This is a genomic window from Bacillus sp. CHD6a, assembly GCF_001293645.1.
Taxonomy (GTDB): Bacteria; Bacillota; Bacilli; order Bacillales; family Bacillaceae_I; genus Sutcliffiella_A.
The window spans coordinates 1-115,343 of sequence record NZ_LBMD01000007.1; the positions used below are offsets into that span (position 1 = coordinate 1).

116 protein-coding genes, 3 pseudogenes and 2 riboswitches (1 of these 121 running past the window's edge) are annotated in these 115,343 nt (G+C 39.2%); of the genes and pseudogenes, 14 read left to right on the forward strand and 105 right to left on the reverse strand.

Translation table 11 applies throughout. The features are described 5' to 3' along the window. Positions 1–271: 271 nt before the first annotated feature. The 4 genes from efp to AAV98_RS07395 all read right to left on the reverse strand — a co-directional run bounded on the left by efp (position 272) and on the right by AAV98_RS07395 (position 3,183). A complete protein-coding gene (gene efp / locus AAV98_RS07380; protein ID WP_060664926.1) occupies positions 272–829 on the reverse strand; it encodes an elongation factor P in 558 nt (185 codons plus the stop codon). Positions 830–923: 94 nt separating this feature from the next. Beyond that, positions 924–1,985: a M24 family metallopeptidase gene (locus tag AAV98_RS07385; RefSeq protein WP_060664927.1), complete on the reverse strand. Its 1,062-nt coding sequence runs from the start codon at positions 1,983–1,985 to the stop codon at positions 924–926. 4 nt (positions 1,986–1,989) lie between these two features. Continuing rightward, positions 1,990–2,427, reverse strand: coding sequence for a type II 3-dehydroquinate dehydratase (aroQ, locus tag AAV98_RS07390; RefSeq protein ID WP_060664928.1), 438 nt, complete (start codon positions 2,425–2,427; stop codon positions 1,990–1,992). A gap of 225 nt (positions 2,428–2,652) precedes the next feature. Then, positions 2,653–3,183: a YqhR family membrane protein gene (locus AAV98_RS07395; RefSeq protein ID WP_060664929.1), complete on the reverse strand. Its 531-nt coding sequence runs from the start codon at positions 3,181–3,183 to the stop codon at positions 2,653–2,655. 182 nt (positions 3,184–3,365) lie between these two features. On the opposite strand from AAV98_RS07395, the gene AAV98_RS07400 reads away from it, so the two are divergent. Both AAV98_RS07400 and AAV98_RS07405 read left to right on the forward strand, forming a co-directional pair. Beyond that, positions 3,366–4,313 (forward strand): DUF1385 domain-containing protein, encoded by a 948-nt coding sequence (locus tag AAV98_RS07400; RefSeq protein ID WP_060664930.1) that lies wholly within the window; start codon positions 3,366–3,368, stop codon positions 4,311–4,313. A gap of 100 nt (positions 4,314–4,413) precedes the next feature. Further along, positions 4,414–4,809 (forward strand): SA1362 family protein, encoded by a 396-nt coding sequence (locus AAV98_RS07405; protein ID WP_060664931.1) that lies wholly within the window; start codon positions 4,414–4,416, stop codon positions 4,807–4,809. A gap of 25 nt (positions 4,810–4,834) precedes the next feature. Here AAV98_RS07405 and AAV98_RS07410 read toward each other — a convergent pair whose 3' ends face one another. The 15 genes and pseudogenes from AAV98_RS07410 to AAV98_RS07480 all read right to left on the reverse strand — a co-directional run bounded on the left by AAV98_RS07410 (position 4,835) and on the right by AAV98_RS07480 (position 23,293). Then, the gene (locus tag AAV98_RS07410) at positions 4,835–5,719 is read right to left on the reverse strand and encodes a patatin-like phospholipase family protein (RefSeq protein WP_060664932.1); all 885 of its coding nucleotides are present in this window, start codon (positions 5,717–5,719) and stop codon (positions 4,835–4,837) included. Between the two features lie 136 nt (positions 5,720–5,855). Further along, entirely contained in the window at positions 5,856–6,281 is a 426-nt protein-coding gene (gene mntR, locus AAV98_RS07415; protein ID WP_060664933.1) for a transcriptional regulator MntR, read from the reverse strand. A gap of 1,180 nt (positions 6,282–7,461) precedes the next feature. Continuing rightward, positions 7,462–8,337 carry a hypothetical protein gene (locus AAV98_RS07420; RefSeq protein ID WP_060664934.1) on the reverse strand — a complete coding sequence of 292 codons (876 nt, stop codon included), beginning with the start codon at positions 8,335–8,337 and terminating at the stop codon, positions 7,462–7,464. Continuing rightward, positions 8,334–8,843: an RNA polymerase sigma factor gene (locus tag AAV98_RS07425; RefSeq protein WP_060664935.1), complete on the reverse strand. Its 510-nt coding sequence runs from the start codon at positions 8,841–8,843 to the stop codon at positions 8,334–8,336. The genes AAV98_RS07420 and AAV98_RS07425 overlap by 4 nt, the downstream gene beginning before the upstream one ends. Positions 8,844–9,143: 300 nt before the next feature. Beyond that, positions 9,144–9,548: a hypothetical protein gene (locus AAV98_RS07430; RefSeq protein WP_060664936.1), complete on the reverse strand. Its 405-nt coding sequence runs from the start codon at positions 9,546–9,548 to the stop codon at positions 9,144–9,146. Positions 9,549–9,735: 187 nt separating this feature from the next. Beyond that, complete coding sequence (locus AAV98_RS07435) at positions 9,736–10,347, reverse strand: ATP-binding cassette domain-containing protein (RefSeq protein WP_082380811.1); 612 nt, start codon at positions 10,345–10,347, stop codon at positions 9,736–9,738. Between the two features lie 18 nt (positions 10,348–10,365). After that, positions 10,366–10,719 carry a hypothetical protein gene (locus AAV98_RS20215; RefSeq protein WP_156317687.1) on the reverse strand — a complete coding sequence of 118 codons (354 nt, stop codon included), beginning with the start codon at positions 10,717–10,719 and terminating at the stop codon, positions 10,366–10,368. A gap of 278 nt (positions 10,720–10,997) precedes the next feature. Next, complete coding sequence (locus AAV98_RS07445) at positions 10,998–11,867, reverse strand: hypothetical protein (protein WP_060664938.1); 870 nt, start codon at positions 11,865–11,867, stop codon at positions 10,998–11,000. Positions 11,868–12,240: 373 nt separating this feature from the next. Next, positions 12,241–14,289, reverse strand: a complete 2,049-nt coding sequence (locus AAV98_RS07450) for a TnsD family Tn7-like transposition protein (protein ID WP_082380812.1) — start codon at positions 14,287–14,289, stop codon at positions 12,241–12,243. Between the two features lie 36 nt (positions 14,290–14,325). Next, positions 14,326–16,005, reverse strand: coding sequence for an ATP-binding protein (locus tag AAV98_RS07455; RefSeq protein WP_231687716.1), 1,680 nt, complete (start codon positions 16,003–16,005; stop codon positions 14,326–14,328). After that, positions 15,989–18,145 carry a Mu transposase C-terminal domain-containing protein gene (locus tag AAV98_RS07460; protein ID WP_060664940.1) on the reverse strand — a complete coding sequence of 719 codons (2,157 nt, stop codon included), beginning with the start codon at positions 18,143–18,145 and terminating at the stop codon, positions 15,989–15,991. Before AAV98_RS07460 ends, AAV98_RS07455 begins: the two co-directional genes overlap by 17 nt. Next, positions 18,142–18,981, reverse strand: coding sequence for a heteromeric transposase endonuclease subunit TnsA (locus AAV98_RS07465; RefSeq protein WP_060664941.1), 840 nt, complete (start codon positions 18,979–18,981; stop codon positions 18,142–18,144). Before AAV98_RS07465 ends, AAV98_RS07460 begins: the two co-directional genes overlap by 4 nt. Positions 18,982–19,129: 148 nt before the next feature. Beyond that, positions 19,130–20,899: pseudogene (locus AAV98_RS07470) on the reverse strand (vitamin B12-dependent ribonucleotide reductase); the annotation flags it as partial. A 324-nt stretch (positions 20,900–21,223) separates the two neighbouring features. Further along, positions 21,224–22,021 (reverse strand): annotated as a pseudogene (locus tag AAV98_RS07475) (ribonucleotide reductase N-terminal alpha domain-containing protein); the annotation flags it as partial. A 435-nt stretch (positions 22,022–22,456) separates the two neighbouring features. After that, positions 22,457–23,293, reverse strand: coding sequence for a lipoate--protein ligase family protein (locus AAV98_RS07480; protein WP_060664942.1), 837 nt, complete (start codon positions 23,291–23,293; stop codon positions 22,457–22,459). A gap of 173 nt (positions 23,294–23,466) precedes the next feature. Between AAV98_RS07480 and AAV98_RS07485 the strand changes: the two genes are divergently transcribed. Continuing rightward, entirely contained in the window at positions 23,467–23,847 is a 381-nt protein-coding gene (locus tag AAV98_RS07485) for a rhodanese-like domain-containing protein (protein ID WP_060664943.1), read from the forward strand. A gap of 50 nt (positions 23,848–23,897) precedes the next feature. Here the strand turns inward: AAV98_RS07485 and AAV98_RS07490 are convergent, their stop codons facing one another. The 4 genes from AAV98_RS07490 to gcvT all read right to left on the reverse strand — a co-directional run bounded on the left by AAV98_RS07490 (position 23,898) and on the right by gcvT (position 28,674). Next, positions 23,898–24,392, reverse strand: coding sequence for a DinB family protein (locus AAV98_RS07490; RefSeq protein ID WP_060664944.1), 495 nt, complete (start codon positions 24,390–24,392; stop codon positions 23,898–23,900). 350 nt (positions 24,393–24,742) lie between these two features. Next, a complete protein-coding gene (gcvPB, locus tag AAV98_RS07495) occupies positions 24,743–26,209 on the reverse strand; it encodes an aminomethyl-transferring glycine dehydrogenase subunit GcvPB (RefSeq protein ID WP_060664945.1) in 1,467 nt (488 codons plus the stop codon). Then, positions 26,206–27,552 carry an aminomethyl-transferring glycine dehydrogenase subunit GcvPA gene (gene gcvPA, locus AAV98_RS07500; protein ID WP_060664946.1) on the reverse strand — a complete coding sequence of 449 codons (1,347 nt, stop codon included), beginning with the start codon at positions 27,550–27,552 and terminating at the stop codon, positions 26,206–26,208. Before gcvPA ends, gcvPB begins: the two co-directional genes overlap by 4 nt. A gap of 18 nt (positions 27,553–27,570) precedes the next feature. Beyond that, on the reverse strand, positions 27,571–28,674 hold the full coding sequence (gcvT, locus tag AAV98_RS07505) for a glycine cleavage system aminomethyltransferase GcvT (RefSeq protein WP_060664947.1): 1,104 nt from the start codon (positions 28,672–28,674) through the stop codon (positions 27,571–27,573). A 105-nt stretch (positions 28,675–28,779) separates the two neighbouring features. Then, a riboswitch (glycine riboswitch) is annotated at positions 28,780–28,872 on the reverse strand. A 3-nt stretch (positions 28,873–28,875) separates the two neighbouring features. Beyond that, a riboswitch (glycine riboswitch) is annotated at positions 28,876–28,975 on the reverse strand. A gap of 268 nt (positions 28,976–29,243) precedes the next feature. Here gcvT and AAV98_RS07510 point away from each other — a divergent pair. Both AAV98_RS07510 and AAV98_RS07515 read left to right on the forward strand, forming a co-directional pair. Beyond that, positions 29,244–30,941: a DEAD/DEAH box helicase gene (locus AAV98_RS07510; protein ID WP_060664948.1), complete on the forward strand. Its 1,698-nt coding sequence runs from the start codon at positions 29,244–29,246 to the stop codon at positions 30,939–30,941. Continuing rightward, entirely contained in the window at positions 30,919–31,737 is an 819-nt protein-coding gene (locus AAV98_RS07515) for a YqhG family protein (RefSeq protein ID WP_060664949.1), read from the forward strand. The genes AAV98_RS07510 and AAV98_RS07515 overlap by 23 nt, the downstream gene beginning before the upstream one ends. A 20-nt stretch (positions 31,738–31,757) precedes the next feature. Here AAV98_RS07515 and AAV98_RS20920 read toward each other — a convergent pair whose 3' ends face one another. The 6 genes and pseudogenes from AAV98_RS20920 to AAV98_RS20730 form a co-directional block, all read right to left on the reverse strand. Continuing rightward, on the reverse strand, positions 31,758–32,060 hold the full coding sequence (locus tag AAV98_RS20920) for a DUF5658 family protein (RefSeq protein WP_442853677.1): 303 nt from the start codon (positions 32,058–32,060) through the stop codon (positions 31,758–31,760). A 150-nt stretch (positions 32,061–32,210) separates the two neighbouring features. Continuing rightward, positions 32,211–33,077, reverse strand: a complete 867-nt coding sequence (locus tag AAV98_RS07525) for an AraC family transcriptional regulator (protein ID WP_060664951.1) — start codon at positions 33,075–33,077, stop codon at positions 32,211–32,213. Between the two features lie 27 nt (positions 33,078–33,104). Continuing rightward, entirely contained in the window at positions 33,105–33,572 is a 468-nt protein-coding gene (locus AAV98_RS07530; RefSeq protein WP_060664952.1) for an NUDIX hydrolase, read from the reverse strand. A gap of 12 nt (positions 33,573–33,584) precedes the next feature. Then, positions 33,585–34,337 (reverse strand): class I SAM-dependent methyltransferase, encoded by a 753-nt coding sequence (locus AAV98_RS07535; RefSeq protein WP_082380814.1) that lies wholly within the window; start codon positions 34,335–34,337, stop codon positions 33,585–33,587. A 2-nt stretch (positions 34,338–34,339) separates the two neighbouring features. Continuing rightward, entirely contained in the window at positions 34,340–34,768 is a 429-nt protein-coding gene (gene aac(6') / locus AAV98_RS20725; protein ID WP_331456867.1) for an aminoglycoside 6'-N-acetyltransferase, read from the reverse strand. A gap of 42 nt (positions 34,769–34,810) precedes the next feature. After that, a pseudogene (locus AAV98_RS20730) lies at positions 34,811–35,254 on the reverse strand (GNAT family N-acetyltransferase); the annotation flags it as partial. 86 nt (positions 35,255–35,340) lie between these two features. Between AAV98_RS20730 and AAV98_RS07545 the strand changes: the two are divergent. Together AAV98_RS07545 and AAV98_RS07550 are read left to right on the forward strand one after the other, a co-directional pair. After that, a complete protein-coding gene (locus AAV98_RS07545) occupies positions 35,341–36,510 on the forward strand; it encodes an oxalate decarboxylase family bicupin (protein ID WP_060664954.1) in 1,170 nt (389 codons plus the stop codon). A gap of 20 nt (positions 36,511–36,530) precedes the next feature. Then, positions 36,531–36,755 (forward strand): hypothetical protein, encoded by a 225-nt coding sequence (locus tag AAV98_RS07550; protein WP_060664955.1) that lies wholly within the window; start codon positions 36,531–36,533, stop codon positions 36,753–36,755. A gap of 124 nt (positions 36,756–36,879) precedes the next feature. Here AAV98_RS07550 and AAV98_RS07555 read toward each other — a convergent pair whose 3' ends face one another. From AAV98_RS07555 to AAV98_RS07695, 29 genes are all read right to left on the reverse strand, one after another. Next, positions 36,880–37,323 carry a hypothetical protein gene (locus tag AAV98_RS07555; protein ID WP_060664956.1) on the reverse strand — a complete coding sequence of 148 codons (444 nt, stop codon included), beginning with the start codon at positions 37,321–37,323 and terminating at the stop codon, positions 36,880–36,882. 37 nt (positions 37,324–37,360) lie between these two features. Next, positions 37,361–38,119 carry a signal peptidase I gene (gene lepB, locus AAV98_RS07560; protein WP_060664957.1) on the reverse strand — a complete coding sequence of 253 codons (759 nt, stop codon included), beginning with the start codon at positions 38,117–38,119 and terminating at the stop codon, positions 37,361–37,363. Next, complete coding sequence (locus tag AAV98_RS07565) at positions 38,112–38,654, reverse strand: sigma-70 family RNA polymerase sigma factor (protein ID WP_060664958.1); 543 nt, start codon at positions 38,652–38,654, stop codon at positions 38,112–38,114. The genes lepB and AAV98_RS07565 overlap by 8 nt, the downstream gene beginning before the upstream one ends. A gap of 142 nt (positions 38,655–38,796) precedes the next feature. Next, on the reverse strand, positions 38,797–40,023 hold the full coding sequence (locus AAV98_RS07570) for an aminopeptidase (RefSeq protein WP_231687717.1): 1,227 nt from the start codon (positions 40,021–40,023) through the stop codon (positions 38,797–38,799). Between the two features lie 313 nt (positions 40,024–40,336). Next, the gene (gene ptsP, locus AAV98_RS07575) at positions 40,337–42,055 is read right to left on the reverse strand and encodes a phosphoenolpyruvate--protein phosphotransferase (protein WP_060664960.1); all 1,719 of its coding nucleotides are present in this window, start codon (positions 42,053–42,055) and stop codon (positions 40,337–40,339) included. Then, the gene (locus AAV98_RS07580) at positions 42,055–42,321 is read right to left on the reverse strand and encodes a phosphocarrier protein HPr (protein ID WP_010194663.1); all 267 of its coding nucleotides are present in this window, start codon (positions 42,319–42,321) and stop codon (positions 42,055–42,057) included. The genes ptsP and AAV98_RS07580 overlap by 1 nt, the downstream gene beginning before the upstream one ends. 347 nt (positions 42,322–42,668) lie before the next feature. Further along, entirely contained in the window at positions 42,669–42,848 is a 180-nt protein-coding gene (locus tag AAV98_RS07585) for a YqzE family protein (protein WP_082380817.1), read from the reverse strand. A 33-nt stretch (positions 42,849–42,881) separates the two neighbouring features. Further along, a complete protein-coding gene (locus AAV98_RS07590) occupies positions 42,882–43,397 on the reverse strand; it encodes a shikimate kinase (RefSeq protein ID WP_060664961.1) in 516 nt (171 codons plus the stop codon). Positions 43,398–43,492: 95 nt separating this feature from the next. Next, positions 43,493–43,720: a YuzF family protein gene (locus tag AAV98_RS07595; protein ID WP_231687718.1), complete on the reverse strand. Its 228-nt coding sequence runs from the start codon at positions 43,718–43,720 to the stop codon at positions 43,493–43,495. A gap of 76 nt (positions 43,721–43,796) precedes the next feature. Continuing rightward, a complete protein-coding gene (comGG, locus tag AAV98_RS07600) occupies positions 43,797–44,213 on the reverse strand; it encodes a competence type IV pilus minor pilin ComGG (RefSeq protein WP_197284250.1) in 417 nt (138 codons plus the stop codon). After that, complete coding sequence (comGF, locus tag AAV98_RS07605; protein WP_060664963.1) at positions 44,167–44,613, reverse strand: competence type IV pilus minor pilin ComGF; 447 nt, start codon at positions 44,611–44,613, stop codon at positions 44,167–44,169. The genes comGG and comGF overlap by 47 nt, the downstream gene beginning before the upstream one ends. After that, complete coding sequence (locus tag AAV98_RS07610; RefSeq protein ID WP_060664964.1) at positions 44,597–44,932, reverse strand: type II secretion system protein; 336 nt, start codon at positions 44,930–44,932, stop codon at positions 44,597–44,599. Before AAV98_RS07610 ends, comGF begins: the two co-directional genes overlap by 17 nt. Then, positions 44,922–45,374 carry a competence type IV pilus minor pilin ComGD gene (gene comGD, locus AAV98_RS07615; protein ID WP_060664965.1) on the reverse strand — a complete coding sequence of 151 codons (453 nt, stop codon included), beginning with the start codon at positions 45,372–45,374 and terminating at the stop codon, positions 44,922–44,924. The genes AAV98_RS07610 and comGD overlap by 11 nt, the downstream gene beginning before the upstream one ends. Continuing rightward, positions 45,361–45,687, reverse strand: a complete 327-nt coding sequence (gene comGC, locus AAV98_RS07620) for a competence type IV pilus major pilin ComGC (protein WP_082380830.1) — start codon at positions 45,685–45,687, stop codon at positions 45,361–45,363. The genes comGD and comGC overlap by 14 nt, the downstream gene beginning before the upstream one ends. A gap of 15 nt (positions 45,688–45,702) precedes the next feature. After that, positions 45,703–46,740: a competence type IV pilus assembly protein ComGB gene (comGB, locus tag AAV98_RS07625; RefSeq protein WP_060664967.1), complete on the reverse strand. Its 1,038-nt coding sequence runs from the start codon at positions 46,738–46,740 to the stop codon at positions 45,703–45,705. Then, positions 46,724–47,794: a competence type IV pilus ATPase ComGA gene (gene comGA, locus AAV98_RS07630; RefSeq protein WP_060664968.1), complete on the reverse strand. Its 1,071-nt coding sequence runs from the start codon at positions 47,792–47,794 to the stop codon at positions 46,724–46,726. The genes comGB and comGA overlap by 17 nt, the downstream gene beginning before the upstream one ends. A 147-nt stretch (positions 47,795–47,941) precedes the next feature. Further along, on the reverse strand, positions 47,942–48,193 hold the full coding sequence (locus AAV98_RS07635) for a hypothetical protein (RefSeq protein ID WP_060664969.1): 252 nt from the start codon (positions 48,191–48,193) through the stop codon (positions 47,942–47,944). 7 nt (positions 48,194–48,200) lie between these two features. Beyond that, positions 48,201–49,220 carry an ABC transporter ATP-binding protein gene (locus AAV98_RS07640; protein ID WP_060664970.1) on the reverse strand — a complete coding sequence of 340 codons (1,020 nt, stop codon included), beginning with the start codon at positions 49,218–49,220 and terminating at the stop codon, positions 48,201–48,203. 2 nt (positions 49,221–49,222) lie between these two features. Then, the gene (locus AAV98_RS07645) at positions 49,223–50,146 is read right to left on the reverse strand and encodes a C40 family peptidase (RefSeq protein WP_060664971.1); all 924 of its coding nucleotides are present in this window, start codon (positions 50,144–50,146) and stop codon (positions 49,223–49,225) included. Beyond that, positions 50,139–51,239: a mandelate racemase/muconate lactonizing enzyme family protein gene (locus AAV98_RS07650; protein WP_060665071.1), complete on the reverse strand. Its 1,101-nt coding sequence runs from the start codon at positions 51,237–51,239 to the stop codon at positions 50,139–50,141. The genes AAV98_RS07645 and AAV98_RS07650 overlap by 8 nt, the downstream gene beginning before the upstream one ends. 14 nt (positions 51,240–51,253) lie before the next feature. After that, positions 51,254–52,174, reverse strand: a complete 921-nt coding sequence (locus tag AAV98_RS07655; RefSeq protein WP_060664972.1) for a S66 peptidase family protein — start codon at positions 52,172–52,174, stop codon at positions 51,254–51,256. Between the two features lie 329 nt (positions 52,175–52,503). Next, the gene (locus AAV98_RS07660; RefSeq protein WP_060664973.1) at positions 52,504–54,135 is read right to left on the reverse strand and encodes a peptide ABC transporter substrate-binding protein; all 1,632 of its coding nucleotides are present in this window, start codon (positions 54,133–54,135) and stop codon (positions 52,504–52,506) included. Between the two features lie 303 nt (positions 54,136–54,438). Next, positions 54,439–55,449, reverse strand: a complete 1,011-nt coding sequence (locus tag AAV98_RS07665; protein ID WP_060664974.1) for an ABC transporter ATP-binding protein — start codon at positions 55,447–55,449, stop codon at positions 54,439–54,441. An 8-nt stretch (positions 55,450–55,457) separates the two neighbouring features. Then, positions 55,458–56,408 carry an ABC transporter permease gene (locus AAV98_RS07670; RefSeq protein ID WP_060664975.1) on the reverse strand — a complete coding sequence of 317 codons (951 nt, stop codon included), beginning with the start codon at positions 56,406–56,408 and terminating at the stop codon, positions 55,458–55,460. 1 nt (position 56,409) lies between these two features. Next, a complete protein-coding gene (locus AAV98_RS07675; protein WP_060664976.1) occupies positions 56,410–57,342 on the reverse strand; it encodes an ABC transporter permease in 933 nt (310 codons plus the stop codon). A 58-nt stretch (positions 57,343–57,400) separates the two neighbouring features. Beyond that, the gene (locus AAV98_RS07680) at positions 57,401–58,225 is read right to left on the reverse strand and encodes a M55 family metallopeptidase (protein WP_060664977.1); all 825 of its coding nucleotides are present in this window, start codon (positions 58,223–58,225) and stop codon (positions 57,401–57,403) included. A gap of 306 nt (positions 58,226–58,531) precedes the next feature. Beyond that, positions 58,532–59,047, reverse strand: coding sequence for a type 1 glutamine amidotransferase domain-containing protein (locus AAV98_RS07685; RefSeq protein ID WP_060664978.1), 516 nt, complete (start codon positions 59,045–59,047; stop codon positions 58,532–58,534). A gap of 110 nt (positions 59,048–59,157) precedes the next feature. Next, positions 59,158–60,456 carry a lysine N(6)-hydroxylase/L-ornithine N(5)-oxygenase family protein gene (locus tag AAV98_RS07690; RefSeq protein WP_060664979.1) on the reverse strand — a complete coding sequence of 433 codons (1,299 nt, stop codon included), beginning with the start codon at positions 60,454–60,456 and terminating at the stop codon, positions 59,158–59,160. 215 nt (positions 60,457–60,671) lie between these two features. Continuing rightward, the gene (locus AAV98_RS07695; RefSeq protein WP_060664980.1) at positions 60,672–61,943 is read right to left on the reverse strand and encodes an ATP-binding protein; all 1,272 of its coding nucleotides are present in this window, start codon (positions 61,941–61,943) and stop codon (positions 60,672–60,674) included. 291 nt (positions 61,944–62,234) lie between these two features. Here AAV98_RS07695 and AAV98_RS20560 point away from each other — a divergent pair, with 291 nt between their 5' ends. Next, entirely contained in the window at positions 62,235–62,387 is a 153-nt protein-coding gene (locus AAV98_RS20560) for a hypothetical protein (protein ID WP_197284262.1), read from the forward strand. 51 nt (positions 62,388–62,438) lie between these two features. Here AAV98_RS20560 and AAV98_RS07700 read toward each other — a convergent pair whose 3' ends face one another. From AAV98_RS07700 to AAV98_RS07720, 6 genes are all read right to left on the reverse strand, one after another. After that, the gene (locus tag AAV98_RS07700; protein ID WP_060664981.1) at positions 62,439–63,494 is read right to left on the reverse strand and encodes a hypothetical protein; all 1,056 of its coding nucleotides are present in this window, start codon (positions 63,492–63,494) and stop codon (positions 62,439–62,441) included. A 151-nt stretch (positions 63,495–63,645) separates the two neighbouring features. Further along, on the reverse strand, positions 63,646–64,716 hold the full coding sequence (locus AAV98_RS07705; protein WP_060665072.1) for an undecaprenyldiphospho-muramoylpentapeptide beta-N-acetylglucosaminyltransferase: 1,071 nt from the start codon (positions 64,714–64,716) through the stop codon (positions 63,646–63,648). 156 nt (positions 64,717–64,872) lie between these two features. Further along, positions 64,873–65,037: a YvrJ family protein gene (locus AAV98_RS19900; RefSeq protein ID WP_082380821.1), complete on the reverse strand. Its 165-nt coding sequence runs from the start codon at positions 65,035–65,037 to the stop codon at positions 64,873–64,875. A gap of 66 nt (positions 65,038–65,103) precedes the next feature. Beyond that, entirely contained in the window at positions 65,104–65,319 is a 216-nt protein-coding gene (locus AAV98_RS07710) for a DUF2922 domain-containing protein (RefSeq protein ID WP_060664982.1), read from the reverse strand. A gap of 42 nt (positions 65,320–65,361) precedes the next feature. Continuing rightward, positions 65,362–65,577 carry a DUF1659 domain-containing protein gene (locus AAV98_RS07715; RefSeq protein WP_060664983.1) on the reverse strand — a complete coding sequence of 72 codons (216 nt, stop codon included), beginning with the start codon at positions 65,575–65,577 and terminating at the stop codon, positions 65,362–65,364. A 301-nt stretch (positions 65,578–65,878) separates the two neighbouring features. Beyond that, entirely contained in the window at positions 65,879–66,268 is a 390-nt protein-coding gene (locus AAV98_RS07720; protein ID WP_082380822.1) for a Spx/MgsR family RNA polymerase-binding regulatory protein, read from the reverse strand. Between the two features lie 336 nt (positions 66,269–66,604). Between AAV98_RS07720 and AAV98_RS07725 the strand changes: the two genes are divergently transcribed. Further along, positions 66,605–66,850, forward strand: coding sequence for a DUF2626 domain-containing protein (locus AAV98_RS07725; RefSeq protein ID WP_010194612.1), 246 nt, complete (start codon positions 66,605–66,607; stop codon positions 66,848–66,850). Positions 66,851–66,897: 47 nt separating this feature from the next. Here AAV98_RS07725 and AAV98_RS07730 read toward each other — a convergent pair whose 3' ends face one another. Together AAV98_RS07730 and AAV98_RS07735 are read right to left on the reverse strand one after the other, a co-directional pair. Beyond that, on the reverse strand, positions 66,898–68,016 hold the full coding sequence (locus AAV98_RS07730) for a class I SAM-dependent methyltransferase (RefSeq protein ID WP_060664985.1): 1,119 nt from the start codon (positions 68,014–68,016) through the stop codon (positions 66,898–66,900). Between the two features lie 3 nt (positions 68,017–68,019). After that, positions 68,020–68,652, reverse strand: coding sequence for an MBL fold metallo-hydrolase (locus AAV98_RS07735; protein WP_060664986.1), 633 nt, complete (start codon positions 68,650–68,652; stop codon positions 68,020–68,022). An 83-nt stretch (positions 68,653–68,735) separates the two neighbouring features. Between AAV98_RS07735 and AAV98_RS07740 the strand changes: the two genes are divergently transcribed. Further along, positions 68,736–69,221, forward strand: a complete 486-nt coding sequence (locus tag AAV98_RS07740; RefSeq protein ID WP_060664987.1) for a hypothetical protein — start codon at positions 68,736–68,738, stop codon at positions 69,219–69,221. Between the two features lie 113 nt (positions 69,222–69,334). Beyond that, a complete protein-coding gene (locus tag AAV98_RS19905; RefSeq protein ID WP_082380823.1) occupies positions 69,335–69,508 on the forward strand; it encodes a DUF2759 domain-containing protein in 174 nt (57 codons plus the stop codon). A 342-nt stretch (positions 69,509–69,850) separates the two neighbouring features. Here AAV98_RS19905 and AAV98_RS07745 read toward each other — a convergent pair whose 3' ends face one another. The 13 genes from AAV98_RS07745 to AAV98_RS07805 form a co-directional block, all read right to left on the reverse strand. Further along, complete coding sequence (locus AAV98_RS07745; RefSeq protein WP_060664988.1) at positions 69,851–70,165, reverse strand: MTH1187 family thiamine-binding protein; 315 nt, start codon at positions 70,163–70,165, stop codon at positions 69,851–69,853. Between the two features lie 18 nt (positions 70,166–70,183). Further along, positions 70,184–71,314 carry a hypothetical protein gene (locus tag AAV98_RS07750; RefSeq protein ID WP_060664989.1) on the reverse strand — a complete coding sequence of 377 codons (1,131 nt, stop codon included), beginning with the start codon at positions 71,312–71,314 and terminating at the stop codon, positions 70,184–70,186. Positions 71,315–71,446: 132 nt separating this feature from the next. Beyond that, positions 71,447–72,646: a M14 family metallopeptidase gene (locus AAV98_RS07755; RefSeq protein WP_060664990.1), complete on the reverse strand. Its 1,200-nt coding sequence runs from the start codon at positions 72,644–72,646 to the stop codon at positions 71,447–71,449. A 127-nt stretch (positions 72,647–72,773) separates the two neighbouring features. Further along, entirely contained in the window at positions 72,774–74,669 is a 1,896-nt protein-coding gene (locus AAV98_RS07760; RefSeq protein ID WP_060664991.1) for an LTA synthase family protein, read from the reverse strand. A gap of 396 nt (positions 74,670–75,065) precedes the next feature. After that, positions 75,066–76,025, reverse strand: a complete 960-nt coding sequence (locus AAV98_RS07765) for an ROK family glucokinase (RefSeq protein ID WP_060664992.1) — start codon at positions 76,023–76,025, stop codon at positions 75,066–75,068. Positions 76,026–76,042: 17 nt separating this feature from the next. Next, positions 76,043–76,234, reverse strand: coding sequence for a YqgQ family protein (locus AAV98_RS07770; RefSeq protein ID WP_060664993.1), 192 nt, complete (start codon positions 76,232–76,234; stop codon positions 76,043–76,045). A gap of 861 nt (positions 76,235–77,095) precedes the next feature. After that, positions 77,096–78,532, reverse strand: a complete 1,437-nt coding sequence (locus AAV98_RS07775) for a spore germination protein (RefSeq protein WP_060665073.1) — start codon at positions 78,530–78,532, stop codon at positions 77,096–77,098. Positions 78,533–78,713: 181 nt separating this feature from the next. Beyond that, positions 78,714–80,231: a rhomboid family protein gene (locus AAV98_RS07780; RefSeq protein ID WP_060664994.1), complete on the reverse strand. Its 1,518-nt coding sequence runs from the start codon at positions 80,229–80,231 to the stop codon at positions 78,714–78,716. A 98-nt stretch (positions 80,232–80,329) separates the two neighbouring features. Further along, the gene (locus AAV98_RS07785; protein ID WP_082380824.1) at positions 80,330–82,048 is read right to left on the reverse strand and encodes a methyl-accepting chemotaxis protein; all 1,719 of its coding nucleotides are present in this window, start codon (positions 82,046–82,048) and stop codon (positions 80,330–80,332) included. Between the two features lie 123 nt (positions 82,049–82,171). Then, positions 82,172–82,351, reverse strand: a complete 180-nt coding sequence (locus tag AAV98_RS07790; RefSeq protein ID WP_060664995.1) for a hypothetical protein — start codon at positions 82,349–82,351, stop codon at positions 82,172–82,174. 64 nt (positions 82,352–82,415) lie between these two features. Further along, positions 82,416–83,360: an L-lactate dehydrogenase gene (locus AAV98_RS07795; RefSeq protein WP_060664996.1), complete on the reverse strand. Its 945-nt coding sequence runs from the start codon at positions 83,358–83,360 to the stop codon at positions 82,416–82,418. Between the two features lie 87 nt (positions 83,361–83,447). Then, positions 83,448–84,242, reverse strand: a complete 795-nt coding sequence (locus AAV98_RS07800) for a DUF92 domain-containing protein (RefSeq protein WP_060664997.1) — start codon at positions 84,240–84,242, stop codon at positions 83,448–83,450. Continuing rightward, entirely contained in the window at positions 84,220–84,795 is a 576-nt protein-coding gene (locus AAV98_RS07805; protein ID WP_060664998.1) for a 5-formyltetrahydrofolate cyclo-ligase, read from the reverse strand. The genes AAV98_RS07800 and AAV98_RS07805 overlap by 23 nt, the downstream gene beginning before the upstream one ends. Positions 84,796–85,780: 985 nt before the next feature. Here AAV98_RS07805 and rpmG point away from each other — a divergent pair. Continuing rightward, positions 85,781–85,930 (forward strand): 50S ribosomal protein L33, encoded by a 150-nt coding sequence (rpmG, locus tag AAV98_RS07815; RefSeq protein ID WP_010194590.1) that lies wholly within the window; start codon positions 85,781–85,783, stop codon positions 85,928–85,930. Positions 85,931–85,968: 38 nt separating this feature from the next. On the opposite strand, the gene AAV98_RS07820 is transcribed toward rpmG, so the two are convergent. Together AAV98_RS07820 and AAV98_RS07825 are read right to left on the reverse strand one after the other, a co-directional pair. After that, positions 85,969–87,030: a sugar phosphate nucleotidyltransferase gene (locus AAV98_RS07820; protein WP_060665000.1), complete on the reverse strand. Its 1,062-nt coding sequence runs from the start codon at positions 87,028–87,030 to the stop codon at positions 85,969–85,971. 14 nt (positions 87,031–87,044) lie between these two features. Next, positions 87,045–88,784 (reverse strand): glycosyltransferase family 4 protein, encoded by a 1,740-nt coding sequence (locus AAV98_RS07825; protein WP_060665001.1) that lies wholly within the window; start codon positions 88,782–88,784, stop codon positions 87,045–87,047. A 237-nt stretch (positions 88,785–89,021) separates the two neighbouring features. On the opposite strand from AAV98_RS07825, the gene AAV98_RS20225 reads away from it, so the two are divergent. Together AAV98_RS20225 and AAV98_RS07835 are read left to right on the forward strand one after the other, a co-directional pair. Beyond that, entirely contained in the window at positions 89,022–89,402 is a 381-nt protein-coding gene (locus tag AAV98_RS20225) for a hypothetical protein (protein WP_060665002.1), read from the forward strand. Then, on the forward strand, positions 89,392–89,892 hold the full coding sequence (locus AAV98_RS07835) for an endolytic transglycosylase MltG (protein WP_060665003.1): 501 nt from the start codon (positions 89,392–89,394) through the stop codon (positions 89,890–89,892). Before AAV98_RS20225 ends, AAV98_RS07835 begins: the two co-directional genes overlap by 11 nt. A 170-nt stretch (positions 89,893–90,062) precedes the next feature. Here the strand turns inward: AAV98_RS07835 and AAV98_RS07840 are convergent, their stop codons facing one another. The 24 genes from AAV98_RS07840 to AAV98_RS07965 form a co-directional block, all read right to left on the reverse strand. After that, complete coding sequence (locus tag AAV98_RS07840; RefSeq protein WP_060665004.1) at positions 90,063–92,183, reverse strand: heavy metal translocating P-type ATPase; 2,121 nt, start codon at positions 92,181–92,183, stop codon at positions 90,063–90,065. Then, positions 92,173–92,568, reverse strand: a complete 396-nt coding sequence (locus AAV98_RS07845; RefSeq protein ID WP_060665005.1) for an ArsR/SmtB family transcription factor — start codon at positions 92,566–92,568, stop codon at positions 92,173–92,175. The genes AAV98_RS07840 and AAV98_RS07845 overlap by 11 nt, the downstream gene beginning before the upstream one ends. Before the next feature lie 83 nt (positions 92,569–92,651). Beyond that, a complete protein-coding gene (locus AAV98_RS07850; RefSeq protein ID WP_060665006.1) occupies positions 92,652–93,518 on the reverse strand; it encodes a permease in 867 nt (288 codons plus the stop codon). Positions 93,519–93,590: 72 nt separating this feature from the next. Continuing rightward, positions 93,591–94,037, reverse strand: coding sequence for a MarR family winged helix-turn-helix transcriptional regulator (locus tag AAV98_RS07855; protein ID WP_060665007.1), 447 nt, complete (start codon positions 94,035–94,037; stop codon positions 93,591–93,593). Positions 94,038–94,163: 126 nt separating this feature from the next. Beyond that, positions 94,164–95,198, reverse strand: coding sequence for a zinc-binding dehydrogenase (locus AAV98_RS07860; RefSeq protein ID WP_060665008.1), 1,035 nt, complete (start codon positions 95,196–95,198; stop codon positions 94,164–94,166). Positions 95,199–95,296: 98 nt separating this feature from the next. Beyond that, positions 95,297–95,470: a hypothetical protein gene (locus AAV98_RS20230; RefSeq protein WP_060665009.1), complete on the reverse strand. Its 174-nt coding sequence runs from the start codon at positions 95,468–95,470 to the stop codon at positions 95,297–95,299. Positions 95,471–95,623: 153 nt separating this feature from the next. Then, positions 95,624–96,064 carry a protein-tyrosine phosphatase family protein gene (locus tag AAV98_RS07870; protein WP_060665010.1) on the reverse strand — a complete coding sequence of 147 codons (441 nt, stop codon included), beginning with the start codon at positions 96,062–96,064 and terminating at the stop codon, positions 95,624–95,626. 13 nt (positions 96,065–96,077) lie between these two features. Beyond that, on the reverse strand, positions 96,078–97,820 hold the full coding sequence (arsA, locus tag AAV98_RS07875) for an arsenical pump-driving ATPase (RefSeq protein ID WP_060665011.1): 1,743 nt from the start codon (positions 97,818–97,820) through the stop codon (positions 96,078–96,080). Between the two features lie 12 nt (positions 97,821–97,832). Further along, positions 97,833–98,201 carry an arsenite efflux transporter metallochaperone ArsD gene (gene arsD / locus AAV98_RS07880; RefSeq protein ID WP_060665012.1) on the reverse strand — a complete coding sequence of 123 codons (369 nt, stop codon included), beginning with the start codon at positions 98,199–98,201 and terminating at the stop codon, positions 97,833–97,835. Between the two features lie 63 nt (positions 98,202–98,264). Next, a complete protein-coding gene (arsC, locus tag AAV98_RS07885; protein WP_060665013.1) occupies positions 98,265–98,684 on the reverse strand; it encodes an arsenate reductase (thioredoxin) in 420 nt (139 codons plus the stop codon). Positions 98,685–98,855: 171 nt separating this feature from the next. Then, positions 98,856–100,154, reverse strand: coding sequence for an arsenic transporter (locus AAV98_RS07890; RefSeq protein ID WP_060665014.1), 1,299 nt, complete (start codon positions 100,152–100,154; stop codon positions 98,856–98,858). A gap of 12 nt (positions 100,155–100,166) precedes the next feature. After that, positions 100,167–100,508: an ArsR/SmtB family transcription factor gene (locus tag AAV98_RS07895; protein WP_060665015.1), complete on the reverse strand. Its 342-nt coding sequence runs from the start codon at positions 100,506–100,508 to the stop codon at positions 100,167–100,169. 1,547 nt (positions 100,509–102,055) lie between these two features. Beyond that, complete coding sequence (locus AAV98_RS07905) at positions 102,056–103,519, reverse strand: SulP family inorganic anion transporter (protein ID WP_060665017.1); 1,464 nt, start codon at positions 103,517–103,519, stop codon at positions 102,056–102,058. 251 nt (positions 103,520–103,770) lie between these two features. Next, positions 103,771–104,430, reverse strand: a complete 660-nt coding sequence (gene phoU, locus AAV98_RS07910; RefSeq protein WP_060665018.1) for a phosphate signaling complex protein PhoU — start codon at positions 104,428–104,430, stop codon at positions 103,771–103,773. A gap of 25 nt (positions 104,431–104,455) precedes the next feature. Continuing rightward, positions 104,456–105,277 carry a phosphate ABC transporter ATP-binding protein PstB gene (pstB, locus tag AAV98_RS07915; RefSeq protein ID WP_060665019.1) on the reverse strand — a complete coding sequence of 274 codons (822 nt, stop codon included), beginning with the start codon at positions 105,275–105,277 and terminating at the stop codon, positions 104,456–104,458. A gap of 18 nt (positions 105,278–105,295) precedes the next feature. Then, entirely contained in the window at positions 105,296–106,180 is an 885-nt protein-coding gene (pstA, locus tag AAV98_RS07920) for a phosphate ABC transporter permease PstA (RefSeq protein WP_060665020.1), read from the reverse strand. 1 nt (position 106,181) lies between these two features. Beyond that, complete coding sequence (gene pstC, locus AAV98_RS07925) at positions 106,182–107,141, reverse strand: phosphate ABC transporter permease subunit PstC (RefSeq protein WP_060665021.1); 960 nt, start codon at positions 107,139–107,141, stop codon at positions 106,182–106,184. A 96-nt stretch (positions 107,142–107,237) separates the two neighbouring features. Next, complete coding sequence (locus AAV98_RS07930) at positions 107,238–108,209, reverse strand: PstS family phosphate ABC transporter substrate-binding protein (protein ID WP_060665022.1); 972 nt, start codon at positions 108,207–108,209, stop codon at positions 107,238–107,240. Between the two features lie 255 nt (positions 108,210–108,464). Next, the gene (locus tag AAV98_RS07935; protein WP_060665023.1) at positions 108,465–110,627 is read right to left on the reverse strand and encodes a peptidoglycan D,D-transpeptidase FtsI family protein; all 2,163 of its coding nucleotides are present in this window, start codon (positions 110,625–110,627) and stop codon (positions 108,465–108,467) included. Positions 110,628–110,777: 150 nt separating this feature from the next. Further along, positions 110,778–112,064 (reverse strand): MFS transporter, encoded by a 1,287-nt coding sequence (locus tag AAV98_RS07940; protein WP_082380826.1) that lies wholly within the window; start codon positions 112,062–112,064, stop codon positions 110,778–110,780. Between the two features lie 288 nt (positions 112,065–112,352). Then, the gene (locus AAV98_RS07950) at positions 112,353–112,961 is read right to left on the reverse strand and encodes a superoxide dismutase (RefSeq protein WP_060665025.1); all 609 of its coding nucleotides are present in this window, start codon (positions 112,959–112,961) and stop codon (positions 112,353–112,355) included. Positions 112,962–113,097: 136 nt separating this feature from the next. After that, on the reverse strand, positions 113,098–114,057 hold the full coding sequence (pfkA, locus tag AAV98_RS07955) for a 6-phosphofructokinase (RefSeq protein ID WP_060665026.1): 960 nt from the start codon (positions 114,055–114,057) through the stop codon (positions 113,098–113,100). 78 nt (positions 114,058–114,135) lie between these two features. Beyond that, positions 114,136–114,615: a DUF456 domain-containing protein gene (locus AAV98_RS07960; RefSeq protein WP_060665027.1), complete on the reverse strand. Its 480-nt coding sequence runs from the start codon at positions 114,613–114,615 to the stop codon at positions 114,136–114,138. A 73-nt stretch (positions 114,616–114,688) separates the two neighbouring features. Beyond that, positions 114,689–115,343 carry the 3' portion of a Na/Pi cotransporter family protein gene (locus AAV98_RS07965; RefSeq protein ID WP_060665028.1) on the reverse strand. It continues 986 nt past the right edge of the window, so 655 of the gene's 1,641 nt are visible here — the last part of the coding sequence; its start codon lies beyond the right edge, outside the window; the stop codon is at positions 114,689–114,691.

The following is a 115,343-nucleotide window of genomic DNA, read 5'->3' on the forward strand; positions in this document are numbered from 1 at the left end:
GACCGTTTTCATAATTTTGTTCGTTTTTGGGGCGTAGATAATGCTTTTTTTTCCTTCTATAGGATAGTTCATTAAAATTTCGTCTCCGTTAAGGCGTATAGAACGCTTCTATATAACATTCACCACAATTTCCCTAGCGTTCGGTCATTAATAATCCTTATATTGGAAAAAAACCCCTAAAATAAAATAAACTAATAAACCCAAACCACCAACAAAAAAAGAAGATCCCCCTTACCCACAAGGGATCTTCTCCTTCTTTTTAAAAAACAAATTAAGCTCTTGAAACGTAAGAAGAATCAGTCGTATTGATAATCAATACGTCTCCTTCGTTTACGAAGAACGGTACGTTAACTGTTACACCAGTTTCCATAACTGCTGGCTTAGATCCGCCGGAAGCTGTGTCGCCCTTGATGCCTGGCTCTGTTTCCGCTACTTTAAGTTCTACTGTATTTGGAAGCTCGACTCCAAGCGTCTCGCTTTGGTACATCATGATGGCAACTTCCATGTTTTCTTTTAAGAATTTCAGTTCGTATTCGATTTGAGCAGATGGAAGCTCCAACTGGTCATAGGACTCGTTGTCCATGAATACGTGCATGTCGCCGTTTGCATAAAGGTACTGCATTTTGCGGTTGTCGATCTGTGCTTTTGCTACTTTTTCACCAGCACGGAATGTTTTTTCTTGGATAGCACCATTACGTAGGTTACGTAATTTAGAGCGTACGAATGCTGCTCCTTTTCCTGGCTTAACGTGTTGGAAATCCATTACACGCCAAATGCCATTGTCCACTTCAATTGTTAAACCTGTACGAAAATCGTTTACTGAAATCATTTATTAGTTCCTCCTAAAGCTATGTAAAATAATGCCCTACCCGTATTGTATCCTTGAGTACCGTACTCTAGTCTACACGACGTTAGATACATTTTTACAAAATAATAAGTTCTTTTGTAGAGAAGGAAAGTGTTTCGTTACCTGTTTCTGTAACGATTGTATCGTCTTCGATACGCACTCCGCCTAATCCAGCGACATAAATACCAGGCTCTACTGTTACAATCATTCCCGGTTCTAGAACTGTGTCTGATTTCACAGATAGAGAAGGACCTTCATGCACTTCCATTCCAAGTCCATGACCAGTAGAATGTCCAAAGTACTCTCCATATCCTTTTTCCGTAATATAATCACGTGTCAATGCATCCGCTTCACGGCCGGTGATACCTGCCTTAATGCCTCTCATGCCTCGTAACTGTGCTTCTAATACAGTATCATAAATCGTTCTCAGCTCATCGCTTGGCTCACCCACAGCAAGTGTTCTTGTAATATCAGAGTTGTAGCCTTTGTAGTAAGCTCCAAAATCAAGTGTTACAAACTCACCTTTTTCAATCACTTTATCTGAAGCGACGCCATGAGGTAGGGCAGAGCGGTAACCAGAAGCTACGATAATATCAAAGGATGATGAAACAGCGCCTTGTTTTCTCATGAAGAATTCTAACTCGTTGGAAACATCCAATTCTGTTAGCCCTGGCTTGATGTATGTAAGAATATGTTCAAAAGCTGCGTCAGCAATCTGTGTAGCTTCCTTTAATATCTTAATCTCTTGTGCACTCTTAATCAAGCGTAACTTTTCAATAACGCCAGAAACAGGGACAAGATCTGCTTTAATCGTTGTTTTGTAGTTTAAAAAGGTAGAAAAAGTAACATGATCTTGTTCGAAGCCAAGTTTGGCAACTCCAAGGTCTTTGACCACATTTGCAATTTCGTCTACCAGTCCGCCTTTATGCTGGACGATGTCAAAGCCTTCACACTGTTTGGCAGCTTGTTCCGTGTAACGGAAGTCCGTAATGAATACCGCTTTGTCTTCTGTTACGACTGCCACACCTGCCGAGCCGGTAAAACCAGTGATATATTGGCGGTTCTTTCCGCTTGTAATTAGTAATGCATCAATTCCTGAAGCTTGAAAGCTCTCTCTAAGTTTTGTTAATTTTGTCATCTTGCTATTCCCCCTTGTTATGATTTAATAAAGCTAATAGTGCCAGTTCGTATCCATAAAAGCCAAGGCCTACAATCTGGCCTGTTGTTACAGGTGCGGTAACGGATGTGTGTCTGAATTCTTCCCGCTTATGTATGTTGGAAATGTGCACTTCCATTACCGGTACAGTTATGCTTGCAATGGCATCGCGAATTGCATAGCTGTAGTGGGTGAAGGCACCAGGGTTTATGACGATCCCGTCGAAATGGCCTTCCGCATCGTGAAGCTTATCAATGAGCTCTCCTTCGTGATTGCTTTGGAAACAAGTTAGTTCACACGAGTTTTTTCCTGCAAATGCCTGAAGTTGAGCTTCGAGATCCTGCAATGTTTGACTGCCATATACTGCGGGTTCCCTTAAACCCAATCTGTTTAGGTTAGGCCCGTTGAGAACAAGTAAGCGCATTCCTAAATCTCCTCTTTTTTTACTCTTATCCATTTCCGTTTCAGGTGTTCGCTTTCCGCGGGCGGATTGGAGGCCTCCTCGGCTAACGCCTGTTGGGTCTTCCCAGTCCCTTCCTTCCGGAGGAGTCTCACACCTTCCACTACAATCGACAAGGAAAACACTCTAAATTAATAAGAAAAAGAATGTCCAATTACTGAACATTCTATCACATTCCGTTATCCCCTACTACTCATTCGATGAGGATTGTGTTTGTTGGTTGGAGTTCTGTTTGTCCTGATTCTGCATTTCATTATACTCAAATGAGATGGAATACCCTACAAAAACCCCGAACAATATGTACAAGCATACATTTGTCACGTTCGTATCCAGTGTCAGTTCTTTCACTGTCTTAATGGAAGGAAACATTGGGTTTAATAAGAAGAAAACAAGTCCCCATAATGCAATGCCGTATACTATCCCAATCCAGAATTGCTGAAACTTTTTTAGGATTGCGGCATAAATGAGCGCAGCGCCGATGCCAAACAACCCAAGCATGATGAAACTAATAACATGCCCCAGCCATCCCTTTTTCCAATCCCCAAGTGCCCAGGGTTGAAGCACCACATTCGGACTAATTTCGGTAAAACTAAATATGTAGGCAATATATCCAATAATACTCCAAAGCACGCCACCGACAAAGCCGGTAATGATTACTTTTGTCATAAACCCCATCGGTTCTTCTTTTTGGTTTTGCTCTAATTTCTTATTATCACTCATTATTTTGCTCCCTTTCTTCTGCATCATTACACATATCTTTCCATAAGAACGACGGAACCATACAGTACAAGGGAACTTTTTCAGACAAAGAATCTCAGAGAGTAGAGGTTTTTTCAAGATTCGGGTAGAATATTAAGTAATAGAAATTTTTTCTTCTTAGAAAAGTTAGGTTGGTGCTATTTATGTCAAATGATTCAAAACCTGTTTATGGAGGACAGGCTGTGGTTGAGGGTGTGATGTTTGGCGGAAAACGCCATTATGTTACTGCCATTCGCAGAAAAGATGACTCCATTGAGTATCTTCAAGTGCCAAGAAAAACAAATCCGACATTACAGTCGCTTAAGAAAATTCCTTTTATCCGAGGAATCGTTGCCATTGTGGAAGCAGCAGGGAATGGATCCAAGCATTTGAATTTCTCCACGGAACGGTATGATGTGGATCCGAGCCAAGATGAGGAAGAGATTTATAATAAGAAAGAGCCTTCCAAACTGGAAATGATTCTTAGCGTTGCAGCTGTCGGGGTATTATCCTTTATCTTTGGGAAGTTCATTTTCACGCTTGTGCCTGTTTTTTTGGCAGAGCTAACAAAGCCAATTTTCCCGGGAGATTTTGCACAGGTATTGATTGAAACGGTTTTTAAATTGATGCTTCTATTAGCATACATATACTTCATTTCCTTCACCCCTATTATTAAAAGGGTATTTCAGTATCATGGAGCAGAGCATAAAGTGATTAACGCTTATGAAAACGGGAAAGAATTAACTGTAAGCAATATACAAGCACAATCAAGATTACATTATAGATGTGGCAGCAGCTTTATTCTATTTACAGTCGTTGTAGGCTTCTTTATATACCTTCTTGTCCCGACAGATCCTTTGTGGTTACGTGTTTTAAATCGTTTAGCACTCATCCCCGTCGTTTTAGGTATCTCTTTTGAAGTATTGCAGCTTACAAACAAAGTCCGCGAAATTCCTGTTTTAAAAGTTTTAGGGTATCCTGGCCTTTGGTTGCAACTGCTAACAACAAAGGAGCCAACGGACGACCAAGTAGAGGTTGCCATCCTTTCCTTTAAGAGATTATTGGAATTAGAACAAGATTCAGAGAAAAAGATTACCGAAGAAATAGTATAAAAATCCGCAACAAGCCTTATCCTAGAAAATATACTATTAAAACAATCAGTGGTGGTAACCATCGAAAACAAGCATACTGGTTACCTGGGAGGTGGCGAAAATGAAAAGAAGCTATCGGAAGCCAATTTTTTATACTCTAGTTTCTTTAGCAGCTTTTTATTTGATTATTCAATTATTTAGCAATCCAGGAGGATTATTTACGAGTCTCCTTTTAATTGTAGGGGGTGCAACCGTATTTTATTTGATTTTCCGCTATTTTATCCAAGGGAAAATGGGAGTAAAAACGGATGCCCGGTATAGTAAGGCTGTGAAGCAATCTAAAAAGAAATACGCAGCAACCGGAAACGCAAAACCATCTATCAGCCCGATTACATCTAGCAGAGATCGTGCAATCTCGAAACCTGCAAAACCGTCCGTACCAAAACGAAAATCCCCATCCCATCTGACCGTCATTGAAGGGAAAAAGGGCAAAAAGAAAAACCGCGCTTTCTTTTAAAGAAGGAAGCACGGTTTTTTCTGTATCAGTAACACCACTTCATCAAAAATGCCTCCGCTCTTTTTCTCCCTATCTCCACCAGTCCTCTTTTCCTTTCCTCAGTTAACGCAAATTCCGTGAGGGCAATATGGTCCATCGGGATAAAGATGATATCCTTCTCATGGCGACTTGAGATATGCTTGGCATCATGAGCATCTTTCATCGTCTCAAACAACGCACCAAACATGGTTATGGCATTATTTATTTTGTTGACTGGCCGATCCTCTTGTTTTGCACTTAATTGAATTCCAAGTACAGGACGAACTTTTGGGATGCGATCATTATCGAATAGCCATATTGGAAAATTACTCAATACTCCGCCGTCCACAAATAGATAGGTAACGCCCTTGCCCTTCAATTTTACAGGTTCAAAAAAATACGGAATACTGCAGCTCATCCTAACTGCTTTTGCTACAGAAAACTTCTTCGGATCCATATTATATTTTGGAAGATCATCTGGAAGGATAGCAATGGTACCACTTGTCAGATCAGAAGCAATAATTCTTAAATGGTCCTTAGGCAGATCACCAAAAGTTCTTATTCCCTTTGCAGCAAGCTTTTTCTCCATCCACCTCTCTAAAACATCCCCCTTATACAAACCAAGTCTCCAATACAAAAGCAGCCACTTCGTAATGGGGGAAGGCAATAATGTCCTTCTCTGATCCAAAAAATTCATAATATCTGTTTCATCTAGCATGTTACGGATTTCGTTTGAGGTATACCCTGCTGCTGTAAACGCGGCGACAATAGAACCCGCACTTGTCCCTGCTAACCGCTGAAACTTTAATCCCCTTCCCTCCACTGCCTGAAGCGCTCCGATAAGCGCAAATCCTTTGATTCCGCCACCTGAAAACACACCATCTATCTTCAATGGAATCCCTCCATCACATTGAAACGGATAACTTCCTTTTACATCTTTAATAAGGAAACGGCCAAAATATACCCTTTTCCTTGTCGAGAGCAAAAAAAGAGACAGACCTCACTGCCAAATGGCAAGGTCTATCTCCTTACTGGTTCTCTTCATTTTGTTTTTGTATGGTTTGCAAAGCTTCCACACGTTCTTTTTCCTCTTCAAAGTATTGAACAAGATCACCAATACGATCAATGGCATTCCAGCTTAAATGATGCTCAATGCCTTCTACATCTTCATAAATATTTTCCTCATTTACACCTATCACTCTTAAGAACTGCTCGAGTAATTCATGACGATATACTAATCGCTTACCGATTTTCTTTCCTTTAGAGGTAAGAACCAGTCCGCGATATTTTTCATAAATTAAGTACTGGTCTTTATCAAGTTTTTGAACCATTTTTGTTACAGAAGAGGGATGTACCGCCAATGCTTCGGCAATGTCTGAAACCCGTGCATATCCTTTATCTTCAATCAACATGTATATCTGCTCTATGTAATCTTCCATACTTGGGGTAGGCATAATATCCCTCCGTTTCCAATCCACGTTCTAAGCCGTCATATAAAATGATACCCTAACTCACGGGGGATGACAAGTTAGGGCTTTGTATAATTCTTTCCGTATTGCTAACTGTTGAAATGGAAGATTGGTATGTCGACTTTCACCTCTTTCAAGGAGTCTTGTTTTCTCTTGTAGCTTTGGGGTGTTTTCAGATTTAGAGTGGCTTTCTCTGTTACCGTTTGGATATTATGTGGATGGTTTTTGGGGGAGGGTGCGCTTCTCTACTACTGTTTTTACTTCTTATCGGTGGGTTCGGGCGCAGAGAGTGCTTCTCTACTACCGTTTTTACTTCTTATCGGCGGGTTCGGGCGCAGAGAGTGCTTCTCTACTACCGTTTTTACTTCTTATCAGTGGATTCGGGCGCAGAGAGTGCTTCTCTACTACCGTTTTTACTTCTTATCGGTGGGTTCGGGCGCAGAGAACGCTTCTCTACTACCGTTTTTACTTCTTAGCAAGTGGATTCGGGCGGAGAGTGTGCTTCTCTACTACCTTTTTTACTTCTTATCGGTGGGTTCGGGCGGAGAGTGTGCTTCTCTACTACCTTTTTTACTTCTTATCAGTGACTTTGGGCGCAGAGAACGCTTCTCTACTTCCGTTTTTACTTCTTAGCAAGTGGGTTCGGGCGCAGAGAACGCTTCTCTACTACCGTTTTTTTCTTCTTAGCAAGTGGGTTCGGGCGGTGAGAGTGCTTCTCAACTACCGTTTTTCTTCTTAGCAAGTGGGTTCGGGTGGTGAGAACGCTTCTCTACTACCGTTTTTGATTTTCATCAGGGATATTGGGTGTTTTAAGTGGAGACACCCCCGCTCTATCCCCATAACAAAAACGAGTATGGAATACACTAGTAATCCATATGTAGCTTTAAAATAAAGTTTGATCAAAAATATCTCACAAACCCACATCTTTCGTTAACTTAAAAGAACCCGTTTTGAAAAAAAGATTGATTAAAACAGGTTCTTTATTTGTGAAATATTACACATTTTTTGTAAAAAAGTTTGATCGTTTTCTGTGATTCGATCTTCAACAAAAGCGCCCTTTTATGGAATATGCCTTTTCTTAAACTATATTATTAATATTTGATATCCCTCTGAAGGGATATTCATAAATTTCTTTAATTATTTCCCGATACCAAATTATTTAGATTTAGAAATCTAAATCGGAAGTTTCTCCGGTTATAACATTTTTATAAAGCTTTGCTCCATCTTCCGTCTTTACTATTTCAAAGATTCCGTATCCCTGAGCCATAACAATAAAAATTTCATCATCTGTTTGCTCCCTCGTTAAGATTACCGCATATTCTTTTCCTGGCTCCATATTATAATCGTGCTCAGATGTGTAAGAGATAAATTTGGTTTCTTGTTCTTCTCTGGAGAGTTTGGTTAATCCCATTTTTTCTAAACCACTGTATTCATTCCCAACCCAAGAATCCAATAGGTTGGAGATTCTAATGTCTCCCCCTCCGATATATATCGTTTTTTTGCCGGATAAGGCTTTACCATAGATAGTTTCCTCAATCTCCACTTCTAACGGAGTGAAGGGCCTATAGGTATAGAAATTTTCATATTTGGGGAGTATTTCAGCCTCCCTACTAGTGTTAATAACTTGTAGGTGTACAATAGATGTCCCTTCTAGAATTAGGTTCCTTGGTTCTCTGGGATCCAACGCCCAAATGTTCTGGCCTTGAGAGACGGAATAAACATTCTCGGGGCTAATTTCTTCTTGGTTACTAACATTCTCTTTGTTCTCTATAGTTAGTACCTTCTCACTATGGGTTCCAGCGAGCTTTTGAAAGTCCTTATATTGACCACCATTACTCCAATTTAGGATTGCTGCCATAGTCAAAGTTAGCAATGTGGTGGCAATTATCTTTCTATTGAAAGGTATACCTCTTTTGAATTTAGCCTGACTCATTTCCAATTCCTTATTAATACGTATAGAGATATTGCTGCGTTTTTTTTCATTTATCTTATGATTTTTAGGAAACGATTGAAGCTCATTGTGGAGTCTGGAATCTTTCATATTTCTCTCCCTCCCATCTTTTTTTCCAGCGCCTTTAAAGCCCTATGGTAGCTGAGATTCACTTTACTCTCACTCCAATTCAGAGCTTGCGCAGTTTCTAGAACAGACAGCTCGTTAATTCCCCTTAACAAAAGTACGTCATAATAGCTTTGCTTAAGCATTCTTATTGCCATATAGAGCTCCAGCTTCCTTTCACTTAAACCCACAATTTCCTCTGGGGATTCCGAACCCTTTGCTGTCAAACTGAATTGTAAATATCGATTTCTTTTTAGCTCTTCTTTCCTTCTCTTTCTACTTTCATCAATCGCCACATTTCTGGCAATACTTATCAGCCAAGTTCTAGGGTTTGATTTACCCTTAAATTTATGTATGTTTTTTACTGCCTTAACAAAAGTCTCTTGTACAAAATCCTCCACATCCATACAGCCCGTGTAATAGATTAGGAAATTGTAAATGTCATTATGATATTCTTTGAACCAATCAGTTATCTCGTTTTCTTCTCTCATTCTTTCTCCCCCATGAACCCATATACTCATTAGACGATAGTTTTCATTAATTCTTTCACTTGAATATAAATTTTTTCATGTGTAATTAGTTATTTTTAATCCTTTTAAGATTTTAACAGAAAAAAGACACGTTGATTTACAACGCGTCCAAAGGAGTAGAGTTTAAATGGTGGCTGCACTTTTACTCCTCAAATGCGCCAGATTGCCGAAGACTCGATTTTCGAGATAACTTTTATATGTTCTTCGGAAGCTCCTAGTTTGTTGAGGTACAATTTCAAGCAGTTGATAATAAAATTTATTTTAATTTTTATCAATCAATCCGTCACCTCGCAATTGCCCCCCATGCGGTAACGATATCCAATCTAAACTGTAAATGTTATTCTTTGACTCATCTTGATATTTTGCTGAAAAAGAAATAACATACTCTTGATTTTCTTCTATAAGATTATATACATTAGCATCCTTAATTAATACCTTAAATGTTTCTCTATTTTCACTTTCTTCATAAGCATTATAGCCTATAATCCACATTTGAAGATATTTTCCTGGTTCAACATGATAACCTTTTTCCTCTATATACATTCCGCCAAAACTTTGACTGGAATACACATTCTCACTTCTAGCTCCAATAAAATAATAAAGAGCAATTAAAACCATTGGAATTAGGACAACTATCAGGATTAATATAATTTTCCTATCTCTCATAGTACACCCTCCTTTCTAAACACCTTATTCAAGAAACCTACCCTATTACTTAATACCAATTATTTCATAATCTAAAAATTCCTACAATATGATATTTTCTTTGGCCACGCCAAAAATGGCGCTGATCCTTGTTCCTGGATTGCGCCCTTTAATTGAATATGGTCCGGAATTACATCTCTTTATAAAATCAACTTTTCCAAAGAGAAACTTTACCATTATTAAAATGCAATATTTCATCAAAGATATGGAGTTTATCCTGGTCCAATCCATGAGCAGCAATTACAATTATCTTTCCTTCCATTTTTAATTTCTTTAGTGTATCAATGGTTTGATTCAAATTTTCTTCATCCAGTGCATTGAAAGGCTCATCCAGTAATATCAACTCTTGATCTTCCATTATCGCTTGACATAAACCTAACCTTTGCTTCATCCCTAATGAATATTCTTTCACTATTATATTACGATCCTGAAATAAATTTACTTGCTTAAGGGATGCCTTTATTTGCTCTTGTGATGTTTTATTCTTGATGGAAGCAAGGTAATTCAGATTATATAATCCGCTTTGATTTTCCAGGAATTCTGGATTTTCAATCATTACTCCAATGTCTAAGGGTTTGCTGTACTTTATAGTTCCAGAACTTGGTTTAATTAACCCACCTATTAAACGAAGAAACATTGTTTTTCCGCTTCCGTTATGCCCTTTTAATAAATAGATATTTCCACTTTCGAATTTCATTGTAATATCTTGTAAAATCACTTTCTTTTTTATTCGTTTTGAAACATTCATTAAATGAATCAAAAATACCACACTCCTTATTTATAAACACTCTTTGTATCTCCCTGCAAAAATAACTGAAATAACCAATAGAGGTGTAGCAACCATTAGATAAAGCATCAAAAGATAATCCAACAAAGATTCAGACATTCCAAAATGCCAAACGATATTAATAATGGTTGCAATTGATAGAAAGTTCATTCCTATATTAAGAAGAATCGCTAATGTATGATTGGAGAAAAGTAAATAAAGCAATGCATAGAAAAAATAGACATATAAGCCAAATAAATAAAGGTATAAAAAGTGAACAATTGAATTAAAAGATAAATCAATTTTAATGTTAAATATAAACGCAAACATGGTTATTAATACTATGGTTGTTAGGACGTAACTCAAACTAATAACCATACCTCTTCTAATTATTTCAAGAGTTAATTTTCGTTGGTATCGAACAAAAATCATTGGTTCCAAAAATTCTCTTCTTGTACAAAAAATAAGTAACGCTATAAAAATGGCATTGTTAAAGAGTAGTTTTTGAGATTTCGTTAGAGTCAAATAGAGCATAGTATCATTTATTGCATAGGGATGACTTGAAATGTTTCTGTACTCTAAAAGAACATAACTAAATACACAAATGTAACAGACCATCCATATTAACAAGCTTTTTGAGACTTTCATACGATATATTCCTTTGAATGCACTTTAATATTTAATAGATATAAAATTGTACATAATGCTATCAGGAAAATAGGTAAGGATAATGCGAAAGACAGAAAATACTTGATGGTACCTTCTTGAATAGGCATATATAAAATCAACAAATAAAAATCACTCCGTAATACCGCACCAACAATTCCTAACCCACTCATTATGTTATTCAAATTCATTTCAATAAAAGCATCAATGAACATCGTAAGTGTATAAACAATAATAGGAAATGCCTGAATAAAATATTTATTCTTTAAGAGGAAGGAAAGTAATGTTGTTATTCCTACAAGTAGATAGATAAATGTAATCAATAATAAAATGTGTCCTATCATTTGCCATGGATTCATGTTAATCCATAAGGTTGCTCTCTGCGTTGAGTAAACAGCCCCTGTAATATAAGTGAAAAATGCTAGTACACTAAAATAACAGACGATAAAGGAGAATATATAAAGAAATTGAGCCTTTAAGACTGTTTGAAGATATTTTTTATACACCACTCTGGCCATAATTAAATTTCCGTATCCTGATAGTAAAACCGAATGGGTTTGAAAACCGAGATGGATTCCAAAACCAATTAGAAGTAATATAACGAAGATAATATAATAGTCTGTTGACGACAAGAACTTATCAAAAAACGCCATAGATGTATAACTATTATATATTTCAATCGTAGTCGCTAAATTCATGTCTTCTTGTGGAGATTGGATTTGTTCCGCCCATTGTTTTTTTTCTACAAAAGTCATGTAATAACTAAGAACAACTGGAATTGTAATGACAACTGCAATAAATATATTAAATTTTGACTTAAAATATCTCACTAATTCTTTTTGTAACAAATCGCTACTCCTCCTAAAAATGTATTGTATTATACTAGAGATTAGATGGCCTAAAATCTCCTTTTAAACCATTTATTGGATAAGATCCGATTAGAAATGTATTTTCAGACATAGCGTTTTACTTTTCAGGTTTTCTCTTGATTCCAAAGATTAATTCCTTTATCTTTATTTTGAATATTTCTACTTCCCCTAAATATCTCTATTAACCAATATTCGGCTACCACCCTTAAAATCCCTTTAAACAATCCTACCATTCGAATCCATCCCTGTTTAAATTGAAAAAGCTTGTTCAACAATCTGGCCCGATTGCTGAACAAAGATTAATCTGGATACTTCCAATTAGGACCAGCACAATAACATTTTTTTCTTTATTTTATATATTCTTCTGCCTCTTACTTATATACTCTTCTAAATCAGGTTTTATTTTTTTAAAATTCTTGGCTTCTATTGCACAAGATTCCCTCAATTTCTCCCATCTCACGTAATTATGTTCTTCTAACATTTGATCTATCACGATGCAACAACGTCTAATCCGAAACTCTCGAACTGTTTCTGTAATTTCATTAAGCAACTTGTTAGTCTTTGGTAATTTTTCCACATAACTTTTGATTGAGAGGTTGAATATATTTAATCGTTTGCTAAATAGTTTACCTGTAATTCTAGTTGGCTTTTCTAATGCTATTAATTCTGGATAAACTTCCTTTATCTCTTGGTAATATTCTTGATCGCGTAAATTCCAGTCAGTTGCATTTGTTACCGTTGTTGCCTGACGTGTCTGAGGTAAATTAGCATCAAACCATTCTTTATCATTTTCAGATAGATACTTACATGCTCTTTGGAATTTTCGCCATAGCTGTGTTCTCGTAACATCAGGGCATTCCTTTATTGCTTCTGATAACAAGGAACGATAATATTCAATACGGTTTTCAGTATTATTTTTTAAAGTAACATTCGGATTATTCGGAGTATGCAGGGTATCACGTTTTGAAGGGAATTTGGCATCAAGCCATTCTCTATCATGATTATATAAATATGTAAAAGTTTTCTTTAAATCCGTTTGAAATTGCTTTCGGTTAGCATCCGGGTATTTCTCTCTCCACTCTAATAATTCTGCACGATATTTTTCAGTGAGTTCTGGGGATGTTATTTGAAGATCAATTAGTTTATAAATTGTCCTTTCACTTACATCTAACTCTGACGCAATTTCTTTACGACTTATTTTCATATTTACTAACTCTTCAAATTTTTCTTCCCATACATTGCCATAAGCTGTTATACGACTTTTACGCCACTTATCTTCCTCATTCTTATCTGGCCCTATTCTTGTATATTCAAAACCACATGAACATGAAAATTTACCAACAGGAACGTCCTTCTTATTATTTCTTATCAATTTCACCTCTGATATTACCAAATCTTTATAATGCTTCGCTGCTTTATTCAAACAAGGCCAAGGTCCACTCCCGAATGGACCATTATCTTCTTTTATTTCTAAAAACGAGTCAATATCTTGAACAAAGAAATATAGTAAAAGCAAATGACGAAATGGATGTACACTATTCCTCGAATAATTAGTAAGCATTATTTGCAACCATTGATTTTGTCCTTCAACTTTTACTGGTGACTCATACTTTTCCAAAAAACCCGGTGGAAACTTTGATAAAAAGGCTTTAAAAAGTTCTTCTCTTTTCAATCTAGTATTTGACAATATCCAATTATTTTCTCTCAAGAGCGTCCTATACTTTTGAAAGACTTTTTCGACGCTAAATTGGTTGATTGGTATTTGCAGTAATCGATAAGCCATTTTAGCTAACTTAACTTGTACCTCTTTGAATTCACAGGAATCACTTTCCTGTAAATCAGATAAATCCATTTTTCTTGTATCAAATCTTATGTACCCATGCCTGCTAAATACTCTATAATCAACCGGATACATCTTCAGTTTCATTTCATGGTGTGGACAATAATCAATACCTTGAAGCTGATGCTCACGGTGAACATATGGTTCACTGTATATATTAATATCGTTGTTGGCGCACTTTGAACAATAATATAACCCTTGTTTCCTACTAATTTTACTACCTGAAATTCCCAATCTCCCATGTATACCTTGTCCATTTGTACGGACATCTTCTAATACTTTCTTTTGACGCTCAATCGTAATAAATGGAGCGAAATATGGATATATTGTATTTTGGGCTAATAAGCTCTCTACTGAATAATTACTCCCCAAATTTTGCACCAATGTAGAGAAATGACTCCCAAACTCTATACTTGGTACAACGGTTCGACTTTTGAATAATTCCTCTAATGTATCTACAAAGTTGATATTACCATTATAAAAATGATAACGGCTGATAGCGGAATAAATCAATTCATTCGGGTAAGGATCAGTAAAAAACGGGAGCAAATAAATCACCACACTTTTATATTTCCAGTAAAATTAGCAATTTTAAGTTCAGAATAGTTCACTAATTGGATCTTTAATAAAGTTATTTTGTTTTAGATAATCATACGGATGTTTTTTCTTTGCCAAGGCTTTTTCTCTTAATTCTAATAAAGGCAAATTGATCACTTTACTTTCTTTTAAAACAACATTCTGGAGCTGTTTTTGATTCATTTCCATAGCCTGTTGAATAACTTGCAGTTTTAATTGATTATATTCGATATCCATGGGATTTTTCTCGACAGTCTTTGCAACTAATTTTCGTATATCATTTGCATCCAAAGCAGTAAAAATCCCTAAAGCAGCTATTTCCACACTTAAATTTTCAATCGTATCTCGACGTTTATAATCTATTGTGTTTAAACGCTCTTTCATCGCGTCTTTAACTTTACCTTCGTATTCAGTGCCTTTCTTATGAATAATCATAAGATCGTCAAGATTTATCATAATATCCTCATATTTGTACATCGCTTTTATATTATTTTTCCTAATTGCATTAAGCATTGGCTGGATAATTTTCATATCGACCTTTGCTGTTTGTCTCAGCACCTGTGGAGTTATTTTTTCATATATATTCTTTTCATCAAATAACACTCGTTCTTGTGCAAGAATAAATAAATTCACAGCCACTGCAGTAATGCCCTGACACTCATCATAAAAAGCCTTCTTAAGCTCGTCAGACAGCTCTGTTTGTTCTTTTAAGCACTGTATATTCCAAAGTGTTTCTAAAAAGAATTCCCATTCCTCACTGTCTTCAGCCATTCGATCCCAGAAAATCGACCCATCACTTGCTGCTCTACGTGCTTGGCGAAAGTTTCCTTTAAATAGTAATTGTGCCTTCGGAGTTCCAATTAATACCATTGGTATTCCTACAGTATTAGACAATGTAACAAAGAAATTCAACATTTCTTCCTGTTCCTCTTCGGAATTTAAGAGATGCTGGAGTTCATCAATGACCAACACACCAATACCATATAAACTCGCGAGTGAAGTCATATACAATAGCATTGTTGATGTCACTCGTTGGAAAGACCCAAACTTCTCCAAATAGTGAGTACCTAGCAAATCATCAATTGCTTTAAAAAAACTTTTGCATAATGTTGACAAGTTTCCATCATAGGGACAATCTATTTTTAACCAAACAATTTGAGTACGATTAAAAAATTGATCTTTATATAATTGATGCTTAATAACTTGAGGATACATTAGCAACAAACGTTCAATCGCAGTTGTTTTACCAATACCAGAAATACCAATAATCGCTAAACTATCAGCCGTAGACCGTAAATGTTTGAGCTGTTCTTCAATATATTTATGAGCCCCTTCCTCATCTTCACGTAGCTCGTGTAACAGCCGAATACGTTCTAAAAAGGTTTTATCTAAAGGATTGCGTGCTAAGTATCCTCTTCGAGTTAAAGTTGATAAACGACGTTCTACTTCAAAATGACTGGGCAATGGTTGAATAAAGTTTTTAATACGTTTCAATACATGGTAACGAATGTTTGTTTCTCTTTTTTTATCTTGTTCAGTAATCCGTGGAGTGACCATAAATCGTTCCAATACATCATCTTCAGTAAAAATGGGTGGAAGGGCTTCAATAAATGGATTGTTACAATACTCAGGCAGTTCTTGTTCCTTATAATCCGCCTCTTCAAAGTCACCTTTTAATACTAGGTCATTTACCTTTTCCATATTCCTCATCTCGCTTCTTTCGTAATTTATCCATTAAACGTGAGGATGATTTTTTCGATGTATCTTCTTCAATTTTTTCTTTTGTTGCAAAGTCTATTACAGATGCTTTCTGAACGAATTGTTCAGACTCTAAATCAAATTGCTCAACTTGACGATTAAGCTCTTTTTCAATAGTCTTGTTATCGCTAATATTTGCTAGCTTTTCTTTTTTACTTGTTGTTTGGTGCCGTGATTGTTTCTTCATCTTTTTAGCTTTATTTATGATATCTTCAAGCATTGCGTCAGTATTGATAGTGAGTTGCACTTGTTTTGATCGTTCAATTTCCTCAAGTTCATTTCTTAATTGTTGTTGGAAAATAATTTCCTCCAAGAAGTCATGTTTATATTGATAACTTGGTTCAAGTAAGCTACAGACTTCAAAATCCTTACCGCCATCATGTGGAATATAAATTTTTTCTACATTACGAGGATCATAAACGATTTCAATACTTTTATTTTTTAATTTTAGGTACCATTGTTCTTCTAATGACTGTTTTGAACCATAAAATAAATTCTTAAACTTTATACCTGCTCTTGAAATCGTTGCATTTCCTCGTGGTAATACATTTAATCGCAAAATATTACGATCAACTGTTCTTAATCTACCTTTACGATTTTTGATTCCCCAATTCCAAAGATTTATCGGTGTAGGCACAATACTATCGGCAATCATTTCTTTTTCCATCGGATATTTTTCAATAATTTTATGATTGTGATGTAATATTAGTGTGATAATAACTGCTGTAAATTCTTTAAGATTTAACGTTGCATCTAAACGGTAGTCCCTATCTCCACGCTCGCGATATTCCTTTTGAATAGCTCCCGGAGCTTTTTGTTTCACTTTTCCATTAAGAGTACGGAATTTACGTTCCACAATCCCTTTTAAGTCACCACGATAAGCTGTTGTATTTTCAATTTTAATATTTAAGTTATTAATTAAGTTTTCTACGGAATAGCCCTCAAATTCCCCGCGGTCGGCAATGATGATTTTAGGTAAGTGGTGTGATGGCCATTGTTCTTCTTCAATATCAATATTGTATTTCTTACAAAACTCTACTTTATCAGAGACCATATTATCTAATGCCATCATTGCTCCTAACCATGAAGGTCCTTCTAATCCAACATATAAACCTGTTATTATTCGAGAGTAGACATCGAGAACAGCATAAATAACGGGGCGGCCAATGATTCTATTTATATCAAGTGAGCTAACCAAATAAATATCAGCAATCGTAGCGTCAATTTGAAAGCGAGTACCCGGACCATTTGTTTCTGATTTTGAGTTGCTTACAAGGGGACGATTTTTCAATTCAAATTCCTTGGCACTAATTCGAGATTGAATATCCTTTTTTGGATCTTCAAATTTCTTAAACCAATAGTAAAACTGATCATAAGAGGGTATCCGATTAACTTCCCATACACGATATTTCAATCCACCATTTTCTTTATAACGATCTGAATAAAAATCACGTAAAATAAAATGATAAACATCAGTTAGTGTATAATTATTTGTTTTTCGGTAATATTTATTAATTGCATTCTCAAACTGCAACTTAACTTCTTCTGTGATATTAATACCTGTTTGATATTCTCCACTAACTGTTACTTTTCTTGGCCGACCAGCTTTTTCTTTCGCTAATGTTTTTTCTTTGCCTCTACCACCAGAGTTTATATAATCAGGGATCATAGCATTTTTGCTCATACCACGTTGCCAGTAGCGACTAAGAATTTTTTTTATCTTTGTTTTTCCTAATCCAGTTTTCTCCACAATTTCAGATATTTTTTGCTCTCTTCCTTTTTTCTTTAGTAGATTATTCATATTGGATATTATAAATTTCTCAACTATATCCCAGTCTTTTTCACGCTTCTTAAATTGAACTTCTGTAAGTTCATTATCTGAAATTGCTTTAACATATGGATCATTGACAGCTAAAAGTTCTCCTTGATTAATATCTGTTTCTAAAGATGTATATAACTCTTGGGTAGGCATAGCACTTGTAGTATCAATATCGACAATATAAACATATGATTCTTGGATATCTATTACACGAATTCTTTTTGAATTACAGCTGTACTGAAATACCTGATTGATATGAATCATCCGTATCTCACCTGCTCTAATTGCATCTCGTTAATTGAATCTATACCTAGTGGTTGTTCTGCATTAATTGGCTCCAGCATGTTAATTTTAATAATTTTTTTAGCTAACAGATGATAAAACAATGTTAAACTGCTACCTAATGGAAGGTGTACCGCTTTATCAAAATTCGCTGTAACTGTGCGAATACTTTCTTCTGTATGTATCAGTTGTTGAAGAAGTGCCATTGCTAAATCCTCAATGTGCAATCCATTCATTTCACTAAAAGAATCAAAGTCACGAATATCATAATAGTCATGAATATAACTAATATTACGTGCCATCGTTTTTGATATTTCTTCTTCTGTTACAATCCCCCAATCAATATCTCTTCGCTGCCAATACTCTCTTTCTATTTCAAACTTCTCAAGAACCCGCTCATTTAACAGTTCTTCTTTCATCTTTATTGTTCGAGCAACTTCAAATACGCCTTTTCCTTTATCTAAAGTTAATAAAAAATCCGATGTCATCACTATCGGTTCACCATTCTTAGGGTCAGTTGGATGTTTTATACCTAGCTCTTCCGCAATAATAATTGTTTCTTCCAACGGCAATAAAGGAAATTGTTCTCTTATATCAACAACGAAGTCTGAGTATTCAGTCAAGTAAAAATAATTTCGTTCCAAATCAGACAAGAAATCGTGTTGCCTACCTGTTTTAATTCCTTTCAATCTAGTCGAGCGACCTAATGAAGAAACATCCTGAATATTTAACCACGGCTTATAATCTGGACCCATACCAGAGCCACGACCTTCTTTAATCCATTTATCGATTTTTGATGTTCTGGTTCTTTTAGACATAAAAAAACACCCCTTTAGACAATATTATCCAAAGAGGTATTTCTTCGCAACTTTTTTATAAACATCGTGACTTTTTTAAAACCATCGCAACTTTTTTACAAACATCGCGACTTTATTTCAAAGCTACACCATACTCGTTTTGTTAAAATTATAATCCACACTTCAGCTGCGCACCGCAATCTGTGCAAGTATTACAACCGCCGATCTCTTTTACTGTACCAATTCGACATACTGGGCAGGTGTTGCCTACTTCTGATCCATATTGTACATTCGTTGAACGTAGATCGTTAATCGTTTCAACAAGCACTACAGGCTTTTTGACGACATCTTCCATTTGGATCTGTTCGCCTTCATCCATTGTGTTCTCTTCCGCTTTTAACGTTAGTACCTGGGAGTCACGGCTTCCATCCACATAAACGGTACCACCTTTTGCTCCACCTTTATAAAGGCGTTCGTACACATTTTTAACTTGATCGACCGTATATCCTTTTGGTGCGTTTACCGTTTTGGAAATGGAACTGTCAATCCAGTTTTGAATGATGCACTGAACATCTGCATGTGCTTCTGGAGCAAGTTCCATTGCGGAGATGAACCAGTTCGGAAGGTTCTCTGCATCCGCTTCTGGGTTTGCATCCAAGTATTCTTGAACGATGTCCGCTTTTACTTCAATGAACTTCCCTAGACGTCCACTGCGGAAGTAGGAGAAGGAGAAGTATGGCTCAAGTCCTGTAGATACTCCTACCATCGTTCCTGTTGAACCAGTTGGAGCTACTGTTAACAGGTGAGAGTTACGGATACCTGAAGTCATGATGCCTTCTTTGATATCTTCCGGCATTTTGCTCATGAAGCCTGTTTTAGTAAATGCTTCACGAAGTCGGTTCGTTTCTTCTACTGTTGCACCTTCTAAAAATGGGAAGCTCCCTTTTTCTTTTCCAAGTTCCACAGAAGCACGATATGCAGTGACTGCGATCGTTTCAAATACTTTATCAACCAGCTCATTTCCTTTTTCAGAGCCGTATTCTGTTTCACAATAGATTAAAAGATCGTGTAATCCCATTACTCCTAAACCAACACGGCGCTCTCCTAATGCTTGTTTTTTATTTTCTTCTAAGAAGTAAGGCGTTGCATCGATTACGTTATCTTGCATTCTAACGCCGACTTCTACTGTTTGTTTTAGCTTTTCAAAATTTACAGTTTTCGTTTCCTTGTCTGCAAATTGAGCCAAGTTAACAGCTGCTAAGTTACACACAGAGAAAGGTGCGAGGGGTTGTTCCCCACATGGGTTGGTTGCTACAACCTTTTGTCCGTATGCTTTTGCATTGGTCATATCGTTGGCATTGTCGATGAAGAAGATTCCAGGTTCAGCTGAGTATGTTGCACAGATATTGACTAGGTTCCAAAGTTCTTTTGCCTTAATCTTTCTGTACACTCTCACCTTGTGACCAAGTTTCTCCCACTCTCGTACATCTCCAACTTCTGACCATTGTTCATTGTAAATAGCCATTTCATCTTTATCGTATGCTTCCACATCAGGGAAACGAAGATCAAAGTCAGCGTCGTTTTCAACAGCTTCCATAAACTCTTTTGTTAGGGTAATGGAGATGTTGGCTCCAGTTAGGAACTCTGAGTTATGAACGGTGTAAGTTCCACCAACTTTTAACTTCTGCTCTGCATCCTTGATGATGGCTTCTGTAAATCCGCCATATCCAGGGATGTGCTTGAAGTTTGTAACAGATTGGTACATTGTGATTTCCTGATCTGTTAATGGAGTGAACTTCAGTTTATCCTCTGCCGCTTTTTTGATGCTTTCATCGTTTGTATTTTCAATTAGGTAGCGCAAAATTCTCGGGTTTTGCATTTTGGAGATGATGAATTCGACGATATCTGGGTGCCAGTCTGCTAGCATAATCATTTGAGCCATTTCGTTACGCCGATTCGCTGAATCGACTCTCTATGTCACCATAGAGTTCAGACCATATCTTACACTTTTTATAAAAAGTGTCCTCGCACTTCGGATTCGCTTGAATCCTACTCTACTCACTTCTACCAAACTTCGGCATGTTTTCGATGGTCGTTGAACCTTCACCATTTGACAGGTGCTTGGCTGCTGATTATCTTTTTCCACTTGTTGTTTTTAAGCATTCACGCTCACCGTTTCCAGTCACGTTGTAGCCAACAAGTCATGAAAGACTTTCCAGCAATTCACGAGGTTTGTTTATAGACGAGGCACTTAAGCTGATTTACCACGTCTTGATCCACCTTGTTCCACAAGATGCGTCAATTTTGCAATGTCATCCAACCAGGAAACACTACCAGAGGATTTACCGTTCACTCCTCTTGCAAGTGCGTTTCGTGGACGAAGCGTTGATCCGTTTGTCCCAACCCCGCCTCCGCGGCTCATGATTTCCATTACCTGTTTACGGTGTTCCGATATTCCTTCACGGGAATCTTGCACAAACGGCATCACATAACAGTTGAAGTAGGTTACGTCTGTGTCAGCTCCTGCACCGTACAACACACGTCCTGCCGGTACGAAATTCATGTTAACCAATTCATGATAGAACTTTTCAAACCATTCCTGGCGCTTCTCTTCTGTCGTTTCTACGGCTGCCAAGCCTTTGGCGTTACGTTTGGCAATTTGCTCGTAGAAGACTTCCAGTGGCTTCTCAATGACATCTAGGGAACGAACAACAACGCCTGTTTCCACTTCACCTTGCTTTGTCAGAACTCCACGATACTCTTCTTCAATTAGTACAGAAGCCTTCTTGGTAGACCAGTCTATGTCTTGAATGAAACCAAGACCTCTTGCAGGGAATTTGGGATCTTCTTTAATCGTTAATACAACAAAATCTCCAGCAGTAAGGGTTACTTTTTCTGTATCTTTGAATGCGTAACGATCGAGCATGACCAGGCGGGAAACACCTTTATGTGTGGTGGTCATGTCCTCTGTAATGGGGTGTACTTGAGGAAATAAGGTGATGTCCTTGTTCAAACGTTCTACATTAATTTTCAATTTGTCTTCATTAATTGCAATGGTCATAATTACAACTCCTCTAAAACTAGTAGTTCTACCAAACGTTACTTTTGTAAAATTTGTTTGTACAGTTAAGGTATCATATCTGCAGGCAAGATATCAACATATAGTATATAAAATATTTTCGACACTACTATATATAGATTTTCCGCGGAATAAATCTAAATTTGTCAAATTGTAAAAGGGTCAATTTAGGGAGGATAATCAAGAGAAACGAAGATTATATTCTATTTTCGAGGCAGAATGACTTTTTTTGTCGGTTGCGCATTTTTACGAAATATAGCAAGCCTACTGTACCAACGTTTAAAGAAAATCCTTCCTTTTTGACGAAAAATATTTTTTTATTTTTCATTCTTGACTTTTTACATATCTAGTCGACTCTTTACACTACCCTACTAGATGTAGTGCAAAACAAAAAGATAACGAGAAATATGCTCCTCGTTATCTTTTATAATTCCACTCGTCTGTGGAATATTTCTTTTCCATTATGGCATGTACTTCAGCTAATTCTGCTTCTGTCAGCTCATATGTTTCAAGTGTAATGTTAAGTCCTTTTTCAAACCCTTCATAAAAAGCCTTCTTTGCTTCTTCCATGGTAACTGGAGACTCGCGAAGAGCATTGATTGCCACCGCTTTATTTTTAAAATTCTTCTGCATTCGTTCCTTTACACGTTCGCTTGGGTAGTTGAATAGGCTAAATAACATGTCCTCATCAATATCTAGTAGAATGGAGCCGTGCTGCAGAATGACACCCTTTTGGCGTGTCTGCGCACTTCCGGCAACCTTTCTTCCTTCCACTACAAGTTCATACCAAGATGGTGCATCAAAACAAACGGAAGAACGGGGATTCTTCAGTCCTTGCTTTTCCTCTTCTGTTCTTGGAATAGCAAAATATGCATCTAGCCCAAGCGCTTTAAAACCTTCTAAAATACCTTCTGAAATAACTCGGTATGCCTCTGTTACGGTTTTCGGCATTTCTGGATGCTCTTCCGAGACAATAACACTATAGGTTAGTTCCTTGTCATGAAGGACACCGCGACCACCTGTAGGTCTTCTGACAAACCCAAGACCAAGTTCTTTTACACGTTCCATATTTATTTCTTTTTCTACTTTTTGAAAATAACCGACAGACAATGTCGGAGGATTCCAACCGTAAAAACGGATAGTTGGTGGAATCATGCCTTTGCTGTGCCAATCTAATAACGCTTCATCAAGCGCCATATTAAATGCAGGAGATTGATTTTGTGAGTCAATAAACCTCCAAGTTTCTCTCGTCATGTTATGTACCTCATTTATCTTTATATGATGAATTAGTCTACCAAAAGTACACCGGGAATTCAAAGTTAAAGCTTGGCAGTTTTTTAAAGCTGACTAGTAGAAAAGGATGACATTTCGGACGAGCTTTTATATAATATACTTTGGTATAAAAAGAAAAAGAGGGGTTGTCTAGTTTGGCTTTATACGTAACATTAGGAATTTTGGCAGCATTTATTGTCTATTCAGTGATCATGTTCATTTACCAACGTAAAATTCTAACAACCTTAACGGAAGAAGAATTTCGTGCTGGTTATCGTAAAGCGCAATTGATTGATGTTCGTGAACCAAAAGAGTATGAAGGCGGGCACATCCTTGGCGCAAGAAACATCCCTCTATCTCAAATGAAAATGAGAATGAGAGAGGTAAGACAAGACCAACCTGTCTATATTTATTGCCAGAACACTATGCGTAGTGGTCGTGCAGCTCAAATGTTAAAGCGTAAAGGGTACACGCAGCTTTATCAACTTAAGGGCGGCTTCAAGCAATGGGGCGGTAAAATTAGAACGAAGAACTAATAGATAAGAGCACTTGCAGAGTATGAGAAACTGCAAGTGCTCTTTTGTGTTTATTGAACGGTGTTGTTTATTGTTTGGTTGATTTGATCGATATGACGTCGCTCATGGAACCCAATTAGTTGTACCCATTGTTGTGCGGAGAGGTCGCCAATCCAGCGGTGATTAAAGCCGTATTTATGTAAGATCTCTTCATTCACTTCTTGGATGAATGTGTTCAGGTTAGCTCTGGATTGTTCCAGCAGATTGATTAGTTCTGCTTTTGTGTATCGGTGTTCAGAAGGAGTAATATCTTCCGGTGCCACCACTTTATATGTTCTGTTGGCTAGGATTTTTGCCAAATTTAATTCTTTCTCTGCTACTTCATGCTTCACTTCAATCGCTTTTCTTAGGCCGTTGGTGATCTTGTTTTCAATTAGATATAAGTGCTCTACGTTTTGAGAGACTGTCCAGAGGTTTTCGTGCTTTTCGTGCAGTTGTTCTTCTGAGATTCCTTTTAATACTTCCAGCAGTTCTTCTCGTGCTTTATAGGTTTGCTCATAGTACATTTGCTTTTCCCTCCCCTTGTTTCTACTTTTATCTTACGGGTTTTTGTGGAGTTTGAGAAGTGAAAAGAGATAGGACGTAATGGATTATGGCATTAAAGTGATCGTACGGAGTCGGCATGATGCGGATATCAAGAAAAAATGGAATATATCGAGGAAAATTCCGTTATATCAATAATTCTCTGGATATATCAATAATTTTCAGCATATATCAATAATTTCTGAGATATATCAAGAAATTGACACATTCACACAAATTCCGACACCATTAAACCCACAAATTCCCGTCTACGTCTACACACCCCCAAAAAAGAGAACAGGTCCCCCTGTCCTCTCTCCAATCAATATTCGATTCAAGCTTCCTTCTGATAACGCAACACCGGCTTACGCGCTGCCAGCGTCTCATCCAATCTCTTAATTACGGTCGTATGTGGTGCCTCTTGTACCACTTCCGGATTTTCTTCCGCTTCACGCGCAATCTGAATCATCGCTTCAATGAAGGAATCCAATGTTTCTTTTGATTCTGTTTCTGTAGGCTCAATCATAATACATTCTTCCACATTCAATGGGAAGTAGATGGTTGGCGGATGGTAGCCAAAGTCAAGCAGGCGTTTGGCGATATCCAATGTACGAACCCCAAGCTTCTTCTGGCGCTTACCGCTCAATACGAATTCGTGCTTACAATGTCTGTCAAACGGCAGGTCGTAGTGTTCTGCCAAACGGCGCATCATGTAATTCGCGTTTAGTACGGCATATTCTGTTACTGCTTTCAGACCATCTGGACCCATTGAGCGGATATACGTGTATGCACGAACATTAATGCCGAAGTTGCCGTAGAACGGCTTCACGCGGCCGATAGATTCTGGACGATCGTAGTCGAAACCGAACGTGCCGTCTTCTTTTTTCACGACTAATGGCTTAGGCAAGTAAGGAATTAAATCCGCTTTAACGCCGACTGGACCGGAACCAGGGCCACCGCCACCGTGAGGACCTGTAAATGTTTTATGCAAGTTCAAGTGAACCACATCAAAGCCCATGTCTCCAGGACGCGCTTTGCTTAGCACTGCATTCAGGTTCGCTCCGTCATAATAAAGCTTTCCGCCTGCATCATGGACAATGCGGGCCATTTCTAAAATATTCTCCTCAAAAAGTCCTAGTGTGTTCGGGTTGGTCAGCATCAAAGCGGCCGTATCTTCCCCTACCACTCTGCGAAGATCCTCTAAATCTACCAAACCGTTTTCGTTGGATTTTACCGTAATCGTTTCAAGACCAGCGACTGTTGCAGATGCCGGGTTTGTTCCGTGAGCGGAGTCAGGTACGATAACTTTTGTACGTTTATGATCATTGTTTGCTTCGTGGAAGGCGCGAATCATCATTAGACCTGTCCACTCACCATGGGCTCCGGCAGCAGGTTGAAGTGTCACTTCGTCCATTCCGGTGATTTCAACCAAGTGCTCTTGTAGGTCGTGCATTAATTCCAATGCACCTTGGACAGTGGACTCATCCTGCAACGGGTGAATATGTGCGAAGCCTGGGAATCGAGCTACGTTTTCATTGATTTTGGGGTTATATTTCATCGTACAAGAACCTAGCGGATAGAAACCAGAGTCCACACCGTGGTTACGATTACTCAATGCCGTATAGTGACGCATAATATCCAGCTCGGAAACTTCAGGAAGTTCTGGCGCTTCCTCGCGGATGTATTCGCTTGGGAAAAGTTCTGCTAAATCTACTTCTGGTACATCGTTTTCAGGCAAGCTGTATCCGATACGACCTTCTCTGGACATTTCAAAAATGAGTGGTTGATTTTGCTTCTTCATTGCTGATGAGCCCCCATTTCTCTCGCTAGTGTGTCGATTTCTTCTTTCGTGCGTAACTCTGTAACTGCAAGTAGCATATGGTTTTCTAATTCAGGATAGTAAGTACCCAAGTCATACCCACCAATTAATCCTTTTTCAAGAAGTTTTCGATTAACTTCTTTAATTGGAGTGGACAGCTTTACAACAAATTCGTTGAAGAACGGCCCGGTGAATGTTACTTCAATACCTGCTGCTTCTAAAGAGCGCTTAGCATATTGCGCTTTTTGGATGTTTTGTACTGCCATTTCCTTCACACCCTTTTTGCCTAGAGCCGTCATGGCAACAGACGCTGCGAGTGCATTCAATGCCTGGTTAGAACAAATGTTGGAAGTCGCTTTATCACGGCGAATATGTTGTTCACGTGCTTGCAGAGTCAGAACGAAACCGCGTTGGCCTTCCTCGTCCACTGTTTGTCCTACTAATCTACCAGGAACTTTACGCATTAATTTGGATGTTACAGCAAAATAACCACAATGCGGTCCTCCGAATTGAGTCGGGATACCAAATGGTTGCGCATCACCTGTTACGATATCAGCACCAAATTTCCCTGGAGGTGTCAGCGCACCAAGTGCCAACGGGTTGGAAGAGACAACGAACATTCCCTTTTCTGTATGGGCAATTTTTTCAATTTCTTGCAACGGTTCCACTTGACCGAAGAAATTTGGATATTGAACCATGACTGCCGCAACGTCAGACGACATCATTTCTTCTAATGCAGCTACATCGGTTACTCCATTTTTTGTTGGGATTTCTACCACTTCTACATATTGTCCTTTTGCATAAGAAGTTACCACTGCTTTAGCTTCAGGGTGAACCGCGCCTGAAATAAGAACTTTTTTCTTTTTCGTATGACCGCAAGAAAGCATCGCTGCTTCTGCGAAGGCTGTTGGACCGTCATACATAGACGAGTTTGCTACATCCATGCCTGTTAGTTCACAAATCATTGTTTGGAATTCAAAGATTGCTTGCAGCTCCCCTTGTGAGATCTCAGGCTGATAAGGTGTGTAGGCTGTATAGAATTCTGAACGGGAGATAACATGGTCTACAATGACCGGCATGTAATGATCGTATACGCCAGCACCTAAGAAGGAAGCATGCTTTCGTAAATCTTTATTTTTAGCAGCAAGCTCACTTAACTCGCGCATCAATTCTGATTCGGATTTTGCTTGTTTAATTTTTAGTTCTCCGTCAAAGCGGACGCTTTCCGGGATGTCTGAAAATAGTTCGTCAATAGACTGTACTCCTATTACTTGCAGCATTTCCTGAATGTCTTGGTCTGTCATCGGTAAATAACGATGTTTCATGTGAGTTCCCCTCTCCAGTTAGTTTTTCGGGCGTTGATAGAATGGTGCTTTAACCACTTTTGCTTTAAGACGCTTTTTACGAACTTGCACTTCCACTTCTGTTTCAAGATCTGTGAATTCTTTTTTCAAAAGTGCCAGACCGACATTTTTCTTTAAAGTTGGAGATTGTGTACCAGTTGTTACTTCTCCTATTTGGTCTTCCCCTACAAAAACTTCATAGCCGTGTCGAGGAATACCTTTGTCTATCATTTCAATCCCAACGATACTGCGAGGTGCGCCGTTTTCTTTTTGCTCTTTTAAAACTTCTTTGCCGAAGAAATCTTCTTCTTTGTTCGTTTTGACTGCGAAACCGATACCAGCTTCAATCGGAGTTATGTCTTTTGAAAGCTCTTGACCGTAAAGAGCAAGCTTTGCTTCAAAACGCAAGGTGTCACGGGAACCTAACCCACAAGGAACTAGACCGTCTTCTTTTCCAGCCTCAAGTAACGTGTTCCAAAGTTGAACTGCGTCCTTCTGCTGACAATAAATTTCAAATCCATCTTCTCCTGTATAACCAGTTCTAGAAACAAGCGCTGAAATACCATCAATATCTACATTTTCTTTAAATTTAAAAAATTTAATTTCTGAAAGGTCTGCGCTAGTAAGTTTTTGTAAAACTTTCTCGGACACTGGACCTTGAATTGCAAGCTGTGCGATATTCTCTGAGATATTTGTAACTTCTACTTCTTCTATTGCATGGCTTTTTAACCAATCGTAATCTTTTTCTATATTGGATGCGTTCACAACAAGCAGGTAATCCTCATCTGCTTTTTTGTAGACTAGAAGATCGTCTACCGTCCCTCCGTCCGGATAACACATTGCTGTGTATTGTGCACCACCGTCTTTGAGTTTGGAAACGTCATTTGTCATCATTTTCTGTAGGTAAGCAAGACTGTCTTTTCCTTTTACTTCAATCTCTCCCATGTGGGAAACATCGAATAAACCGGCTTTTGTTCGAACCGCTTCGTGTTCTTCTTTAATACTTGAAAATTGAACAGGAAGATCCCATCCACCAAAATCAATTGTTTTACCACCATGCTCTTTGTACACATCAAACAATGGTGTTTTTTTAAGTTCAGTCATTACTTTTCTCCTCCTTTTACTAACCAAAAGAATGTAAACCTACTAGTTTGCCTTTTTGCTCTGTTCCAAAAAAGGACAGAGAAACTCCTTTTTCAAAAAAGAGTTCTCTGTCCTTTGCACCTGAAAGTTTACCTTATGTAGAAGGCTTTCCCCTTTGGTGGTTTATTCTGAATGAATAGGAATAAACGCTCTCCAGAGTTGCGTCCAACAAGAGTCTTTTTGCCTGAGAGATTCACAGTCATTCTGCTTGCTCCTTCGGCGCTGCCGTATTTTTGAAGGCAGTCTCTCCCCTTGTTCTCATTCGCCATATAATATTTTCTTCAAACATGGTCATACTAATAAAAAGCTACAACATTCATGTTTATATAGCCAGGCAAACTGCCTTAAAAAGCTCACTATTATCCTACCATTAGACAAAGGAATCTGGCAATATAAAAACACTTATTATTATTATTTTTAAATAGCTAAATGTTCGTGTTTAATCAAGTAGATTATCAATATTTTCTAATGAAAACGCTATCCTTTTGTAACATACTATAAATTGGATAATTCAGAAAGGATGCACAACAATGAATGTAGAGATTGTTTTTGATAAAGAATGGCAGGACGAACTGTTAAAACGAATGGAAGATGATGGTCCTTGGGCTAATTACGAACTATTCAAGCTTGCGTTAGAAGTAGAAAATCATCTAAGCATTCCAGAATTTGAAGGGTTGCTTGCTCCTTCCCACCTGCCACAACTGACTCCACTTCCTCACCAATTGGAAGTTGCCAGAAATGTGGTGGAGGAAATGAACGGGAAAGCCATACTAGCCGATGAAGTGGGGCTAGGTAAAACCATTGAAGCCGGTCTTATTCTTAAAGAATATATGATTCGAGGTCTAGTGAAGAAGGTATTGATACTCGTACCGGCTTCGCTTGTGTCACAATGGGCGGTTGAATTGAATCAGAAATTTTACATCCCTGCTATCGGTCAAAAAAAGAGTTATGTGTGGGAGCAATGTGATGTAGTAGTCTCTTCCATTGATACCGCAAAAAGGAGCCCGCACCGTGAAATCATTAATAGCTTAGAGTACGACATGGTAATCATTGATGAGGCTCATAAACTGAAAAATAATAAAACCAAAAACTATGAATTTGTGCAGAACTTAAAGAAAAAGTTCTGCCTTTTGTTAACAGCCACTCCTATTCAAAATAAAGTGGAAGAGATTTTCAACCTAGTTTCCCTTCTAAAACCTGGTCACCTTGGGAGCGAGAGTAATTTTACGGAAGTATTCCGTGCAAAAGACAGAAAACTTGAGAATGACGATTATTTAAAAGAACTCGTCAATAAAGTGATGATTCGAAACAGGCGCGGGGATACGGGAATTGATTGGCCTAAACGCAATGTGGAGTCTTGTATCATTGAATTTTCTAAAGAGGAACAGGACCTTTATGATGCCATTAACCAGCTAAAGACAGATCCTTATGTGCCGATTACTAGTCAATTCTCCATCATGACCTTACAGCGGGAAGCATGCAGCAGCAGGGAAGCCGTTTACTATACCGTTAAAAACATGATTGAACGCAAGCAACAAGAAAATCCACATTATCAACCTTCACAAGGGCTTTTGAACATTTTTGAAAAAATTGATTTGGTTGGACGTAACTCTAAGGCAGAAAAGGTTTTAGAGCTAATTAGAAAAGTAAATGACAAGGTCATTATTTTCACCGAATATAGAGCAACTCAAATGTATCTTCAATGGTTCTTAAAGCAAAATGGTATCACGTCTGTTCCTTTTCGTGGTGGCTTCAAAAGAGGCAAAAAGGATTGGATGAGAGAACTGTTTAAAAATCATGTGCAAGTACTGATTGCGACAGAAGCCGGTGGCGAGGGAATCAACCTTCAATTCTGCAACCATATTATTAACTACGACCTACCTTGGAACCCTATGAGACTTGAACAGCGTATTGGCCGGATTCACAGGCTTGGACAAGAGCGTGATGTGAATATCTATAATTTTGCCACAAGCAACACTGTCGAGGAACATATTTTGAAGCTTCTTTATGAGAAAATCAACCTGTTTGAACGAGTCATTGGGGAGCTTGACGATATCTTGACGAAAATGGAAATCAAGAATTTAGAAGAGCACATACAAGATATCATGCTTCATTCCAAATCAGAGGGTGAAATGAAGATAAAGATGGAGAACCTCTCCTCTATTATTGAGTTTGCCGATCAGATGAAAAAGGAGGAAGGCCCACATGCAGCAGCGGGAAATTCATAGATTTTTGGAGCGCTATTTTACGGCAAACAGCTGTGAAATAGTCGAGAACACGAACAGCCATCTTGCCGTGCAATTGACCATTGATATGGACAAAGAGCTAATGAACCGTCCATTCTATTGGCACTATCTAGAAAAAACGGGCGGAGTACCGAATCCAATGAAAATGACATTGATTACGGACAGCAACAAGGCACCTGAAGAATTAAAAGGGGATCATGTCCATTTTGGCTCTCCACGTATGCATCAAATTTTCGAATCTACGAAAAGTCTTGCAGGGTATATTCGTCTGTATGAAAACATTCCTTCTCATAACGGTGCAGGCCATCTTCCCCTCCATCCTTGGTTAAATGTAAATATGAAAGTAAGTTATCAATGTGACCGCAAGAAGGACGTTATAATGTCACTTGGTATCCATCTGATTACAGGTACGATTGTAGAAAAATTCCAAGAAGAAGTGGGAAAGATCAATCTGACACCTAAAATTCCTGATTTTTGTTTTACCATGACTCCGATTATTAAGCCCGCAAGTGGCCTTACTAGACTTGAGCATTATGTAAATGGATTTATTGCAAGTGAAGATCATCAATGGGCCGAAGATGCGCGGAAAAGATGGAATCAAGATCTCCAGCTTTTGACACATTTTTATGAGGATGATGATGAAAAACCAGAAGCCTATGAAACAGAAAAAAAAGCCCTTCAAGAGCAATATGAACCGAAAATACATGTAACAATCATTAACGGTGGGCTCTTCTATATGGGTCCTAATTTTATCAATGACATACACAGTGGTAGATAAGGCTACCATTGTGTATGTTTTTAACTTAAATAATAGTATATCCAGTACATATGTAGGACTGTGACAATGCTATATCCACATACGGCAGTAAGGCAGACCACTTTAAGTAGGTTTGACTTGAGTTTTAGGTTGTGTTTTATGAAAAAGAGTAAAATTGCGGAAACTCCAAGTTTAAAGAGTAAAAATAAGGAAGGACTTGTCTCATAGAGGGATTCCATTAGGGGGTTGCCTTCATTAATTAATTGAAAGTGCAGGCCAAAATAGGTAGCAACTCCATCAAATATGTTTAATAGCAGCAGTGCAATTAATAGCTTTTTAACCATCCCACACCTCGCCTGTTCTCTTATAAGAACTATTATACCCAAAATTTTCTCAATAATACAAGTATATAGTTCTTTTTTGAGAACGAAGTTGAGCGGGAATAAAAAAAAGAGCGAGTCTATAGGTAACAAACTAGACTCACTCACTTTTATTTATTTTATCGGTATCCAAATCTCCGAGTATAGGTCTGGATTCGAAGGGTCTTCGTCTGTGTACAATTCAAAATCCGGTGCTCCTGAATGTTCGTAGCTGTTAGATGGGAACCACTCTGAGAAGATACGCTTCCAAGTATCTTGCATGGCGTGCGGCATAGGTCCGTGTACTTCAAAGACTACCCATTTTGATGCAGGAATCTCCATTTTCTCCAACTCTTCTGGTATCTCCCCTTCTACAGAAGTAGCCACCCAATAGTCCATAACTTGATCCGACTTCATCTCTTCCGTTGTACCTTCGCACACACCGAGTACACCTTTAATGGAACCATTATTCAATGCAAACAGCTTATCTGTGAAACCTTCTGCATTCACATCCTGCCAAAACTTCGGGATGTCCCTAGACTGCTCATCATTAGCACATGAAAATCTTCTTTTTTTCCCAGCCACTGTAAATGCCTCTTTGTTCACTACACTATACTTCATCGGTTCTGCCCCTTCCAATGTCACCTGGATCACCAGGCGGTTATAAGTTTGCAGCTTCCCTTCATGCTTCCGCACTTCTGTTGGAGAAGTACCATGTTGCCTTCGGAATGCCTTCGTGAAAGCCTCAGGAGTGTCGTAACCATATTTGTAGGCGATATCGATGATCTTGTTGTCTGTTGTAAGCAATTCCTGTGCAGCAAGTGTCAACCTTCTTCTTCTCATATACTCTGCAACCGATGTATCCGTCAACAAACCGAATGTGCGTTGAAAATGAAAGGAAGAAACATTTGCATGTCTAGCTATATCCCCAATCGTAATGTCTTCTGTCAGGTTCTTTTCCATATATTCGATTGCCAGCTGAATCGACTCTACCAACGCCATATTACCTCACCCCTTATGTCTATCCTATCAGCGTGAACAATTGATTTCCTGTTCGTTTGTGCTATGTTTTGGCAGGTTTCTTAATCGATCTGCTTCTCTAATATTGTCATGTAAATAGGATTCTGTTTTAGGATGGTTCACTATGTCATCCGTCGTCATCCAATGAACAGCCTCCACCTCATCCGGACTCTTCGGATAGGGCTCGCCACTTTGCCATTCACACAAGAATACGATGTCTACAACTTCCCGGCCATCCGGTAAAACAAAAGAAGTATTTCGGACATACGTCGTGTTATCATGAACGCTGATACCCACTTCCTCCATTAACTCACGTCTCAAAGTCCGCTCCAAAATATTGGAAGAAGCACCCTCTTGATCAACCGTCCCGCCAACAAAGGAAAGCAGCCCACCTGCATGCTCCTCCTTGCGACTCCGCTCAATCATTAACCATTTGTCCCCTCTGTACACAGCACCCTCTACATTAATGAAAAACATCTCTAATCCCCCTTATTTTCTGGCTTTAATAATTAGTGTCGATGGAAACCTGCGAGTTTTGTAAAGAGAATAGTAGCGGTCAGATACAGGAGCGTCCTCATCTTTAAAACGTGCACCCTCCTCACTTTCCACTACTTTCTCAATAGTAAAGCCCGCTTCAATTAATTCGTTTATGTAGGTTGCCAGTTTTCGAGTGTGAATAGTCATTGGTGCATCTTCCCCTTTAAATTTTTCAAAGGTGTGTAGCCCTTCATGCTGATATGAGCCGCCTAAAGTCATGACACCATTTTCGCTCCTAATATGAGCGTACAATGGGTGATCCCAGCTGAAAAGGAAACTTCCTCCTTTTTTCAGATAAGAATGGATTAAATGTAAGGTTGTCTTCAAATCCGTCGTCCATCCCAACGCATAGATGGAATAAACACAATCAAAATAATCTTTAGGAAGGGCAGTTTCCAGTTCCATCGGTGCACAAAATAAGTGAGGTTCCAGGCCTTGAAGAGTCCTTTCTGCAACTGATTTTTGCTCGGAGGAAAGGTCCACTCCCCACAGTTCACTTACACCTTTTTCCTCCGCCATGTACTTTAAAGAATGACCACTTCCAAACCCGATATCCAACACCTTTTTGTTTTGTAAATCATCCAAAAGCTTCAATTCATCTTCAGTTTGACTGAAAGGCCCGTAACTAGGAAGGGCGTCCACCCCGTTGAAATAATGGGCGACCTTGTCCCAGCTTTTGCGATTACTTTCTAATAGTTGATTCATCTCTATTCCCCCTTTATATCTTTAATAAAAGCGATTAATCTGCTTGATTCCTTAAAGCCCATCCCAATGTGGAAATCATAGCTTACATGATTGTCCAAGTGGATGTCCGATCCGATTTGTTTGCAGCCTTTCTTTTTAAGCCACTGTTCTCCTACCTGCACCAGCTTTGCAGAGTACCCTTTCCTTCTGTACTGTGGCTTCACATATACCCCTTCTATGTACCCTGTCGGTGATGATTCCGTTCCTTCCACATAATCCATTCTGATAGAAAGATGGATAAAGGAAACAAACTCGGAACCTAAGCGGTAAAATAAAATCTTGTCCCGATTGGAAGCCATCATCTCATGAAAAGACTCATAGAGTTCTTCCTTCGTGCTTTCCGGCCAGAGGTCTAACGCCATTTCGGTGTAGTGCTCTTTATGAGCGGTCAAAGCTTCTACTATATTAGGATCCTCGGTATCATCTTGTGTTTTTAGTTCTAATCTTGCCAGTTGCTCTCCCCATGAAGCCATCTCTGTTTCTACAAAACCAGCATTCTCATACATCTTTTTCGCTAAGTGGTTTTTTGGTTCAAAGCCAAGCACGACATAAGGAATACCTGTGGAGTTTGTGTATCTTATGTCCTCGAGCACTTCATAAAGAGCAGACTTTCCATATCCTTTCCCTTGCGATTTTTCATCTATCATTAAACGGTAGATCCAGTAGTTCCCGTCATCCGCGTCAATACCATACATCGTAAAACCAACCATTTCCTCTTCCACATAAACTCCCATTGCCTTAAATTCAGGTAAGAACTGCACTTGCGCAAGGGAATACAGATTCGATGCGACGAAGTTTTGTTGGTTCTCTGATACTTTTAATTGAATTGCCTTCTGCCAGTTTTCAGCTGTTATTTCTCGTAGTGTAATTTTCATGATTTTGTCCCTCTTCTATTTTTTAATATCGTTTCATAACAGTAGAATAGTGTGGATTTCCTCATTATCTTTAATAAAGGGTGATCGAGATGACTGACGAAAAAATAGATAAAAGAATCCCCCAGCCTATCAGAAGCGATGGGGCAGGAGCACTTGATCTTGGCCCGAGAAATGTACTGAGAGATCTACAAAATCCTGATTTGCTCGTACCACCAAAAACGGATGCCGGTATTGTTCCAAATCTGCGTTTCTCCTTCTCGGATACATCTATGATTCTGAAACATGGAGGATGGTCCAGAGAGATTACGGTCAGAGAACTTCCCATCGCTACCACTTTGGCTGGTGTTAACATGAGTCTAACCGCAGGTGGTGTTAGGGAGCTCCATTGGCACAAAGAGGCAGAATGGTCCTATATGATTCTCGGACGTGCCCGCATTACTGCTGTTGATCAGAACGGAAAGAATTTCATTGCCGATGTCGGTCCTGGTGACTTATGGTATTTTCCACCAGGCATCCCCCATTCCATTCAAGGATTGGAGCATTGTGAATTCCTATTGGTTTTTGACTCTGGAGATTTTTCCGATTTAAGCACCCTATCCATTTCCGACTGGTTTGCCCATACGCCAAAGGAAGTATTATCTGCAAACTTTGGAGTTCCTGAGAGTACATTTGACGATCGGCCAAAAGGACAGGTATACATCTATCAAAGCGAGGTGCCCGGACCTCTTGAAACGCAGGCTGTCTCATCACCTTATGGAAAGGTTCCTCTTCCATTCAAATATGAATTGCTAAAACAGCCACCACTTGAATTTTCTGGAGGATCAGTTCGCATTGTCGATTCCACCGTTTTTAAAATATCCAAAACCGTAGCAGCTGCACTTGTGGAAGTGAAACCCGGGGGTATGAGGGAACTCCATTGGCATCCCAACAATGATGAATGGCAATATTACCTCACAGGAAAAGCACGTATGACCGTCTTTCTTGGGGACGGGACTGCCCGAACCTTTGATTACATGGCTGGAGACGTCGGTTATGTCCCATTTGCAACCGGACATTATATCCAGAACACAGGCGATGAAACGGTTTGGTTTCTCGAAATGTTCAAAAGCGATCGGTTTGAAGACGTTTCCCTGGCCCAGTGGATGGCATTGACGCCAAGAAAGCTGGTGGACAGCAATGTCAATGTTAGTTCCTCCTTTACAAAAAACATACGAAAAGAAAAAGAACCTGTAGTGAAGTTTCCACCTTATACGTATTAACCTAAGAAAAAGTAAGACTGGTGGAAAGCCCGGTTAATGCTGACGGGGCCACTGAAAAAGTCTTTGATTTTAGAATTTTTATAACACCGCTGTTGATTTCCGCAAATGGCTTCGCTTTCCTAGGAGCTGATGTGAGCCTCGTCGGCTACGCCCAAGCCACTAAAAAAGACCTTGATTATGAAATTTTATTAAACACCGCTGTTGATTTCCGCAAATGGCTTCGCTTTCCTAGGGAAGGTGCTTGAGCCTCCTCGCAACGCTTGAGGGGTCTCAAGCTACCTTTATCTCCCTCAGGAGTCTTCGCCTTTTGCTCCAATCACCAGCTAGGTATCATAAAAATTTTACGGTATTAGTTTTTCAGTAGCTTCGCTAATACTGATGGGTCTCTCTTTTTCTTGCATACCTTAAAGATAAAACAATAGATAGGACAAAGGCGGCAATCCCTAGCAAGATATATGGCAGTAGATCTGTCCAATGAAATGGTGCTTTATGAAGGTAGACAGCTTTTACCCACTCCCCGCTACGTTCTTCAATTGCAATGGCTGTCTCAGGAGCAAATCCCTCAATGTCATAATACTTTGTGCCTTTATCATAAAGGTTGGATGCATCTCCATAATAGTTGCCAGAGTACTCATCAGCCTTTCTTTTAACCTCCCCAATCTCATTACCTAATTCTTCTTTAGTAAGTCGTTCATCGGTCACCTCGTACACTCCGCCTTTATAAACTACAAATGGATAAGCCCAGTCCAAGGCCAATACGTTATTAGAAGCAAGGAATGTGAAAAGGAGACTTAGTAATATTTTCTTATTCAACTACTCATCCCCTTATAAAAAGACATTCTTATTAATTCTATTTCCGATAGCCTAAAACCTTCCCCTCGATATTTTCTACTGATAAGGACCCAAAAGTAATGCTATCCACACTTCTCCACCAACTATCACCAATTACAAAAACATGATTCTCAGGTATTTGATATTTTTCAAGTTCATGTTCGTTAAGTGAGTCTTTTATAGCATCATTTCGGGGATTGTTTACTGCATTTCCGTAGAATGTGTCCAATTTTTTGTTGTTTATATATATTTGTCCACCATTAATATGAATGATTTCGCCAGGCAGTCCAACTACTCTTGAAATGGATTTGGGCTCTCCGTATGAATCTTTCATATCAAGTTGATATAATCCATCTTCAGGATATTCAAAATACACAACGTCCCCTCGCCTAAATTCATTATCGTTATAATAGTCAGGGTCAATCACAATAGGCTCTTTATAGTAGTTATAATCATACCTATCCATATTGTCGCTTCTATGTTCATACAACAACATATCTTTTTCATAATTCACTCTGTCTATTGTCTCATTTGTGATGTTGTCTGTAATGACTCCGGTATTTTTTTGATCACTAAATAATAGGGGAAAGACCATAAAAAACAAAACAGCTATAGCGAGGGTACTCACGCTATATATAAGATTGCGACTCCGCTTTTTTTGAGGTTTTCTTCCAATTTTCAAAATAACACCTTCTTTACTATCCTCCTTAAAAGACACATCATTGAAAATATATTGATTCATTTCTTTTCGTAATTCCTTTAATTCTTTTTCAATCATTGCCAATACTCCCTTCCACAAAGTGAACTCGCAACAGTTCTTTCCCTTTAGATAGCCTCGTTTTAACCGTACTGAGGTTAACATTAAGTGTGTTGCTAATATCCTTCAAGCCAAGCTCCTCATAATAAAAGAGATATACAACCTCTCTATATTTCAGTGGAAGGTTCAATACCATGTCAGCTATAGTTTTCTTGTGTTCTTTCACCAGTATTACGTTTTCAGGGGTCTGGGTTTTATCCTCTACTAGCCGTCCAAACAAGTCAGAAATCCTTACTTTCCGGTAATGCCAACTCTTGAAATAATCTTTACATTTGTTGATAGTTATCCTATATAGAAGAGTTTTTGGGCTTGCTTCACCTCGAAAATTATCTATGTGATTGAAGTAGCTTACAAAAGCCTCTTGTACAAGATCTTCAGCAATCTGAAAATCCTTCACGTAGGAATATGCTAACTTCACCAAGTCGCTACCGTATTGATTCATAATACTTTCAATATGCATTTTTTTCGGATCATGTTGATTTAATGAATCTTCCAAGCTGTCTTCACCTTCTTCTCTATTAAGTTTAAGGATTAGACGACGCTACCCCTTGGAAAGTTTGGAAAATCTTTCTTTTAATTTTACCAAAAGAAAAAAGCAGGAGTTCTTCTTTTTGAAAAGAAAATCTCCTGCTCTATGATTAGATGGCCCATTCCCCATCTGTCATGATTGCTTCTATAACGCCTTCTTCCGTTTCTCCTTCTATGTTAAGCTCCCCTGAACCAATCATGAAGTCCACGTGGATCATGCTGGTGTTAATTCCCTTTGCTTCTAACTCTTCTTTACTCATTTTTGCGCCTCCCTCAATATTGATTGGATAAGCAGAACCTAGAGCCAAGTGACAAGAGGCATTTTCGTCAAACAGTGTATTATAAAAAATCACTTCTTGCTTGGAAACTGGTGAGCTGTGAGGTACAAGTGCCACTTCGCCTAAATGCAGGGCTCCTTCATCGGTTTCCAAGAGTTTTTTCAACACTTCATATCCATGCTCTGCAGTGAACTCTACCACCTTGCCGTCTTTAAACGTAAGGCTGAAATTGTCTACCAAATTTCCGTTTAGATTTAACGGCTTAGTGGATGCCACTACTCCGTTTACCCCGGTTTTTACAGGTGCCGTAAATACTTCTTCTGTTGGAAGGTTCGGTACGAAATAAGTACCTTGATCGTTGTTCATTCCTCCCCCAAGCCAAACCTGTTCGTTTGGCAGCTCAATAGTTAGGTCCGTTCCTGGGGCTTTGTAATGAAGTTTTTTGTATTTTTTCGTATTTAGTACTTGTAATTTATCTTGTAAGGTTTTGATGTGTTTATTCCAAGCTTCTACAGGGTCGTTTTCATTCACACGTGTTACTTGGAAAATGTTTTCCCACAGCCTTGCAACCTGTTCTTCAGGAGAATTATCTGGATATAGCTTTGCTGCCCACTCTTGTGATGGTACGGAAACAATCGCCCAGCTGACTTTAGCAGTTTGAATATATTTCCGGTAGTTTTGCATGGCTTTTGCTTGAGCTTTGTTAGAAATAGAAACGCGCTCAGGGTCCACATCTTTCAGAAGATCTGGGTTGGAAGCAACGATGGACATAAATGCCGCTCCTTCTTCCGCCATTTCCTCCATTCCTTTTACTTTCCACTCACGAACAGTCTGGAGTGAGTCTGTTGAGGCTGTTTCATATGTAATCTTGGTTAATTGTTCATCATTCCATTCAGTATGTACGTATTTTGCACCAAGCTTGTAGGCAAACTTGGCCACCTCTCTGACAAATGGTGCTGCTGATATAGGGGCATTGATGACTAGAGGCTGGTTTTCTTGCAAGTTGATCCCAACTTTTAGCGCAAGTTTTGCGTATTTAGTTAATTTTTCTTGTAGCACTATGTATTTCCTCCTTTTGGTTGATGAGAATATTGTATCATAGGATGCGGAATTGTAGGTTTAGTGAGAATTTATATATTTTCACGAGGGGAACTTCACTGGCTCAAAGGGGATTTTATCTTCTGAAAGTGTTATTGTAACTATTTTTAGGATGATTGTGACTTTTTGATGAGTCATTGTAACTTTTCTGACGCTCATTATGACTTTTTCAACCGATATTGTAACTCTTTCACGCCTTCTAACCTCCAATCAGCCACAAAAAAAAGACCAACCTCTCCCATAAAAGGAAAGTTGGCCTCGTTCTATTCCATGCTTACACATTAAACTTCTCTTTCACAAATTCCACTACTTCTTCTGCAGTGCTCATGCTAAGAATCTCTTCACGATAGGAAGCAGCTTCCTCTTTTGAGATTCCACGCAATTGGCTTCTTGCAGGAAGGATGGATGTCGCGCTCATGCTGAACTCGTCTAGTCCAAGTCCTAAAAGAATTGGAATTGCGATTGGGTCGCCAGCCATTTCTCCACACATACCGGCCCATTTACCGTTTTTGTGTGCAGCTTGGATGACATTATCCACTAGGCGCAAGATTGCCGGGTTGTATGGTTGATACAGGTAGGAAACCTGTTCGTTCATACGGTCCGCTGCCATTGTGTATTGAATTAAGTCGTTTGTTCCTATGCTGAAGAAGTCTACTTCCTTCGCAAAAATATCAGCCATCACAGCTGTGGATGGAATTTCCACCATGATACCTATCTCGATATTTTCGTTAACAGTTGTGCCGTTCTTCACAAGCGCTTCTTTTTCTTCTAAAAGAATGGCTTTTGCTTGGCGGAACTCGTCCAATGTTGCAATCATCGGGAACATGATCTTCAGGTTTCCGTAAGAGCTTGCACGCAATAAAGCACGAAGCTGTGTACGGAAAATATCTTGTTCTTCTAAGCAAAGGCGTATCGCACGGAAGCCTAAGAATGGGTTCATCTCTTTAGGAAGGTTTAGATAAGGCAGTTCCTTATCGCCACCGATGTCCAATGTGCGGACTACAACAGGTTTGCCTTCCATATTTTCAAGAACCTCTTTATACGCTTTGTACTGCTCGTCCTCTGTCGGAAGTTCAGTTCTACCCATATATAGGAATTCTGTACGGTAAAGGCCGACACCTTCTCCGCCATTTGCAAGAACACCCTTCACATCTTTAGGAGTACCGATATTTGCAGCAAGTTCGACTTCTTGTCCGTCAGAAGAAAGACTCTTCTCGTTTACAAGCTTAGCCCACTCTTTTTTCTGCTCTTCGTACTTCTCTTGCTTTTCTTTGTATAAAGCAATTTCTTCTTCTGTCGGATCGACAATAACCGCACCGTCCAAACCATCAATAATGACCATTGTGTCATTTTGAATAGTTTCCATCACGTTCTTTGTTCCTACTACTGCTGGAATTTCCATGGAACGTGCCATGATCGCGGAGTGAGACGTACGTCCACCGATATCAGTTGTAAAAGCTTTTACATATTGACGGTTAAGTTGAGCAGTGTCAGAAGGAGTCAAGTCTTCCGCAATGATGACAACTTCTTCTGAAATAAGTGCAGGATTGGAAATTGTTACACCTAAAAGGTGAGCTAGCACACGTTTTGTCACGTCGCGGATATCCGCTGCACGCTCTTTCATGTACTCATTGTCCATTTGTTCGAACATGTTGATGAACATGCCTGCTGTTTCATCCAAAGCAAACTCAGCATTTACACTGTCGCTTTTGATTTTATCTTTAATTGGATTTAAAAGTTCAGGGTCACTTAATACAAGAAGGTGTGCAGAAAAGATTTCCGCCTTATCTGCTCCAAGTTCTTTGTGGGCGTGCTCCTTGATTTTTTCCAATTCAGTTTTAGAGATCTCTACTGCTTTTTCAAATCTTTCCACTTCCGCTTGGGCATTGTCGATCGTCTTTTTGTCCACAGATAGCTCTGGGTTTTCAAGACGATATGCTTTCGCAATGGCAATCCCGCTAGAAGCAGGTATACCTTGAATCGTGTTTGACATTATTCCCCTAACCCTTCTGATTTCAAAGTTTCTTCAATTGCAGAAATTGCCTCGCTCTCATCAGAACCTTCTGCCACAATTTTGATTTCCGCTCCTTGAGGAATTCCTAGAGACATTACACCCATGATGGATTTCAAGTTTACAGATTTACCGTTATACTCAAGGTTTACGTCTGCATCGAATTTCCCTGCAGTTTGCACCAATTGAGTTGCCGGACGTGCGTGAATTCCTGAATCTGCTGTTACTTTAAATGTTTTTTCTGCCATTGTAATCAAACTCCTTTGAGATATGTGTATTTTTTACTTTTAGAAGCTATTCCACTAAAAGAACTTGTTCCCTCTAATCTTCTATACCCTGTAGCTTTCACCAGTAACCGCGGTGAATATGTAGGAAAGAGTATAGAAAAAGGCATGAGTAAGGGCTTGTCTCTATAAAAGGGTGCACTCGTCCCCTTAGTATGGATCAAAACCTCTTCACTCATGCCTGATCGTATCAGTAACACGTAAAGTTCTTATCTATGTTGAAAGCATTTGCATGAACATTTAGTTGAACGCTTCTTAACTGTCCGATGAGATTGTAGCATACAAAACAAAAGTTTGGCAATACTTTTGCCTCACTTCTTCTTTTTGAATATCATCATGATGGCATATGGAATGACGCCAAACAGTTGGAAGGCGATTGGAGAACGCTCCTGCTTTCTAATTTGCCTTTGCTCTCGTTTTACTTCTTTCGGTTGATCCATGTAGGTAACCAATTGTTGTGTCACATATTTTACATAATCATTTGTCTTCAATGTCATCACCGCCAAAAGGAAATACTTTTACCTTTAGTGTTGACGGTTATTCCATGTTTTAATCGCTCTATGTACAGCTTCAACCGCTTCATCCAAAGAAAGGGCTGTTGTATCCAGTGTAATATGGGCTTGCTTGTAGAACGGGAGACGATTACCAAATAACTCAAGAATTTCTTCCTTTTTTCTTTGTTGAATGAGAGGCCTTGTTGTATCATTTTCTAACCGATTCCATATTACGTCTGGATCTGCGTAAAGAAAGATGACGCACCCGTTTTTTTTCATCCATTCTATGTTTTCTTGCCTCGTTACAATTCCTCCTCCAGTGGTGACAATAATATCTTCAGAAGGAAGAACTGTTAAAATTTTCGACTCTAGCTCGCGGAAATAATTCTCTCCATACTTTTCAAAGATATCCTTTATTAACATGTTTGAGTTATTTTCAATCATGAAGTCTGTATCCATAACAGAGACGCCGAGTTTTTGCGCTACTGCCTGTCCAATAGTAGTTTTCCCTACCCCCATAAAACCTGTAAGATAAACATTTTGCATGCTGATTCCTCTCTTTCTTAACTGCCTGAAACATATTACCATTATAGGAGAAAAAGCACTTGCTGGAAACGGCAAGCACTTTTTCATCACTCTTTTTATTTATCAGGCATGATCCAAATTATTTCAGCAGTCCGAATGAAAAAGCTGGAGTCTCCTGCCAGTAGTACGACATGATCCGGCTTAACATCTTTCAAATTGCCTCTAATGGAACCACGTGTTGTCTCAATTACCACCTCGGTCCCCACAATGCTCTTTAAAGTATGGTACACATATGGCTCTACCACCATATATTGAATGGGCATTTCATTATCTGCTTGACGCATTAGGCGAAAACCTCCTTTATCACTGTACATTTATATGAATAGGGCAGTGAGTTGGTGAAGAAAAAAAGGACTAAATTTAATTGGTTTCATACCAAGCAATAACTTCTTGAATGCCCATGTCATAAAGGATGGTCGCCTTGTATTCCCTGCCTTCCGTTGTGGAGCAACTAATCATTATTTCTTTTTTGTCCCCTACATCTTTTGAGGTGACAGAAGCTTCTCCTGTCGGAAAAACATAGACGGAAGAAGGATTACTGCCTTCCATTAATGACTCAGCTAGGGTTGTATCCCATGTGTATTTCATCATAGCTTCTAATTCCATCTGCTGATTGGTTTCGTGGTAAAATAACTTCTCAAGACGGAAACTCTCTATTTGATGAAGTAAGAAAGCAGACATTAGAACACTCATAAACATGGTAACGGGAAAAATATACCCTGCTTCCCTCTTAGTCTGCATGCCATTTAACTGGAATTGCACTAACTCTGAATTCATAGGTAACTTCATCCATTCCTTTCAAGTTAAAAATTGCTCCATTTGCACGGTCCTCAAAGTCAACTTTTTTTACATGATGAAGTAGTAATTCGTGACCCGTACCATCTACTCTTCGTCTTATTTTTTGCTGAAAGAATTCATACGTCACTCTTTGTCCCTCTTGGTTAATGATGACAAAATCTCCTTGTTCCACTGAAGTCTTTTTGGCAGTCCTTACTTCCCGCGTCGCCTGTTGAATAAAAACCTCTAGCTCAAATGGATGGATACCATCCCTTTTTTCAGTCAAGATAACCAGATTTTTTATCAAAATTGGGAACAAAGCAGTAAGAATCAATATGACGGAAAAGCAAATCAGCACTTCCAATAGGGTAAATCCTCCGTCTTTACGGATATCGTACATATACACACCTTTCTTTCTCCAATAACTGATAATCAATATAGGAGACACACAATAAGGGAGGGACGGTTTCTTCTTTTAATGTAATGGTGTAGACATTTCCATCTTTATAAGAGGTGGTTTCCTGAAACACATCATCTTGAGAACGAATATTTTCCAGTTCGAGAGTCAAAATAAATCGTGCTTGTTGCTCTAAAAAAAATCCTTTTCGTTCTTGACTCATTTTGACAAGACCAGGAAGTAGTACAGATGCAATCACCATCCAAATGACTAGGGTTGCCAATACCTCAAGCAACGTGAATCCTTTATCACTATTCCACATAAAAGCGGCCCTTTCCAAGTGTAAAGACATATTGATAGAGTTTTTTATCATCCACATATATTGCAATTGCCCCAGATCTGTTGATGCTGCCGTTGCCGTGATAGGTAATTCTCTGCCCCATCGTTCGTGTGTCTATTTTTATAGAAGAATGATACTCCCTCACCACAAGTTCATTTATTTGAAACGTTCCCTGCCGAATTCGATAATAGTTCTCGCTTGGCGTAAAGATGATATACACACTCTTCTTTGAACTTAATGCATATTGTTGGGCGAACAAGAGATCATTGCTTAATTGTTCGTTAAATTGCTCGCTTATATAGCTTTCTTCTGTAGAATTTAATGTCAACACTGTCACGGAAAGAAGGACAGAAACGATAGAGATAACAAGTAATGATTCTAATAGTGTGTAGCCCCCATTCGTCCTATATTTACTCTCCTGCAATACTAGCAATCGCCTTGTTATCAACAATTGTAATGACACTTCCGTTCGGACAATTTAATGTTGCCGTTGTCTCATCAAAACGGTCAGCAAGATAATCGGGGGTATTCAGATCATCTATTGTTGTTACATTACTTCCAGTATCTAACCGATATGCTTGCATCTGTGCTTCCACCATGCTGAGAAGTGCCTCGCACCCCTTATCGCCGATCACACTTGTATTCTTTGTGACGTTTGGAATCATGATTAGCAACAACACCGTGATGACAAGCATGACCAAAAGCATTTCTACCAACGTGAACCCGCGATCATTCATCAGATATTTTCTCATTTATAACCCTCCTAATAATTGAAACATTGGAATGAAAATACAAAGATACAAAACAAAAACAAACCCGCCTACGCCAAGGAACAAAATAGGTTGTATTCTTCCCAACAACTTTTCACTAAACTCCTGCATTTTTACTAGTAAAAGCCTGCTGTATTGTTCAAGTTCTAACCCTAATTTACCGTTCTTTTGTCCGTGAACAATTACGATAGAAAGCCCAGGAACAAACACTTTCTCGCTTTCCACTAACTTTTCTAATTTTTCACCTTCTACCAGCCTGTACCGAAATTCTTTTGCTTTCACATGAAAAAAAGGGTGATAGCGTTGCTGTTCAAAAACAGTGATGGCTTCATTAATGGTCAACCCGCTTAATAGCAATGTGCTGAGCTGTTGTGTGAAATAATGGGAATAATGAAGGGAGAGGAAGGTTTTTACAATCGGGATTCGCATTAACATGCTTATCCTCCTAGAAGGTGATGTTCGTTTCTCATAAACCTTAAAAAGTAGATAGGTTGTAAGAAAACAGAACACGAGTATGGACACAAAGATTGGAATACGGACTACAAGGTTGAAGAATAGGGAGATGACTGGACTTAAGGAGATATTCATTTGAGAAAAAAGCAGATGAAACTGAGGCAATAGAATCAATTGAACAAAAATGAACATGATTAACACGAGAAAAATAAGTAGAATCGGATATTTGAGAATAGAAATGGTTTTTTCGCGATAATGCCTTTTCCGCTCAAGCATATTTCCCCCTCTCTTAAATGCGAGACCAAGGTTGCCATGTTTCTGGGAGAAAAACACTAAGGACAATATATCCTGGTGGAAACGAAGTCCTTCTAACACCCTATGAACGCTGTATCCTTTTTGTAATTCCTGTATCGCTTCTAGTAAATTACGTTTTTTGTCTGCTTCAAAGTGAATGCTCATCAACTCTAAAGCCTCTAACAAAGAATACCCATTAGAATATAACTCACCCATCCTTTTTAAGAAATCCTCCTGAACTTTCAATGACCACCCCTTATTTTCTTTTTCCATCAGTTACCCATCTTTCATATTCCCTCTGGTGAATAAAACCTAATGCAATCCCTTTTTTAATTACTTCTTTCAAGGTTGGATAACATAGGTGCACTTTTGTTCCTTTACACTCCTCCATCACCTTTGACAATTCCCGCCCATACAAGAGTTCATAAACACTTGCTAACCTGTGACTTCTATATTTTTTGCAAAAAGTAGTACATTCTCCTTGGCAATAAGGACATTTCAACTCCACTAATCTTTGTGCCGAAATTGCTATTAATGTTTGTTCCAGCTCCTGTTGGCTGACTCCGAACTCTAACAGTCGATGAACTGCTCCTTTTGCATCTCTCGTATGCAAGGTGCTTAACACTAAATGACCTGTCAACGACGCCCTTATTGCAATCTTGGCAGTTTCCTCATCCCTAATTTCCCCAACCATAATAATATCTGGATCGTGCCTAAGAATCGCCTTTAATCCAGAGGCGTAGGTAATACCTGCCTTTTCATTTACCTGCACTTGCAATACATGTCTGCTTTTTCGCTCAACAGGATCTTCCAAGGTGATGATATTGCGTTGCAGCATATTTTTTGATTCTTCTAAAATGGAATACAGAGTAGTGGTTTTTCCTGAGCCGGTAGGACCGGTAAACAAAACAAGGCCATGGGAATGCTTCATTAATGAAAATAATTTTCTGGTAGAGTTAGGAAAAAGGGATAGGTGTTTGATAGGGAATTGGTTTTCATCATGCGGCAGAATTCGGATAACCAGGCTTTCCTGGTTAACTGTCGGCAACGTAGAGAGTCGAAGGTTAATCGGTTTGGAGTCAACATAGAGCTTTAAGGCGCCGTTCTGGGGTTTTCTTGTCTCTCCTATGTCCATTTCGGCCTGGAACTTTAAGTGAGACAACATTCTTTCATAAATTTCAAGCGAGAGTTCTTCCTGATCATAGAGGTAGTGATCGAGTCGAAAAAGGACTTTAGCAGACGCTTCTAGGGGTTTAATGTGAATATCTGAAACTTGTAATCGGACTGCTTGACGGACAATTTCTTCACATTTCTTTTCAATATTCATTTGTCACCTCAATTTTCATTGAATTTAAAGATAGTGCGGGTAGTGATGGATAGCTCCTTTCTAAAGAATTTACTGCCCTTATATTATTCTTCAAAAAATGACAGATTCCTTCAAGATTTTTAATTTCCTCAAAAAAAGTTCCTCTCTTTAAAAAGAACAGGAACTTCTAAGATATTCGTCCACGATACGTCCAATCTTCTGAATTGCTCGCTTACCGGAATGATTATCTTCCAGATTATCTACTAGAACTGCCATTACCAAGGTCTTCTCTCCATAAGTCACAATTCCACAGTCATGTTCCACGCCTGGCAGCTTGCCAAAATTATCCTCTATCTTAAAACTAACGTGTCCGCCGGTGGAATCCACCACTTCCCAAACACGTTCCTTCAACTCCATCAATCGGATTTCAGTTCCCCTCATGTGCACTTGCGACCATTTCCCTTGCTTTATCTGGGCCAACAATCTTTTCGTTATATAAATGGCATGCTACATAGTGCTTGTCTTCTACTTCCTGCCACTCAGGGATTGATTGGCTGCATGCGTCCATTGCATGCGGACAACGGGTGCGGAAGACGCAGCCGCTTGGCGGATTTATCGGGCTAGGTATCTCCCCTTGGACAATTTGTCTTTCCCTTCTGTCTTCCACATCCGGGTCTGGTATTGGTATGGCAGATAGCAAGGCTTGTGTGTATGGGTGCAAGGGTTTTTTATACAGTGCCTTACTTTCTGTCAATTCCATCATTTTTCCAAGGTACATTACCCCAATACGATCACTGATATGCTTGACCATAGATAAATCATGGGCGATAAACAGATACGTTAAGCCTTTTTCTTTCTGAAGCCGTTTCATTAAGTTCACAACTTGAGCTTGGACGGATACATCCAATGCAGATATCGGCTCATCTGCAATGATAAAGTCTGGATCCAAGGCAAGCGCGCGGGCAATACCTATTCGCTGTCTTTGGCCCCCGCTGAATTCATGGGGATAACGGTTCGCATGCTCACGGTTCAGTCCAACATCCTCCAATAATTGATAGACTCGCTCTGTTCGTTCCTTACTATTTTTATAGATTCCATGTACTTCCATCGGTTCAGTAATGATTTCTTTTACCGTGGAACGCGGATTTAATGATGCATAGGGGTCTTGGAAAATCATTTGCATGTTTCGATGGAAGGCGAATTTCTCCTTCTCCGATAAACTGTGGACATCTTTTCCGTTAAAGGTTACTTCCCCTGCTGTTTTTCCATAAAGACCAATGATGGTCCTTCCGGTGGTAGATTTACCGCAGCCAGACTCACCAACAAGGCCGAAAGTTTCCCCTTGATATATATCAAATGATACGTTGTCTACCGCTTTTAAGGTTTGTTTTTTTCCAAGGAAAAAATATTTTTGCAGATTTTTCACTTGAAGTAGTTTGTTTGGCATAATTATTCCCCGTCCTTTTGCCAGTACCTTCTTGCTGCACATAGTTCTTTTTCATAGATCGTATTTTCCATAGGAAGAATCTCAATATCTCTTCCAGTTTTCGGTGAGTGTAATAGTTTGTCGTCTCCATGATAGATTCCAACGTGGTGAAGTTTTCCTTTTCCTTCTTCATAAGCAAAAAACAAGAGGTCTCCGGGTTCCAAAGCATCAAGCTGTACCTCCATCCCCTCTTTTGCCTGGTCATGGGCATCACGTGGAATAGTATACCCGTTTGCTTTACACATTGTATAAGTGAAACCGGAACAATCCATGCCATAGCCACTCATGCCACCCCATAAATATGGAAGGCCGAGAAATCTCTCTCCCGTTTGAACGATATCCGCCCCAGAGCCTTTAGGGATGAAAGCTAATCCGTCATAAACTGAAGTAGCATCCGCTCTTAGCACTCCTACCTCACCATCAGGAAGCTGCACCTTTACTGTCCCTTCCTCTTTTATCACCACAGGTAAAATGGTTTGAAAGCTAAGCTCAAGTAACTCTTTCTTCGTTGTTGAAAATAAAGGAGCAAGATTGCTTGTCACCACTGCTACAGGGCCTTCTTGTAGTTTCCAGTCCGACACTTCCGTAACTTGACATTTTGGAACCCAGCCTGGATATCCTCTTTGGTCCTTCGATGAACCCTGGGTCAAAGCAATAATATGGTAATAGTTCTCCTTCTCTTCCAAAACGAGAACTTCCTGACCGAAAAGTAATTGGGACTGGATGAGGTTGGAATCACATAGTTCTAGTCTAGTTTCAAAGTTAAGAGAATCTAGCCAACTTTTTATATCGGTAGGATGGGAGGTGGCTTTTTCATCCAGTTCTCTTGGTGAATCATAAGATGTCCAAATGGTAGCAACCGGTACATTAATGACATATTTACTCAACGTTGACTCCTCCTTTTACATGTACATCAGTAATTCCTAATCCATTGGCATTTGGAAAACGAATCTTTCGCCCGTTATAGATGATACCGCCTGTAATAATATCCTCGGCCAGCATAAGTGGTGCATCAAAATCGAAACGAGTGATGTTGCTTTTACTGGCGGCAAAATGCGCCGCTGCTGTGATGCCTAGCCTTGTCTCGATCATGCTGCCCACCATACACTCGACTCCATAGGTTTCTGCGATACTATTAATTTTCTCAGCCTGGAAAATCCCGCCCGACTTCATAAGTTTGATATTTATCAGGTCTGCACTTCGAGTTTGGAGTACTTGAAGGGCCTGTTCCGGTGTAAATACACTCTCATCTGCCATTATCGGTGTTTCCACTGAGTCGGTAACCTGTTTTAAGCCTTCTAAATCGTGAGCAATGACAGGTTGTTCCACAAGCTCGATATGCAATCCCAGGTCTTCCATTTTGCGAATACCGCGTATGGCTTCTTTTGCCGTCCAGCCCTGATTTGCATCCAAACGAAGTTCCACCGCATCTCCAACACGGCTTCTGATTTCTCTAATCCTGGCAATATCTGTCGCCATATCGTCTTTCCCTACTTTTACTTTGAGAACAAGGAAACCTCTCTCTAAATAAAGCAAGGCGTCTTCCCCCATCTCCTTCGGGGAATTGACGCTGACGGTGAAGTCTGTTTCAAGTTCCTTTTTAGCCCCTCCCAAGTATTGATAAAGAGGTAGCTTGCTTTGTTGGGCCAAGCAATCATAGATGGCCATATCCACTGCAGCTTTTGCACTTGAGTTACGGAATAGTGATTTATGTAGTTTTTGCAGTAACGGTTCATAGTTTAGTAGGTTTTCGTTTAATAGGATTGGTTTTAAAATTTGTTGTATGGCATACTCCACACTATCAAGGCTTTCCCCTGTGATAACATGTGTTGGAGGTGCCTCCCCCCATCCGATTAGACCGTTATCACAGGTGATTTTCACTACCACCGCTTCAGCAACATGCACCGTACGCAACGCTGTTTTGAATGGTTTGGAAAGAGGAACTGCCGTTCGAAAAGTCTCTACTTGTTGTATGTTCATGATTTCCTCTCCTTTCAATCCACTCCTGCTTGGATGATTAATGTCTTGTTATATGTGTTCAGTTCCGCTTTCGCACCATGAGGCACCGCAATATTCGGCGAGCAATGGCCAATTTGGAAACCGCTCATAGTCGGTTTGTTGGCATCTTGTACATGCTGAGTGATGACCTCCCCTAGCGTCAAGGAAGCTTTTCCCTCATCTGGTACACAATTATGAAAATTTCCAATGACAATCCCCTCAGCATCCGCAAATTTCCCTGCCATTTTCAACTGATTAAGCATTCTGTCCACTTTGTATGGTTGTTCGTCAATATCTTCAAAGAAGAGGATCTTACCTTTGGTCTGCAACTCAAATGGAGTTCCAAGTGAACTTACAAGTAAGGTTAAATTTCCGCCAACCAGCTCGCCGGTTGCAACGCCCTCATTCATCACTTCAAGGGGGGAAAGTTCTTCTGAATACAAAATTTCGGTTGGTTCAAACAGCTGTTGAAAATACGCTTTTGATAGAGGGTGGATGCTATTGAGACCAATATCAGAGCTCAGCATCGGACCATGAAAGGAAGTTAATCCTGCCTGTTGGTAAAATGCCTGATGTAGAAAGGTAATGTCGCTGTAGCCCCAGAAAATTTTGGGGTTATTTTTTATAATGTCATAATCTATGTTGGAGGCGATCCTTGCCGTTCCAAACCCACCACACGCACAAAAAATAGCCTTTACTTCTTCATCTTGAAACATCGCATGCAGATCATCCAGCTTCTCCTCATCCTTTGAAGCAAGGTAACCGTATGGAGCATCCACGTACTTGCCCATCTTTATCTTCAATCCTAATTCTTCTTCCAAAAAAGGTAATGCAAGTGTCAATTTTTCTTGTTTCGGGGGGCTTGCAGGTGCGATGACTCCGACTGTGTCACCTTTTTTCAAACGTAGTGGCTTCATACTTCGCCACTCCTCTCCTGTATAGTTTCTATCAAACTATGTATATGTATGGTCATGACATATGAGTATGTATTCCCTATTTCAATGAAAAGGGTGTTCCATGAACACCCTTCTCCTCTAAAAATTTAGGTTTCGTTAAACACCGCTGTTGATTTCCGCACTAGGCTGCGCTTTCCTAGGGGCGTTTGGGGAGCCTCCTCGGAAAAGCGCCTGCGGGGTCTCCCCTAAACGCTATCTCCCTAAGGAGCCTTCGCCTATTGCTCCAATCAACAGCTAGGTTGCTGCAAAAATCAACAGTTTGCTTTAACAGAGCCAAAACTTATAACCTTTTATTCTTTATCTGCCCATTTCAGTTCGATGTATCCAACAGGATGGCGAACGATTCCTTTTACCGCTTCGTTTTGAAGATAAACATGGTTATAGAAATACAAGGGGATGATAGGCATCTCTTCAAACAGCACCTTTTCCGCTTCGTACATTAACTCAAATCGCTTAGCTTCGTCTGCCTCGTTTAGAGCTTTTTGAATAAGGTCATCATACTTGGAATTGGCCCAGCCCGTACGGTTCATAGAATGACCAGTCTGGAAATTCTCCAAGAAGTTGATTGGGTCCGCATAGTCAGCCAAGAAAGAGCTGCGGGAGAATTGGAATTCTAAGTTTTTTTGTGCATCAAGGAATACATTCCATTCCATGTTTGCAAGTTTCACATCTACTCCCAGGTTGTCTTTGAACATTTGTTGTAGTGTTTCAGCAATACGCTTATGCTCATCACTTGTGTTATAAGTCAATGTTACTTCTGGTAATGTTTCATATCCTTCTTCTTCCATTCCTTTTTTCAATAATGTTTTTGCCTCTTCTGCATTAAACGTTACAAGATCTCCGTTTGTCTCTCGGAAATCATTTCCCGATGGGTCACTGAAACCCTTTGCTACAAATCCTTTAGCTGGCTCTTCTTCTCTTTTTGTAATGTAGTCCACAACATCTTGTTGGTTCACTGCCATCGCAAATGCTTTACGAATGTTTGCGTTTTGGAAAGGCTCCTGTTCTACACCGAAACGGAAGAAGTAAGTTCCCGCTTGCTCCCCGACATTAACTTTCCCATCTTTAAATAACTGCTCACTCACATCTGCAGGAACTCCTGAAGTATCCAGGTCTCCTGTTTGGTACATTTGGTACTCGGTATTGGTATCATTCACCATTGCCCAGTGAACTTTATCAAGCTTCACTGCATCAGCATCCCAATATTGATCATTCTTAGCCATTACAAAATGACTTTCATGCTCCCACTCGGCAAGATTGAATGGACCATTTCCTACAAAAGAATCCGCTTCTGCAAACCACTGTGGATTTTCAGAAGCAACCTTCTCATTGATTGGGAAGAAGGCTGGATTTGTAATTACGCTTAAGAAATATGTTTGTGGTGCTACAAGTGTTACTTCTAATGTTTTTTCGTCAACCGCTTTTACCTTCACGTCGTCAACAGAGCCTTCGCCGTTGTTATACGCTTCTCCACCTTCAATAAAGTATCCCAGGAAGGCAGCAGGAGACGCTGTGTCAGGGTTTAGTAGACGTTTCCAGGCAAACTCAAAGTCTCCTGCAGTAACATCGTCCCCATTAGACCATTTTGCGTTTTCACGGATATAGAATGTATATGTTTTTCCATCTTCTGAAACATCCCATTTTTCTGCTGTAGCTTCCTGCGGGAGATGCTGGTCATTTAGGCGAGTCAGACCTTCCATCAAGTTGTTTAGTGCGTTCCAGGAATAAGAGTCAAAGCCGATTGGTGGGTCTAATGATGTTGGCTCCGATCCGTTGTTCAGACGAAGAACCTTTTCTCCTGTTTTGCTGTCGTTGTTGTTTGTGCCTTCGTTTGTGTCGGTGCCTGCGTTGTTGGTTGCTGTACATGCAGCTAAAACGAACACAAGCATTGCGGTCATTAATAATGCCATTACCTTTTTCATGTGTTACTCCCCCTTATTCATACTTAAATGTTTATGACACCGCTGTTGATTTCCGCACTAGGCTGCGCTTTCCTAGGGGTGCTGCTTGAGCCACCTCGGCTACGTCTGAAGCCACTGAAAAAGACTTTGATTTTGAAATTTTACTAACCACCGCTGTTGATTTCCGCAAATGGCTTCGCTTTCCTAGGGGCTGACGTGAGCCTCCTCGGCTTCGCCTGCGCGGTCTCCACCTAGCGCTACCTCCCTCAGGAATCTTCGCCCAGTGCTCCAATCAACAGCTATGATTCTATTTCACTATAAGTCTTACCTTATAGTTGAAATCACTGTTTTAACTGGTTTAGGAGCTCTTGGGTCTTGTAGCCAACAATCTACATGATGTTCCTCCGACAAGGTTGTATTTATCGGATATACTCGCTCACATACCTCCATCGCATGCTCGCACCTTGCTGCAAAAGCACAGCCTGTCGGTGGTGAAAATAAATCAGGTGGAGACCCTACAATAGGCACCAGTTCTTCATTTTCTAAATCGAGCCGAGGAACGGAGTTTAATAGACCTTTTGTATACGGATGTTCTCCTCTGTAGAAGATCTCTCTCCTATTTCCAGACTCCACAATCTTTCCTGCATACATGACAGCCACACGGTCTGCCACCTGTGCTACTACACCGAGGTCATGAGTGATAATAATGATGGAGACGCCTGTTTTCTTTTGGATATCTTTAAAAAGGGTTAGAATTTGAGCTTGGATTGTCACATCAAGTGCCGTTGTTGGTTCATCTGCAATCAATACTTCAGGTTGACAAACAAGGGACATTGCAATGACAATACGCTGCCTCATTCCTCCACTGAACTGATGGGGATATTGCTTTAGTCGTTCTACCGGACTAGGAATCCCGACTAGATTAAGCATTTCCACCGCCTGTTTTTTTGCTTCTGCTTTAGATACCTTCTTATGTTGTATGATCCCTTCCATAATCTGATCTCCAACCGTCAGGGTAGGATTCAATGCTGTCATCGGATCTTGGAAAATCATCGAGATATCCGCTCCACGAATTTTTCTCATCTCCGGTTCTGACACTTTCGTTAGGTCTTTTCCTTTAAAAAGAATGGAACCTTGCGTAATGCGGCCCGGTGGTTCAGGAATCAAACGCATAATACTTTGAGACGTTACACTTTTCCCACAGCCTGACTCCCCTACGATGGCAAGCGTCTCCCCTTTATGCAAGTCAAAAGTTACCCCGCGGACCGCCTTCACTTCGCCACCGTATGTTGTAAAAGCAACATGTAAGTCTTTTACTTGAAGTACTTTTTCCATGATGTCATTTACCTCCTCAGCTTTGGATCTAGTGCGTCTTGTAAACCGTCTCCAAGCACGTTAAACGCAAACATGGTCATGGAGATGAAGAATGCGGGGAAGAAAAGGCGCCACCAATGTCCTGAAATGATTGTTGGCAGTCCATCATTTGCCATTACACCCCAACTCGCATAAGGTGCACTCACACCTAATCCGAGAAAGCTCAAGAATGCTTCGGCGAAAATTGCTGCTGGTACTGTTAATGTCATCTGGACAATGATTGGTCCCATCGTATTTGGAAGAAGATTCTTTCTGATAATTCGAGATGTTTTCGTTCCAAATGTTTTAGAAGCAAGCACAAACTCATAATTCTTGATTTGCAATACTTGCCCCCTGACAATCCTCGCCATCCCAACCCAACCTGTCACCGTTAGAGCAATGATGATAGTCAGTAATCCAGGTCCCATCACAACCATAAGTAAAATGACAACCAACAGGTAAGGAAGTCCATAAAGCACTTCCACTACACGCATCATGGCGTTATCTGTCTTGCCGCCTTTGTAACCTGCAATTCCCCCATAAACCACTCCGATAATAAAATCAATTAACGCGGCCATTAAACCAACAAACAAGGAAATTCTGGCACCATACCAGGTACGGGTGAAAACATCTCTTCCCAGTTCATCTGTACCAAAAAGATGGGTGAAAGATGGTGGTTGATTTTGATTAGGCAGATTTGTTTCCGTCACACTGTATGGAGATAAAATTGGACCAAGGATGGCCATGATGGTCAAGAATACGAGAAAAACCAACCCTGCCATCGCCAGTTTATTTTGCAAAAGCCTTCGCCAAGCGTCTTGCCAGTAGGAAAGACTTGGCCGGACAACAGCCTCTGCTTCTTCCTTGTTTTTATCAACAGGTTTAAACCATTCATCCGGGACTCTGTTTTCCTGATTTTCTTGTAGTTTACGCTGCGCCATATTAGTTCCCCTCCTTTTTATGAAGCTTAATACGAGGGTCTAATATCCCGTAAGCTATATCTACAAGAAAAAGCATGATGATTAAAAACGCACTATAAAAAACGGTCGTTCCCATAATGACTGGATAGTCACGGGAGTTGATACTTTCCACGAAATATTTCCCCATGCCGGGAATGGCAAAGATTTTCTCAATCACAAATGTTCCTGTCAAAATCCCTGCTGCAAGAGTTCCCAAAATAGTGACAACCGGTAGCAGCGCATTTCGAAGCGCGTGCTTAAACACAATTTTTACAGGGGATAACCCTTTTGCTTTTGCAGTTCGTATGTAATCCTGTGTCAATACTTCCATCATGCTTGCTCTAGTCAATCTAGCAATAATTGCCATTGGACCGGTTGCAAGAGCTAAAGTCGGTAGGACCATATGCTTCCAGCTTGTCCAAGTGGCAGGTGGAAGCAAGCCCCATGTAACTGCAACTTGCTGTATGAGCAAGGTAGCAAGAACAAAATTGGGAATAGATATTCCGAACACTGCAAAGGTCATTCCCATGTAGTCAATGACACCATTTCGCTTAAGAGCAGCAATCACTCCCAGGAAAATACCTGAAACAACGGCAATAATTAAAGTAATCATCCCAAGCTCGAACGAAATTGGAAATCCTCGTCCCAACATGTCGTTTACTGTTTGGGACGGTTGTTTAATGGACGGACCGAAGTCCAATGTCACTAATGTCTTTAGATACATCGCGTATTGCACCGGTATCGGCTTGTCCAAATGATAGTGTGCTTCCAAGTTGCGTTGAACCACATCGCTTGTAGAGCGCTCTTCATTGAGTGGCGAACCCGGAATGGCATGCATCAAGAAGAATGTCAATGTGATGATGACCCATAAAGTTATGAGCATTGCTAGTAATCGCTTTGTTATAAAAGTTCCCATTCTCCCACTCACACTTTCTTTACTATAGGGTTTTATGTAATTTACTTAGAAGAATTCATCAACAGAATGTTGTTCGCATAGCCAATTCTGTCATGACAAGCATGGCCTGATAAGCTTCTTTTATATTTTTTGCCTGATATTTTACAATTGTTGTCCCAGGCTCTATTTCGGTTCCAGGCATAAGGTTTGCCCATTCTGCCTGTCCGTAGTTGGCAAATTCTATACGTAACGTTGGATGATCAGGCGGTACCAGGGGCTTTATATTATGTATGTCATCCAATGCCTTAGATGTTCGTTCTTTAATTAGTGCTCTTGCTTTCATGGGAGTCAGTGATTTCGCTGCAGAACGTGAAGCCGCTTCCTTGACAACTGCACAATGTATACCGGGGATAAGCCCTTCTGCTTCAAGGGCTGTTTGGTCATCCCCTGCCACCATGATGACCGGGACCCCATAATAACCAGCTACATAGGCATTAAAGCCAAATTCGCCAAGTTGCACGTTATTTATATACATATTTCTTACACCAAAAATCATGGAGTGTGTCATGACACCTTTCATTGAAGCTCTTGCATGATATCCTACAAAAATGGCAGCATCAAAGCTATCATCTAATCCTTGAACCATAGAAAATGGTTTCACATCACCTGTAATCAATTTCGTTTCAGGGTGAAGATCCTCAATCAGTATGTTATTCATTTTAGAATGACTGTCATTGACGACCACTTCCTTAAGGCCTTTTTCCAGAGCTGTTGTTACGACTGCATTTGCTTCCTGGGTCATTATCTTACGACCACGTTCATAGTTATGCAGCCTGGCATCGACATGGGTATGGTCTACTAGACCACTAATTCCTTCCATATCAACCGATATATATAAATTCATCCAATTACCTCCTTTCGTGTAACAATTTTCTTAATATTATAACAGTGGTATGTTTATGATTCAATCAAACTAGAAAAATATGAGTCTAATTATTCAGACTTTTTATACATATGCACTATAACCTTATAAAAACGAGTATGAACTTAGAAACATGTCATTTTTTTATTCAAATTTTTGTATGAAAATGCTAATATTCTTGATTTTAAACGTATTCTATTAAAAAAATTAGTATATTTTGGTATTTCATTTCATAAAAAAAGATCCAGATCGGAGTATATCTCCTTGTCTGGATCCTTCCATTCTTATTTATTTTAAGAGCTTCAACGATTCCCTTATAAAAGCAGGAATATCATCCGGATTTCTACTAGAAACCAACTGATCATGACATACGACCACTTCCTTGTCATGGAAATGAGCGCCTGCGTTTTGCAGATCAATTTTAATTGAAGTATATCCAGTGATGTCTCTTCCTTTAAGGGCTTCTGCCGTAATTAGTAATTGCGGTCCATGGCAAATAGCAAAAACCGGCTTTTGGTCATCCATAAATGCTTTGGTAAAGGTAACAAAGCGATCATCCGCTCTTAAAATGTCCGGTGAGAATCCTCCCGGGAGCAACAAGGCATCGAAATCTTCTGGACTGACATCATCAATTCCTGCGTCAGTCGTGACCTCCACTCCATCCGTTTTACCTTTAACGGTTTCTCCCTTGGATTTCTCAATAACTGTCAACTTGTGACCAGCCTCTTCAAAAGCTTTGGCAGGTTCTGTGTACTCTGAGTCTTCAAATTCATTGGTTAGTAATACTGCAATTTTTTTACTCATTATATAACGACTCCTTTTTGTTAGATTGCTCTGCTGCAAGGATGATTCGTTTTTGCAATATATTCAGAGCTACTTAGCTACATTAGATAAAGTACCCGCCAGCAATCAAACTAAACGTTTCCTTGCGCATCCGGCAAGAACTGCTGAAAAATGGAATCCTTCTGAATGGGATAAATCTCTTTACCTGCCACATCGTTAATAATTGTTTGGTTCCGGATGACTGCCAGACTTAAATTGGTAGCTGCTGTACCATGAGAATGGTCAAGATTGGTGGACATATATATATGATTCATTCTTTCTTTCTTCCAAACTAAGCGAAACTTCTTGTCTACTTTGAATTCCTTTTCACTTTCCCATTGGATTTCCTCTTTATTATTCCAAATCCACTTAGGGATGTGAGGTTTGTAACCTGTTGCGAGTACTACCTTATCTGCTTGCACCGTAAAATCTACTCCCTTCTCCCATTGATGGCAGGAGACGATTAAGGAGTTATCTTCCTCTTTAATAGCATGTACTTCTGTTAAGGGCTGTATGGTGATCTTTTTATCCCGCCCTTCAACTGAACGGTTGTACAGAAGGTCATAGATCATACTTAAAGTTTCTTTGTCCACCCCATTACGGACCGTATCCAATCTTGCCAGTGCTTCTTTTCGTTTTTCATAGGAAAGAGAATGGTAATATTGAACATAGTCTGGCGAGAATACCTCCTGTCCAAGCTTTGCACTTTCCAGCTGAGCAAAGGTGGAAGATCGAGTGTACCAAGTAAGAGAGTAGTTATGATGCTTTTGATCTGCAAGCAATTCATAGAAAACCTCTGCAGCACTTTGGCCAGATCCAACGATAATAACGGATGAGGAATCTTTAATCTCATTAACAGCTTGTAAATACTTACTTGTATGAACCAAATGTTCACTTTCTTCCATATTGTTTGGGATGAAAGGGACACTTCCTGTCCCAACTACAACATGCTTTGCAAAATACGTATCGACTTGAGATGTATCTGCGTTTTTTACCTCAACTTCATAAACATCCCCGTTGTTAGAGACCGCCACTACTTCTGAATGAAATTGGCAGTTTTGAAGTTGCTCTGAAACCCATTTTGCATAAAGATTATATTCTCTTCTAGGGATATCAAACCTACGATAGAAGAAAAATGGAAAAAGCCTGTTCTGGTTATGTACATAATTGAGGAAACTGTAAGGACTTGTCGGATCAGCAAAAGTAACCAAGTCCGCAATAAATGGAACTTGCAAATCAGACTGTTCAATAAGCATACCTGGATGCCAGTTGAAACACTCTTCTTTATCAAAAAAGATGGAAGAAAGATCAGGCTGCTTTTCTATTAATGCCGCCAACCCCAGATTAAAAGGTCCTATCCCTATTCCAATAAGGTCATATATTTTATTCATTGACATCAGTCTCCCCATTTTAACTAGAATGTCTTATTTATACCCTTTATTCCCAAAAATACTTCCTTTTAATATGGTAAAAGAAAAAAGGGACAGAGACTTAGTCTCTGTCCAATAATCCCGTGTACGAAAGGAGAAGGAAGCTGCACACGATATATTTTATGCATAAATCTATGAACTGCTTGGTCATCTATCTCTTATCAAACGCACATTTTTTATTGTGTTGGAAGGTCAATCGTGACAGTTGTCCCGTTTCCTTCTTTGCTTTCAAAACGAATATTACCTTGATGTTCTTCAATAATCTTTTTGGTTATTGTCAATCCGAGTCCCATTCCTTTTTCCTTGGAAGTGAAAAAAGGACTACCGATATTATCCATATTGGAAGACGAGATTCCAATCCCATCATCTTTCACTTGAATACTACTTCTTCCCTCTTCTGAATTTGTCAAACCGCTAATGGTTATAGTCCCTCCGCTAGGCATCGCTTCCATGGAGTTCTTAATTAAATTGATAAATACTTGTTTGAGATTATTCTTGTCCCCTCTTACCATCGTTTTAGGATCCAACTTTTCAATGGAAAAGGAAATGTTATAATTATTCGCTTCATTCTCCACTAAGTTGATTACATATTGGAGGACTTCTAGTATCGGAATAAGTGTTAGTTCCTTTGTTTGAGGTTTAGATAGAACAAGCAGCTCTGAGACAATATCATTTATTCTATCAATTTCAGATAGCACCATTTCCACATGCTTTTTGTTTGCATTTCCAGACCTTTGGATCAATTGAATAAACCCCTTAATTGAGGTTAACGGATTTTTTATTTCATGAGCAATACCCGCAGAAAGTTCACCAACCACGGATAGTTTCTCTTTTGTTACCAACAATTGTTCCGTTTTTTTCAGAGATGATATGTCTCTTCCTATCGTAACAAGTGCTTTTCTCCGCCCATCCGCATGAAACAACGGAACCTTAATCACATCAAATGTCTTCTGTTCCCCATCTGCAAGGCAGAACGATTCCTCATCCCGAGAAATCTTGCCTCCCTTCCAGGTCTGCTCGTCTGTTATCATACAATATTCAAAAGCTTCCAAAAAATGTGGAGAATAAGCCCCTAACTCTACATCCGTCTTTCCTTTGTAATCAACGTTTTGCAAATCATAAAGCTCTAGACCATATTCATTTGTTTGCAGCCATCTACCTTCACCGTCTTTGAAGCATACAAAGTCAGGCATATTGTCTATTAGAGTTGACAGCTCTTGTTCCTTTTGTTCAAGTTCCTTTAATGCCGCATGCTTTTTCAGAATCACATATAACAGTATCGTCGTGAAGAGTATAAAAAGCCAGCCTTTTAGAAGGTTAATATATTCTGAAATAACATAATGGTCGTTTTGCTTTAGTACGTATATCCAATAATCAGTCAGTCCAATCCATACAAATCCAAATAACAGATAAATTAAAGGTATAAACTTTAACCAATTTTTCTTCATAAAATACCTCTTATATCTTTAAAAATAGTTTCATTTCATTAAAATATTCTAATATTCATCTGATACTTTCATTATATCTTTTAACCTGAAATATAGATACAAAGTCCCACTTGGGAAAGTCAGATGAAAATTCATCGAATTATACCTAAAAGTCATTATACACTTTCCCGCACTGTTATTGCTAGTTACTTTCTCAGTATAGTTCTTTTTTCACATGTATTAGAAAAGTTTTAACCAGGAACCAGCTGGGTATATATTTGGTAAAACAAAGATTTATTGGGAGGAATTTATATGGAAGATAGAGATGTGAGAGTTGAAAAAAGAGAAACTAAAGAAGATCGCGGTTTAGTCGCTTCAACATTCATTAAATATACTGCCTACCTCATAATATTTTTTGGAATCATTTGGTTCATTATCAGTTATTTACTACCAATGTTCCAATAAGCAAACAAAGCCCAAGTCTTTGCGGACTTGGGCTTTGTTATATTTTCATAATTAAAGAATGGTTCCAGAAAACTGAGGCATTTGTAAAGGGATGGATTGAATCTTTTCACCGTCAATATCCACTGCCCACAGTTTGTAATTCGGTTTTCCTCTCAACCAACTCTGATCCTGAATAAATAACACCCTGTTTCTGTCACGGAAGAATACCGGCTCAGTGATTAAAGTACGAAAACTTGTAATAGGCTGAACTTCTTTCCCACTCACATTCATGGTGTACATTTCATAGATATACTCTGACTTTTCACGAGGATTTTCACTTGCAGCGGAAAACGCAATGATGTCACCAGTAGGAGAGAGTTTGCCGCTATAGATAATATTTGTTTTAAATTCAAAACTAGGATTTACATATTTCTTTTCCATTGTTTGAGTATCCATGATAATAAAGGAAGAATACAGGCCTTTTTCTTCCTCTTTTCCCCACTCTACATAGCCAAGTTTCGTTCCATCTTTTGTTAAAGAGAGACTTCGCTTTTTCAAGCTTTCATCATGAGTTAGTCTCTCCTTCTTGTCACCCTTTATTGAGATGGTATATAAGTCGATGTTAGTTGGCCCTTCCTCCATTTCATTGCCTTCTTGATATTTCTTTGCTGCTAAATAGAAGATGGATTGGTCATCTTGGGAAAAAATCGCATCTGTTATTAGTTCACCATCTTTTGAAAGGCGGACGAGATCACTACCATCACTATTCATAATGTAAAGTGATCTAGTTAATGTGTTATCACCTTTTTCTTGGGATAAAAAGAGGATCTTATCCCCCTTGGAAGAAAAACGAGGATGCACATGGCTTTCTTCCTGCCTTGGGTAGGTAAGTTGATTGACATTACTGCCATCAACATCTGCTTTATATAACGCTCCATCCCCGCTTTGAAAAAAAGGAAAAACGATCGATTGATCGTCAGGAGACAGGGCCACTGTCTCCCCGAATCCATTATCAATAGGAAGCCATGACCGGGTAAATCGTTCTGAAAAGAAATATAGAAGGACGGATATGATGATGACAAATCCTATGAGGGAGATGGTGAATAGCTTTAATGTTTGTTTTTTCATCGGTATCAGCCTCTTTCTCATTGATAGAATTAGTTGTTGGTAGTTTACCCTCAAATGGAAAATCCTACTTATTTTTTACTAATCATTTTTAAAAAAATGCAAAAAGCAACCTAATAAAAGATTGCTTCCGTCAAATAGCATTCATATAACTTTATTTTGCTGTGTTTATAATTTGTTTAAGGATGATCTCTAGAGTGTTCGGTGCGCTGTCTTGGGACATGTTTTTTTGGAGTTGCTCTTTCTCGCTCTTAAGCACCTCTAATTGGTTTAAAAGTGTTTCTGTTGTAAGGTCCTCTTCGAATAAAACTTTTGCAAACCCTTTTTTCTCAAACGATTGGGCATTTAATATTTGGTCTCCCCTGCTTGCATTCCTAGAAAGGGGTATTAATAGCATCGGCTTACGTAACGCCAAAAATTCAAAAATTGAATTTGCGCCCGCTCTTGAGATGATGAACTCAGATGCTGCTAAAACGTCTGGTAATTCTTGATTGATATATTCAAATTGCTTATAACCTTTTACCCCTTCAAAGGAACGGTCGACGTTTCCTTTTCCACATAGATGAACAATTTGATATTGCTCTGTTAATTGTGAAAGTACTTGACGTAAGGTTTCATTGATTTTTTTCGCTCCAAGACTTCCTCCCATTATGGTAAGTATCGGTTTTTTCTCATGAAATCCAAGCCATGCTCTTCCTTCTTGAGCTTTGCCTTGAAATAACTCTTCTCTAATAGGAGAACCCGTAAATAATACTTTATCCGATGGAAAGTGATTCATCGTCTCGTCAAAGGTGACAAAAACCTTTGTCGCAAACTTGGTGGCAATTTTATTTGCAAGCCCTGGTGTAATGTCTGATTCATGAATGATAACAGGAATCTTCAACATTTTTGCAGCCATTACGACGGGTACTGTCACAAATCCCCCTTTAGAAAATACAACCTTTGGCTTCATTTTTCTTAATATAATTAAGGCTTCCATGGCCCCTTTAATAATTCTAAGCGGATCGGAAAAATTCTTCCAGTCAAAGTAGCGGCGAAGCTTTCCACTTGAAATTCCATGAAAAGGGATATCCTCTTTACCGATAATATCCTGTTCAATTCCTTTTCTTGAACCAATATATGTAATATCCCACCCAGTGGCTTTTAATTTATTCATAATTGCAATATTGGGTGTGACGTGACCTGCTGAGCCGCCGCCAGTGAAAACTATTTTTTTATTCGTCATGGTATCAACATCCTTCATGTCATTCTCTTCTTCTTATTATTAACGAAATATGCGTTAAAGGCAAAGAGTTTGTGCAACAATGACGTTACCACAATACATCCATTACGTAAAACAGGCCATTGAACTATAATACAAATTTAATGGCCTGTTTTCCACTCATTTGATGTTTCTTGAAGGCAATGTTTCCCTGGATAATCGATATGGAAGTTGTTGCAACGTTCTTGTTACATTTTCTAGTTTTTGTTCTATTCGATGCAACAAATAAAACGTAATCACAATCGGGAATCCAACTTCACTTATCCATGTCCACCATTGATCCATGACCTCTCCTCCTTTTTTTAAAATAGGAAAGGCCTACTGATTAAGAGTAGACCTTTCCAAAGTTTGTTACGCTATTTCAAATTCAGTTACGTTACGTTCAACAATCCTGGCGCTATCCTTTGAGACAAAGTTTCCACCTTTAGAGGTAAAAACATTTGCGGCAATAATTGTATCCATTGCCCCTTCCATTTCCACCTGTGTTAGACCTGCTCTAGGATCATCAACGGACACCTTGACCTTAGAGCCCTCTTCATTAAGGAAGATTAATTCTAGTGTAAACATGTACACACCTCCTTTCTTTTATAAGTTAGTTGCATTAACTAATTAGCCAAGGAAGTGCAATTCACTACGTCTAACATTAGAAACAGGTGTTGTCTGGAGACCGGAAATTGCTCCTGCTGCTTGTAGTAGTGCGGTAGCCTCTGCATCTACTTTAATATTGTTGTAGTTTTTCGTACGGTACAACAAGTTCCCTTTTTCATCTTCCCCTAATTCATACATCAGGCGAAGTTGGACATTTTCTACTGCGTAATCTGCCATGCTCTCACCCCCTTTCACCTTCTATATAAAAAGTTAAAGGGGAAAAGTAGTGAACAAATGAAAAAATATTATTTTATTGGTTTAACACCGCTGTTCCTTTCCGCAAATGGCTTCGCTTTCCTAGGGGCTGACGTGAGCCTCCTCGGATACGCCTGCTGGGTCTCAACCTACCGTTACTCCCCGCTGGAGTCTCCGCCATTTGCTCCACTCCACAGCTAGAAATTACAAAAATGAAATGTTAATTAATCAAAAAAAAGCCATTCCATCTTCAAAAAATAAATGGAATGGCTTTATATAAATATTATGAAACAGATTGCTTTAATTCAAGTTTGGATTTTTGTCTGGAAAGCTTCTGCAATGCTGATTCGTTATAGCCAACAATCAACTTTCTTCCACTAGTGATGATAGGTCTTCTTAGCAGCTTCGGTTCCTCAATGATTAACTCAATTAGCTGGGAAAGCGATAACTCATTAACATCAATCCCGAGGTCCTTAAACGTTTGGCTTCTAGTCGCTAAAATTTCATCTATTCCTTCTGTAGTTAACGAAAGAATCTTCATCATTTCATCTTTGTTTGGTGTTTCTCTAAAGATATGCTTCTCTTGAAATTGAATGTTATTTCCTTTCAACCATTTCTTTGTCTTTCTACATGACGTACAACTTGGGTAACTGTAAAAAATGATTTCATTCATCATGCTTACCTCCCCGTTTTCTTCAATATTTTATGTTAATCACATTGTATACCAATTGTATAACTTTTGTACAGTAAAATGATAACTATTTTTTGAACAAATTGCGACAACGTTTTTTCTTTATGAAAAAAGCAGGTTTTCTGTTTAACTTTGCCCTATAATGGAAATAGGTATGATAGAAAAATAGTTGCATAATCATTTTGGAACTGGAGAAAAATGTACTTATCTTGTAATCGTCACAAACTAGAAACAAACGCTTATTTACAAGTAAAGTATTGGTACATTATAATAGGTAAGTGACAAGCATAAGGATTAGTGCGTAAGGAGGGGATACATATGGATCGTATGTACCGTGTAATGGGTTTCTGGACTGGGATTTTTGCGGTTATGTTTTATCTTGGCCACATGACTCAAACGTCTTTACTTTTCTTCGGACAAACGGTATTCTTCATTTTATTAAGTTATCTTAAGCTATCTGAACGTATGTACATCTATATTTTCGGAGCATATTTAACAATTTTCTTTGTTGCCTTCTCGTATTGGACAACATTTATGATGGTGCCTGGATCTGGTGGTCATTAAACATACGTAGCTCAACAATAAAAAGCGATGACTTATGTCATCGCTTTTTATTGTTGTTCCGATTGTATTAACCTGTGCCATCTATTCGTGCTTTTCTCATGAATAATGACATGAAAGGCGTTACTCCAGCTGCCATCCATAATTAAGGTCCTGATCGCTCTGTTTTGCTTACTCTTCTCCGAGAAAGGATTTGGATCCTGATTATCTTGGAGGTAGTCAAGTACTCCTGCAGCTACAAGGAATTCTCCCTGTTTCATCGTTCCTATATGAGAGAACCCCAACTCATTAAAGCACTCTTCTAAAGCATCAAAATGTATATGGGAGGTTAAATCCATGTCAGCAGGATATGATAACGGATCATTTATTAGTTGATGTCGGTAATAACCACGAAGACTGCCATTTATTAAATCCTGACTGGATAGTTCCGAGAAACGGTATCCATAATCAATCGTTATAATGGTTCCTGAAAGCAACCACTCTCCAATTATTTTGGCAAACTTCATCATCGCTAAGGGAATTTCCATCCTTTGCCCATCAGAAAAACTTAACTTGTTTCTCATAATATATGCAACGATATCCTCATTATGGAGAGGTGCGCTTTTCTCCGCTAGTCTACCCTCTTCGTTTATTGTTACAAAAACTTCCTTTAAAGACCCATTCGTGTATTCCACAACATGTACAGGTAATGCATCAAACAGTTCATTGGATAATAGAACACCCTTTCTAAGATGTTCAGGAACTTCTTTTAATGAAGTAAAGTAGCTCACAGGTGCCGTGTGTGGTATCGTGGTTTGTTGCACTTTTATATGATAGGAGCTTGTTTCCACCATCACATATGTCAAGCGGTCATAGAGCGGTGCATCAAGAAGCATTACCTCTCCCAATAGATGTTTGGCAAACCTCCCATTTCCACCGCCTACCTCGATAATGACTGGTGGAATATCTGTTTCATGAAAATACTTTACCATCAGTTTTGCAAATAGTTTCCCGTAAACGTTGTGGACATTGCTACTTGTGATAAAATCGCCACTACTACCTACCTTATTTTTGGGTTTCATATAGTAGCCTTCACAAGGGTGATAGAGTGCAGCCATCATATATTCCGAATAATTCAGTTTTCGTCCCGGGGCCTTTTCTATTTTTTCTTGTAAAAATGTTGGAATCATTCCTTAAAATCCATTAAGAAATGGGTTGCTATCCATTTCCTTCTGAATGGTTGTAGTCATTCCATGGCCAGATAAAACGGTCGTTTCTTCTGGAAGCGTCAACAGCTTGTTGTGTATGCTTTGTATAAGCTGATCGTGATTGCCACCTGGGAGATCTGTTCTTCCTATACTGCCGGCAAAAAGAGCATCACCTGCAAAAACCACTTTACTGAGTTCATGATAAAAGCTTACACTTCCAGGTGAGTGGCCTGGCGTAAACAATATTTCCAGCTCGAAATTAGAAATGACCAGTTTTTCTTCAGACTGAATAAGATGGTCAGCAGGCAAAGCTGTTATCTGCCCAAGTTGAAAAAACTGAGAGCCATTAAGACTTGGATCACCAAGCCAATTCTTTTCTTTTTTATGTACATATACTGGTATGTCCCAGTGTTTGCGAACGGCATCTACTGCACCTATGTGATCGAAATGTGCATGTGTCAATAATATAGCTAACGGTTTAAGCGCATTTTCCTCCAAGTAGGAATTGAATGCTTGCCCTTCACTCCCGGGATCGAAAACGATGCATTCTTTTCTTTCATTTATTAGGAGGTACGCATTCGTTTGCAGCGGCCCCAGTGGTAGCTGTTTCCATTTCATTTCTTCCCACACCTTTCCTTGAAGTATCTATCCATCTATTTTACACTAAGAAGTAGAACTTGAGAAACGAAAGGAAATTGCCTATGAAGTCAATGTTCGGTTTGGAGATACAATGTGCAGAGAATAAACCGCAATACTTTCAGAACCTTCTCTTGCAATTTAAACAAATAGCCAGTATTTTTGATTCTGATGACAGCATGCTAATTACCGATTCTGCCATGGAGGCAAAAGTCGTAAAAAACATGCTGATGGACCGAAGTATACTAGAAGAAACGTATTCACTTTCCCTTATAGAAAATCCAATTGCCACAAGTCTTTTCACCGATTATGGTTTTGTTTCAGAAAAAAACAATCATTATCTGTATCAAGATATGATATCCATATTTACAATTGAAAGCGGTATACAAGTTAACATAGATATGTTTCTCATTCAATTAGAGGAATCAATTATCGCTATAGAGGAACAATATAAGAAATCCTATATTATTGATAAAGAAAATAAAGAATTTATGCAGAAAGTAGCGCAAGCATATGACATAGAAGTGTCAATTTTTGACCTCGACAAATAGTAAGAAAACATTTAAAATGTAAATGGAGTGTAGTGTAATGTTCCATTACATACTTATTTTTCGGAATTTCTTTTAAATAGAAATGGAAATGATCTCTGAAAGGGGCGTTAACCTTGCCATTAGTTATTATTTTTGGACTCGTAACACTTTTATGCGTATTTGCACTTGTCCGTTCCCTTAAAGAAAAAAACTTCTTAGCAGTTCTTTTCGCATTTGGAACAGTTGCAGTTTTTGGTTGGTTTACGGTAATGACAGTCATTGAACACGGTTACCCTGTAGCACATTAATTAACAAAGACAAGAAAAAGAGTATCCATCCGCACGCGGAGGGATACTCTTTTTTTTGTGTTAAGTGACATAAACCAAAATCAATTTGGTGAATATACTATATTTAGGGATTTAAGGTAATACTATAACTAGCAAATTTGTAGGAGGGTGATATGGTTGGCATTAAGAACATTGTGCGGGAGTTGCAGTGGGACAGGAAGAAAAAAGCTCTTCATACTGCCCTTCTATAAGAAATGTAACAAGTGTAAAGGACAAGGCCGTTTAACAAAAAGTTTCTATATATAATTAGATAGAACATAAAAAATGCCAGCTCACTCACATTTGAGATCACCGGCATTTTATTTATTTTAAGCGTTTAGATTCTACTGCGCGCAGCTTATCTTCCATTTGTACACTTTTGTCCCTGCGATCATCTATCCTGATGTTGGTTGCTACACGGTGAAGGCCTTTTTGGAAGGGTGCCTCATGGATAACTTGTACCACGTGCAATAATGTCGGGAGCTCTCCCTCTATAATGGTACTCATCGGAGTTAATTTATAGTCGATTTTACCTTCTTTTTTAAACCCCTCTAATATATCTTGAATATCTGCAACATAGTCACTTACACTTGGACCATTGGTTCCAATAGGAATAACGGTGACATCAACAATTGCCATTCTTTTTACACCCCTCTTTTAGGATAATTCCACTAGTTTTACTGTTTTCATTGTTGTTGGAATTAATAATTGCTCTAATTGGTAGCCGTATAGACAATAAATACCGTTTGGAGAACATTTTAATGGTTTGTTCTCCATATCTTTTGCGAGAACTTTCTTCTGTCCAGTTGTGCTGTCAAATGAGATAAATTGAAAACCATCGATATATCCATCTGCATTCCCAGCGCGATTTGATTCAAATGAATAAAACATTTTTGAGTTCTCTACCAAATCATAATAGGGAATAAAGTAATTGGAATATAACGTGAGTAATGGCGCTTCATAGGATTGTATTTCTTCCGGTTCGCTAAAACGAGAAAACGAATAAGATGCTATTCCATTATCATCCACTGATCCAACAGTTAACAGGAGGTTGTCATAGGTATGAAACATTACGACACTTTCCTTGAGCTCTCTTTTTTCATTTGTCTCAATATTCTCAGCGTATAGCGGTGCTTCCAAGGAAGGCATATCATGATTCCAATCTATATAAGCTATTTCTTCATTTGGAAACCATTGGACAAACGGATCTGTCACATCTTTTTTTACCATACTTTCGTTCCTCACATCAAGCAAAAAGCTATCGTAAGACCAGTCCTCCTTAAATGATGAAACAACTAGCTGTTGACCAGAAAAGGGACTCCACGAAAAAACAATATCTATGGAGTTATCAAATTTCCATTCTACAAGTTCTTCTCCTTTATCATCTAGAACTCTTAACTTCCCTTCTGTATCGGAAACGGCAGATCGAACAAGAAACATTTCATACGTCTTATTTGCTTCTACTGACATTATTAGTTCTTCAGATTTATAAAATACATCTGTTTCACCGGAAATTAGATCAAAGGTATGAATGACGGAACCTGTTCCATCGTTAACTATATATAATACGGTTTCATCATTCAACCATTCTGAAACAGCATTAAATTGATCAAAGGGTATAGAAAGCTTTTTAAGTTGCTCATTATGAAAGTTTGATGGGTTGAAAGGCTTTTGTTTTTCTTGGTTTGAGAGAGCAGGTGCGTTACTAACTTCCTTGGGGTGAGAAGGAGATTGACATCCTAACAACATACAAATTATGATACAGACTACCCAAAAATTCTTTTTCATTGCACCCCTCCTTTTTTCCTATCTTAATAACGATTATGAGGCAGGAAAGGTTTCAATACAAGCGAAAAAAATTAATATTCCTACAGTAATAATTTTCAATTCAAAAAAACGGCAAGCTGGCTGCTTTGCCGTTTAAGTGTATAGGGAAGCTAAAAAGATCCCGAGGGTTTTTTGATAGATCGTATCGTATTGGGACAATGGAAGAGGGTTAATCCCTTTACCAAGTTCCAAAGTGAAGCCAGGCTTTTTATATTCCTGAATGAACCAATCTTTAAATCCAGCATGACTGTCGACATAACGAACGCTTTTATAGGTACTGACTCTTTCAAATTCCTGCGCGATTCTTTCACTGCTCTTAGGTTCCAGCCCTTCATATCCCCAGTAGAACTCTTCTCCTTGGGTGTGAACTGCAATTACCTTATTGAAGTTTTCTTTTTCGACCAGGTTTGCCATTGCGACTGCTTCAGGTTCAGTCAAGGGCAGGTCACCGGGATAATCTCTGGGGGAAGGCACTTTCTCTTCTTTTCTAATCTTCTCAATGTTCCAATTGGCAGGGAAATGTTTATTTAAGTCTACTCCGTTAATGTTTGCCTTCCATCCCAAATAATCAGGACGATTCAGATTAATACTTTCCACAAGCTCCTTGTATGGTGTTTCAGTCGGAGGACCATTCAGCACAAGATCAACTCCGTCAGGGTTTACCATAGGAACAATGGAAAGCTCTGATTGTTCATATAAAGGTTTACATGAAATCCCTCTTAGTGGAGTAAAGTTAGTTAAACATCTAAGATAGTCGTTAAGTAAATTCATAATTACCGAACTAGTTATCCATTCGTTTGCATGAAAGCTGCCATTCCAATGTATTTTATTTTTCCCTTTTCCTAATCGAATGTGATGAAGTGGTTTTCCCATCACAGATTGTCCAATAGAAGTGCATTCCATAAATGGATAAATGTCCTTTAACTTTTCCATATCATTTTTTAATGATTGATAATCATATCGCTTTTTAGGATTCACTATGTTTTGTGTGATTCTATAAGGAAGGTTCAGAACATCTCCAGTTTTTAAATGAACAACGTCTTTCTCTTGATTCAATAACAGCAAACAATCAGGTGACAGATTTACTTTTTGAGCGATTGTATAGATGGTCTCCAATTCTTGAAGCCTATAATCTCTAGGCACATACCCTGGAATAGCTATTTCTTCTCCTTTATTAAGGGGTTCTGAACCAGAAGATATCCCAGGGTTGGAATCGCATATTAAATCTAATGGCAACCCAAATAACTGGCTATAGTACCATAAGGTGTCGCCTTTTCTTGCCAAGACCTTCATTCTAAATCACCGCCCACCATTAACATTTATACTTATCCATATGGTGAAAAGGTAAAATTTAGAACGATACGTCAATGAGTAAACAAAAAACACCGAAAGCAATTAACCTGCCTTCGGTGTTTTAATTTTATTCTTCCATTTTGCTTTCGTCCATCTGGATGGATGTACCATCATAGAAACGAAGCAAATCTCCGTATACAATTTCATCGGAATATTGAAGCTCTTTTTTCGCTTTTTCCATGTAAGGCTCACATGCAGATTGGTCTGTCTCTTCTTCCGTTTCCTTATCATAGCAAGCGTTTTTTGCATAAACCACTTTGTCTGTTACAAAACTACCGTCACGGAATACTACAAAATCATTTCTGTCTTCGGAGAAAAGATCTGCACCGAATTGAATATCATTTTTGGTCTCCATGCCAAGTAAATGTTTAATAGTAGGCTTAAGATCAATCTGTCCACCAACTGTATCAAATTCTTTTGGATTTTTATCCGTCACACCTGGAATGTGAACGAACATTGGCACACGCTGCAATTGAGCATTTTCAAAAGGAGTAATTTCTTTTCCTAAATACTGGCTCATCGCTTCGTTATGGTTTTCAGAGATACCATAATGATCTCCGTACAAGATGATGATGGAATCTTCATAAAGACCTGATTTCTTTAACTCATCAAAAAGGACTTTAATTGATTCATCACTATATCTTACTGTTGGGAAATAGCGATTTAAAGTACGACTGTTAGAATCGAATTCATCTACAAATTTATCTTCTTCATCCAAGACGAATGGGAAGTGATTGGTTAACGTAATAAATTTAGCATAGAAAGGTTTTTCTAAATCCTGCATGTATGGGATAGATTGTTGGAAAAACTCAATATCCTTTAAACCCCAACCTACAGAATTTTCTTCGTTTACATCATAATTTTCAATATCGAAGAATTGGTCGTATCCAAGTGATTTATACATGACATCACGGTTCCAGAAACTTTTGTTGTTTGCATGGAAAGTAACCGGTGTATAACCTTCTTCTTTAATTACGTTAGGTGTTGCTGTATGAAAATCATTTGTTCCATGAGTGAAGAATACGGCACCGCGTCCTACAGGATATAAGGAATTATCTAATAAAAATTCAGAGTCAGACGTTTTCCCTTGACCTGTTTGATGAAAGAAGTTATTAAAGTAATAACTTTGGTCTTTTAATTCATTAAGGAACGGAGTGATCGGCTCACCGTTAATTTCCTTATCAATTACAAAGGATTGCATGGATTCTAATTTGACTACTATGACATTTTTGCCTTTTGCAATACCATAAAGATCGTCATTAGGTGCTTTATAACTTGCGTTAATATAGTTTTGAATTTCAGCAAGTTCGCTTCCGTCCGCCATCGCACGTTGTGCACGAGTTTTGGATTGGATAACAGCATCATACACATGATAGTTGTACGTACCCAAGTTCTTCACGAGGATTTCACGATCAAATGTACGAGTCAATAATTGAGGTCTTTCTGTTTCAGCCAAACCTAGGTTGAAGAGAAAAATACCAACAATGGATAAGAAGTACATCTTGCGAACTTTTGGTCTCCATGTGCTCATGCTTACAAAAGAAGGAGTCCACTTTGCAATGGCAATCAGAATAATCACGTCTGTAAACATTAGTAAGTCAATTGGTGTCATTAGTTCTGTTATACTACCGCCTAGATCACTCATGTTACCTGATTGAAAAAGTAACGGGATGGTGATGAAATCATTAAAGAAACGGTAATAGACTGCATTTGCATAAAGTACAAATGAAACGATAAAACTTGTAATAATCAGGTACCGCTTCATTCCCTTTTCTTTAAAGAAGAGGGCAAAACCGGCAATAAGCAGGACAAAGCTTAATGGGTTAATGAATAAAATAAATTCTTGTTTTAGAGATTCAATGGTAATGTTAAAACTTGTTTTATATACGATATATGTTTTTATCCAGAGCAGGACAACTGCAATTAGGATAAAAGGCACTTTTGATTTAAAGGCTTGCTTCATCTTTTTACCTCCTTATAGCAAAGACAGGGAAGCTCTTTATTAGATTTGATATTTATTATTATTGTTTAAAAAAACTTTTTAGATGTATCCATGACCAACTTTTCATCACTCAAAAAATTTGGCTACGACATATCTTAAAACTTTTTTTACAAAAAATCAATGGATAATTAATACTGTATTTATATTAAAGAGCTAGAATAATAGTCTTGGCGTTGCTTGCAACTATATATAATAGACGCGGTACAAGCCGAAAAGTTTCAAAAAACAAAGATGTTTTTTTATTCTAAATAGTCAAACAAAATGGAGGCTTCTTATAAGAAGCCTCCATTACGCGCTATTCTCGCTTCTTTCTATCATTTTTACCCAAGAGACAGAAAGAATAAACTATACACTTTTTTACAATTTTGTTTTGGCCAGATACGCCGCTCCGATTACTCCGGCATCGTTTCCTAGAATTGCTTCAGCAATTTTCACGCCGACTTTGGTTCTTGGAAATAAGTATTTTACAAAATGATGACGAACAGGATTTAATAATTTATCTCCTGCTTTTGATACCCCTCCACCAATAACGATTTTCTCCGGGTTCATGGCGTTTGCCAAATTTGCAAGAGCCAATCCTAAATAAGAAGAGACTTTATCGACAACGTATTGTGAAATTTCTTCTTTAGCATCCGCCTGTTCAAATATTAACTTTGCGGTCAAACCTTCTTGTTGTGCTAATTCTTCCAGCTTGCTTCCTGGATTTTCTTCCATTGCTTCTTTAGCAAGACGAACAATTCCAGTTGCAGATGCAATCGTTTCCAGACACCCTGTTTTTCCACAGTTGCAAGGCGCTCCACCTTCAGGTATTACAGTAATATGCCCTATTTCTCCTCCGGCACCGTTTATGCCATGAACAATTTCTCCATTGGTAATAATACCGCCGCCAACTCCCGTTCCGAGTGTAACACAAATGAGATCCTTAGATCCTTCACCGGCACCTTTCCACATCTCCCCAATTGCAGCAAGGTTCGCGTCATTATCGACTACTACTGGTAATCCAGTTTCTACTTCTAAGAGATCTTTAAGAGGGTAATTTTCCCAGCCTAAGTTAACTGCTTCATATATTAAACCTGTTGCCATATTGACTGGACCTGGTGCACCCATTCCCAGTGCTTTTAATTTTGATTTTGATTCCCCAAGTTCCTCTAATTTACTATCTATAGCCTTTGCGATATCTGTTGTAATATTTTTTCCTTTTTCACTTATATCTGTTACAATCTCCCATTTGTGAGCGATTTCACCGTATTGTGTAACAAACGCCATTTTTATCGTCGTGCCACCTAAGTCGACACCTACTAACCATTTGTTTTCCATTTTATTTCACCTTTTCTTTATCTTAATTTGGATAATTCTTGTCGCAGAATGATCATGGCGGACTGGAACATGCTTGCGTCCAATACTCCTGAGCGATAGAGCTCCCTTATTTCATCTTCCATCAGCTCTAGATCTGCTATTTTGTCGCCTGTATAAATGAAGGCTCCATAGCTTTTTAAGAGTTGTCTTATGTCTAACATTGTTTTCATGACTTCACCTTTTCTGCTTTACTAGTTGAAAGGGTTTACGCTCCATTTTTAGTATAAAGGATTCACTTGTGGCGTCAAGCAAGAAAACGTAAGAAAAACCGAGAAAACCATGCCAGTCCTTTTAATTCTGAAAAGCTTAAGTTGGATGGTTAACCTCCGGTGTTCCTTTCCGCAATTGGCTTCGCTTTCCTAGGGGCGGTGCTTGAGCCTCCTCGCAAACGCTGAAGCCACTGAAAAAGACCTTGATTTCAAAATTTAATTAAACACCGCTGTTGATTTCCGCAAATGGCTTCGCTTTCCTAGGGAAGGTGCTTGAGCCTCCTCGCTTCGCTGCGGGTTCTCAAGCTACCTTTATCTCCCTCAGGAGTCTTCGCCTTTTGCTCCAATCCACAGCTAGGAATCATAAAAAACTTCACGTTATCATTTTTTCAGTGGCTTCGCTACAACTGCGGGGTCTCCACCTAGCGCTAGCTCCATCAGGACAAGGAAGGTTTCGGCAGTGAAACATCGCACGAAGAAAATGTTTAGCATTTTCGAGGAGTCTTCGCCATTTACTCCAATTCACAGCTAGGGATCACATGAATGAAAAGTGAATGATGATATTTTAAAACTTAAACATTCCGTGGTTTTGACTTAACCTTAATCGAATGAAGTAACCTTGTTAATTGAAGTGGAAGGCGCGTAGACGCCCGCGGGAGGAAGGGGCAGGTGAGACCACGGAAGGCGAAGCCTGAGGAGGCTCGCTCCGCCCTCAGGCAAGCGAAGCGCCTGAAACGGAAATCAACCTATTAAATGCTTTCTTAATCTTCATAAAAAAACGGATGGATTTAGGGCCATCCGTTTTTCTTTATAAAATTCTTATTATCTATCCGGATCTTCCGAGTGTAGGATGGTTGGTCTTCTATTCTTTAACGGAATTGGTGACCGTATTATAACATCACGGAATCCTCTGTAGTTGAATGGGATAAATGGCCATAGGTAAGGGACATTGTAGGAATTCATCATCATCAAGAATACAATGAGAATGACAAGCCCGATCATAAAGCCAATCACTCCAAACAGGTAAGTCAATAAAAGCAACACAATTCGAAATAATCTATTTGCCAAGCTAAGCTCATAACTTGGTGTTGAAAATGTTCCAATAGCAGCGATGGCCAGATATAAAATTATTTCTGGTACAAAAAGACCTACTTTTACTGCAACGTCTCCTATGAGAATAGCCGCCACTAATCCAAGGGCGGTACCTAATGAAGTTGGCGTATGAATGGCTGCCATTCTGAGCATGTCCATCCCGATTTCAATTATTAGTATTTGGGCAATTAATGGTACTTCACCCGTTTCAGTTGGCCCGATATACGATAGTTGGTCAGGAAGTAACTGTGTATTCGTTGCCAGCAAGTACCATAAAGGCAGTATAAATATAGACGCCCAGACTGCAAGGAACCTAACGAGCCTTAAGTACGCCCCAACAACTGGTTTGTTTCTGTACTCTTCAGCATGTTGAAGATGATGCCAAAAAGTAGCTGGAGTTATAATAACACTAGGAGAACCGTCTACTATGACTAGTACATGTCCTTCATATAAATGCGCTGCTGCTGTATCTGGCCGTTCAGTGTATCTGACTGTAGGATAGGGATTCCAATGTCTTCCTCCTACGAACTCTTCTAGCGTCTTTTCGGCCATTGGCAGGCCATCTGTATCAATGTTTTTCAATGAATCTTTAATTTTTTCCACCAGATCTGGATCTGCCAGTTCATCCATATAACAGATACTAATATCCGTCTTTGACCTTCTTCCAACCTGCAAGTATTCCATTCTGAGTGAACTGTCTCTTATCCTTCTACGGATTAATGCACAGTTGAATATCATTGTCTCGACGAAACCATCCCTGGAACCGCGAACCACTCTTTCCATGTCAGGTTCTTCTGGACCTCTAACAGGATAGGTTCTCGAATCAATAATGATTGCTTCCTCAAGTCCTTCTACAATGATGACAGTTGGACCTGCAAGAACCTGATCTACAACTGTTTCCAAATCGTCTGTTTTTCCAATTTCGACATAAGGTATGTACGTCTTTAATAACTTGTCCAGAGGTTTTTCATCCAGATCTTCCGGCAATAGGTCGGATAGAAATTTCATTAAAAACAACATAATTTCATCTTTACCGAAACCGTCCACTAAGAACATCCCTATTTTTCTACCTGCATAATGGAGATCAAGAAAGATTAAGTCAAAACTTTTATCAATTGCCATTCTTTCTTTTAAATATCCAACATCTTCATCGAAATTCCCCGACATTTTTTTGGTTGGTTTATGCCAAGTCAAAATGATTTCCTCCTAATTCATCAAGTATTAGGTATGAAGTACTTATCATCTTTTCATTTTCTGCTAATCTCAATGAAAAAATACAAGATCGCATAAAAAAACAGCAGGACCTTCCCTCTCAAAGGAATGGTAAGTCCTGCTGCTTTCTAGACATCTAATCTTCTTTTAATCCATCTATCTCTGTGCGAAGGCTATTATAAGCTTCCACATTAGAATCAAGTTCGATGGCTTTGTTAATGGATATGGACGCCTTTTCAGCCTCATCCAGCTCCAAATAGACTAATGCTAAATTATAATGCGCTTCATGAAAACTAGGTTGTAAAGTAGTAAGGGTTTCTAATCGCTTTTTCGCATTCTCTATTTTGCCTTCTTGAATATCTATGTAGGAAAGATAGAAAAGGACCTCAGGGAATTCCTCTTCCCTTCCCTCTAGGTCGATAAGCAGATTATATGCTTCTTCATATTCTTCTTGTTGAATGAATGTTTCCGCCTGTTTAATGAGAGCAGTTGGGTTTTCAGCATTGTATCCTTCTTCTAATAAAAAGAAAGTTAATACAGATGCTGCCGCTAAACCAATCATTCTTTGGATGAATTTTTTGTGATTCGGTAAATGCACAATAGCTGATGCTAAGAAGCCACCAATCAATCCCCCAATATGACCTGCATTATCAATACCTGGAATGGTGAATCCGATCGCTAGATTTATTCCTATTAATACAAGAATGTTTGTACCCATTGTCCGGAAAAATAACTTAGGATGGGTTATCCCAACAAACAAAAGCGCACCAAAGCAACCAAAAATTGCCCCGGAAGCACCTGCAGATAACGATGAGGTGAAAACAAAACTAGCTAAAGAACCAGCAAATCCGGCAAACAAATAAATTGCTAAAAAGCGAACGTTCCCATATATTCTTTCCACTGCAGTGCCTAGGTAAAATATAGCCATCGTATTAAGAATTAGATGAAGAAATCCAATATGGAGAACGATAGGGGTAAAGAAACGCCACCACTCCCCTTCCAAAATGGCTGGGTTATATTTTGCACCGTATTTAATCAACGTCTCAGAATCCTGGCTTCCTCCATTTGTCTCAAGTAAATAGAACATTACTAAGTGTAAAAAGATAAAAAAGTAGGTGAAAAGGGGTTTTCCATGTTGAAATAAGGACCTTTCTTTTTTATCTCTTAATGAGGATGCGTTTAGAACACGTTGCTTGAGTTGATATAGTCCGTGATCATCTAGTCCATCCTGCTCCTTAATGGTTATCTCATCCCCAGTTACCTGAGAAATCCTATTTAATGCTTTTTGTGTATTGCCTTCATGCAACACGATAGAATGAAGTTCTGTTTTTTCACTTACAAAAGGTGCTTCCACCCTGAACTCCCAGTCATCCACTGGAGGGTATGAAGATACATATATATTGAATGCGTTTAGGTGCCGCTTCCGCAATTGCTGCTTAAAATTAACAACGTGCCTGGATGCATTTTCAATATCTCGTTGAAGCCACGTGCTCCAATCTAGATCATGTCGATAGATTCTAATGATTGGTGCTTTTTTATGGGTAAGGTTTTCTAACCATAGTTCATTTTGATCTGGAGAGATATGTAAAATCCGGTATTCCTTTATTACAACAAATTGTTGAATGATCTGCCAAAATAAGATATCTTGTTTCAATTGCGCACCTCCTCGTTCCCTTTATTTTAAATGGTCCAAGGAGAAAAGTAAAAATATAACGATACAAATGTCTTTTCTATAAACTGTGCTCAAGCAGGTTAATTATTAATTTCAAATCTCGCAGCTATAACAGAAAGTGATTTTGACAGGTCATTCAATTTCTTTCCTATTTCATTTGTGTACTCCATCTGTTCTACCTGATTTTCACTCGCTGTTAGCATTTCCTCTGAACTCGCTGAGGTTTCTTGCGAGACAGAAAGCAAACTGTCAGCTGCAAATTCTAAATTTGGTAAAAACTCTTTCCACCCCTTCAAGTCCCCGTTAATGATAGTTAAATTCTCGCTCACTTCTTCCATTTCAGACATGAGTTCATCAAATGTAATTTTTGAAAGGTTTGCTATATGTAAGTTATCTTTAATTTTCATATGCATGTTTTCAAATTCATTTACAGCTTTTGCTGTTACATTTTCCATTTGGTCGATGGAATTTGTAATTTCCTCGGCGGCAGAAGTTGATTGTTCTGCTAGATTTCTTACTTCGTTAGCAACAACAGCAAATCCTTTCCCTGCATCGCCTGCTCGGGCAGCTTCAATGGTTGCATTTAGTGCTAATAGCTTTGTTTGCTCAGCCATCCCTTTAATCAACCCAACTAATCCTGTAATCGAGACGGAGTAGTCTTTTACATGTTTCACAGCGTTGGACAAATCCTCAAAATCCTGTTCAAATTTAAGAATAGTTGTGATAAGTTTCTTCATGTGTTTTTTCCCTATTTCAGCAGAGCCCTCCATTCGATTGGAACTAGAAAAAACATGTGTCATATTTTTTTGCATTTCGTCCATAATGCGTTTCATTTCTTTAATTGACTGAACGCTGGTTTCAGAACTAGAAGAAGTTTGCATTGCCCCTTCTTTTACCAAATTGATGGAACGTATTAATTGGTGTGTGGACACCATGGAATCTTCTGATGAAATCCCGAGGTGATTACCCGTCTCTTCTAACTCTTTCGTCGTTTGTTTAATCTCTTTTAATACTTGTGTCATATTATGAATCATGGAATTATAGCTTCTGTTTAATGACACAATTTCAGGAATAGATGTCTTTATGTTTTTTGCAGGCCGAAGATTCCCTTCTCTTCCCTCTCTCATTGCTTCCGTAAGAACAGATAAGGGCTTTGTTAAGGTTCGAACGAAAATTAAAGTAATGCAAGTAAAAAGCACGATACTACCAATGATGACCATAAGTGTGAAAAAGCCAATATCATGGACAGGACTTAAATAGGAATTAGTTGGAATGATTAAACCATAAATCCCATCCAACTCCTTCATCTCCCTAAAGGAAATAGTATATTCCATTCCATTAATACTCTCTTTCAAAATGCCGGTCTTTCTGTTTACCATTACTTCGATCATGGAATCTGTGATATTAGGAAGGTTACCTTCACTTACCTTGAATGGCTGTGTTTTGTTATTGGTTATGTAAAAAAAATCCGAAAAGATCCCATCCTCTTTCAAGGTATCCCTTTGTGAGCGTATGTTTACCTCTAATTGCTGCATAAAATACGCTTCATCACTTATGTATGTAAACTTTAAGTTTTCTGCAATATAACCCATAAGCTCGACTTCTCTAACAAGACGGTTTTCTATACTGTTAACGGTCATTTCTTTTGATTTGATATAAGAAACTAACCCGACTGCCGAAATAGACGCCAACATCAATGATATAAAGAGTAGAAATAGTCTAGATCCTAGATTTATTTTACTGATGGAATGTTGTATTTTTTCGTCCATTCTCTTTTTCTGTTTTACTAGTTGTTTCATCCAGTGATCCCCCTGTAACTCCTATTCGTCTAACAGAACGAATTATAAAGGAAGAATATTAATGTAATGTTAATTTTATGTAATTTTAATAACAAAAAAAAACCACCAGCAACTACTGGCAGTTTATCCCCTAAATACGGATTGTAAAAAGCGGTCGCGTACAAACGGTATGTCCATTCCAAATGCCACAACAAATCTCCTGATGCTAGCAATTCCCAAAATATAATTCAGGATTTTATATCGACTTTGGTAAATGGCATATGTACCAACGCCTATAAGAAAAATTCTCAGTAAGAATCCCATTGTCATCCCTCCTATCTATATTTTGCTTAAAAGTTAAAAAAACATGCCCAAGAATAGGCATGTTTTAGAATACTTTATCTTTTATTTCTGAAAGCACTTGAACAGAGTGTTGAAACTGCTCCGTCTCTTTTTCAGTTAAGTCAAGTTCAAGAATTTCTCTAATTCCGTTTCTATTGACGATAGCAGGAACTCCAATGTAAATGTCTTCACTTTGATATTCTCCATCCAAATAAGCCGAAACGGTCAATATGGAGTTTTCATTTTGAAGGATTGCCTTTGTCAACCTGACAAGACCCATGGCAATCCCATAATAGGTTGCACCTTTTTTCTCTATAATTTGGTAGGCTGCATCTCTTACACTGACAAACAATTCATTTAGATCATTTTCTTTGTACTTTTCCTGTTTTGCCATTAGCTCTAAAATTGGTTTTCCACCAATATCAGCTTTACTCCATACAGGCAGTTCCGTATCTCCATGTTCCCCAATGATACAAGCATGTACATTGCGGGCATCTACTTGAAAATAATCACCGAGAACATAACGGAATCTAGCCGTATCCAGAATGGTTCCAGAACCAATTACCCTCTCTTTAGGCAGGCCTGAAAACTTCCAAGTAGCGTAAGTTAAGATATCAACTGGATTAGTTGCAACGAGGAAGATGCCATCAAATCCATTTCCCATTACTGCCTCCACAATACTTTTAAATATTTTCGTATTCTTTTCGACAAGATCTAATCTCGTTTCACCTGGTTTCTGATTGGCACCGGCACATATCACTACAATGTCAGCATCCTGACAATCCTTATAGTCACCATACCAAATTTTCGTTGGTGTTGGCGCAAATGCTATTCCATGATTTAAGTCCATTGCATCGCCTTCTGACTTCTCCTTGTTCAGATCAATCAACACGAGCTCTTCTGTCACACCTTGATTCAATAAGGCAAATGCATAACTTGAACCGACAAATCCTGTTCCTATCAAAGCAACACGACTAATTCCGTTTCTCATGGTATCTCCTCTTTTCACCTAGGTTACGTTACAACTTTATTATACCAAAAAAGATTGTGAAATACTGAGCAAAATATTACTATTTCGTTACATTAATATCAGAATAGTGATGACACTCGAAATCAAAATGGACGAGATGTTGACGACGTCGTTGTTCACCCACGTATTGCCTTTTACTAATTGTGTAGCCTGATGACAGTGTTCTTTTTTTTCCACAAGTTTTCCACACACATTACATTTGTAGGCGGATTGCACAGTTGCACCTAAGAATGTATCAATAAAGCAACCCATCACTCCCATTGCGGTAAGCAGAAAGGCTATAGTAATAGTTATTTCACTCCATAAAAAGTAGGAAACTACACTTATTAAAGCAGAACCTGCAACTGACGCAAATGTTCCCAGTAAAGAGATTGCCCCGGACGTTCCTGGGTCCACTGTTTTCATCTGTTTGATTGAGAACGGCCGCTTCTTGCTTAGGGAACCTATTTCAGATGCCCAAGTATCTGAGTTCGCGACAGCAATGCCAGCAACAAAGCCGTAAATCCAATAATCAGCAGGAAAAAGATAAGCCAACACCCCTACTAGCGCAGGTACTCCACCATTTGCAATAACTTGAATAATATCACGTTGCGAACCTTTTTCGTGTATATCTGTAATACTTTCCTTCTGCTTACGATTATATTTACTCCAAAAGCTTGAGGTAACAAAGAATAATCCAATCAAAAGGAGACCATATCCTTTAAATCCTAATGCTATAAAAATCCCTACTAGGAAGGTTCCAACCGCTCCAGAAGCAGCTAATGCCTTTAGCTTATATCCCCCCAATGCTAACGCTATAATACCTATTATTAATAGAAGCTCATTTTCTAATAATGCAGTCATACACGACCTCATTTGTCACAATTTTATGTACGGGTATATCATAATCGTCGATTGGAACTTTCTTAACCAGTTGTTCAGTAAATGACAATGATACTTTAGAGCCAATGTAATCGGCCAGGTAACGATCATAATATCCACCGCCGAATCCTACCCTATATCCTTCCTCATCAAAAGCCAGACCAGGTACTAGAATGATTTCAAGCATATATTTTTTGCATATTTCTACTTCTGTGACGATGGGCTCTTTTAATCCAAAGTAGACGGTTTCGAGTTGGTTGAAGTTTTCTAGGAAATAAAACTGCATGCTTTTATTCTTTGGAAAGCACTTCGGTACGGCCACTTTCTTTCCTTCTTCCCACGCGTGCATGATAATGGCTTCTGTGTCCACTTCAGGATAACGAGAAATGGTCACAGCAACTGTTTGTGCATCCTGCCATTCTTTTGAAGCAAACAGCTTATCGTGAATTGCTTTGCTTTTTGCTGCATGGCTTGAATGATCCATGCACCCTAGCATTTTTTTCATCTCTTCCCTTAACATACTTTTCTCTTTCATACCTTGCCTCCTAAGACATTCATACTCCTACCATACCAAACTTTTTTCAAAGCTACACCCATAACGGAAGGAAACAGGCTGTTAAAGCAATCTATTTTGTCTAAGCAACTCTCCCCTGTTGACTGAAGTGAAGGGGGTGGGACTCCAGCGGGAGGTAGCGGTAGCTTGAGACCCCACAGCGAAGGAAGCCACTGAAAAAGAGCTTGATTTTGAAATTCCACTAAACATCGCTGTTGATTTCCGCAAATGACTTCGCTTTCCTAGGGGCACTGCTGGAGCCTCCTCGGCTACGCCTGAAGCCACTGAAAAAGACATTGATTTTGAAATTTCACTAAACACCGCTGTTGATTTCCGCAAATGGCTTCGCTTTCCTAGGGGCACTGCTGGAGCCTCCTCGGCTACGCCTGCGGGGTCTCCACCTAGCGCTTGCTCCCTCAGGAGTCTTCGCCTTTTGCTTCAATCACCAGCTAGGAATCACAAAAAAAATTTACGTTAACAGTTTTTCAGTGGCTTCGCTACGCCTGCGGGGCCTCCACCTAGCGCTTGCTCCCTCAGGAGTCTTCGCCTTTTGCTACAATCACCAGCTAGGAATCATAAAAAACTTTATGTTATCAGTTTTTCAGTGGCTTCCAGCGCAGCGAGGAGGCTCAAGCACACGCCCCGCGGAAAGCGAACTCCCATAACGGAAGGAAACAGGGAGTTAAAGCAATCTATTTTGTCTAAACAACTCTCCCCTGTTGACTGAAGTGAAGGGAGTGAGACTCCAGCGGGAGGTAGCGGTAGCTTGAGACCCCACAGCGCAGCGAGGAGGCTCAAGCACACGCCCCGCGGAAAGCGAACTCCCATAACGGAAGGAAACAGGGAGTTATTATTACTCCTCCGAACTTTATTTTCCCCATCCCGAAAAAAAACTGGCATTATAAAAAAAATAATGATATTATAGTAAGGTCTGAATTGAATGCACTATATGTTTGGAGGGATAACGATGCGCGTAAACGTAACTTTAGCTTGTACTGAAACTGGTGATCGTAACTATATCACTACTAAAAATAAACGTAACAACCCAGATCGTCTTGAGCTTAAAAAATACAGCCCAAGATTGAAAAAAGTAACTGTACACCGTGAAACAAAATAAGCAGCAGGATTTTCCTGTCTGCTTATTTTTTTTGCCCATTATCCAGCTTCTACAGGGCTAATATTCTTTTTATTTTTAACTTTCACTGACGTATTCGTCTTATACCCTTCGCTAATCTGATACCTTGGAGCAATCGTTACATTCCTCAAGGATGAAGGAGAGGTTTGTTCAATGGTTACATCATCCCAAACAATACTCCTGCTTAACTCACAATCCTTTGTTATTTTGGAGCTTTTACCGATAATGGTATATTTGCCAATAACCACATGGTCTCCCAAATAAGAGTCGTTTCCGATATATGCCGGCCGATTAATGGTCACATTGTCTTCCATTTTCACATTTGAACCTACCCATAAGTTTGGCAGTACCTCTTCAGCAGCGATATTGACTCGTACTTTTTTATCAAGCATATCATATTGTGCCTGCCGGTAATCCTCATGGCTGCCAATATCTTTCCAATATCCATATGCATGGTACCCATATAGGCTCATGCCGTTTTTAATAAGCCTTGGGAAAATGTCCTTGCTGAAATCATACGCTTTTCTCTTTTCCATCATACATAATACAAATGGATCTACTACATAAATACCTGTATTTACAATTTTACTGAACTCCTCGTCTTTAAGTGGTTTTTCTACAAATCTTCTAATATGTCCTTCTTCATCCGTATCAACAACTCCAAACTTATTCGGCTTTTTGACTTCCTTTGTAAAAATAGTAAATAACGAATGTTTTTGGACATGATAGCGCACCCCTGCCATCAAGTTGAAATCCGTTAACGCATCTCCGCTAATTACTAGAAAAGGTTCATCAAGAAGATGCTCAGCATTTTTCACGCTCCCCGCAGTGCCTAAGGGAAGTGTTTCTTGGAGATAGGTTATTTGTACGCCCCATTGGGATCCATCTCCAAAGTAGCTTCTGATTTTATCGCTTAAGTACTGAAGAGTGATGATGATTTCTGTGATTCCATGCTCTTTTAAGAGTTCAATGCTGTATTCCATGACAGGTTTATTTAGCAGTGGCACCAATGGTTTTGGGAGTTTTTGTGTTAACGGCAACAGCCGGGTACCTTTTCCCCCAGCCAATATGACTGCTTTCATATGCTTTATCCCTCCTACTGGACGGAAGAAGTAGTAACTGTTGTCTCATAAACCGCCTCTGTCTGATCTCTTACATCTTCCCAGTTGTATTTTTGGTTCACTTCATTTAATGCTTTTTCTCCGAGTTGTGAACATAGCGTTGGGTTATCGATTAAAGAATATATCTTTTCACAAAGATCTATGGCATTTCCAGGCTCAAACATCAGACCGTTTTCTCCATCTTTAATGATAGAAGAAAGTCCTCCAGTCTTAGCCCCTATAACAGGTTTACCAGCTGCCATTCCTTCTATGGCCACTATCCCAAATGGCTCATATACGCTTGGTACAACCAGCATGTCACATCGCTCTAGTAAGGTAGCTTTTTCAATTTCATTTACATGACCAATAAACAGAACGTGTTTCTCCAGCCCAGCCTGTTTAACTAATGCTTTAAAATCTGACAGGTATGGCCCTTTACCAGCTAGTATAAAAAGACATTCAAGAGAAGTTTCATTTATTTTTTTTGCAGCATCTATTATTGTCTTTATTCCTTTTTCGGGGACCATTCTACCCAAAAAAAGGATTAGGTGTGAAAACGATCTTCGTTTTATAAATTCCAGTACGCTTTCACTTCGCTCGTGGGAAATGGCAACACCATTAGGGATCACATAAGTTTTCTTTTTCCCGTTAATGTTTTTCTCCACTTTGTTCTTCATATATGGGCTACAAACAATCAATACATCGGAATGTTGAATCAATAACTCTTCCCATTTTGCAGTTTGCAGCTGCATTTTGGTAGCCATATTGCTTCTACCTTCTTCAAGTGCATGTATGGTTGACACGATTGGACGTCTCATATTTTCTTTCAGTGCCCTTGCAGCAAATCCCACAAGCCAATCGTGGGCGTGAATGATAGTAATTTCATTTCGACTATCTACGTTCCGTACCTGTTCCACCAAATTCATATTGGTTTGCGCGACAAAAAGATGAAAATCATCATAAGTACACTCGACTTCTTTAGCCCTGTAGACTTTTATCCCCTCCACTGTCTCCGCATCAGGTGCTCCTAGGCAATGTGGGGTCACAAGCGACACATGATGTCCTGCTTTTACCAACTGTCTGGACAATTGCCATACATGCTGACCAAGTCCTCCTAACATTGCAGGGGGAAACTCCCAGGATAACATGACAATATGATAGGTATTTTTTATTTCTTCTTGTAACAAATGATTATGTGATGAGTGAACAGAATAGAATACATCAGAAGTAACAGTTTCCTGAAATGTTCCAGAATTTAACTGACGTGCTTTTTGAAGTTCAAATGAGGGTTTTTCATAAAAAGTATATGCAGCATTCAACTGCTGCCATTTTCTTTTATCAATCATATTTATTGGTTTCCACAAAGCTTGGTTTTCTAAAGGCTCTTTCATGCTGCGATTCATTTTCAACTTATCGCTTTGAAAAAAAGGAAAAAATTTGTCCGCTTTTCCTACACCAATCTCCGCTCGTAAGAAATGGAATCCGGTGATCTCCGGAAGAGTTATGCTCCCACCATTCATTTTGGCTATTATATCTAAGATGAAGACATTGTTTCTACTAACCTGTGAGCTTCCTTTCCAACCTATTAGCCTAACAACCAACTCTTCCTCCCTTAATGGCTGATAAGCTTTAACAAAATCCTTTCTCCATTGATATACTATCCATTCAACTTTTGGTTCTCCATCATCATTCAACATCAACTTAATAAATTCCTTATCCGATCCAATGTTGCTCATGGTCCAAACCTCTTCCCCCACGAATCTATCTTTTCTATCATCTTATCACGTGAATTTTCTTTTCCACAACAGCCGGTTTTTGTCGTCTTTTGTGTTATAACGTAAATTTTTTATGTCCGTTGACAAAAAACGTTCACAAAACCGTCATATGTTTCTGAGGAATTTGTCGAAAGACTATTTTTCCATCTCTACTCCTATGATATAAAAAAGAGAGAAACTTTTATCTGAGGTGAAAAAATGTTAATTGCAAGTATAAGTTTAATCATTATTGCAGTCGCTGTGATTGTAATTTCCTTCTTTGTGGATGACAAATTTGCTGATTTAGAAAAGGAAATGGAGCAGTTATCCTTTGATGTTGTACAGGACAAATACAAGTTGGAAAGAAAAATGAAAGTATTAGAAGAAGAACTATTGGGTGGAACTACTCCTATACATAAGGTAAAAACAAAAAGACAAGCAAGCCACCAAAATGTAAGTGAAGAAGATGTTGCTATATCTCTTTATCAAAAAGGATACACCCCTTCTCAAATCTCTCAATTCACTTCCACTTCCATGGAAAAAGTAGAACAGATCCTTCAATCTGCTAACCTAAAAGGAAACGTAGCCAATGAGAACTAATCTTAGAGCATTCGCAATTGGCATCCTTTTCGCAACTGGAGTAATGGGAGTTGCTTATTCTATTGTCAGTGCAGGGGCAACCACATTAAATGAAGAAAGTATTCAGGCATATGCTGCAGAAAATGACCTACACGTGTTATCAAAAGAAGAGTATGACGAGTTATTGCCTGTAGTAGAACCGGTTGAGGAATCAAAACCAGAACAAAAAGAAGCAGAGAAAGAAGAGAGTAACAGCAACGAAGTGGCAACAGAAGAAGAAAAAGAAGAACCAAAAGAAGAAGAGAATAAACCTTTTGAAATTGTGATACCAGACGGCATGGCAACTTACGAGATTACTGCGTTATTAGCACGCGAAGGAATCATCGAGGATGACAAGAAGTTTGACGAATACTTGGAAGACAATAACATTGCTACCAAGGTACGTTCTGGAACGTTCACGATGAAAAAAGGCATGAGTTATGAAGAAGCTGCAGACGTTTTAATAAAATAGCTATAAAACATGAAAAAGCACCTCGCAGACATTGGAGGTGCTTTTTTGTATGAAACTAAGGTAATCTTACTTTCAACTTCCGGCAGGATAACGATAGGACCGCTCCCCAGTCCTCCCTGCCCCGACTTTCCAACGGGAAGGAAAACTGCTACGATATCCTAATCTCTTCATTACCCTTTATCTTTTACCTTCAATAGCCGCAAGCTATTTAACGTCACAAGCAGTGTTGCTCCCATATCGGCAAAGATTGCAATCCATAAAGTGAGCCATCCTGGTATTACCAACAATAACGCTAAAACCTTCAATCCTAATGAAAACGAAATGTTCTGCTTAATTATGGTCAATGTTTTTCGGCTCAATCTGATGGTGAAAGGAAGCTTACGGAGGTCATCACCCATCAACGCTACATCTGCCGTTTCCAAAGCGGTATCGGTCCCCGCCCCTCCCATCGCTACTCCTACCGAGGAAGCAGCAAGGGCAGGCGCATCGTTAATTCCGTCCCCTATCATCATCATGCTTCCATGCTCTTCTCGCAATTGTTTGATATAACGAAGCTTATCTTCCGGAAGGAGACTTGATTTGACACGGTCTATTTCCACCTCATGTCCAATTGCTTCGGCAGTCCTATCGTTATCACCCGTCAACATGTATAAATCCGAAATACCCAATTCCTTCAATTCTTTTACACTGGAGACACTACTTTCTCTAATCTCATCACGGATCCCAAGAACTCCAAATATTTTGTCAGAAGATCCGACGATAATCACTGTCTTTCCTGCATTTTGTAGCTTATGGATACTTTCAGTTAACCTATTCATTTCAGAGTGCTCTTCAGATAAGAACCAGTTAGGACTTCCCGCTTGATAAGTAATACCTTCAATAGAAGCCTTTATCCCTTTCCCTGCTACTGATTCAAAATGCTCCATGGCATAATCGGTCTGAGCTACACCCATCTGGTTTGCTTTCTGGAGGATTGCTGAAGCTAACGGGTGAGTCGAACCACTTTCTAGAGTTGCAATGATTCTTAGAAGCTCTTCTTCTGTTATATGGAAGGCCTGAACATCTGTCACTTCTGGTGCCCCGCGAGTAAGCGTCCCCGTTTTATCAAAGGCTATTGCTTTGATTCTCCCTACTTCTTCAAGGAAGACCCCACCCTTGATTAAGACTCCATTTTTTGCTGCATTCCCAATTGCTGTCACAATCGCAATAGGTGTAGATATAACGAGCGCACATGGACATCCAACAACAAGTACAGCAAGCCCTTGGTAAATCCAGGTGTTCCAGTCAGCCGCAAGGAACAACGGTGGAACTATTGCTACAAGGAAAGCAATCATAATGATGAGTGGTGTATAGTATTTCGCAAACTTATCCACAAATGCCTGGGAAGGTGCCCTTTCTGCCTGGGCTTCCTCCACAAGATGAATGATTTTAGCAATTGTGGTGTCCTCTACCCTTTTGGTAACTTCCACCTCTAGAAGACCATCCTCATTGAAGGTACCTGCAAACACTTCATCATTCACACTTTTTGATACAGGTATGCTTTCACCTGTAATCGCAGCTTCACTGATGGATGCCCCACCTTTCACAATCTTTCCATCCATCGCAATTTTTTGACCAGGCTTTACAAGCATACGGTCGCCAATCTTAACATCTTTTACAGAAATCTGTTTTTCCGTTCCTTCTATTAATATAGTGGCCTGTTTAGGAGAAACATTCATAAGCGATCGTATCGAAGCTCTTGCCTTTTCCATCGAATAAGATTCTAAAGCTTCACTTATCGCAAAAAGAATGACGACCGTAGCACCCTCTCCCCATTCACCGATAATTGCAGCACCGATGATGGCAATAGTCATTAACGTCTTCATGTCAAATTGAAGCCTGATTAGATTATTTAATCCTGTAAAGAATAATCTGTATCCGCCTATTACAATAGATGCAGCGAAAAGAATAGTGGTAGAAAGATGATCTTCTCCCTGCTGAAAAAATGCCACCCAGCCAGACACAAGAAATAGGAACGAAAGCAGAACATTTGCATGCTTTTGATAAAAAGGAACAGAGGGTTCTTCAGGAAGTTCCTCTTGTTCGGAAGAAACCTTTAATTTATCAAACGCTCCAGCTTTTTCTATATCACTTATACTTGCAACTCCACTTACTGAAATCTTAGATGCACCGAAATTTACTCTTGCCTCCGTTACACCTTCAATCTTTTTAACATTGTTCTCAAATTTTTTGGCGCAGTTTGCACATGATAATCCTTGAATTCTATATACTTGGTCATTGTTATTTTTCACGTGATTTCACCTCTTTTTGATGGGTAAAGGCGATATCGATTAGTTGTCTAACATGATTATCATCTAAAGAATAATATACAAGCTTTCCTTCTTTCCTGAACTTCGCCAACCCAAGATCCCTTAAAAGTCTGAGATGATGAGAGGCAGTTGCGACGGTAGATTGAGTAATCGTTGCAACATCATGCACACAAAGTTCTTCTGCTAAGTTGAGTGCCTGCGCTATTTTCAACCTGGTTGGATCTGATAAAGCCCGGTATATTTTCGCCACATCAGTTGTCATCGTTTCATCTATTTGTTTCTTCACATTTTTTACTTTTGTTTCATTTGCACATTCTTCTTGACACTGCGGTGTTGTCAAAACTTCTGAACTAGACTTTGTTGACATAAAAAACCCCTCCACATTCAAACATTCATTTGAATATTAGTATATGCCAACTTAGCTAAAATAGTCAATACAATCAGCTACAATCATAGAAGATAAAACAAGAACCCTGAAATCGTAGACATACTTATGACAGAGAGGACAAACGCTACCACCAGTTTTTTCTTAAAGATGCTATTTAATAATGCGACTTCAGGCAGACTCGCACCAGCTGAACTGATGAGCAAAGCCATAACAGGTCCCAAGGCCATTCCTTTTGCTATCATCATCTGGGATATGGGAATCATAGTAGAAAGTCGGATATATAGAGGTATACCTAATATAGCCGCAATCGGTACAAGCCACCAATTTTCTCCTCCAAGATATTGTGTAATCAATGAAGTTGGTACAGCGCCATGAATGAAGGCACCAATGGCTGCGCCAATCAATAAAAATGGATAAACAGTTTTCATTAGTGTAAGTGTTTCTTTCCAAGAATGTTTGAGGTCGAACCGCTTGGTTTTCGGTTGATAGTTCTTCAACAACACATTTTTTAATTGCTTTTCAAAACCTAATCTACCCAAGAGTAGTCCAATCATAATAGAAAGAGTCGATGTGGTTAGAGTATAAATTAGAGCTACCTTCCACCCTAGTAATGCTGTCATAATAGTCAGGATGGTCGGATCCAGAACAGGTGATGCAAAAAGGAATACCATCACAATCCCAAAAGGTATTTTTCTTCTTAATAATGAGACCACCATTGGTATGGTGGAACAAGAACAAAATGGAGTAATAAAAGCGAACAAGACAGCGAATAGAGAACTTAGGAGAAGATTACCTTGATTTAGCCACTTCTCCTTTTTTTGAAATGGTACAAAAGATTGGATAATCGAAACCAAAAACGTAATGAGAACAAACAGGACCGTTAATTCCAATGCAATGTATAAAAAACTTGTAATTACTTCTTTCCACATAAAAAACCCTCCTTTATTTTATTTGCATTTTGCAAGTATTAACTTTTTGAAAAAGCAAGTATCACAACTTGCTTAATAAAACGGCTTACAGCACATGTTACTTTTGCTCATCGCCGCATTCAATATTTTTAAAGATTCTACAACATCAGTGCTCTCTTTTTCGCTTAAATTAGAAAAGACATTCGCTAAATAATGATGCATTTGTTTATTGATTCCATCTTCCATTTCCTTGCCTTTCTCGGTTAGGTATAAGTGATACATTCTTTTGTCTTCAGTAGACTGTCTTTTTTTCACCAATTCCAGTTTCACCAGTGTTTGAATTTGCCTGCTAAATGTGGTGATATCCATGCCGATTGTTTCCGCTACCTGTTGCATGGAGGGTCCCTGTGATCTTGCTAGTTCGTAAAGAATATGACTTTGCACCTGAGAAATATCAGCTTTTTCTACCGTACAACAATTTTTATTCAACATCCCAAACCTTCTCATTGTAATTTGAAGAACTGCCCTTATATCTTCCATTTTTTCACCTCTTACTTTTATTATAGTTATTTACTTGCACTTTGCAACTAATAAACATTTCATATTTTTACATTTTCCTTTCTAGTGCTAACCGCTTAAATTAGCGCTAGAAAGGTTTTAATATTCTTAAGGCAGTAACAAAATCTTCCCTAACTTTCCTTTTTGCTTAAAATAAACTTGGGCTTCTTTAGCTTTGTCTAACGGAAAAGTTTTATCAATGACAGGCTTTATTTTACCTTCAGCTATTGACTGAAGCATATCTTTAAATTCTTCTCTAGTACCCAACACTGATCCATACAACGTAATATGTTTAAGATAGACGGTTCTAAAGTCTAGTTCTGTCTTCTGACCCCCAGCAGATCCTGATATGCAAAACTTCCCCCCCTTCTTTAACACTTGAAGGCATGTAGAAAATAAAGCATCCCCTACTACATCTAACACCGAGTCTATCGGCCCTCCATTCACATTTAGAATTTCTTTAGAAAGGTTTTCTGATTTATAGGATAATACATGAGTCGCACCTAATTCTTTCATTTTTTCCTCGTCATTGAGATCCCCTACGATTGCAATGACCTTCGCGCCGAAAACTTTTGAGGCAATTTGCACATTTAACGATCCTACCCCTCCGTTCGCTCCTGTTACCATCACACTCTCGCAAGGTCGGATTTGAATCTGATTTACCATATGCCATGCAGTTAATCCGCTTACTGAAAATACAGCGCTTTCCTCATAACTAGGAAGAGGCATATCCAAACAAAGGTCAGCAGGCCACACGACGTATTCTGCATATCCACCATCATATTCTGATCCTATAAAAGACATGTCTTCGGAGATATGCTCCTCCCCTTCTTTTCCACTAGAGGTAAACGGGAATAAAACGACATCTTTTCCAATCATAGATTCTTCCACCAACGCCCCTACATTGACTATCGTACCTGATATATCGGATCCAGGTGTACGTGGAAAATTTACTCCTTCTGGCCTCCATCCGGACTTAGAACCAGTCCCGTATGCTCCTTCTCTCATCCAAATTTCCGTATTATTTATCGCACAGGCTTTCACCTTTACAAGTACTTCATTTTGTTTTGGATTAGGTATAGGTATGTCTACTATTTCCAACATATCTACATTCCCATATCCGGTTACTTGAACGGCTTTCATAATACCAACACCTTCACTTTTTTTCTATCACCATAATAGTAACATTATCTTCATAATAAAAAAAAGTAAGCGTATTCCTACACTTACTCTTTCTCTCTCTAACAACAATCACTATCCTTCAATCCTAAGAGAACTAGTCCTTTTCCTTGCGGTGTTTCTTGAACATCCAAGACAAGGTCTGTTGTCATGTTTTCAATTCTCGGATCAATTGCCACTTTTATTGAATTTACTGTTTCTACTTTATCATCTGCTTTTGCCTCATCCAGAGACAATCCTATTTGTGGGCTTCCTCAGCCCCAGCCTGCAAAGTAAACACGTATGTTGCTTACCCCGTTTTCACGTAAAATATCAGTGAGTACATCTCTTGCTTCGTTTGAAACCTTCAAGGCCAGTCACCTGCCTTCTTATTAATTTTCTAATGCTCGTTACATTCTTTCTTCGTTTTTGTCGTACATGTTTTGAAGCACTTCTTTTAACTCTGGCTTCACATTAATAACAGGACGGATGGAAGTTGCAAGCCTTTCAGCTTCTTCAACAGTACTAGCTTTCCCCAAGTGAAGAAGGGTACCCATGGCAACCGTTCCGGTTCTATTACGCCCTCCGGAGCAATGGAAGTACACTTTCTTTCCTTCTTGGTGAGCTTGTATAACATATTCAATAGCTGCTTTCACCGATTCATCCTGTTTGGATGCATCATCTACAATTGGCATATGGATTCTAGGAAGATTGTCTTCCACGTTATCCGTTTCCGCCCGCAAGTCTATAATAACATCCAGGCCTTCGTTTGTATGTGCTTCTTTCGCTTGGTCCGCACCACCAATAAAGACATTTTCTATTAATGATTGATAGTTTTTTTCATTTGACATATTGATTCGCTCCTTACAACAAACTCTCTTTTTCCCATGACAGGATGGCGCATTTTTTGTGTGTGGACTTTACTCTTTGTATCCAAGGTAGTTCCTGTTTCCCTCTGCCTGATAAAACTTGATCTGTTGTATCTGTATTAGCAAAACTTTGATTAATGACCCACCAACGCGGGGTTATGGAAGCACGCTTAAGGTCAGCATGTAATCTTTCAGCCTCTAGTATTGGGGTTGCTTCCGGCAAAGTAACGATAAGCACTGCTGTTTCTTCGGCATTACGAAGGCGTGGAAGCAGGTTTTTCACTTCTTTTGACACCTCACCAGCTGAACGTAACAGTTCCTTTTGATACGATTGAGCTGCGTCAAGTAATAGCAATGTATGTCCAGTTGGCGCAGTATCGATGATGACTACTTCTTCATCCGCCTGACCAACTATCTTGGCAAACTTCTGGAATACCGCTATCTCTTCAGTACAAGGTGAGTTTAAATCTTCCTCAAGGTATGCAAGTTGCTCCTCGCTCAGCCCTTCTCCCGCTTGTTCCAACACATGCTTTTTGTAGGATTCTACTTCTGCTTTAGGGTCCACCTTACTAATTGTGAAATGCTCTTTCCTTGTTTTATTTTTTAACGCATGTTCCAAATGCGCAGCAGGATCCGTTGTTGTGAGATGCACTTTCACATCTTTTTCTGCAAGCTTCATTGCAAGTTTTGCTGCGAGTGTAGTTTTACCAACGCCACCCTTTCCCATCGTAAAAACTACACGAAGGTTATTTTCAACAACATCTTCTGCCACGGAATTAAAAACAACAAGTTCAGTAAGTATCTCAGACTTTTCCTGACCAGATTCTTCCGTTTGTAACGTTTCCCCATTTAACCAAACTTTTAACGAGTCGATTCCGGTTAATGAATACGAAATATATGGAAGGTACGTCATTGGAATATGATTAAATGTACTCATGGCAATTTCCAAGGCTTTCTGTTGCTTTTTAAAAAATGCCAAGGATACTTCATCGTCTAAGACTGGCTTTTCCATTAACCCATTTATTATTAGCTGCTGATTATGAAGCCCAATTTCACGCAACTCCATAGAGGCACGCGCAGCTTCCAGAATTGGCGATTCATCAGGTCTTGTTACCAAAAGCAACTGAGTTTGGGAGGGATCTGACAGTGCCTGCACCGTTTGTTCATACAGTTTCTTTTTAGCCCCTAGCCCGGAAAGGGGTCCTAAACAGGAAGCTCCGTGTGTACTTTCCTCTAGGAAATTGTTCCACGCAGAAGGCAGAGAAAGCAGCCTAAGTGTATGACCTGTTGGAGCTGTATCAAATACAATCACATCATATTGCCCTGTTACCTCTTTTTGTGTTAATAACGTAGAGAATTGGTCAAAGGCTGCAATCTCAACCGTACATGCTCCTGATAACTGTTCTTCCATCGTAGCCAATACTGATTCCGGGAGTTTGCCTTTATAAGGACCAATTACACTTTCCCGATAATCTCTCGCCGCTTCCTCAGGGTCAAGGTTGCAGGCAAAAAGCCCTTCCACACCTGGCACTTCAGAAATGTCATTGGTTATTTCCGTTTGAAACACATCCTGCAGGTTGGAGGCGGGATCGGTGCTAACAATCAACACCCTCTTTCCTTCTTCGGCAAGTGCAATGGATGTAGCACATGCTGTGGACGTTTTACCAACTCCACCTTTACCTGTGAAAAATAAGTATGGTGCTTGTACCATTGTTTTCGGTTGGAATGTTGGGAGCATAAAGCCACTCTCCTAGTTAATTGAGTTTAGTGTAATATTGAGATTCTTTTTTGGTTTTTGAGAAATCAGTTCCTCTACTTTTATACCTGTCCATTCAGCGAATTCCTCATTTGTAGGATAATCTGACACCTTCCTAACTTTGCCATCGACTAGAACAACAGGGAGGCAATCTGGCCCCTTTTCCATTAGTAAATCATTCACCAATTGGTTTGTAACAAACGGTTCAGGCTCTGAACCTAAATTATAGCGAGTGATTTGGACTCCTTTCTGCTGCAAGGAGTATACAGCACTTGCCACTCTTGTAAGTTCCGGATCCACACTTGGTCCACATACGCCAGTTGCACAGCACATTGCAGGATCATATATTTCAATTTTAGGCATTTTTAAACTTCCCCTTTCCTGTATAGAAAAAATAGCCGAGATATTTCGCTCGGCCATTTTTTTTTATTTACCAGTCTCAGCAAACGTTTTGATTCTGTCGCCGATTTCGTCACGTACACGTTGGAAGAACTTCCACTTGTCTTCCTCTGTTCCTTCTGCTTTGGCAGGATCATCAAAGCCCCAGTGTACTCTCTCTTTGTTTGGCGGTGTTGCCGGGCAAACATCTGCTGCGTGACCGCAAAGTGTTACGACTAGATCAGCTTTTTTCAAGATTTCAGGGTCGATTGTATCAGATGTTTGGTTAGTGATATCCACATCCACTTCGTGCATTGCTTTTACTGCGTTTGGGTTTACACCGTGTGCTTCAATTCCTGCTGAGTACACATCCCATTCGTCACTAAGATATTTTTTCCCCCAGCCTTCAGCCATTTGGCTGCGGCAAGAGTTACCTGTGCATAGGAAGTAGATTGTTTTTTTAGTCATGATGAAAAACTCCTTTTAGTAATTTGATTTTTGCTTGACGGTTCCGGGTATTCTTCGCCGAAGCCACTGAATTAGTCTTTGACTAAAGGTGTCGTTTAGACACCGCTGTTGATTTCTTGAAGTGGCTTCGCACGAGTCTCATACCCTGCACTACAATCAACAGGGTGTGTCTTAACCAATAATGAGTAGCCAGAAATATAAGCCTAATAGCGTGATGAATAGGGTTGGGATGGTTAGAATAATACCTACTTTGAAGTAGTATCCCCAACTTATCTTAACACCTTTAAGGCTTAAAACGTGTAGCCATAGTAATGTTGCCAAGGAACCGATTGGTGTAATTTTTGGACCAAGATCAGATCCGATAACATTTGCATAGATTAACGCTTCACGGATTGTTCCTGTTGTGGCTGTGTCTTTGATTGCAAGGGCATCAATCATGACAGTAGGCATGTTATTCATGAAGGATGAAAGGATGGCTGCAATGAACCCCATAGAAATGGTTGCCACGAAAAGTCCTTCATCAGCTGCCATTTGAATGACGTCAGTTAGCAGGTTAGTCAACCCTACATTTCTAAGACCATACACGACAACATACATCCCAATAGAAAAGAATACGATGGCCCATGGTGCACTTTTCAGAATCTGTTTCGTGTTGATTACCTGGCTGTTTCTGCTTATTAATAAAAAGATGATAGCAACAGTTGCCGCAACGAACGAAACAGGAATACCGGCAAATTCACTAGCAAAGTATCCGACTAGGAGTACCGCCAGTACAATCCACGACAAGTTGAAGAGCTTCTCGTCTTTAATCGCTTCTCTTGGTGCCTTCAATACAGACATGTCATAATTTTCCGGAATACTTTTACGGAAGAACAAGTAAAGCACCACGATACTTGCACCAAGTGCAAAGAAGTTTGGAACAATCATGCGTGAAGCATATTCGACAAACCCTATTTCAAAAAAGTCAGCTGACACTATGTTTACTAAGTTACTAACTACTAATGGCAGTGAAGTAGTGTCTGCAATAAATCCACTAGCCATGATGAACGGTAAAATCATTTTTTCTTTGAACTCTAGATTCCTCACCATAGCCAGAACAATTGGTGTCAGAATAAGAGCGGCACCATCATTCGCGAAGAAAGCAGCAACCACTGCTCCTAGCAACGTGATATAAATGAACATCCTAACGCCGCTACCTTTTGCGAAACGAGCCATGTGCAAAGCCGACCATTCAAAGAATCCCACTTCATCTAAAATGAGGGAGATGATGATCAACGCCACAAATGTCAATGTTGCATTCCAAACGATACTTGTTACATCTATTACATCCGTAAAGGTAACAACGCCGAAGAGTAATGCAAGAAGTGCTCCTCCGCAAGCCGACCAGCCTATGGATAAACCTTTAGGTTGCCAGATAACAAATATTAATGTAAGTAAAAAAATCAAAGATGCTAAAATTATATCCAGCAAAATTTTTCCCCCTTAACAGCAAGTAATTCTAAGTCCTTTTTCCTCTAGTTCTTTCAACTTATCTTCAAGTGAAGGAACATGCACTAGTATAGAAGTGATTAAACCATAGTGCGGATGTTCTGTGTTAATGGAATACATAATCCATTGACCTTTTCTTGATTCTTTAACCAGACCCACTTCTTTAAGTTTTTTCACATGCTGACTAATAGAAGGCTGACTCATTTGAAAAATCTCAACAAACTCACATACACAGCAATCGTGATCTTGTAGAAGAGCCAACATGGAAAGTCTCGTTTTATCTCCTAAAATTTTCAGGGTGACAGCCGCTTCTTCCATTTTCAATACTTGTTGCATACGCACACCTGCCTTTGGAAAAGATAAGTAATATAACCAAACACTTATATAACAATATGCTTATATAATAAAACACTTATATGTTTTTTTCAAGCTTTCTCTCGTAAAGAAATTGTAAAGAATGATTGTAGAATTATCAGATAATTGATATAGTATAGGTAAGAAAGCGCTTCCAAAAACATATGAGTGGGAAAGGTGATGCTGTGTTATGATGGATTATCAGTACAGGCGACGAGCTTTTCAAAACCTACATGTGGAACAAGAAGAAGCAAAAATTGACCTAAAACAGAATGTTAGAAAATCCAAATCGGTGCTGGCTTCTATAGCCGCGTTCTTTTCCTTTTTTCATCACACACCTTAAGGAGCTTACATGCTCCTTTTTATTATGTCATTTTATCTCCAATAAAATTTCAGGGAGATTTCTATATAGTTGGACCTAGCTTAGATTAGAAGTTAGTTCTCCACAATATCAGCAAAATGAGAAGTGAGAGTAACTCTCTACTACCAAATAAACGGGTAAACTGGGGGAGAGATACTCTCTCTTCTACCGAAACAGCAGCTCCACCGGGTATACGGGAGGAGAGATGCTCTCTCTTCTACCGAAACCGCAGCTTCACCCCGTAAACGGGCGGAGAGATCCTCTCTCTTCTACCGAAATAGCAGCTTAAACGGGTAAACGGGCGGAGAGGTGCTCTCTCTTCTACCGAAATAACAACTTCACTCGGAAAACGGGCGGAGAGATCCTCTCTCAACTAACGAAATAATAGCTTCTCTGGGTAAACGGGCGGAGAGGTGCTCTCTCTTCTACCGAAACCGCTGCTTAAACGGGTAAACGGGCGGAGAGATCCTCTTTCTTCTACCGAAACAGCAGTTTCACCCGGTAAACGGGCGGAGAGATCTCTCTCTTCTACCGAAACAACAACTTCACCCGGTAAACGGGCGGAGAGATCCTCTCTCTTCTACCGAAACAACAACTTCACCCAGTAAACGGGCGGAGAGATCCTCTCTCTTCTACCGAAACAACAGCTTAAACTCGTAAACGGGACGAGAGATGCTCTCTTCTACCTAAACAACAGCTTCACTCGGAAAACGGGCGGAGAGATCCTCTCTCTTCTACCGAAACAACAGCTTCACCGGGTAAACGGGTGAAGAGATGCTCTCTCTTCTACCGAAACAACAACTTCTCCTGGTAAACGGGACGAGAGATGCTCTCTCTTCTACCGAAACAACAGCTTCTCCTGGTAAACGGGTGGAGAGATCCTCTTTCTTCTACCGAAACAGCAGCTTCACCGGGTAAACGGGCGGAGAGATCCTCTCTCTTCTACCGAAACAACAGCTTCACTCGGAAAACGGGCGGAGAGATCCTCTTTCTTCTACCGAAACAACAACTTCACCCGGTAAACGGGCGGAGAGATCCTCTCTCTTCTACCGAAACAACAACTTCACCGGGAAAACGGGTGGAGAAGAAATTTCGCTCCACCAAACAAAGAGACAATGGCGTAAAAAAATACGGGACAAAATGATTTGTCCCGTTAATTAACTATTTATTAATGACCTGAAGTAGCAGATAAACCTACTCTGTCAATAAGTGTTTTACTTTCATCATTAAGGCCAACGATGCTCACATTTTTACCCAGCCTTTGATATTTTTGCACTGTTTTGGAAATGGCAGTAACCGCGGATTGATCCCATATATGCGTGTTACTGAAATCAATGATCACTTCTTTTGGATCATTATTGTAATCAAATAAATCCACAAAATGACTCATTGTTCCAAAGAACATTTGTCCAGAAATTTGATAATGCATGACATCTTCTTTTAATGTCATAGTAGCTTTGATCTTCGCCATCTTCCAGCCGAAGATTAATGCACTTAGCACAACCCCTGCGGCTACACCTTTTGCAAGGTCGTGAGTATAAACTACGATAGAAACTGTTACAACCATTACTACTGCGTCTGCGCGAGGAATTTTGTGTAGTTCTCGAATCGACTGCCAATCAAATGTTCCAATAGAAACCATAATCATTACTCCAACAAGTGCAGCCATCGGAATCTGAACCACTACATCTCCAAGGACCATAATGAGGAATAAGAGGAATGTACCTGCCACTAATGCAGAAAGCCTTCCACGGCCACCTGATTTAACATTGATAACAGATTGTCCAATCATGGCACAACCAGCCATCCCACCAAAGAACCCGGTTACGACATTAGCGATACCTTGTCCCTTCATTTCTCTGTTCTTATCACTCTTTGTATCTGTCATTTCGTCAACAATAGTCGCAGTTAATAAGGATTCAAGATTCCCTACGATAGCAAGTGTAAAAGCATAAGGAAGGATAATCATAAATGTCTCCCATGACAAATCTACCATTGGGATATGGAAGAACGGTAAGGTTCTTGAAATTTCTCCTTGATCGCCTACTGTACTCAGTCCAAATCCTCCACCAAAAAGCGTAATGGCAGTGATAACAACAATTGCTACTAAAGCAGATGGTAAAGCTTTAGTGACTCTTGGAAGCAAGTATATAATGGCAAGTGTAGCAATGACAAATCCTACCATTATCCAAGATCCTCCTTTTTCTGGAGTAAAATGGACCAATTGTGCCGTAAATATCAGGATTGCTAAAGCATTAACGAAACCAATAATTACTGCTTGAGGAAGGAACGATATAAATTTCCCAAGCTTAAATACACCCATTGTTATTTGTATGATACCTGTTAACACTGTGGCTGCGAATAGATACTCGATTCCATGATCTGCCACCAATGTAATCATTAATAATGCCATTGCGCCGGTTGCAGCCGAAATCATCCCTGGTCGTCCACCAGTAAAAGCGATAACCACGGCAATACAGAAGGATGCATAAAGACCTACCATCGGATCTACACCCGCAATGATGGAAAATGCAATTGCTTCTGGAATGAGGGCTAATGCTACGGTCATACCGGCAAGTACGTCACCACGCACGTTGCCAAACCATTCTTGTTTTAAGTTTGCTACGTTCATAGCACACCTCTTTCTTAATTATTTAGTTTTTTGACTTCCTACTCTCAAGAAAGTCGGGTCCGTTTGCAACAGAAAGAATCATACCACATATTTTCTAGAGTGAAAATCAGCATGAAAACGAGAACATGCGCAAATACCTCTTTCATTCTTCTATTTTCTCTATTAATCTCTTGATTTTGTATATCTGTAAAAAAATAGACATTGCAACATGAAAGAAAGCTTTGTTCATTAAGAACAAAGCTTTCTTTCTTTTAGTCATTCAATTCATAATGACTACCCTTTACAAGGTAGAAAATATTCTCTGAAATATTGGTCGTATGATCGGCCATACGCTCAATGTATCGGCAGATGAAGCTCAATTGGGTAATTTCAGGAATCAAATCCGGATGGTCTTTTGTCAACTGAAGTAGCTCACGGATGTTTTGACCGTAAAGCTCGTCCACTTGGTCATCCATGTCTGCTACTTTTTTTGCCAAGACTACATCCTCATCATAATATGCTTTCAATGCAAGTGATAGCATTTCTGTTGCTATGCTATGCATTTTCTCAATTTTCTCAATCTGGATGATTGGTTGTGTATTCTTACCGATTCTTATCGTCGATTTTGCAATATTTACGGCAAAATCTGCGATTCGTTCTACATCCGTGGAAATTTTAATCGCTACAAAGATTCTACGTAAATCAATCGCCACTGGCTGTTGTTTGGCAATAAGAAGAATGGCAAAGTCATTAATCTCTTCATCTAAACGGTCTGCCTTGTTGTCCTCTTCAATAATTTGAAGTGCAAGGTCCACGTTTTGATTTGTTAAGGCGTCAATGGATTTACCCATTGCAATTTCAGCCAAACTTCCAAGTTCCAATAATTTATCTCTTAACGCTTCTAAATCCACATGAAATTGACGCAATACCATCTACCTCTTCCTTTCTCGACCTTTATTATCCGAAACGACCAGTAATATAGTCTTCTGTACGTTTATCTGAAGGATTGGAGAACAATTTATCTGTTTCAGAATATTCTACCACTTCTCCATTTAAGAAGAAAGCTGTTCTATCGGATATACGTGCAGCCTGTTGCATATTATGCGTAACAATGACAATACTATAGTCTTTCTTTAGTTCTTGAACGAGTTCTTCCACTTTAAGCGTAGAGATAGGGTCAAGTGCAGATGTTGGTTCATCCATTAAGATTACGTCAGGCTCGATAGCCAAACAACGAGCGATACATAGACGCTGCTGTTGTCCACCGGAAAGACCGTAAGCATTTTCTTTTAGGCGGTCCTTCACTTCATCCCAGATAGCTGCTCCACGTAAGCTTTTTTCCACAATTTCATCAAGGACTTTTTTGTTACGAATGCCATGAATTCTTGGTCCATAGGCAATATTGTCATAAATGGATTTCGGAAACGGATTAGGTTTTTGGAATACCATTCCTACATTTGTTCTTAGTTCTTCTACTTTGTAGGATTTACCTAAAATATTCTTCTCACGATAAAGGATGTCACCAGAAACCCTCACACTTGGAACCAGTTCCACCATTCGGTTCAATGTCTTGATATAAGTGGATTTCCCGCATCCGGAAGGTCCGATAATTGCCGTCACTTCGTTTTCATAGATCGGCAAATTGATGTTTTTTAACGCTAAATTTTCGCCATACCATAGGTTTAAATCTTTTGTATGATACACAATGCTTATGTCTTTTGGAGTGATTGTTTTAGAAGAAATGTTCTTCGTTTCACGCTCAGGTACCGTAATTTGCATAGATGATTCCTCCTAGGATTAAAATCTTCTTTGGAATTTATTTCGAATAACAACTGCTATGGAATTCATGACTAATAAAATGAAAAGTAGTACTACGATAGTAGCTGCTGCTAAGTTCGCATATTCTGCGACAAGAGCTGCATCAATTGTCCAGTAGTAAATTTGCATCGGAAGAACCGTAAATTTGTCAAAAATCCCTTCTGGTAGCGGAATCAACAACGCTGGAATTCCCAATACAACTAGTGGAGCAGTTTCCCCGATAGCACGGGATAACGCAAGGATTACTCCTGTTAAAATACCCGGTAATGAAGCTGGCAAAACGATATTCTTGATTGTCTGCCATTTAGTCGCACCCATTCCGTAGGATGCTTCTCTTAAGTAACCAGGAACAGAGCGAATTGCTTCTTGACTAGCTACTACTACGATAGGAAGAACTAACAATGCCATTGTCAAACCACCAGCCAGAACGATATTTCCAAGGCCAGCCGCTCTCACAAATATAGTTAATCCCAAAATACCAAATACAATGGAAGGTACACCTGCCAAGTTAGAAATGTTTGTTTGTAAAAATCGTTGTAGGCGTCCTTTTTTTGCATACTCTTCTAAATATATAGCCGTTCCAACTCCAAGAAACAAAGTGATTGGGGCAACGACTAACATTAGCCATAAAGTACCCATAATGGCACCCATGATTCCAGCTCGATCTGCCATTGTGGAAAGTTTATTCGTAATAAATTGAAGATCAATCCAACCCATACTTTGTGAAATAACACGGTAAAAAAGAATAACCAGTACAACAAGACCAAGTAATGTCGCTGCTAAAAATAATGATTTAGCAATTTTGTTCACCGTTAGTCTTGAATTCATTTTCTTTTGTACTTGCGTTGCATCAACATACTTCATCTTAATATTCCTCCCTATACTTGCGAGAGATATACTGGGCGATCAAATTCATGACAAGTGTAAACACGAACAGTGTCATCGCAACAGCATACAAGCTATAATATAAAGTTGAACCAGCTGGTGCATCTCCACCGGTTACTTCCACAATGTATGCAGTCATCGTTTGCATAGATTGTGTGACGTCAAACGTGAAATTCTTTGTACTTCCACTCGCAATCGTTACAATCATCGTTTCTCCGATTGCACGGGAAATAGCTAGAACAAATGATGCGACAATTCCAGACATAGCTGCAGGAACGACTACTTTCCACGCTACCTCAAGTTTCGTTGATCCGAGTGCTAATGCTCCTTCTCTCATTGCATTAGGTACGGAGCTCATTGCATCTTCCGATAAAGAGGCAACCATTGGAATAATCATAATTCCCATTACTATTCCTGGACTGAGGATATTGGTTGGTTCTAAACCAGGAATGATTTGTCTTAATAGAGGTGTTACAAAAGTGAATGCAAAGAATCCGTAAACGATTGTAGGTATACCTGCTAGCACCTCTAAGATAGGTTTTAAAATTCTTCGTACTCTATCCGATGCATATTCACTTAAGAAAATTGCACTCATTAAACCGATAGGAATTGCCACAACCATTGCAATAACGGAGGAAATAATCGTTCCTGTCAACAAAGGAAGCACACCAAATTGTGCATTTTCCCCTAAAGGTTTTAACTGTGTACCAGTAAAGAAATCAAGAAACGGAATCCTAGTAAAGAATTCTACTGTTTCAAATAATAAAGTAAAAATGATACCTAATGTTGTAAAAATAGAAATTGTTGCGATACCCAAAAGAAACTTTGGCACAAACGCTTCAATAAACCGATTTGTGTTCAGAGTCGTCTTTTTCTTATTGATTAACTCTCTCACATTGATGCTATCTTTCTGATTAGCCAATTTGAAATCCCCTTTCATCCTTTACCCTAACGTAACAAGGACCATCCAAAGCCTATTTTAAAAAATACATAGAGGAAGATGAGCAGCAAGAAGCCCCTCATCTTCCCTGAAAACTTACTTTAAACCTTCAAGCTCTTCTACTGCAGCTTTGATTTCTTCATCTTTCAATGGAGCAAATCCTGTTTCACTTGCAACAGTTTGTGCATTTTCCATTGTGTAGATTGCATAGTCAAGTACTTGAGGCTTTTCTTTCGCCATACCTACATTCAAGTAAGTGTATACTGGACGAGTGAAGTTTGCATAGTCACCGTCTTCAGCGATTGTGTCAAGAGATGGTTCTACAGGACCGTTACCGAAGTCAACTTTTACAGCAGTTAATTTATCTGTGTTGCTTGCATAGTAACCATAACCGAAGAATCCGATAGCGTTTTTATCTTTAGAAACTAGGTCTACTAGTGTAGAGTATTCTTGTTGTAAGTTAACACCTTCAACTAAGTCTTTTTCTTCAAGGATTTTTTCCCAGAAGAATTCATATGTTCCGTGGTTTTCATTTGGACCGTAAGCTTTGATTGGCTCATTCGGGAAGTCTGGGTTGATATCAGACCAGTTCTTGATATTGCCTTCAGCTAAGAAGATCTTTTTCACATCTTCTTCTGTTAATTCTTTAGCCCAGTCGTTTTCTTTATTGATTACGATTGTTAAACCGTCAAGTGCAACTTTCATTTCCTTTACTTCCATGCCAAGCTCATCAGCTTGTGCTTTCTCTTCATCTTTAATTGTACGAGACGCGTTATTGAAATCAGTTCCGTCTTCTACTAGGAACTTCTTAAATCCAGCAGATGTACCAGCACGACTTACTTCAACAGAAACGCCCTCTTGAGCTTCAGTCATGTATTTTTCAGCCATTAGAGACATAAAAGGAAATACTGTTCCAGACCCATCAATTACTACACTACCTTCAAGTTCTTCTCCGCCTTCAGCTGAAGACCCTTCGTTACCACCGTTGTTTGCATTCCCACATGCTGCAGCGAATACTGCAAGTGATGCAACGATAGCTAGTAATAAAAAACGTTTGAAGCTTTTCATTTCTTTATTCCCCCTAAGGTTTTTGTTTTTGTTGATATTGATGTTTCTGTCTTTATCTTGCCCTACGAATAATAGAATATAACTTATGTGTTAACTGTGTATGAATCAAATGTAAAGGTTTTGTAAATGTCGCTTTTTTTGTAGTTTTATTGGCCAAAATGGATTATTTTAGTGCATCTTTGCTATTGTAATTTTTATGAAGGGGTATAAGGACACAAAAAAGCACCCCGAGTTGGAGTGCTTCTTTACTATTACTTACTCTGTTTCTTCTTCGTTAGTTTGTTCTTCTGATTCTTCTTGTTTTTCATCCTCGTTTTCTCCATTAGCACGTTCTTTCTTTAAGTTGAAGTAAGCATCCATAACCGCATCACCAATTCGTGTACTTATTCCTCCTGTTACATTAAAGTCCGTAGATGCATAAGGAACCATAATGGCAAAAGCAATTTCTGGATCGTCATAAGGAGCATAACCTACTAAATTAAAGTTCAGCGTCTCGTAAGAACGTTTCTCTCCATTAGGAAGTGTTTCTATATACCTTGATTGTGCTGTTCCTGATTTTCCTGCAGGTTTATATTCCTTCATTTTAGAACTTTTTGCCGTTCCTCGCGTTCCATGATAAACCCTGATAAAACCGTCCTGTACTCGCTTAACCTGGCTATCTGTCATGTCTACCCTGTTTAAAACTTTAGGTTCAAATGGTTCCACTACACGACCCAAACCTTCTCCATTATTTGGTTCTCTAATTTCCTTAACTAATTGAGGCTGCATTCTATAACCGCCGTTTGCAATAGTAGAAACGTATTGAGCGAGTTGAAGAGTAGTGTAAGTATCATATTGTCCGATAGATAAATCTAGAAGTAGACCTGGGATACTAGTATCTGTGCCTTCAACTCCTGAAGATTCCCTAGGAAGGTCAATGCCAGTTTCTACCCCTAATCCAAATTGGGCTAAATATGATCGGAATGTATCATAGGCTGCCGGAGGGATAAATAATGGCTGCCTCGGCTGGTAATTAGCACCAGCAATAGCCATAGCAATTCTAAACATATACACGTTAGAGGACCTTTCAAGAGCAGTTAAATCATTAATACTCCCCATATTTGTGTATGAAGCTTTTTTAAGTGCATCATTTCCTCGCCCGATATAAACTGGCGCGTCATATAGGTAGGATCCGGGTTGAATTACACCATGCTGAAACCCAGCTAGCACGGAAGCTCCTTTTACCGTTGAACCTGGTTCATAAGCTTCTTGAATAGCACCCAATGCATTATCATAGATCTTTAATTGCCCATCTTCTTCATCTCGGATTAATTGTTTTCCTGCAAGTGAAAGCACTTCACCGGTTTTGGGATTCATGACGACTACAAAAGCACGGTCTAGAAATCTCGCCTTGGCACTGGGGGTTGCTCTCGTTTGAAGCATTTCTTCAATTAATACTTCTTCGACTTTCTGCTGGAATTCCATATCAATCGATAAGATCAAATCTTTACCACGTTGTCCATCATAAACCTTTTCCTGACGAAGCAAATTTCCACCTGTATCTGTCACATTACGCACTCTTGCCTTTTGACCTTGAAGAACATTTTCGTATTGTGCTTCTAATTGTGAGGTACCGATACGATCATTTCTACTATATCCACGTGCAAGAAACTCATCAATCTTTTCACTTGGTATCCCTGACTCTGAAGTTGAAACTTTGCCAAAAACAGAATCTAGAGTTGATCCATAGGCATAAGATCGAATGAAATCTGTTGTAATATCTACACCAGGCAAGTCTGTCAGCATTTCACTAACCATGGCAAATTCTTTTGCCGTCACATTTTGGTTTTTAACTATTTGGGGGGTCAATGCATACCCTTTATTAAATTCACGAAAAATAGCAAGTACCTCTTTTTCTTCTTCCGTAATCTCATCTAATTGCTCTTTCGTAATTCTATCTAATTGCAAATCGTATAAGTCACTTTCTTCTATATCACCATCTGCAACCTTTTTTCTGTCTTTATCTGTTATTAATTTTGCCGCTTCTTCAGGTCGGGTCAAAATCCAATAGTCTTTCTTATCCCTCTCCTGAATCTTTTCAGTATCCATCGTTATTATTTCAGAAAGTTTTTTTGCAACCTCCAACTGTTCCTTTGAGGAGGTGGATTGCATTCTCGTATATGTAATCGCATTTAATGGGGTGTTGTCTACAACTACATTACCATTGCGATCATAAATTTTCCCTCTTGGTACTAACGTATTTACCGTTACGTTCTCGGTCCGGTCTACCTCTTTCCTGTAATCTTCCCCGAAAACAATTTGGACAAATCCAAGTCTTAATATGAGGGCTGAGAACAGTAAAAAAACCGCAAAAAACAAAAGGTTTAAGCGCGAGGGGACGTAATTTTTCTTTTTCTTTTTTTGCTTTTGATTGGTCATCCTTTACACCTTTTCATTAATTATTTCGAGTGGCTACTAGAAGCAACTTGTTTATAAAAAGTAAGAGACACCTACGTTAGTTTGTATAGGTGTCTGTGTCTTTATCTATTGTAAAGGAAATCGCAATAAATTTCTATTAATAAATCCCTATTAAGGAGTTGATTCTCCTTCCCCGTCTCGCAAAGTTGTCACAATTGGGTGTGGTTCATCTTTTGGAGAAGGAATCGGTTCTAATTCTACTTTGCGGACAAATGGATAGATTAATGCGTGTCCCGCTCCAATCACACACATTAAGATCGGAATACTTTTTTGCGTATCAAAAAAGATGACAGAAATTAAAAACAAGATAATAGAAGTAATCCGTCCTAAATTCAGGAAAATTTCCCTGACAACAATATATTCAATGCGCATCTCTGCTGCTTTCCACCCTCTGCCAATCACATCGTAGGTTAAGGATACATATGGAACTAACAACAACGGATAGGCAATTGCGATGGTTACTGCGTACATAAGCAACTTGACATAAGTTAACTCAAAGATAAGAAAGAATATCGCTCCATACAATATCAATCCTCCAAAAAGGATCGCTTTTTTCCTGAACTCTTTCTTAATAAGTCTCGTCGCCAGATAGTAACAGACAAATGCAACAGCTGAGTTTAACAATCCAAATGTACCTAGTGCCATTTCACTGTTTGTCGTAATAAATACCAAGACAGAAACTGCAAAAAGGAAAGTACCTTCACGTAACCCTTGAAAAAAGTGTGCATTCGTTATGTATCCCCAATTCGCATTATTTTTTCTCTCTTGCAAAATTCGCCGTAATTCGAAACTTCCTTCTGCCCCTCGCCTTTTTAAAAATAGACTTAAGATTACTGCAGCAAAAAAAAGAATGAGGGAGATGGTGAAAATTACTGTGTACCCAGTAAACTTTTCTAATGTAGAGATAATATAACCTGCCGCAAAAGGTCCAATCATTCCTCCTACTGAAGTCAATATCCCCAAAAATCCATTAAAAAAGTCCCTGGTTTCTGGCTCGGTAATTTCAAATGTCAATACGTTGAAAGCAAGCCAGTAGAAACCATATCCTATCCCAAGCAGTGCTCCCAACAGCAATAAATAGGTGGAAGCTTTGTCCCCAATGAACAAAACAAACAAATAAAAAAGTGCTAAGAATACGACTCCTAAACGTAGCACAATGACACGATCGATTTTTTTTGCCCATCTTCCTGCCAAAATAAATGTTAATGGTTGAAAAATAACGATTGCTAAATTGTAGAAGCCCAGATCGCTGAATTCGCCTGATTGCTTCCAAAGGTACACATTTACAAATGTATTGGATAGAGCGATGCTGAGAGAATAAAGTCCACCGATGATTAATAGTAGCATCAGGTCTTTGTTTACTTCGACATCGCCGATTAGTTTTTTTAGTGCAGCCATTATTACCCCGCTCCTTTATCTAGGTTTATTGTGGCTAAAAGGAGTGGGAGTTATGTACTTTGATTTTTCAACATCTTGAGGCAACTGTTTAACTCCGCTGTTGATTTCCGCAAATAGCTTCGCTTTCCTAGGGGCGCTGCTGGAGCCTCCTCGGCTACGCCTGCGGGGTCTCCACCTAGCGCTATCTCCCTCAGGAGTCTTCGCCTTTTGCTACAATCACCAGCTATAGAACACATAAAAAAACTAAAACTCCCATCCACTTATGGATGAGAGTTTATGGGTTAGAAATTATTTTGCTTCGTTGTAAAGTTTTCCTACTACATCCCAGTTAATTACATTGAAGAATGCGTTGATGTAGTCAGGACGGCGGTTTTGGTAGTTTAGGTAGTAAGCGTGCTCCCAAACGTCAAGGCCAAGAACTGGAGTCTTGCCTTCCATTAATGGAGAATCTTGGTTTGGCGTGCTTGTAATTTCAAGTTCGCCGTTGTTTACCACTAACCAAGCCCAACCAGAACCGAAACGTGTAGCTGCAGCTTTTGCAAACTCATCTTTGAAGTTGTCAAAGCTACCAAATTTGCTAGTAAGAGCGTCAGCCAAATCACCGTTTGGAGAAGTAGCGCCACCTGGAGTTAAGATATTCCAGAAAAGACTGTGGTTCGCGTGACCACCACCGTGGTTGCGAACAGCTGTTTTGATGTTTTCAGGAACTGCATCCATATTGGAAATTAGCTCCTCTACACTTTTACCTTGAAGTTCTGCTTGTCCTTCAAGTGCAGCGTTAATACCAGTTACGTAAGTATTGTGATGCTTTGTGTGGTGAATGTTCATTGTTTCTTTGTCAATGTGAGGCTCCAATGCGTCGTATGCATAAGGTAATTGTGGTAGTTCGTATGCCATAATTATCTCCTCCTAATGGTTATGTAATAAAATTGAACCAAAAAAGCAAGACTTTTGGTCCGTTAGTTTCAGATTACCAAAACTTGTACAATCTTTCAATTAATCTGCTTGACTTCCTGAAAATAATTATTCCCTATTAAATAGATAACTCTTGGGACAAGCGATACATACTTTCATCAATCTTATGTGGCATGGAGAATACTTCATCAAAAGAATAATCAACTATCTGATTTTTTTCCATTCCCACTGCCCTGCCGGCTTTTCCTTCCATTAATAATTCAACAGCGCGACCCCCTAGTCGACTTGACAGGACACGGTCAAATGCAGTTGGTGTTCCTCCTCTTTGTATATGTCCAAGAACAGATACCCGTGTTTCTAATTGTGTTTCTGTTTCAATCAGTTTAGCAAAATCCATTCCACTGCTAACACCTTCAGCAAGGACAATGATCGTATGTTTTTTCCCTCTTTTTTGCCCACTCTTTATTCGCCCTACTACATCTTGGAGTTTAAACCCTATCTCAGGGATGATAATAGTCTCTGCTCCACCTGCTAGACCTGCCCATAAAGCGATATCCCCTGCATGACGGCCCATCACTTCAATAATAAATGTACGTTCATGAGAAGTTGCAGTATCTCTTATTTTATCGATAGCGTCAATTACTGTGTGAAGTGCTGTATTAAATCCGATAGTATAATCTGTTCCAGCGATGTCATTGTCAATGGTTCCTGGCAAACCAATACACGGAAAACCATGTTCGGTTAGCTTTTGTGCGCCACGGTAAGATCCATCTCCGCCAATAACCACTAGTCCTTCAATTCCGTGTTTGTTCAACTGTTCTATACCTTTTTGCTGCCCTTCAAGGGTTTTGAATTCTTCACTTCTAGCTGTATATAGAACGGTTCCGCCGCGGTGGATGATATCTCCAACAGATCCAAGCTCCAATTTTTTTATATTACCAGCCATAAGTCCTGCATACCCCTGATAGATACCATATACATTTAAGTTGTGGTATATTGCTTTTCTTACTACAGCCCTTACAGCCGCATTCATTCCAGGCGAGTCTCCGCCACTTGTTAAAACTCCAATTGACTTCAAGTTATTCACTCCTTTATTGTACCTACTATTGCTATAGCACAAATGTGTCCTTTTCAAACACTTCTAGTATAACCTTGTTTATATGAAAATAAAGAACACAATGATCATTATCCCCTGGATAATCCCCTTCACCAATGCACTGCTGAAGAGACCGACGACAGACCCGAATCCGGCTTTCATGGAGGATTTTAAACCATTTCTATTAAACAGCAGTTCACCAATAACCGCTCCCAAAAAAGGCCCAAGAATAATACCAGCTATTGGGATCACAAATGGACCAACCAACAATCCAATAGTACTCCCCCAGATAGAGGCGTTGCTCCCGCCAAACTTTTTAACACCTAAAAGGTTTGCAAAATAGTCAGCGACAAATAGTAAGATGACAAATAATACGGTGATGGTCCAGAATAAAAAAGTCAGCTCTTCGAAAGAGAAAAGCACACCATAAAGAATAAATCCACCTACTAAAAAGAGCACACTTGGAATGATAGGATAGACGAGACCAACAAATGCAATGACAAATAATGCAATAATTACGGTCCAATACACGATTTCCACTACAAAACCCTCTTTCATAAATTTTAAAAAAACCAGACCCATAAGAGTCTGGTTTATTATACGTTATTAACTATTATAAAGTTTCGTGATCTTCGCCTAGAACTGCCTCTGCGATATTTACAGCATGATCGCCAATTCGCTCAAGGTTACTGATAATGTCAACAAACACAATTCCAGCTTGACCGGAGCATAATCCCTCATTCATACGTAAGATATGTTTCTTACGAAGTGAGCGCTCCATTTTGTCAATTTGATCTTCTTTCATACGAACGTCATTTGCAAGTGTTTTATCGTTTGTGCGAAGTGCTTCAATGGATTCTTTTACAGTAGAAACTGTTAGTGAGAACATTTCCTCTAGATCTTTCTCAGCAGCCTCTGTTAACTCCACTTTGTTTGCAATTTGATAATCCACTAACTCGACGATGTTCTCGAAGTGGTCACCGATTCTTTCGATATCTCTTACTGTATCCATTAATACAGAATGTTCTTCTGACTCAGTATCTGATAAAGAACTTGAAGATAATTTTACAAGATAGTCAGTAATTTTTCTATCAAGGTTATTAATCGCTTCTTCCACTTGATAAGCTTGTTCAGAGTACTTCGTAACACCAGTCTTTAAATATTCGTGTGTAGATTCAAGTCCAACAACAGAATATTCACCCATTCGAAGCACTTCTTCCTTAGCTTGTCCTAAAGCAAGTGATGGTGATTGTTCAATAAAAATAGGA

What these genes read in the sequence shown, in the direction of transcription:
- comGF (WP_060664963.1), bottom strand. Translation starts at nt 44,613, where the DNA reads ATGTACGATATCCGTAAAGACGGAGGATTTACCCTATTGGAAGTGCTG.
- AAV98_RS07740 (WP_060664987.1), top strand. Translation starts at nt 68,736, where the DNA reads ATGAAGTCAATGTTCGGTTTGGAGATACAATGTGCAGAGAATAAACCG.
- AAV98_RS07770 (WP_060664993.1), bottom strand. Translation starts at nt 76,234, where the DNA reads ATGAAAACAATGTTAGACATAAGACAACTCTTAAAAAGCTATGGAGCC.
- AAV98_RS07465 (WP_060664941.1), bottom strand. Translation starts at nt 18,981, where the DNA reads ATGTCTAAAAGAACCAGAACATCAAAAATCGATAAATGGATTAAAGAA.
- comGA (WP_060664968.1), bottom strand. Translation starts at nt 47,794, where the DNA reads ATGAATATTGAAAAGAAATGTGAAGAAATTGTCCGTCAAGCAGTCCGA.
- AAV98_RS19900 (WP_082380821.1), bottom strand. Translation starts at nt 65,037, where the DNA reads ATGGATCAATGGTGGACATGGATAAGTGAAGTTGGATTCCCGATTGTG.
- AAV98_RS07670 (WP_060664975.1), bottom strand. Translation starts at nt 56,408, where the DNA reads ATGGCGCAGCGTAAACTACAAGAAAATCAGGAAAACAGAGTCCCGGAT.
- AAV98_RS07680 (WP_060664977.1), bottom strand. Translation starts at nt 58,225, where the DNA reads ATGAATTTATATATATCGGTTGATATGGAAGGAATTAGTGGTCTAGTA.
- AAV98_RS07800 (WP_060664997.1), bottom strand. Translation starts at nt 84,242, where the DNA reads ATGACTGCATTATTAGAAAATGAGCTTCTATTAATAATAGGTATTATA.
- AAV98_RS07385 (WP_060664927.1), bottom strand. Translation starts at nt 1,985, where the DNA reads ATGACAAAATTAACAAAACTTAGAGAGAGCTTTCAAGCTTCAGGAATT.
- AAV98_RS07610 (WP_060664964.1), bottom strand. Translation starts at nt 44,932, where the DNA reads ATGTGGAATAGTGATAAAGGATTCACGTTGCTTGAGGTATTGGCAACC.
- aroQ (WP_060664928.1), bottom strand. Translation starts at nt 2,427, where the DNA reads ATGCGCTTACTTGTTCTCAACGGGCCTAACCTAAACAGATTGGGTTTA.
- AAV98_RS07825 (WP_060665001.1), bottom strand. Translation starts at nt 88,784, where the DNA reads ATGAGCAACATTGGATCGGATAAGGAATTTATTAAGTTGATGTTGAAT.
- AAV98_RS07705 (WP_060665072.1), bottom strand. Translation starts at nt 64,716, where the DNA reads ATGACGAATAAAAAAATAGTTTTCACTGGCGGCGGCTCAGCAGGTCAC.
- lepB (WP_060664957.1), bottom strand. Translation starts at nt 38,119, where the DNA reads ATGATTGAAAAAGAATTAAAGGAATTACGAAAAGAAATGAATCAATAT.
- AAV98_RS07790 (WP_060664995.1), bottom strand. Translation starts at nt 82,351, where the DNA reads ATGGGATTCTTACTGAGAATTTTTCTTATAGGCGTTGGTACATATGCC.
- AAV98_RS07650 (WP_060665071.1), bottom strand. Translation starts at nt 51,239, where the DNA reads ATGAACATACAACAAGTAGAGACTTTTCGAACGGCAGTTCCTCTTTCC.
- AAV98_RS07870 (WP_060665010.1), bottom strand. Translation starts at nt 96,064, where the DNA reads ATGTCAAATGAAAAAAACTATCAATCATTAATAGAAAATGTCTTTATT.
- AAV98_RS07685 (WP_060664978.1), bottom strand. Translation starts at nt 59,047, where the DNA reads ATGAGTAAAAAAATTGCAGTATTACTAACCAATGAATTTGAAGACTCA.
- AAV98_RS07935 (WP_060665023.1), bottom strand. Translation starts at nt 110,627, where the DNA reads ATGACCAATCAAAAGCAAAAAAAGAAAAAGAAAAATTACGTCCCCTCG.
- AAV98_RS07760 (WP_060664991.1), bottom strand. Translation starts at nt 74,669, where the DNA reads ATGAAGCAAGCCTTTAAATCAAAAGTGCCTTTTATCCTAATTGCAGTT.
- AAV98_RS07930 (WP_060665022.1), bottom strand. Translation starts at nt 108,209, where the DNA reads ATGAAAAGCTTCAAACGTTTTTTATTACTAGCTATCGTTGCATCACTT.
- AAV98_RS07590 (WP_060664961.1), bottom strand. Translation starts at nt 43,397, where the DNA reads ATGCAAAATGTTTATCTTACAGGTTTTATGGGGGTAGGGAAAACTACT.
- AAV98_RS07405 (WP_060664931.1), top strand. Translation starts at nt 4,414, where the DNA reads ATGAAAAGAAGCTATCGGAAGCCAATTTTTTATACTCTAGTTTCTTTA.
- ptsP (WP_060664960.1), bottom strand. Translation starts at nt 42,055, where the DNA reads ATGTCAAACACGATTCAAGGTATACCTGCTTCTAGCGGGATTGCCATT.
- AAV98_RS07750 (WP_060664989.1), bottom strand. Translation starts at nt 71,314, where the DNA reads ATGAAAAAGAATTTTTGGGTAGTCTGTATCATAATTTGTATGTTGTTA.
- AAV98_RS07640 (WP_060664970.1), bottom strand. Translation starts at nt 49,220, where the DNA reads ATGCCAAACAAACTACTTCAAGTGAAAAATCTGCAAAAATATTTTTTC.
- comGG (WP_197284250.1), bottom strand. Translation starts at nt 44,213, where the DNA reads ATGAATTCAGAGTTAGTGCAATTCCAGTTAAATGGCATGCAGACTAAG.
- AAV98_RS07425 (WP_060664935.1), bottom strand. Translation starts at nt 8,843, where the DNA reads ATGAGAGAAGAAAACGAGATAACTGATTGGTTCAAAGAATATCATAAT.
- gcvPB (WP_060664945.1), bottom strand. Translation starts at nt 26,209, where the DNA reads ATGAAGAAGCAAAATCAACCACTCATTTTTGAAATGTCCAGAGAAGGT.
- AAV98_RS07730 (WP_060664985.1), bottom strand. Translation starts at nt 68,016, where the DNA reads ATGATTCCAACATTTTTACAAGAAAAAATAGAAAAGGCCCCGGGACGA.
- AAV98_RS07455 (WP_231687716.1), bottom strand. Translation starts at nt 16,005, where the DNA reads ATGGAAAAGGTAAATGACCTAGTATTAAAAGGTGACTTTGAAGAGGCG.
- AAV98_RS07940 (WP_082380826.1), bottom strand. Translation starts at nt 112,064, where the DNA reads ATGGCTGCACTAAAAAAACTAATCGGCGATGTCGAAGTAAACAAAGAC.
- phoU (WP_060665018.1), bottom strand. Translation starts at nt 104,430, where the DNA reads ATGGTATTGCGTCAATTTCATGTGGATTTAGAAGCGTTAAGAGATAAA.
- AAV98_RS07515 (WP_060664949.1), top strand. Translation starts at nt 30,919, where the DNA reads ATGCAGCAGCGGGAAATTCATAGATTTTTGGAGCGCTATTTTACGGCA.
- AAV98_RS07785 (WP_082380824.1), bottom strand. Translation starts at nt 82,048, where the DNA reads ATGAAACAACTAGTAAAACAGAAAAAGAGAATGGACGAAAAAATACAA.
- AAV98_RS07675 (WP_060664976.1), bottom strand. Translation starts at nt 57,342, where the DNA reads ATGGGAACTTTTATAACAAAGCGATTACTAGCAATGCTCATAACTTTA.
- AAV98_RS07395 (WP_060664929.1), bottom strand. Translation starts at nt 3,183, where the DNA reads ATGAGTGATAATAAGAAATTAGAGCAAAACCAAAAAGAAGAACCGATG.
- AAV98_RS07400 (WP_060664930.1), top strand. Translation starts at nt 3,366, where the DNA reads ATGTCAAATGATTCAAAACCTGTTTATGGAGGACAGGCTGTGGTTGAG.
- AAV98_RS20560 (WP_197284262.1), top strand. Translation starts at nt 62,235, where the DNA reads ATGGAAGATAGAGATGTGAGAGTTGAAAAAAGAGAAACTAAAGAAGAT.
- comGC (WP_082380830.1), bottom strand. Translation starts at nt 45,687, where the DNA reads ATGAATGATCGCGGGTTCACGTTGGTAGAAATGCTTTTGGTCATGCTT.
- AAV98_RS07765 (WP_060664992.1), bottom strand. Translation starts at nt 76,025, where the DNA reads ATGGAAAACAAATGGTTAGTAGGTGTCGACTTAGGTGGCACGACGATA.
- arsA (WP_060665011.1), bottom strand. Translation starts at nt 97,820, where the DNA reads ATGCTCCCAACATTCCAACCGAAAACAATGGTACAAGCACCATACTTA.
- comGB (WP_060664967.1), bottom strand. Translation starts at nt 46,740, where the DNA reads ATGGAAAAAGAAAATAAGGGGTGGTCATTGAAAGTTCAGGAGGATTTC.
- AAV98_RS07530 (WP_060664952.1), bottom strand. Translation starts at nt 33,572, where the DNA reads ATGTTTTTCATTAATGTAGAGGGTGCTGTGTACAGAGGGGACAAATGG.
- AAV98_RS07950 (WP_060665025.1), bottom strand. Translation starts at nt 112,961, where the DNA reads ATGGCATACGAACTACCACAATTACCTTATGCATACGACGCATTGGAG.
- AAV98_RS07905 (WP_060665017.1), bottom strand. Translation starts at nt 103,519, where the DNA reads ATGAACGTAGCAAACTTAAAACAAGAATGGTTTGGCAACGTGCGTGGT.
- AAV98_RS07715 (WP_060664983.1), bottom strand. Translation starts at nt 65,577, where the DNA reads ATGGCAGATTACGCAGTAGAAAATGTCCAACTTCGCCTGATGTATGAA.
- AAV98_RS07805 (WP_060664998.1), bottom strand. Translation starts at nt 84,795, where the DNA reads ATGAAAGAGAAAAGTATGTTAAGGGAAGAGATGAAAAAAATGCTAGGG.
- AAV98_RS07755 (WP_060664990.1), bottom strand. Translation starts at nt 72,646, where the DNA reads ATGAAGGTCTTGGCAAGAAAAGGCGACACCTTATGGTACTATAGCCAG.
- gcvT (WP_060664947.1), bottom strand. Translation starts at nt 28,674, where the DNA reads ATGACTGAACTTAAAAAAACACCATTGTTTGATGTGTACAAAGAGCAT.
- AAV98_RS07850 (WP_060665006.1), bottom strand. Translation starts at nt 93,518, where the DNA reads ATGTGGAAAGAAGTAATTACAAGTTTTTTATACATTGCATTGGAATTA.
- AAV98_RS07665 (WP_060664974.1), bottom strand. Translation starts at nt 55,449, where the DNA reads ATGGAAAAAGTACTTCAAGTAAAAGACTTACATGTTGCTTTTACAACA.
- AAV98_RS07735 (WP_060664986.1), bottom strand. Translation starts at nt 68,652, where the DNA reads ATGAAATGGAAACAGCTACCACTGGGGCCGCTGCAAACGAATGCGTAC.
- AAV98_RS07820 (WP_060665000.1), bottom strand. Translation starts at nt 87,030, where the DNA reads ATGAAAGCAGTCATATTGGCTGGGGGAAAAGGTACCCGGCTGTTGCCG.
- AAV98_RS07420 (WP_060664934.1), bottom strand. Translation starts at nt 8,337, where the DNA reads ATGAAAGATTCCAGACTCCACAATGAGCTTCAATCGTTTCCTAAAAAT.
- AAV98_RS07525 (WP_060664951.1), bottom strand. Translation starts at nt 33,077, where the DNA reads ATGGCGTTGGTAGAGTCGATTCAGCTGGCAATCGAATATATGGAAAAG.
- pstB (WP_060665019.1), bottom strand. Translation starts at nt 105,277, where the DNA reads ATGCAAATTACGGTACCTGAGCGTGAAACGAAGAACATTTCTTCTAAA.
- AAV98_RS07860 (WP_060665008.1), bottom strand. Translation starts at nt 95,198, where the DNA reads ATGAAAGCCGTTCAAGTAACCGGATATGGGAATGTAGATATGTTGGAA.
- AAV98_RS20920 (WP_442853677.1), bottom strand. Translation starts at nt 32,060, where the DNA reads ATGGTTAAAAAGCTATTAATTGCACTGCTGCTATTAAACATATTTGAT.
- AAV98_RS07490 (WP_060664944.1), bottom strand. Translation starts at nt 24,392, where the DNA reads ATGTACTATGAGCAAACCTATAAAGCACGAGAAGAACTGCTGGAAGTA.
- AAV98_RS07430 (WP_060664936.1), bottom strand. Translation starts at nt 9,548, where the DNA reads ATGAGAGATAGGAAAATTATATTAATCCTGATAGTTGTCCTAATTCCA.
- AAV98_RS07595 (WP_231687718.1), bottom strand. Translation starts at nt 43,720, where the DNA reads ATGCGTCAAGCAGATAATGAAATGCCCATTCAATATATGGTGGTAGAG.
- pstC (WP_060665021.1), bottom strand. Translation starts at nt 107,141, where the DNA reads ATGAAAGGGGATTTCAAATTGGCTAATCAGAAAGATAGCATCAATGTG.
- AAV98_RS07480 (WP_060664942.1), bottom strand. Translation starts at nt 23,293, where the DNA reads ATGACGAGAGAAACTTGGAGGTTTATTGACTCACAAAATCAATCTCCT.
- AAV98_RS07580 (WP_010194663.1), bottom strand. Translation starts at nt 42,321, where the DNA reads ATGGCAGAAAAAACATTTAAAGTAACAGCAGATTCAGGAATTCACGCA.
- AAV98_RS07690 (WP_060664979.1), bottom strand. Translation starts at nt 60,456, where the DNA reads ATGAATAAAATATATGACCTTATTGGAATAGGGATAGGACCTTTTAAT.
- rpmG (WP_010194590.1), top strand. Translation starts at nt 85,781, where the DNA reads ATGCGCGTAAACGTAACTTTAGCTTGTACTGAAACTGGTGATCGTAAC.
- AAV98_RS07510 (WP_060664948.1), top strand. Translation starts at nt 29,244, where the DNA reads ATGAATGTAGAGATTGTTTTTGATAAAGAATGGCAGGACGAACTGTTA.
- AAV98_RS07895 (WP_060665015.1), bottom strand. Translation starts at nt 100,508, where the DNA reads ATGCAACAAGTATTGAAAATGGAAGAAGCGGCTGTCACCCTGAAAATT.
- AAV98_RS07845 (WP_060665005.1), bottom strand. Translation starts at nt 92,568, where the DNA reads ATGTCAACAAAGTCTAGTTCAGAAGTTTTGACAACACCGCAGTGTCAA.
- AAV98_RS07660 (WP_060664973.1), bottom strand. Translation starts at nt 54,135, where the DNA reads ATGAAAAAGGTAATGGCATTATTAATGACCGCAATGCTTGTGTTCGTT.
- AAV98_RS07545 (WP_060664954.1), top strand. Translation starts at nt 35,341, where the DNA reads ATGACTGACGAAAAAATAGATAAAAGAATCCCCCAGCCTATCAGAAGC.
- AAV98_RS07855 (WP_060665007.1), bottom strand. Translation starts at nt 94,037, where the DNA reads ATGGAAGATATAAGGGCAGTTCTTCAAATTACAATGAGAAGGTTTGGG.
- AAV98_RS07725 (WP_010194612.1), top strand. Translation starts at nt 66,605, where the DNA reads ATGGATCGTATGTACCGTGTAATGGGTTTCTGGACTGGGATTTTTGCG.
- pstA (WP_060665020.1), bottom strand. Translation starts at nt 106,180, where the DNA reads ATGAAGTATGTTGATGCAACGCAAGTACAAAAGAAAATGAATTCAAGA.
- gcvPA (WP_060664946.1), bottom strand. Translation starts at nt 27,552, where the DNA reads ATGAAACATCGTTATTTACCGATGACAGACCAAGACATTCAGGAAATG.
- AAV98_RS07535 (WP_082380814.1), bottom strand. Translation starts at nt 34,337, where the DNA reads ATGAATCAACTATTAGAAAGTAATCGCAAAAGCTGGGACAAGGTCGCC.
- AAV98_RS07700 (WP_060664981.1), bottom strand. Translation starts at nt 63,494, where the DNA reads ATGAAAAAACAAACATTAAAGCTATTCACCATCTCCCTCATAGGATTT.
- AAV98_RS07835 (WP_060665003.1), top strand. Translation starts at nt 89,392, where the DNA reads ATGAGAACTAATCTTAGAGCATTCGCAATTGGCATCCTTTTCGCAACT.
- AAV98_RS07710 (WP_060664982.1), bottom strand. Translation starts at nt 65,319, where the DNA reads ATGTTTACACTAGAATTAATCTTCCTTAATGAAGAGGGCTCTAAGGTC.
- AAV98_RS07775 (WP_060665073.1), bottom strand. Translation starts at nt 78,532, where the DNA reads ATGTCGGGGAATTTCGATGAAGATGTTGGATATTTAAAAGAAAGAATG.
- AAV98_RS07720 (WP_082380822.1), bottom strand. Translation starts at nt 66,268, where the DNA reads ATGAATGAAATCATTTTTTACAGTTACCCAAGTTGTACGTCATGTAGA.
- AAV98_RS07460 (WP_060664940.1), bottom strand. Translation starts at nt 18,145, where the DNA reads ATGATTCATATCAATCAGGTATTTCAGTACAGCTGTAATTCAAAAAGA.
- mntR (WP_060664933.1), bottom strand. Translation starts at nt 6,281, where the DNA reads ATGCCTACCCCAAGTATGGAAGATTACATAGAGCAGATATACATGTTG.
- AAV98_RS20225 (WP_060665002.1), top strand. Translation starts at nt 89,022, where the DNA reads ATGTTAATTGCAAGTATAAGTTTAATCATTATTGCAGTCGCTGTGATT.
- AAV98_RS07745 (WP_060664988.1), bottom strand. Translation starts at nt 70,165, where the DNA reads ATGGCAATTGTTGATGTCACCGTTATTCCTATTGGAACCAATGGTCCA.
- AAV98_RS07795 (WP_060664996.1), bottom strand. Translation starts at nt 83,360, where the DNA reads ATGAGAAACGGAATTAGTCGTGTTGCTTTGATAGGAACAGGATTTGTC.
- arsC (WP_060665013.1), bottom strand. Translation starts at nt 98,684, where the DNA reads ATGACTAAAAAAACAATCTACTTCCTATGCACAGGTAACTCTTGCCGC.
- arsD (WP_060665012.1), bottom strand. Translation starts at nt 98,201, where the DNA reads ATGCCTAAAATTGAAATATATGATCCTGCAATGTGCTGTGCAACTGGC.
- efp (WP_060664926.1), bottom strand. Translation starts at nt 829, where the DNA reads ATGATTTCAGTAAACGATTTTCGTACAGGTTTAACAATTGAAGTGGAC.
- AAV98_RS07695 (WP_060664980.1), bottom strand. Translation starts at nt 61,943, where the DNA reads ATGAAGAAAAATTGGTTAAAGTTTATACCTTTAATTTATCTGTTATTT.
- AAV98_RS07655 (WP_060664972.1), bottom strand. Translation starts at nt 52,174, where the DNA reads ATGAAGCCACTACGTTTGAAAAAAGGTGACACAGTCGGAGTCATCGCA.